Below are 111,928 nucleotides of genomic sequence, written 5' to 3' on the forward strand. Positions count from 1 at the left end.
GCGCAACCACCAATAATCTGGGCTTTCCCAATCAAAAATGCCATCTTTGAGCCAGACCTTGACGTCGTGACGCCAGGGCAAAGGTGAGGCTTGGTAGGCTGGCGGAATGGGGCGGGCATGTACGGTCACTAAAGACGCCAGCTTGATTACCAGATCAAGCATGCCCTTCCATACCATCACCGTCTTGAGCTCTGAATCCGCACCTGCTTGGCACCTCACCCCATCCACGAAGCACAGACTCACTTTATCGCCCGGCAGAGAGGCGCAAATTTCTCTACCCTGGCGCAGAAGCGAGTCATACATCTCACCATCTGGATCTTCGGTATAGATCTGCAGAATCCCCTCGCCTAGCTTGAAGTGTCTCTCAGCTATCCGACGTTCGATTTCGTCCATGTCGTTCCTGGCCTTTTATGAGTGGTGGTCAACGGTAAGCGCCGATGGTCTGTATGCCACAACCCACCGACACGATGCTACCCGCCAGACACAAACGCACGGGGTATCAGCCGGCGACAAAGCCCCCCGCCCATCAAAAATTAGGCGGGCTGCTTTTTCTTGACCGCAAAGATCGTCAAGCGGTTGAGGTCATCGATCTCAAGCCTGTAGCTTTTCCCGGTCTCAGAAAGCACAAGGCGCCCCAGACCGAACACACGGAAATAGTCAGCGTCATCTTGAGCGAGGATGTCATTGAAGAAGCCTCGGAACCGGTAAGCATCCATCTCCTGACTGGTGACCTTCAGGTAAACGCCCTTTCCATCGACACGATCGATGAACCAAAACATGAACCCATTCCCCTTGCGTGGCTCCAGCCGAGCCCCACCATGGATAACTCGATTGGGTGAGCCGGGTGCCGCTTTCGATATGTTTGGAAAGTAGGAGATAAGCGGCATCTCTCCTTCACCCGTGACCTTCAGCTGTAGGCCGAAGAACTCGTTGCTCGAAAGATCCTTGTGCGCGTTGCGATAGTATTCGACGAGCCGCTCGAAACTGCTGGTGCGGTTTCTGGTTGAGAAGGAACTGCCTTTCGCAACCCCACTGCGGCCTTGCCCGCGACCCTGGGCAGGATTTGAACCAGCACTCCCTGACACCCCTTTCCCATCCTTCGGCTTGACGATGGTGGGGTCGAACTCATTGATGAAATCATGGAGCTTGCGTTTGGCTTCTCGATCCTTATGGGCAGCCTCTCCGCCCAGGCCTTGATCGCTTACATCGGGTTCCTCACCCTGCCAGTGGCAACCAGGCACATGCCCCACACCGGGGTCGCGAAAATGCGCAGCCCGATAGGTATCTTGTGGCAGGCTTGCATAGTTCACCGCCGTGATTGTGGGAGGCTTGGCCAAGGCCAAGCAATCAGCGTAGGAACATTGAAAGGTGTAACGCGCTCGGGGCTCAGACTGCGAGAAGTAGGCCCTGCGTGCATCTGAGATGGAAACGACTTCACCGAGCTCTACGCAATAAGCTTCCGAGACTTGAATCTTTGCGGGCATTCCCTGACGTCCTGACATGATGGCGAAGCCCTAACGCGCCCCAGGTAATTTGGTCTTGGGCCAGGCCTCACGGGAGGTACGTTTATAATCGGGATTGAAGCGGCCTGTAAACCGGCCAAAGCCGCAAGCTAGACTGCTTCGGAAGCGACATCCTACGGGAAACTGAGCGATGGCTTTTGGCGGATCACGCTAAAGATGGATCGTGTTGCGGTGTACATGCCCGTGCGTCAACCTTAGAGGCCGGAGGTCAGCAGCCTCTCGCTGCCCTGCTTGCAGCCCGCGAAAAGCCCGCGAAAACCCGCTGTGCATAAGCAGAGCCTCTCCCCGCCCCCTGGTCGACCTCCCCTTCTCATGCGTTGTCCGACATGGGAATTATTGCGAGCAGACTGATCCTGGCCAAAAAATGTTGGCGACAGCATTGTGTTTTGTAACCAAAGCAAAAGCAGCGGCCTTTGGCCGAAGTGACGACCTCCCTGCCAGCCCCTCCCCTTGCCTGGCGGCAAGGCATGGAAGGGCTGAAAAGCCAAAGATCAAAAACCAAACCAGCCTTGATACACCGTGGTTTGATCCAGACGCAGGCGTGAGGCCAACACCGTTAGATTTTTTTTGTCCTCAAATATAGAACTCCTTCGCCTCAAAAAAATTTCAAGAGGGGGAGTGGAAAAAAATCCAAGTACCGTTCAAAAATGTCGACTCCATCACAAATTTACGGCCTGGGCACCTTTTTTGTCCGGCGCTGGCCGGTGTTTCCAGGCCTCATGCGAAGGCACATTGAGTGATACAGGCGATTGCCCCCCCCTCTAGATCAAGCCAGACCGGACATCGGGAGGGCTACCCAGGTTGCCACTGCTTACTCCCCAATGATCGCGATTTCTGTACCGATAACTTGAGGACTGCAACTGCGCATGTACTCCCATGACCAGGTCGTCAGACATCGTTTGCAGCGACAAGACGACTAACTCGACACTGACGAACTGATATCGTTAGGATGGCATCTTCGAATAGGTCATCAAGGAACGTCTCTATGCCTAAACCCAAAAAACGCCAGCGCGAAAATCCGGGCTTTGAATCCACGATCTTGATTGACCCGAAAGATATTATCGAAAGTGCCTCAGCCTTTGGGGATGTAGCAATCTCCTTGTCCCACCAATTAAACCCCTATGGCGACCCAAGGTTGAATGTAGTCTTTACTAATGGTGCATTTGCACTAGAGCTGTACTTTAAATCCCAGCTTGTCGAAAGGATATTCGAGCCTGCCTTTATTGAAATGACTGCTGAGGGCGAGTCAGTCATTACAGAAGAGCAGTATTTGAGTGGCGCGCCGAACGTGGCGGTGTTCCATCATAGCCGCCTTGAGGTCAAGGAAGGATTTAAATCTCATAAACTATCAATACTTTATCAACACCTGAGCGAGGACACGCGAGCTCGCATCCTCACCGCAGTGTCAACTGAAACATCCAAAATACAAACGCAGAAAGACATGCAGGAGTTTCTTGAGACCATCAATGACTTTTTTGTGAATAAACGTTATCACTTTGAGGAATTCATCACTGACATTGAAAGTGACAAGAAGTACATTTACACCCTGGTGCCAGTTCTGAACGGTGTAAAATCAGCCCTTGCTGACACTTGAATTAATCGAAAAAGATATCTTCCGAATACTATCTCTCTACTGGATCCGCAACATCCAACTCAATCGTCGAGGCAGTAGTCAGCGCTACAGGTTTTGCGGCCTTTGAGAACAGATTTTGAGACACTCTGACTTGATCAGGATCGTCGGGATGATCAATGACTCAAGGCTCAAGATTTGCTAGGCTTCGTCGTCATAGATAAACGTCGTCTATTCAGCTCAACGCGTATTCAAAGTGATCGTATGGCGTTTCTGTGTGCAGCGGTAACCAAGGATTTGGCAGGCATGCGAGCTCCGGCATTAGATTGCCATCGCTCCCCCTATCTGGCAGCCACCCTCAGCATGGTTGAGAGCCGTGCCCTACCCATCCGTTCAGCGAGTCAAATTCTCCCTTAAATCTGCTGATTTTTTATTCCCTTAGCCCCGATGAGCACGCGACGCGTGGGTTGCAGAATTCCGAAAAATCTGTGCCATACGTTTATGGAGTGCCGTATGGCATTCACTGCCGTCATCTTTGACGCCTTCGGCACGACCTTGCGGATCGGCACCCGCACCCACCCGTATCGCCAATTGCTACGTGAAGGTGCCATGCGAGGTCGCCGCCCGCTGCCCAGCGATTTGCACCACCTGATGAAAGCCAACATCAGCCTCCGTGAGGCAGCAGACACCTTGGGCATTTGGACGTCGCCGGCACGCATGGCTGAAATCGAGGCCGCGTTGGCGCGCGAAATTGACTCCATCGCACTTTACCCTGAAACACTGGAAGCGATTAGCGAACTCCAGGGCCACGGCATCGCGATTGCTGTGTGCAGCAACCTGGCCGCCCCCTATGGGCCGGCAGTAAAGGCCCTGATGCCCAAGCACACGGCCTTCGCCCTGAGTTACGAGCTTGGAGTCACCAAACCGGATCCCTTTCAGTATATGAAGGCATGCCATGAGCTCAGCGTCATCCCTGGCAAGCTGGAGGAAGAAGCACCTCGGGTCGTAATGGTGGGCGATTCGCCGAAGTGCGACCGGGACGGGCCTTTGGCAGTGGGAATCAGGGGTTTTCACCTTGATCGCAGGGGCATAGGGCCACTCCGGGATCTGCGAGAGTTCGTTACCCTCATCCTCCGCTCGCAAGGCCAAATTGGGCCGAGCTGATCCAGCCGATCACAAAGCATTGATCCCCGATGAGACATCGCCTAATCTGGGGCGACCAACGAATCGACGGCCAACGGCAGACAACCACCCGATCCTTTGGTGCGCCGTCATAGCATGGTGTATACTGGCCTCGTGAATCAGGAGGATTTATGACTGCTTTCCTCAAAAGCCTCATGGGCAAAAACGACCTGGTGTCGAAAGTCTTGAAACGCCGCAGCGCCAATAAAGCTGTGAGCGCCTTTGCGCGCGGTCTCAGCACAGAGAGCGCCGCCACCATCAACGCCCGGTTCGCAAAGGCCAAGCGTGTGGCCTCTCGATAAAGTGCGCAAGAAAGGCCCTCAAAAGCCGCCTCTCAAGCCCTTCCTGCCCCACCCCTCTCTCGACGATGATCCGTCGCAAGGAGGGCACAATGTCATGTACGAAAAGCTCGTCGATAACCCAGATGACATCGTGGGGCAGCTGGCGTACTGCATGTACAAGCAGAGCAAGCAGCAGTACTTGCAGCAATTCGCCTCCCGAAACAACCGACAGCCCACCGACGCGGAAGTCCGCAACCACGTGCATTGCGCTGAATTACCTTCGGTGGACATGTACAAAGACACTGCCAACAACCTCTTCAACGAGTACCTAGGTCAAGCTGTCCAGGAAAAGCTCGATGAGATGGAAAAGCACTACAAGGCAGAGCTGTGGTTGTTCATCAAGCGGCACAAGCCCGAGACCTATGGTGAGCGTTTCTCCCATGGGCTCAAGGCCCTGTTGTTCGGGGGTGTAGGCGGCGTCGTGGGAAACGCCCTGACCACCTTGCTCGTGATTATCTTCCTGTTTGGAGCCGCCTCCAGCGTGACCCGTGACGACTTCTCCAAAAGCTCGCGGGAGCGTTTGATCTCTGGCCTTGCAGAGACATTCGACGTCGGAATCACCATCAATGGCAACCCGAAGGGTGAACCGGCCATTGAAGCGGCCTCCGTGACGACACCTGCCACACCGAGGCCCTGATCATCCTACGTCGCGGTCTACGGAACGCAACGTAGATGTCCTACCTCTTCACACTACTGTTGCGCAAACCTTTGTGCCAGGAATCTAAGCACGGCATGCAGGTTCTCCAGGCCTTGCGGTGAGAATATATCCAGGCCTGTCTGCGCCTTGTAATAGTGCTCTGCCAAGAACAAGCCATATTGGTCTTTTTTCGGCGGACTGGATAATCCCATCTTCCTCTGGGCCAACTCAAAGCTTTCGGGCCCCAAGAGGGCTTCCAGGGCCATGGTGGCGTAGGAAGCATCGATGTCTGCGAGCGTGATGACGACGTCCTCAGGCAGCAGCCACTTTGCCCTATATCGATCGCGCGCCTCTCGCCCGGCTTTATCGTCATCCAACAGGACGATAAACTTCTCGCCTCGGCCCATCAGCAGGCTAATTAAATTGCCGGAGGAGGTTGAGCCTACGCCTGGGACGATATTGAAATTCAAAGCGCAGTCGCAACTGGTGGAGGCGGCCATTAACGCGTAGTAGTCCGAGATCCCTTCCACAATGACACAGGGCGAGGTGCCGACAATCTGGGGCACAACGTACTGGAGCCTCTCAATGACTGGTTGAAAGTGATGACTTCGGCTTGGATAACTGGGCGGCGGCAAAAACTGAGTGCAACACCTGACCTTTCCGGTACGGTGCTGCCACTATGTCTTATACCGAACTCAGCGTTGAAGAGCGCGCCACCATTCAAATCGGTCGTACTCAAGGCTTCAGCCTGCGTAGGATTGCCTGCTTGATCAACCGATCCCCTTCGACCATCAGCCGGGAGCTGCGCCGCAATCGAGATGTCTGTGGCGGCTACTCGGCCCACGCGGCCCAGCAGCAGATGCAGGCTCGCCGCCAGGTGTGTCGACCGAAGCGAAAGCTGTTGCCGGGTGGTGAGCGCTTCGAGTTGGTGGCGCATATGCTCCGTGAGCGTTTGTCTCCCGAGCAGATTGCCGGCAAGCTGCGCAGCATGAACATTCCCAGCCTCAGAGATGCCTACGTCTGTCGCGAGACGATCTATAACGCGATCTATGCCCTGCCGGTCGGTGAACTGCGCAAGGAGCTGATCATCTGCCTGCGGCAAAGCAAGACGACACGCCGACCGCGCTCTGGTGGTGTGGATCGGCGCGGCCAGATCCCCGAGATGGTCAGTATTCATGTGCGCCCGCCGGAGATTGAAGACAGGCAGATGCCGGGGCATTGGGAAGGCGACCTCATCAAGGGTAAGGCCAACGCCTCGTCCGTCGGTACGCTGGTGGAACGCACCAGTGGCTACCTGATGCTGGTAAAGATGAACGACGCGACGGCGACTTCGGCGCTGGAAGGCTTCAGCGCCGCGCTCAATGGCATGCCGCTGGAGATGCGAAAGAGCATGACTTACGACCAGGGCCGGGAGATGGCGCGACACGCCGAGATCACCCAAAGAACCGGCGTGGCGATCTACTTCTGCGACCCGCACAGCCCTTGGCAGCGCGGTAGCAACGAAAACATCAATGGCCTGATCCGCCAGTACCTGCCCAAAGGCACAGACCTGTCGGTACACAGCCAGGAAGAACTGAATGCCATCGCACTGCAACTGAACATGCGTCCGCGTAAGCGCTTCGACTTCAAATGCCCAATCGAAGTTATGGGCGAGGTGATGCAGAAGGCCATGGCTATGCGGCATGATGCTCCAGTTTCAATTCAATGACCGTGTTGCACTCAGCTCCTGCAACCGCCCTGTCTAAAAATTGCTTGTATTTGATAGCGGCAATTTTAGCTGGCAAGAACTCAAGGTCATACCCGTCCGCATCGTCATGCTTCGCGGCACGATTCTCTACAATGTACGCTCCAGCTAGCCACCTCGGATCTACCATATGATGACTGTGAGTAGAGTAGATAATTTTGTCGCCGTTCTCGATCATTTTTTCGAAGAACGTCAGCAACTCTACCTGGGCCCGAGCGTGCAGGTTGGCCGCAGGCTCGTCGAATACATAAATCGTTTTGCGCTTACTGCTCTCCAGCTTGAAGCGCGTCAACAGCAAGAACGTGAAGAACCACCTGAACCCGATTGAGCGTTCACTGATCTTGTAGTCAGAATCGCCATTGCTGACAGCAAAAGACACCATGGCAGTAGGTCGGTCAGCGCCCGTGACAGACCACTGCAATTCAACCCGCTTGGCGGTCGTCTCGCGCGAAAAGACCCGCCGCCAACCACCAATCACCTCGGTGGTCAGCGCTTGAGAAACTTTTTTAAAGACGGCATCGATCTGCCCTTTTTCATGGCTTCGATAGAACGTATCGAGCCATTGAGGCCCATTTCTTTCGCGATACTGGGCGATGCGCTTGTTGATATGCTCGTCTACGTCATGCTCAGCGTAGGCAAAGATCTTCTCTACGATCTCTCGATAATGCCTCTGCTCATAGCTCTCTCCCGCAAACGGTGCCAGCTCAATTTCTTCAGGCACGTTAATCAGGAACGTCGGGAAATACGCAACTGTGGGAACGCCCTCCACCACCAATTCGGCGATGAGTTCCCAAAGATTCTGTTGTGGATCATCCGGCTGCGCATAAGGCTCAAAGCTTAATGCCCCTGGCATCCTGACGTTAAACTCCAACCCCAGGCTACCCGAGCTCTCACCTTTTGGGTCATTAGCGAAGCTGATCTCTTTAGCAATTCGAAACTTCTTGCGTAGAGCTTCGACATCAACCTCAAGTCCTGCAAGCTCAACAAGTTGCTTGATCGCCAACACTTCGGTGTCGTCCAGCTTCACCGTGGCGGCTACGGAAACCGTGCCCTTGAATGAGCCCTTCTGGCTGGCAGGAATGAAGGTAAATTCTTCGTTGTTCTCGGGGCTGAATGTATAAAGGCTCGAAACCGATTGGTCACTGCTCACAAATTGCGAAATCGCTTCAAGAATGGTCGTCTTACCACTCTCGTTCAATCCAATGAGCATAACGATCGGCGTGTCGCTTCGCCCTGAGAGCTCTATGCTCGTACTGACAATGCCCTTGTAGTTCTTAATCTCAAAATCGAGGATTTTCGACATCGACAAACACTACCCTGTGTTAGCACGAACTGAGCCAGGCCAGCTTAAACGCTTAACTTGGCATGCATGAGCCCTACGGATCTTCAACCGCCCCGGTTACCTATTGGCAAATTGGATCTGGCAGGGTTAGAGTGCTGGCACTCTAGCATCAGTCAAACCGCTGTCAACAGCTCTTGGTTTGCAGGCAAGCTAGCGCTGCGTAGGTTCACATATGGATATTGGGGAACGTAATGTCAGGTTCAGACGGCAAGCTATTCAGGGACTACACAGCGGGAGCTCCCACCGAGACGGCCTGTGACAGGCTCTACCTACAGACTCACCTGGCGTCTCCGAAGCCCGAAGTCGTTGAGCAGATCACCGTCGGCGACATCCTCCAGATGACAGTGGGCCTTGCAGGCAGTGAGCTTTCAGCGCTTGCCGTCTGGAATGGTCATGTTGCAGGCGGCATTGCGTCCCCGAAAGCGATCCGGCTGATCACCTGCATCCAGAACGGCACGAACTACGTAGCTCTTGTCACGGCCAAAATTGGCGGGCAAGTGGCGCTCAAGATCTCACCGGTCAAGCAGGAGTGACCTGATGATCAACATAGCCGGTGGTGTTTATTACGAGCAGTGCATGTGCCCCACGTGGCAGGAGCTGTTTGGCTCGGGCGGGCGAGCCGCTACGGCGATCGCGCGCCTGGGAGGGACGGTCAGCCTCGCGACCTATACAGACAACACGGCGGGGTCGGTGCTTCGCCTGAGAGCGGCGTTGGAGGGGTTCTCTCTGGAACCCCATCCCATTGATCGCAGTCTGCAATTCCGCTACACCCACGGATTGTCAAAGCCTACAATTGACCCTATCCCGAAGAGCCAGCAAAGCCTGCAAGTCACGGCTAGGAATGTCGTGCGCTTCGGCTTTCTGGAGGGTGACTGCATCGTCAATGCTTACCAGGCGGTTTACGACCCTCAAAGTTCAAGCAACCCAGCGCCGTTCCATGAGAATGGCTCCAAAGCTGAACGGTTGGCACTCATCCTGAACAGAAGTGAGGCGCAGGCGCTGCATGGCAGCAGCACCTTAAGCACAGCTGATCTGGCGCGCGCCTTATCCAAGTCCCAGCATGCCGAAATCGTCATCATCAAGATGGGCCCAGCCGGTGCGCTCCTGTTCCATGACGATCGCATCCACACCATCCCCTCTTTCGTGACGCCAAAGGTCTGGAAGGTGGGCTCAGGTGACGTGTTCGTCGCTACCTTTGCGTATTTCTGGCTTGAGGAGACGCTGACTCCACTGGAAGCGGCGACACTCGCATCACGTGCTACCGCCTTCTATTGTGAATCGCAGGGCTTCGCTTCAAAAGCCGGACTCAGCACTTACACCCCAAGTGCAGCCAGCATGCCTAAAAAGTCGAGGGGCGGCAGAGCGCCCCTGGTATATCTGGCAGGCCCCTTCTTCTCGCTGTCCCAGCTTTGGCTCGTTGAAGAAGCGCGCGGCCAGCTTCTGGAGATGGGGCTGAACGTATTCTCCCCGGTACACGACGTGGGCCATGGGCCGGCAGAGGATGTCGTGCACAAGGATATTGAAGCCATTCACGCATGCGACCTGATGCTTGCGATCGGTGACGGCCTCGACGCGGGCACGATCTACGAGATTGGCTACGCACGAGCACTCAAGAAGCCCGTCATCATGTACGTGGAAAATGAGTCGGAGGAAGATCAAAAAATGATGGCCGGCTCAGGCTGCACCATTACGGACGATTTCGTGACAGCCATTTACCAAACCGCCTGGAAGGCAGCAGAACTATGAAGCGGGCTCTTCTCCTCTCAGGTGGCATGGACTCGCTCGCATTGGCGTGGTGGTTACGTCCCGAGATCGGTATCACCTTAAATTATGGACAACTGGCCGCAGAGGCTGAGATTTCCGCCTCCAGCACCGTCTGCAAGCAGCTGGACATTGAGCATCACGTCGTCTCGATCGACTGCCGCTCCGTCGGCTCCGGTGATATGGCCGGAGGCAAAGCAGATGCTCACGCACCTGCCAGTGATTGGTGGCCCTACCGCAACCAGATGCTCGTCACGCTGGCGGCGATGAAAGCAATTGGCCTGGGCGTAAACAAGCTCTACCTAGGCACCGTGAAATCCGATGGATCGCACCGCGACGGCACCCCAGAGTTTGTGGCTGCCATCAATCAGTTGATGGTCATCCAAGAGGGTGAGATGAGCATTGAAGCGCCTGCTATCGGACTGAGCACCACCGAGCTGGTGAAGACTGCTGGGGTTCCCTCTTCCATGTTGGCTTGGGCCCACAGCTGCCACAAATCCAACGTGCCTTGCGGGAACTGCCGAGGCTGCTTCAAGTACTTTGAGGTCTGGCACGAGCTCGAACATGGACAGGATCAACCTCAGTAGCCCAACGGTAAGAGCTTCGCCGGGGCACTATCTGCCTTTCACCTGGCCCGAGGGCGACTTCCATTCGCTGCCCGAGGTGGAGCATGTCGGCGACAAAGGCATCCTTGACCTCCTCGACCACAGGCGCACCCGGCGCAGCTTCAGTGCGCTGGATGAACGGCAACTGAGCCAGTTACTGTGGCGCTGTGCGCGAACTCAGGGCATTGCCGAGTCGAACTACGGCTTCGACCTTGAACTGCGACCAGTGCCCTCTGCCGGCGCTATACACCCCATCCATATCCTGGTTCACCTGCCAGGCTCGTTGAATTGGCGTCGCTATGACAGTCGCCGTCACGGCCTTGTCGAACTACCGGAATCCGGCGAGGCCCTCGCAGAATTGGTCGCGCAGTGCCATATGACCCTACCTTCCGAGCAGGCCACACGCTTGCTTCTGGTGGCAGAAGCCGGGAAGACAGGTGCGAAATATGCGAATGGTGAGAGCCTGATCTGGCGAGACGCCGGAGCACTCCTGGCGATCATGGCAGTGATTGCTGACGCGTTGGGCTATGCGTTCTGTCCGCTGGGCATCACGGGAGAACCTTGGGCCAGCCGAATTGCCCCTTCCGGCGTGCTAACGGGCGTGGGCGTTGCGCTGGTCGGTGGGCCGGCCACGTAGCACTAGGCAGCCTTTAGACCGGCCTGGTTCAATAGCGAGTGAACCACCGTCGAAGCGGACATCATCTGGTACCACATCAGCGCGTCGAGCTTAGAGGCACGAACGTCGAGCGCTTGGCTCAGCGCCAGAAACTCTGCTTCGAGCTGCAGGTAGTGGCGCTCTACGGTAAGTCCAGGGGAGAAAAAACCTGCCAGGGCCCCGGCGCGCAGTATATGGATGTCCAGGATAGCAACGTCGTCGGCATCCAGCCAGTTGCGCGCAACCCAAGAGGCAGTCTTGTAGCCGATCCCTGGCAGCTCCAGCAACCAGTCCCGCAGAGCACGCCCAGAATGAAGAGGGACGCCCCCTAGAGCCAGGGCAGCCAGTGCCGCATGGAGGTAACGTGCCTTTTGCCTGGCAAAGCGATAGCGCACGGTGCGGGTACCGATGGTGAGCGGAATGGAGAGCCACGCTTGCAACTGCTCTTCACTGGGAACATCGGCCTCAAAGGCGCCGAGGTTTCTCAGGTGGGCGAACGCCGCGAGGCCTACGTTTGCCGGGATGCCATGACCGCCCAGCAGGCATGCACCGACTTCTTCGGCCAAGGTCTCACCCAATTTGTAGTTGAGCGGTTCAGACTCTTGCTCGTTGGCCCAGACTTGGTAAGCCCAGTACGCCGGAGTGGGGAAGGCCTCGATCAATCCCCATGAAACCCCAGGAAGCACTTCGCTCATGGCATCCGGGAAGTCGCGACTATAGAGCTTGGAGTCTACGAACACCACTCCGTTTTGCATCACCGAGCCTCCTTTGCGGAGCCGTATGTCTGCGTGATCCAGTGCAGAAAATCGCTGCGTTCTACGGGATCCATCGCCGCTACACGATCGCGAAGCCGGGATTGGCGCCGGGCAATGGTCTGCCGCTCGCGGAAGGTATCACCCAGATAACGGCTGTCGTGAAGCTCGTCAGGGGCAGCGTAGTTCATCCAGACGCATTCCTCCCTAACATCCGTATGCGTCTTGGCCATAAACGTTACCTTCCTCCATCCTTGGAGCGCTTCGTTGTAGAGGGCACTGTCGTATCCGGAGATCATCACATTGCACGGCACCCTGCTCAGCGTGAACAGCAATTGCTCGTGCTGGGCTTGGTCATACTCGAACCGGTAAATCTTGGAGCGACGCCGCGTCTGAGCAAGATACGGAGGATCAGCATAGATGAGCTCGGTACCGTCGTAGTTGAAACTGCGTAGGTAGCCCGAAGCATCACCCTGAACGAGTTCAAGGCCTTCAACTGAATGACCCGCCCAGGCACGATGGACGGCGGGGTCGACGTCCACGCCAATACTACGGGCCGCAGGTTTCTTGTGACGCAGGACAGCGCCCGCGCCCAAGTGCGACTCGATGTAGGTCTGATGCGGAGGCATCAGGTTGATCAAGCGCTGATAGCACTTGCCTTTCCCGCCTGGATATCTCATTCACCCATCATCGTCAAAAGTGACGATGATGTTGTCAATGGCCATTAATTTTGACCCACTTTTGGCCAATAGAATTGACCCACTTGCTCACCGCTAACCGCCGGTTTTCTGCTTCAAACGATAGCTCTCACCTCCCAGCATAAAGATGTGTGAATGGTGGATCACGCGGTCGATGATGGGCACGGCCACGTTGTCGTCATGGAAGAACTCGCCCCAGCTGGTGAAGTCCTTGTTGGTGGTCAGGATGACCGAGCGGTACTCGTACAGGTTGTTGATTAACTGGAACAGGTTGTACCGGGCTTGGCGCGTCATCGGCAGGTAGCCCAGCTCATCGATGATCAGCACGTCGTATTTGCTCAGCTGATTAAGGCGCTTCTTCAGCTCGCCCTTCATTTCCGCCAGCTCCAGATCCTCGACCAACGCCAGAGCCGTGCGGAACAGCACCTTGTAGCCCGCCTGAACCGCCTTGTGGCCAATCCCAATGGCCAAGTGGGTCTTGCCCACACCCGGTGGTCCGATGAACACCAGGTTGTCGCGGTTGTCGATAAAGCTGAAGTCCAGCAAGGTGCTGACCTGGCGCTTGGTGATGGTGGTCTGGTGCCGGTAATCGAAGGCCTCCAGATGCTTCTCCGAGGGGAACTGCGCCTGCTTGAGGTTGCGGCTTACGCGGCTACTGGAGCGGGCGTTAAGCTCATGCTCGACCAGTGACTGGGCGAAGCTCAGGTAGGACAGTTCATTGGCTTCGGCTCTGGCCAGCAGGGTGGCCAGCTCACCCGCGGTCGCGCTGAGGCGCAGGCTTCGGTACTGCGCGATAGTGCTGTCGAGCAGGCTCATTGGGTCACCCCGTGGCCAGTCGACTGGCCAATGCGGGCATAAGCGTTCAGGTCGGCGTGACTAACCTGGCTACCGGCCTCTGGCGCATAGTCATGGTCGCCGATGATCCGGCCCCGCGCCTTGGCTTGCTGCCATGCTTCGAGGTAGCGCTTGAGCCCGGTGGCGGTCAGTTCACTGCGCTCGCACAACTCGCCGAGCAACGCCGTATCAACCGGCGCATGGGCCATGAGCAGGTCGCGTGCAGCAACCAGCTGATCCTTGTAGATACGCGGCGAAGTACGCTTGAGCAGTTGGCACAGGGTTGCCCCAAGGGCATCGGGCAGGATCGAGTCGATGCCGCGCTCCAGGTCGGTAATGCGCTGGGCATGGTCTCGGTAATGGTTGTTGTTCTTGATCATCCGGCCCTTGGCCTTGCACAGGTCATGGGTGGCTATGAGTTCACCGCTCTCCAGGTCATGGATCAGCAACTGGTTGTCCTGTGCGCTGACACCGACACGGGCTTGCTGCCAGGCCATGGGTACCGAGTACTTGTTGGCCTGCCATGAGATCAAGCCGGTCTTGTCGACCTTGCGGGTCTCCCTTGTCGGCGCCACGTGCAGCAGGTTCTGCGGGACGAGATAGGGCTTGAGCTGACTACGCTCCAGTGCCTCGAAATGCGCTCTTGGATGCTGCCCCGTCGTGCCGTGCACGCGTGCGTTGGCGACAGTCTCGAGCCAATCATTCAGGTGCTGTCGGACGGCGGCCTCGTCCTGGAAGTGCTCGCCGTAGAAGCAGTCACGCTTGACGTACTTGACCCCGGCCTCCACCTTGCCCTTGCTCTCCGGGTCATAGCCCTCGCAGGCATGGATGCGGTACCCGACGGTAGTCGCATACTGGTGGAAGCGCTGGTTCAGCGTCAGCTCACGGTACTGCTCGTTGATCACCACCATCTTGGTCTGATCGTAGATGCACTCCTCGGTGACGCCGCCGAAGTAGCGGAAGGCCTCGTCGTGCATCTGGATAAACCGTTCGGTATCCAGCGGCCGGAAGTTCAGACCGACATACATCAGCCGTGAACAGGACAGCACAAACACCACAAAATGAACGACACGCTCCAGGCCGCCAATCATGACGCCTCGCAGCTCACCGGGGTCGACCTGACACTGCACGCCAGGCACTGACTCAACGACCGGCTCGTAATAGCGCAACTGGCCACTGGCAACCTGCTGCTTGAGCGCTTGCACATAGCGGCGAATGCTCCGGTCTGACACCGCCAGCTCGGTGGTGCGCTCCCTCAGGCGACGGGCCAGCTTGACTGCGCTCAGGGCTGGAAACTGACCCAACTGATTAATCAGATAATCGCGGTGCTCGTCGAGCACCTTGGTGCGTGAAGGGTCAGCAATGGTAGCGCTGATCTGCATCTCATCCAGGTGGAGATACTTGCGTACGGTGTTCCGGGAAATCCCCAGCTCACGACTGATGGCACGGACCGACAGGCCTCGGCCCTGGTCATACAACCCCTTGATCTTGTGAATCACAACCCACTCCTTCAATGATCTGTCCCCGGCCTGTGCATAAGGCGGGTGACGCTACATGGTCGGTGGCCAATGCCACTATGGGTGGGTCAAAATTGTTGGCCAGAGGTGGGTCAGTTTAATTGGCCATTAACAGATGTCAATGAAGCGTCCTTAAGCCCTGGGCACGCCGCCACACAAGAAAGAAACCGCACAACCGAAGGTGAGGAGTGAAACCGGTTACATCACATAAGTCCTTGAAAAACTTACACCCAAGCTTTACCCGCAAGGCTCATAGGGTTTAAAAAGAAATGCACGCACAGTGTATGGTCATTGTAAGAGCCTCTTGGAAAAACTCTTTCAACAGCTTGTTATTAGTGAATTTCTCAATGAAAAAAGCGAGCTGAGCATCTGCTTTCGCAAGTTCGCCTTCTGCACGAGCAAGGGCAGCCTCGTAGGGCGCTGAGTCAATCTGGACGAACTGTGTGTAGGCCGATGGCTTCCCTACGGAGATGCCCTGGATGCATTCTTCTTGCGCGGACAGAAAGAGGGGATATTTCGCATTGATATCTCTTCTCCCGCGTTGACAGAGATCTTTGCAAGCCTAGTCTTCGGATTGGTTGACGCCGAACGTCGTGGGCGCATCGCTCGTGCCACGCTTCCCACAATGATTGAGCAGGTCTTTCTCAATGGGGCTCGAGAATGAAAAGCCCTAGGTTTGGCTCTGGCTCTGGCTCTGGCTCTGGCTCTGGCTCTGGCTCTGGCTCTGGCTCTGGCTCTGGCTCTGGCTCTGGCTCTGGCTCTGGCTCTAAGAGTTTTCTGTAAAAGCCTTCCGTTTCATATCATGAGTAAAGGATTAAGATGATTACTTGGACACCCCCTCAGCCATTGACTGCCTACCACACTGCGTTCCGTCAGAAGGGCGTATATATCATCGGTGGCCGCTACAACCTCAATCTCTCGGTCACCCCAGGATTCGGTGATAACGACTACTTGGGGCGCAACTGGCCTGACAACTTTAAGCCTTATTACGTGGGCATCTCTGAATCATTGAGCTCAGGGGTGAGGGGGCGTCTCAGTCGGCATAGCCGGCAACGGGGCAACATGAAAATCTCCCAGCGGATCCGGAAAAACGAGCCCCTCTTCTTCATTGCAGCGTATGGAAATGACCTGGCGCCGTACGAGGCGTTGTTCCTTTGCCTCAAAACGGACGTTCAGTTTTCGGACAATATTCGTAGCGAGATGGAACGGAGCTCGAAGCGCGAATATGAAAAAGTTCGCGCGAACATGACCCAGTTCGAACGGAACTATTATGACAATCTTGACCATGATGGTCGGGACGGTTAAGCCTCATAACAGCATATCCCGTACTACCTAGGGCCATATCAGGGGGAATTAAAATGCCGCTATGGGCGTCGCAGGATGACATTCCCCTTCCTGACAAACCCACCATTGCGCTCACGTTGTGCCACCGATCTGCTCGCGCTATGCCACCGATCTGAATGAAGAGAGAACGACTCGCAGAGGTGAGGCCAGGATGCTTCAGCAGCATCATTGCCCACCTCTCACTTGAGCGACCACTTCGGTGTCAGAGGCTGTCCCAGGAGGATAATGGGAAGCAGTGAACACCGTCACATACCATCAGAGCGCGCTAGAAACTACCTGCCAGGCAACTTCTTCTGACCAACCTACTCAGCCGTAAGGGGAAGCGGGACGACTACATGACGGTTGTCACTGGTACCTATCGCTCGCTGCGATCATTTACGGCGTTTCGAGGCAATAAGGGCATCGAAGGCCTCCCTGTTCGAAAGCCCCTCCCGTTGTCTCGCGGCCAAAAAATCTGCATCCAATCCCGCCGGATCAAAATACTCACGGGCATGTCGTACGATGGCCAGCCAAAGCTCATACGGGACTGCTGTGTTATCGCCATTCCGGTACCGAAAACTCGGGCGCTGGAGCAACGCAGGCGCTCGGATGATCAGATCGTCACTTAACCGTTGGAAGATTTGAAAGGGTGTGTCGCTCATCCCAATTAAAGAAGGATGAGTGAGGCGGTTGATAGCTTGGATGGCTGAGTCAGAATCCACGGTGTGAAGGTCGGATAAACGTCGCACGTCGGCCTCAAACGCTTCACCCCCCATTGCCACTGCCAGACGTTCAATGACCTCAAGCTCAGCCAGGTTACGGCGCTCCAGAGAGATCACGGGCTTTTCCATCGTTGCTTCCATCCAGTTGATACGACGTCCATTCTGCAGGATATGCACGATCCCGCAAAACACAATCAGGCGTCCATCTGAACTGGACACTCGAATCGCGCAAGCCAAACCGATGCACGATGACGCTGTTGTACCAGCCTGTCTGAATGTTCTTGGTCACTCTGGCAGATCCGCGTAGATCCGTATGCCAAGCTCGTTCAGCACCTGCAGCACGCTTGCGAGAGCTACGGTGCCTTTGCCGGTCTCGATGTCTCTCAGCAGCACATGACTCTTGCCTAGTATGCTGGCAAGGTCTGTTTGAATGATCGACTGCTGTTTTCGTATTTTTCGAACTGCGGCGCCGAATTCTGCGGCGGTGCGGAGCTGCACAAGATTCGTCATGACAATGCACCCAAAAAGTAAATTATAGTTTAGTTTCGGCGAATAATGCAGTGCAACGTCAGGAAATCGAAACTGTAGCTTATTTTATTACAGCCAGATCGGCACACTAGGCGGCGACTCCTGGCGTCTTCAACCTATGAAGCCAGCCCCCCTATCGCTGCGTCTAACTCTCTCACAGCGCCTCTGCGCACGAAGAGTACAAATGTACTCCACCCGAGGCTGGCGATACGCCAAAGGCGCGCGCACTCGCCTATGGACACTGAACGCTGCCATCAGTGGCGCTGGAGCGACTGAAGCCCCATCGCCGCACACTGATAGTCATTGATAGACTGGGACTGCTCCCTGCCACGAGCCGAAGTCTCTCAATCTCCATCTCTGACTCTCCAGCATCAAGCAGGCATCTAAACCTCCACCCTCCTAATCAAATACAATAATTACACTGACCTGTTGATCGATCGAGATTTTTAAACAAGGACTAAACAATGATACAAGCCCTAGACTTCTCTCACGAATTTGAATTCAATGTCGAAGTTTATCACGATGACCACGGCCTCTTCGGCGAGGGGCGCCTAACTTTTGGAGGTGGAGGCCTAATCTGCATCCAACTGGAGCACAGCTATGATCACAAGATCACTCACATAGCGCCTTCAACTCTAAAGGCGAGAGCAAAAGACAGGCAGCACTTCACCTTATTTAATTGCGAAATAGCAAATAGCCAGATCTATGCAAACTACATCGCATGCGGAGATATAAACTCTAAAGCAGGCAGCCTCCAGGTTAAATACGCAGATATTTCAGACTGGTTCATGCATGGCCAATATCTAGATGGAAAGCTCGGTGAGAGTCTAACCTGGAAAAATCCAACACCCCAGCTATCGGTAAAAATCAAAACAAACGAAGAAGACTTCACCCTTAATACCGAAACATTCAGCAGCCTAGAAAGGCGCGGTGAAAACCATATAATACATGAACACGTCCGCTTTATATTTGAGCGACCTAGCGGCACGTTTGCAATCGAGGAGATAAGAGATAAAGCATTCGAGCTATCGACTTTATTATCCATACTGACTGCGACTCCCGTATCCATCGAAAGTGTGTGGGGCAGCTTTAACTCAAATTATCCCGTGCCTATCTACTTTCCATCCTTTAAAAAAATCGGCAGTAGGTTTTCAAGCGGAGCTTACTGGCTAAGCTGTTTGGCGCTACGAGACCTTCTGGATGATAACTGGCAGTCGATATTCGAGCGGTTCTACGCCTCCCCTTATCGAAAATCGACATGGGTTCGTCTTGCAGGCATGCAGCGCTATGAGGGATTTTGGGAGTTCAAAATCCTTGGCTATGTTAGCCTGCTGGACGAGTACGTCAGCACTTCTGCGACTATCGCGAATTGCAAATCAACAAAGACTGAGAGTAAGAAAGCAACAAAACTGAAGGAAAAAATAAAACAACTATCAAAGCCATTAAACGAAGATCAGATCAAAGAAGTTCAATTATTGATTGATACGATTTTCGTGGCATCGCGAGACCTTACATTCCTGGAGAAATACGAACTCGCGAGAAGCAGCACAAACGAAGGCATCCTTAAAGTCATCAACTTAACCGATAACGACTTCAGGCTCATCAAGCGAATCAGGGATAAAGTTGCACACGGTATTACTCCTGACTTGCAGGACACATCCTATCAAGAACTTCATCTCATTATCGAAAAAATCGCACTATTAATTACTTACTGGGCGCACATCGACCTCGGCCTTTCACCTTCCGACTTTGCAATATTCTTAAAGCGCACGCACAACCAACTCCAATTCAACCCAGCATTAGACAAAGCCCATCTCGATCGCATAACAAACTCCGCAGAATTTATTAATGTACCTGCAAGTCTTTTTGAGAGATTTACCTCTGGCGAGTATTCAATCATCAACGCGTGCTTCACTGAGAACGCCCATAACGAGCTGAAATATTCCGCAGCGCACAAAGCCATGTATGACAACTGGATTAATGATCATTCTCGAAGCAGCAACCGGGTAATTGATGCCTTCGGAGCCGACTCTGTGCGAGCGAGATCACCAGCGAGTTTGTATCTAGAGTGCGCCGACAAGCACATTCAATTACACATGGCCTATATTATTAAGGACGCGTGATGTATCCAGCCGAATTTATAGTTTACGTGCAGCTGGATTGACAAATATGGAAAATGCCAATTAATGGCTATCACTAACCCCAGGCTCATCGCGTCAAATCTCATGAAGTTCGCCGCTCAAGCTCGGCTGTTTGCTGCCCATGCCATAGAAACGATAGCTGGTTCCCAGGGGCGCACCAGAGGGCCGGGACATGTGCAACAATGGGACGCCGAGTCCCTCTCTTCACGTGGTTCACCGATCGCTTTGAAACCCCTGAGGGCTCGCCAGGGCGTCGTGGGATATTCCCCTACCGCCCTCTGATATACGCATGGATTACGCAGCCTGGTTTTGTAGCGTCAAGCAGGGTTAGCCGTTGACCTTTATCCCTCTATCACCAGGAGCACATTTGTACTCCAACTGGAAATGCTCATGAACAACATCTGGCTGCGAGAAAGAGAAAGAAGAAAGGCGCTGTTGCAACTGGCTGACCTGATACCTGGCGACCGAAGCGCACGCCCGATCTTGGAGCGACTGGATGAGCTTGAGCGACTTGATCGTGAAGAATCACTCAGCGAATGCCCTCTTGACCTTGCGCAGCTTGCTGAGCTGCCCAGGGAAGCTCATCCAGTGGGTTGCTGGATCGTCCGCGATCAAGATATCCCAGAACCCTGGAAGTCTCGATTCACCGTTGCGCTCGGCCCCGCTACGAGAGTTGAGGACGGCTTCTATCTACAGGATTGGACTGACTTTCTCGACACCTGGGAGCGTGATCTAGCACACGTGGAGCAGCACCGCGAGGCGCTTGACGACGAGTAATGAGCATCGTTTACCGTCCTGCCTTGGCAGCAGGGGCCATGGCAGACAGGTTCGGGTTCCAAGGCAAGAGGCGGAGATCCCGCCTGCTTGGCTGTGTTATGAAGCATCGGATGTCCGCTCTGCTCCTCCCTTCCGGATTCTTGAGCTGATACTGAACCAGAATCGAGCCAAGGTCAGCGGCCTTCGAGGCCGCACCTGGATCACCTGAGGCACTACGTTGCATGGCGATCAGCGAACTACAATTCCGTGTTGCGCAAAATCGCTCAAAAGGGTCTTACGACTCAGCATGGCGGGCAGCTTGAATATGTTCCTGTATCCGTACCAAAGCCCCATCGGGAGAAGCACTAACCCTATGCCAAACGTGGCAGTAGCAGCAATAATAGCTGCTGGAACTGAAGCAAGCGAAAACACTACACCTTTCAACACTGTTGATCTTGCAATCAAACGAATATCATCTAGGTCGTATTCGACTTTCCCGTTCTTGTTTTCAAAAGCCAAAACAACGATGGTCTTTTTTGAAAGTCTTTTGAAATACCAAGTTCGTGGGACTTCAGTCGCCATAGCCCCGTGATCTTTTAGATACTTCGGAACAACCACCTCTTTAAAATAGAACGTGTTGCCTTGTGCATCTTCAAGCCTTACGCGATTATAAAGCGCATCAAGATCGCCAAGTGCTTGGACGTCATAATTTTTGATAATTACTGTTATCTTTTCGAGGTCAGCCATTTTTCGTCCTTAAGGCATTAGTTTTCGGCAGGCGCAGCTATTCACATGAACCTCAACGCAGCCTGAGGGAATGGTTCAGGCGGCACACAACTGGATAAGAGGCAAGGCCAACTCCCTGTACCACCTTGCCCCGCCACGAGTGATGCTCTGGCCATAGGCAGTCACGAGCCCTGTTCGCTCGTGATCACGTAGTGATCTCCTTTGGCACTGCGCATGAGTTTGAAGCCCTCTCTCTCGGCGACGCATCGCAATGGAGGCGTAGCAACAGTCATACCGTTTGAGGACACCCCCGATTGGTCGCCGTAAACGAGCGCGACATACCTCTCACCCACCCTGGCAGCACTGAATAGGTATGCGTCAATGTGTACCGACCAGTCGATGCTCTGGGCCAGGACGACCTCACAGGGCAAGCCTTGCCCGGCGCTCTGTTGACCCTTAGCTCCCTGGACGCTGCGCGCCCACTCACAAATAGACATCTACTTCGATCTCGACAATTGATAAACCACTGAGGGTGGAGAGCCAGCTGCACCGTTTTTCTACGATCGACAGATCGCCAAGACGCGATGCGATTTAGCAATTTATTGAGTGAACTCCTGCAGCCTCTGCCGGAGCCATGCCGCCTCCCCTCATCCCAAACGACGGCTTCGCCGGCTGCGTCAGTGGCGCTTCGGAGCCTCATAGGCGAGTGCCCCAATCAGCGCAACCGATAGCCCTGGCTCAGTAATCGACAGTTCTATACATTATATGGCGTGTAACTGTACACGCCAACATGGCTACATCCTCGCTTTTTGAGGACGTCGCCTTGTTGAAGCAAGCGTTAGCCGCAGTCGTTCGAGCGCTTCGGGAGAGCCTGGGCTTCACGCAGGAGAACCTCGCTCACGCAGCCTCCCGCACTTACCTGAGCAGGATCGAAAACGCCGACAGCAATCCGACGATCGAGAAGTTCGCAGAGCTGGCCGAGGCACTCGGCCTGTCCCCTGTGTCGCTCATGGCGCTCGTTGTATCGACACGCGACGAGACCTCCGCCACCGATGTCCTCGCGATTGCGACCGAAGAATTGGGGGCGCTTGAACTCAAGGTCAGCGCTGACGACATCAAGGCTCACCTCGCCGGCATGACAATCCTGAAACGACCTCCGGCGCGACCAGCCGATGTCGTCAAGCTGCGAAAAGTACTTGAATGCAAAGACGCTGGTTTGAGTAAGGCCGAAACAGCGCGGCGGTTGGGGATAAGCCGTTCAACGGTGGGATTTCTGTGGGAGCGGTCAGCTCCTACTGAAAGCTGACAGCTGACAGCGGGCCTAATAGGATCGGTGAAGACGTAAACCGCTGGGTTGCTAAGCCGGAGGAAGACGATCCAGGTGAATGGTCATTTCTGTGTTTGAGACATGCCGGCCTCTGTTTGAGACTTGTCGGCCTCTGTTTTAGACATGTCAGCCTCTGTTTTAGACATGTCGGCCTCTGTTTGACCGAGACCGGGACAATCGTCCAACGCACTTGGCACGAGTGATGAAAGCAGCGTATGGCATCGTCGAGATCAAAGCCTTCCCCCCGTCGCGCCAGTTTACATTCCTCACCGACTGAGGGGCTGAGGGGCTGAGACCTGCAGACGAATCTCGACAAGCTCGAACCACCGTTGCCGGACGCGTGAGATGAGTTGGCTGCCTTTCAAGGGAAGTCCAAGGATACTGAGCCAAGTTCCGCAAAACTTATTTTCCGCTACTCAGAACTTACCGGCAGCGAGAGAGTTCTAGAGCGCTAATGGCCGTTAAGTTGCCCGGCAAACACATCGCCAATCTACTTTTGCCCATAAATCTCGATACATCTGGAGTAACAGTGTTTGCTAGGGTCTGCGTGAAAAATATTGATACGAAGGTCAGGCAAGGCGAAAACAGCCGAGGAAGCGGAGTTTACGTATTGTAAATGGGCATCCCGAGGCTGTTTTCAACGCAGCATTACCGAGTATCAAGGCTTTTCACACAGAGCCCAGAACGATCTTGAAAGGTTCGATACGCCAACCTTAAGACCGATTGTTTTTCATGCGCACTCAAATTAACGCTTCATAGTTTCGCTCTAAGCATAACCGGATCCTGGGCATAATCATCCAGTTAAGCTTTCACCCAATATCAACTTTTTGAATTCTGGGTTCGGTATGCGGGTCTAGCCAGGCTGCAGATGCCCCTTAAGACAACACTCTGAACACATGCACCCCATCATCGGCCAACTACCAGCTCCCGTACAGTAACGCTTACGATAATGTGCAATAGCGCGCCGATACCTGCCCCCCTCTGATGGCGTTATCCACAGAAGCGGGCGACAGAAACAGCACACCGCGCAGTCCCCAACGCTCGCGTTGACCGCTTGCCTGCCATCGGACAGCTAACCAGCATTGGAGGTGTTTTAGCCATGTATTGTAAATCGACCTGAAATTTCGAACTGATCAAAATTCATAACAATCAGGTGCATGCCATGCACAGCAAGGCGTGCGAGGAAGTAATCGAAGAAATTCAATATAGTAATAAACAGCATTTAACCGGCGCATATATTACGTGACGCACAAACATCATTTTATGTATATATTGACGTTTCAAAAAAACTCTAGACGTCGTTGAAAGATCCGGATAGCCTCCAAACAAATCCCACTGCAAAGCCGACTAGTCTTGGACAGAAATTCATCCGCTCGCCCTGGAAAAAGCTCCGAAGCCCAAGTTACTAAGATCGAGAGATTCCAGGTTCTCACCCCAAACTATGGAACTCCTTACTCGGCAGCAACTTCGATCAGTTCCGATTTAAACCTGGAGCTCACGAACAACGAAATACTCTACAACTTCCCAGTATTGCTAGATAGCGAGGGGCAACCTTGGGATATTGCCAACCTTTATTTGATACATAAATATCACCATACTCTCAATTACAACCACCGTACTTATGCATCCATCGCCGACCATCTTTTGGATTACCGAAGATTCTTGGATTCGGAAAACATAGACTACCTGCACTTCCCAAAACTAAAACAACTCAAAGCAACCTATCGATTCAAGAAGCATATTGAAGGCGAAATCGACTCAGGCCGAATGACGCTTGACACTGGAAAGAAAAGGATGAGCGGCATCCACCGCTTCTACAAAAATATTATTAAGTTCAAGCTAATCGACTCTGAACTTATAGTGGAGGCCCCTTACGAAGAGGTCATTAGATATATAGAAACCACCACAGATTTTGGCTTGAAGACGTTTATCACCGTCTCATCGTCAGACTTGGCTCTACAGGGATCCAAGCCTTTACCAGATCCTGACTTCATTTACGATGACGGCAAGACGAAACCTCTAACCATGCATGAGCAGATGGTTTTGTTAAAGGCGCTCAAGAAGTGCGACCGGGCCTATCAGTTACTCTTCTACCTTGCGATTTTCACTGGTGCCCGATTGCAGACACTCAGCACTATCAGGATCTGCGATCTTAATAGGCAACTGGACTACGAAGGTAATCTCAGACTTCCAGTAGGTGCAGGGACTGGCATCGACACAAAGAAAAAGGCGCGCATGACAATCATAATCCCTGGATGGTTGGTAGATGATCTCAAGATTTATATTCGATGCAGTATTGCACAAGGAAGGCGCGAGTCTTCCTACTACGGAGATACCGAATCAAATTACATATTCCTTACCAGCAAAGGAACACCCTTCTATACAAGCAAACAGGAAATGAAAGAACGCCTCACGGGAGACCCGAACAGCTCAAATTTTGGCCAACCCTATTCACACACTGAGGGAGAAGCGGTTCGTCAGTTCCTGCAAACCCTTATTCGGGATATTCAAAAAGCATCTCCAGGCTTTGAAAGATTTAAGTTCCACGATCTGCGGGCGACTTTTGGCATGAACCTACTAGAAGACGAGCTTGATAGACCTGACCGCAAACCCATAACCGCGATTCTGGAACTAGTCCAGCAACGCATGGGACACCGCAATAAAGAGATTACACTCCAATACCTAAACTATAGGTCGAGAATTGAGTGGAAAAACCATGTGCAAGACCAATTCGAATCTAAGCTTTTTTCGCATGTTGTCCGGGGCCGTAGTGAATGAGCACCGCTGATGATCCAGTCTTACGGCCCAGGAACGTCACGATCATCGATCTCTCGGACGTTACTACTACCATTCTGATCCCTGACTCGGTAGTTTTCCAACATGTACATAGAACAAATTTTGTTGTACACAACTTGGATGTATCGTCATTCTGCTATAAGAAGCGTGCGCACGGTTCTAGCGGTCAAATCGGCGACAAGGTCGATCCAAATAGTCTGGATATCCACCGACTTAAGATCGCTCGCATAGTCATCGAATTCATTCGAGGCCAAAATCTAGAAACCGCAAAGACCCATCGGCACTGGTTCAATCTTTTCTTCACCTGGATTGACGCCAACTACGACAACATAAGCCTCGATGATATAAATGACCTGAAGATGGCATACATAGGCTATACAACTCATTTAATTCAAAGAACACAGGCTACCCCCAGGAGCGGCAACCGCATCACAGCAACTGTGGCGACAAACCAGCAGAAAGCTGTGGCCAAACTTATCTCAATCATAACAGGGGAAGAACTGCGCATAATAAAATCATGGGCCACCAAATTAAATAAAAGCAAGCCAGGCATTGTAAAATCCGATAAACCTTCTTCAGATGAGCAAGATATCTGTTTCGCCGCACACATAAATTTCTTAGACGAAGTTCACCGGGTCATTGTGAATAATGAGCCCTACCCCCTCATGCTGACCCCAGCGCTGGGAGAACCATATTACCTTCATGACGAAATCGGTTATCGAAAAACTCACAACGTGCAATTGATGTATGAAGAGCTGAGAAAGTATCCGACGCTCCCGCCGTTGGATGTGTTGACCTCAGCCAGCGCCGATCTTTCTCGACTTAGCGACCGAGACAAAGCACTTGCCTATTCAGCTCTGAAAAAGAAGGTAACCGACTCAAATTCCGCGAACCGAAACTTATACCGTTCAAGAAACCTTGTAATCATGGCGATGGCTGCGGGCTTCACCAGTTTGATTGCAGCGACTGGCAGCAACTCGTCTGTTATTGCAGAAGTTGAGCCAACAGACTTCAAACCGCTTCCAACCTCCAAAGGCATGCGTATGCTGGGTATAAAAGGCAGGGCGAACGGAAAGGCGGTATCTCCTGAATTCGGCGCCAGGTACAGCAGCACCTATAACAAAATTCTGGAATTGCGTCGTTGGCTTTTGGGCTCTGATGAATCCCCTCTCCTTTTTCCATTCCCTAAGCGAGACGGTAGATACTCCACCATCCTAGCCGCCCACTTACAGGCTTATAAGTCGTTACTTAACAAGCTGATGCCTAATGTGCGCTGGGTCACGCCTATGGAGTACAGGAAGAATGTCAGCTATCAATACTTAAAGTTAAGTAATGGCGACACTTTGCTAACTGCACAGAAGCTCGGCAATACCGTACGCACCGTTGAAAGCCATTACGGTCGTCCATCCCTAGAAGATCTGGCTCAAGAGTTCAGCGCGTTCTTCGATGCCATGCAGGGCGCTGCCTTGGCACGAGGACGGAATCAGAATGTTATTCCGGTGAAAATCATTGAAGCAGAACCAGACGCGTTAACGATTCCGGGCGGCTCCTGCCTATCTGCAGCAAGAGAACCCACATTGGCATCAGGCTTCACGAGCTTGTCGCCAACACCGTCATGCCGTGAACCAGAATATTGTGTTTTCTGTCAGCACTATGCCGTTCATGCTGACGTTACAGACCTCAAGCGCCTTCTCTCCATTAAATTTATTATTGAAGCCAGCCAACCGCATTATGATTCAGACAGATGGACGGAAAATATGCACCCTCTCCAGTACCGGATTAATGAGATTATCGGCCTAGTTACAGAACAAATTGATAACCCGTCATTGATCAAACAAGTTGAAGAGCAAGTAAGTAGCGGTGAACTTGACCCGTTCTGGGCAACTCATCTAGACGCACTTGTTTATATGGGCTACGTATCATGAATATTGAAGAACGACTGCGCCTCAGCCCCACGCAAAGAAACTACCCGCCTCAGAATTATGTTCCATCAGAGGGGAAACTCTCGACCCCACCAGATTTTATCATATCACGAGACACTGATGGGAAGCCGCTGAGCTTATATGAGCATGACGTATGGCGGATGGGAGCGTATTCCACCTATAACATTACCTACTCTTTTATTGGCTGGCATAGTGATAATACGTCACCATTGTACGAAGCCATTCAACGTGAAATGAAAACTATACAGTTTTCAAGACTTTATTTATTCCCGAAGGCTAGAAAAGTACAAAGCGTGGCCGTACATGCCCTGCGGTCACTCGCCGCCATGGCACTGTCCAATAGCATAACTATAAAAGAGCTCATCACACAGCAACGCCACGAGGCAAAAATCTTAAGAGCCATCGCCGCGACCCCTAAGCACTCCACAGCCGATCTTTTTGTCAGACTGCTTCGTGACATAAATATTATAAGTAAAACGTCTCAACACTCCGGCCTTGCATTTTGGAAGGCCTGTCCATGCGAGCTGAAGGCATTCTACAGTCAATGTTCCCCGAAACTGATCGTCGCGAACAGACTTGGTTAATCCCATCCCGCATCTACGCAGCGATTATTAACGAATTCGCAGTAAATCTCGACACCTTTAACTCCATGAGCGCCAAAATCATCGAGTTCTACCGCCGTCGTCAAGATGAGCCAGAGTACGGCTATCCGCTCAGCAACCCACCCACTGGCAAGAAAATTGATCACTGGAAAGCGGCGATGACCTGCTTAGGTTTGAGCGATGACCTGTTGAACCTCGGCATAACCAATCTTGCCAAGCTGAACGGTTACCTTAATGAAGTCATTGCAATCGCAAAGTTCTGGATACATATTTTTTCTGGCATGCGTGACGACGAGGTCAGTAAGCTTGCATGTAATGCCCTCCAAACCATCCGAATAAATGGCCAAGAGATTCCGGTCATTATGGGCAATACCTACAAAGGAGCATCGGAAAACTACACCCCAACTACCTGGATCACCTCACCAGCAGTGAAGAAAGCGTTCGATGCGGCGATCGCCATCGGCAGTATAGCTCGCATAAAAAACTCCTATCCACAACTGGAAGACAGTCGGTATCCGCTTTTCCCTATGCTAACTCATACGAAGAGTGTAACTCAATCATTCCACTTTGAGGTTCCAATTAGGGCCTCATTTAAAATCTCAGTTCCGCTGCGCAAAAACCCAGTGTTTTTGGTGACCGAGAGCGACATCCGTGAGTTAGAAATGTTCGATGGATTTACGGATTGGCGAGGGATACCGGGATTGGTGGTAGGCAAACCTTGGCCCCTGAAAACCCATCAATGCAGGCGGTCTCTTGCAGTCTATGCAGCTAGATCAGGAATGGTTTCGTTAGGTTCCATGGCACTTCAGTACAAACACCTAACTGAATTTATGACATCGTACTATCGACACGGGAGTACTTTCGCTATCAACTTTGTCATCGACCCCGAACAAAAGCTGCTCATTGATGACATAGATAATCAAATCAAGCTCAGGCAGTACGAGCTTTACGAAGCAGATGTTATCAATTCCTCGTCCCCTCTCTGGGGCGGGGAGGGAAACCGAATCCAAGTTGCTGAGAATCGAGGTAAACCGCTGATAATAACCACCGACAGGAAGTTCACTAAGCAAAAATTTGAGCGGGGCGAAATGGTTTACAAAGAAGGCCCTGCAGGCGGCTGCACGAACCCCAACCCGTGTGCCCTCATCAAGTTTACAAATCTGACCCCTTGCGTTGACTGCAGCCATTCAATACTTAGTGCGAAATCTATGCCCAAGATCAATAAAGCGATAACGACCCATAGGAAAGCATTGATCCATCTTCCAGAAAATAGCCCGTTCCGTGAACAAATCATCTCGGAGATATCGAGCATCACCGCTGCAGTCAATAAAGCCGGATACGGCGAACTTCTGGAGGATTAAGTTGGTTAGCAATAGTCACTATATTGAGGCGCTCGATCGGCTTGTGCTTGAAGGCAGAGAGATCAACCTCGACTCTGTAGCGCTAGGTGCTGGGAGAAAGAGAGGCTCGATAAAGAGGGGGCGCTCAAGTCAAGCCGCCTTAGTGAAGTTAATTGATGACACGGCAGCTCAGCAACGCAGCGCCCAGGCGGCGCCGATTCTGAAGAGTAAGAAGCCAGCCGCCAAGCCTAAGACCCAACGCCTTAATGACACAGCGGTTCGGAAGAGTGAGCTCTATCAGAAGACGCTTCAGAAGCTGGTTTCCATCCAGTTTGAGAATCATCGACTCAGAATGCGGATCGAGGAATTGGAGTCGGCATCCTCAACCTGAGTGCCTCCTGGGTATGTGGGTTGGGGATTGGGTCTGGGCTGTAGAAATGATCGTCTGAGCAGGAAACGCTCGGGCGCTCCGGCCTTCACATGGCCAGCGGCACACCGAGGTTGCAGATTTCCTCGCTGGCAGACGGCAGTTCTGAAAACGGTGTTCGAGCTCGCTCAGTTTTGGCCAGGAGCTGCGCTGAGGGTCGGCTGGTGCTTGGGTGTGCTCAGGCCCCCTGTACATAATCTATCCCACGAGCGATGGGCATCTAGTCCGATTGCTGGTCGGCGCAAAGGGATAGGTATGAGGGTACAGGCACCTGGAGGTGTCCATATCATCCTGCTGTCCATATGGACAGGGACAAATGCAGGGCATGCCCAGTGAAATCGGGGCCTTCCGGGGTGTCCACACTATCCCCTCTTTGGATTGTCAAGACACCCTGCTGTCGTTCGTCGCCAGCGTGCAACTGACCAGCAACGACATGCTGCATGTCGGCGACTGGATCGAGATGCCCCAGGCCGGCGCCGACGGCGACGTGGTCGACATCACCCTGCACACGGTCAAGGTGCAGAACTTCGACAAGACCATTGTCTCCATTCCCACCTGGCGCCTGATGAGCGAGGCGTTCCGCAACTACCGCGGCATGCAGCAGTCCGGCGGACGGCGGATCAAGCGCAGCTTGTTCATCGATGCCGCGGGCGTACGTTTCCTGACCCAGGAAGAAGAACAGCGCCTGGGCCAGGTGCGTCTGCTCGGCGACTACCTGGCCGGCAAGCGCCAGGAGCTGCGTGAATGGAACGAAGCCCAGGGCCACAACGCCGGGCTGTCGGCCAACCGCCGACAGTTGACCAATATCGGTACCTTCCGCGCCTTCGCCCTGGCGTACCTGAAGAGCCACCCCAACGTGCACCCGAACATGACCTGCATGGTCCGCCAGATGCAGACCACCGCCGAAGGCGTGCCGCTGGAGATCTACTGCTTCACCACCACCACGGTGTGGGCCGAATACGAGCGCATCCAGGGCGATATCTTCGACTACCTGTTGGCCGTGCTACCGGAGTTCGGGCTGAGCCTTTATCAGCAGCCCAGTGGTAATGACATGCGTGCGGGGCTAGCGGCCAGGCCGCCTTTGGTGACCTCGATGCGGGCATTCGACGAGGCCTGATCTTGGGCGGGCGTAGGATCGGGCTTGCCCCGCGAAAAGGCTGATACGGCCATCGCGGGGGCAAGCCCGCCCCACGAATCGCTGACGAACGGAAAGTTTTTCAGCTGTGCACAATGAACTTGTGTTATCACAAATCATAAAGAAACAATTAGTTACAAGTATTTCAGAATTATTAAACGCCAACCTTCGAGAAATACGAATACCCGCCTCTCCCCGCTTCTCCTAACCTGCAGCGAACAGGTCGCCCCAATGACAGGCGGCACGGTATCGGACAAAGGACTGCGAGCAAGCGATGCGTCAGGACATCTCCCTGGAAAAACCACTCGACGAACCGGACCGCAGCGACCCGGCCGACCGCCGCAAGGCATTGGCCGCTGGCAGCCTGGCCCATGGCGTGCACGATGGCCTGACCGACGTAATCTATGTGCTGCTGCCTATCTGGCAGGCGGCCTTCGGCCTGAGCTATGCCCAGGTCGGCCTGCTGCGCGGCGCCTACGCCGGGATGATGGCCGGCTTCCAGTTGCTGGCCAGCCGCGGCGCGCGCAAATGGGGCCGCGAAACCCTGCTTGTCAGGGGCACTGCCCTAGCGGGCTTCGCCTACCTGCTGGCGGCCCAGGCCACGGACATCAATCTACTGCTGCTGGCGCTCATGATCGGTGGCCTTGGCGCCAGCACCCAGCACCCGCTGGCTTCGGCGCTGGTCTCCGACGCCTACGAGGGCAGCGGGCGGGTCAAGCAGGCACTGGCCCAGTACAACTTCGCCGGGGATATCGGCAAGGCGGTCATCCCCGGCCTGACCGGGGTGGTGCTGGTCTACATCTCCTGGCAGACCAATGCCACCCTGCTCGGCATGCTCGGCATCGCCGCCGCCTTCGCCTTGTGGTGGCTGATGCCGAAGAGCCAGGCGCACGAAGCCGCCAGCAAGAAGACCAAGGTCGCCGACGCGACCGGTACCCCAGCCGGCCTGATGGCGCTGATCGCCACCGGCAGCATCGACAGCGGCGTACGCATGGGCTTTCTGACTTTCCTGCCGTTCCTGCTGCAGAGCAAGGGCGCCAGCACCGAGCACATTGGTCTGGCCCTGGCCCTGCTGTTCATCGGCGGCGCCTTCGGCAAGCTGTTTTGCGGCTACCTGGGCGCGCGCCTGGGGCCGGTGCGCACGGTGATCTGCACGGAAGTGCTGACCGCGCTGCTGATCCTGCTGGCATTGGTATTGCCCTATGGCCCCCTGATGCTGGTGATGCCGCTGATCGGCGTGGCGCTCAACGGCACCTCATCGGTGCTTGGCGGCCTGGTTCCGGATTTCGCCCCACGGGAGCGGCGCGACCGGGTATTCGCCTGGTTCTACACCGGCACCGTTGGGGGTGGCGCCCTCGCCCCGGTGCTGATCGGCGCGATATCCGACCAGGCCGGCGTCACCGAAGGCCTGGTGGTGCTGGCCTGCGTGCTGCTGCTGACCTTGCCGCTGTGCCTGGTGATCTACAACGGCATGAAGGGACTGCCGCGCCGCTGATCCGCAACATCGGTCCAGATCGAGAACAACAAGGACGTGAACCATGAGCAACGGACTGTCGCAACGATCCGCGCGTATCAGCGCGCCCGGCACCTCGAGCATGCGCAGCAAGGCCAACGCCCTGCGTGACGCCGGCATCAAGGTGATCAACTTCGCCGCCGGCGAGCTGTCCAGCGACGCCGCCCCGGACATGCGCCAAGGCGCCATCGCGGCGGTCCACGAACAGTGGAACCGCTACACCCCGCCACTGGGCAATCCGCGGCTGCGTCAGGCCCTGGCCAGCAGCGTCAGCCAGCGCCTGGGCGTCGACTACGACGCCGATGAGATCGCGGTGTCCAGTGGTGCCAAGCAAGCCCTGTTCAACAGCGCCATGGTACTGCTCGATCCGGGTGATGAAGTGATCATCCCGCGGCCCTACTGGGAGACCTTCCCCACCCAGGTCGAACTGACCGGCGCCCGTCCGGTGTTCGTCGACACCAAAGGCGACAACCACAGCCTGCGCGGCGCGGCGGTCAAGGCCGCCGTGTCGCCGCGCAGCAAAGCGATCATCATCAACACCCCCAACAACCCCACCGGGGTGGTCTATGACCCGCGGGAACTGGTCGCCATCGGTGAGCTGGCCCTGAAACACAAGCTCTGGGTGATCTTCGACGAGTGCTACCGCAGCCTGCTGCGCGATGGCCAGCAACATCACAACCTGGTCGCACTGCTGCCCGAGCTCAAGGCCTCGACCATCATCATCGACTCGTTCTCCAAGAGCCAGGCGGTCACCGGCTGGCGCCTGGGCTATGCCTGTGCGCCGAAGGCGGTGATCACGGCCATGCACAACCTGCAGGCCCACACCACCTCCAATCCCAGCAGCCTGGCCCAGTACGCGGCGCTCAACGCACTGCATGGCGACGGTGCGCGGCAGTTCGGTGCGGAGGTCAATGCCCAGCTTGATCGGCAGCTGGCTATCGCCACGGCGCTGCTTGGGAAGCTCGAGTCCATCCGCTTTTCGCCACCGCAGGGCGCGTTCTACCTCTACCTGGATATCACCCGCCTGCTCGGCAAACGCTACCAGGGCGAGGCGATCCGCGACGCCAGCCACCTCTGCGAGCTGTTGCTGACCGAGGCGCGCATCGCCCTGGTGCCTGGCTGCAGCAATGGCGACCCGTGCGCCGTGCGCCTGTCCTACTCGGTAAGCCCGCAGGACCTCGAGGAGGGCCTAAGACGCTTCACCGACTTTATAGCAACGCTTGCCTGACCCCGGACTTTCCACCACCCGCGAGAACATGACATGAAGAAAACGGATTTCATGCTGTCATTCGTCGACCAGGCCCTGACCGATGTGCAGGACAAACGGCTGGCCAGCGCCCTGAAAAAAGGCTTCGAGGTGCACGCCGACCTGCTGGAAGGTTACCTCGACACCTACCAGCGCATCACCACCAGGCCCTGGTCACGGGAAAGCCTGTGCACCTTCTTCTGTGGCTGGCGCAGCCCGGACGGTGCCGCCCATGCAGTTTCAAGCATCATCGTGCGTTTGCTGCAGGAGTCCGAGGCCATCGACGATCCCCAGGCGCGGCTGCTGTTGCTGGACGCCGCCCGTCACTGCGGCGAGATCATCGTCGAGGACATCGGCCTGGGCGAGATGCACGGCCACCCGCACCACTCCAAGCTGTATGCGCGCATGGCCACCGCCATCTGCGGTTCGGAGGACTGGCGTCGGCAGGACCGCTACCTGAACCCGGTGACCAAGGAATTCTCCACCTGGGTAGGCAGCAAGCGGCCGCTCGCCCCGCAACTGGTCGAGGCCATCGAGATGATGGCGATGACCGAGTTGTTCAATACCGGGGAGTACAACGTGATGACGCCCCTGTGGAAGGACTGGCTCAAGGAGGCGCAAGGCAAGACGGCGGGCGAGGCGCATCGCATCGCCTCGTTCCTCAGCGTGCATTGCGGCGCGGTCGAGGCACAGCATTTCTTCCATGCCACCAGCGCCCTCGAACTCTATTGCCGCGCCACCCACCAGGCACTGGACCACACCCGCATCGAGGCACTGTCCTGCGAATACGTGAAAAGAGCCTGCGAACACCTGAACAAGATGGAGTCGGTGCTCGCCGCCTGAAGAACACCTCACAACAGGGATGAGGCATATGAACGTGATCAAGCGTGACGCACGCATCGACCTGCGGCAGTTGCTCAGTGAAAAAGCCTGCCTGCGGGTACTCGAGGCACACAGCCCGATCTCGGCCATGCTGGCCAAGAGCGTGCGCCTCGGCGCCGGCGACACCAGCCTGGGCTACGATGCCATCTGGTCCAGCTCGCTGACCGACTCGACCCAGCGCTGCCTGCCGGACATCGAGATTCTCTCGCCCAGCGACCGCCTGGAACGGCTGAACGAAATCCTCGCGGTCTGCGACCTGCCGCTGATCTACGACGCCGACACCGGCGGCAAGATCGAGCATTTCGCCATCCATGTGCAATGGCTGGCCCGCGCCGGGGTGTCGGCGATAGTCATCGAAGACAAATGCGGGCTGAAAAAGAACTCGCTGTTGGGCCTGAGCGTGCATCAGGAGCAGGAAACCGTCGAACACTTCTGCGACAAGATCAGGGTCGGCACCCATCATCGCCTGGGAGGCTCGATGATGATCTTCGCCCGCTGCGAGAGCCTGATCCTGGAAAAAGGCCTTGACGACGCCCTCGCGCGCTGTCGGGCCTACACCCAGGCCGGCGCCGACGGCATCATGATCCACAGCCGCAAGAGCACAGGCGAGGAGATCCTCGAATTCGCCCGCCGCTTCAAGCAGACCCACCCGCACACACCCCTGGTCTGCGTGCCGACCAGCTATCCGCAACTGACCTTCTCGTGCCTGGCCGATGCCGGTTTCAATGCGGTGATCTACGCCAACCACATGCTGCGCGGCGCCTACTCGGCCATGCGCCAGGTCGCCACCAGCATCCTCGAGCACGACCGGGCCTATGAAATCGAGCCGGCCTGCATGCCCATCGATGAAATCCTCAGCCTGGTGCCCGGTACACGATGACCACGCCATCGGGGCCGCTGCACGGCCCCTTTGCCGGTTTTGTTCAGGCGGCGCTCAGGTAGGAAACCAGGTCGGTGACATGCCGAGGCATGCGTTCGAAATGCCTGACCAGCATCATGTGCTGCTGGCGCGCCCAGGTTTCATCGAGGCGTCGGGCCACCAGGCCACAGACATCGAGATAGGGCTGCACCGCCGCATCCGATGCGATACCGATACCGACTCCTTCGGCGATCATCCGGCATAGCGACTCGGCCCCGGACACCTTGATCCTGAACTGGGCCACGATGCCATCGATATCGGCCTGCTGCTCGATCAGACGGCACAATGTGCTGTCGGTCGCCAACCCGACCTGCGGGTGGCGCAGCACATCGCCCAGGCGCAATGAAGCGCTGGCAACCAATGCGTGATGCCTGGGCAGCACCGCGACATAGTTGAGCACCGGCAGGGTGATCGAGGCGCACCCCTCGACAGGGTCGCTGCCGACCACCACGCCCATGTCAACGGCGCCCTCGCGAATGCCGCGCACGATATCCCCGGCCGTGCGTTGCTGCAGGTCGATGGCGACATTGGCGTGATCGGCGAGATAGCGCACCAACCGGCGCTGGGTCGACTCGAATGCGCTGAAGCCTGCGACATACATGCGCATGCTTGCCCCGTCAGCCTCTTCACGGTGGTCGAATTCGGCCTTGAGCACTTCGAGCTGGCGCAGGATCTTGCGGGCATGGATCAACAACCGCTGACCTGCCAGGGTCAGCACCAGCCCTTTGTGCTGGCGATGAAAAAGCCCCTCCCCAAGCTCGTTTTCCATCGACTTGATGCGCATGCTGGCGGCCCCTGGCGAGAGGCATGCACGCTTGGCCCCCTGGGTCAGGCTGGGGGACTCGGCGATCTTGATGAACAGTTTCAGGTCGGTCAGGTCAAGGTTCACGGTCTCTTCCTTGTAGTGTCAGGCAAATCCATTGTCGGTACGGGCGATCTTGAGCCGCCTGCGTCCATCTTGCCTGTCACCGCCGGCCGGGCAAAGCCTGCCTTGGTATTGCCCGCGTGAATGACCAAGGCGCCCATGCGGGCGCCTCTTGCGCAGATATCTCAGCGCGACGAGGCGGTCCCCGGCAGCCCTGCACGCGGACCGCCCAAGCGGCTCAACCAGACCGACGCCAGGATCACCGTACCGCCAATGGCCAGGCGCCCCAGCGGCTCGTCCTGGTTCCAGATGAGCAGATTGAGCAGCAAGCCCACCGGCACATGCAGGTTGTTCATTACCGCAAGAGTGCCGCCGGAAACCAGGCAGGCACCCTTGTTCCACCAGTACAACCCCAATGCAGTCGGACACAGGCCGAGAAACAGCAGCACCAGCCACTGTGTGTCGGTGCTCGGCAGGTGCTGGGCATTGCCGAACAGCAGGAAGGCCGGCAATACCACCAGCAACGCGCCCAGGTAGAAATAGCCGAACCGGCGGTAGTGCGGCAGGTCGCTGGGGTGGCGGGCCACCAGATGGCGGTACAGCACCTGCCCGGCGGCATAGGTGAAGTTGGCCAGCTGCAGCAGCAGGAAACCGATGAAGAACTCGCCGGTAACCGTGTCGAAACGGATTACCGCCGCGCCGGCCACTGCCACCAGGGCGGCAAGCAGCGCCCAGGGATTGAACCGGCGGTTCAGGGCATCCTCGATCAAGGTCACATGCAACGGGGTGAGGATGGTGAACAGCAGTACCTCCGGCACCGTCAGCACGCGGAAGCTGAGGTACAGGCAGACATAGGTGATGCCGTACTGCAGCGCGCCGATCAGCAGCATCGAGCGCATGAAGCGCGGCTCGACCTGGCGCCAGCGGGTCAGTGGCAGGAACACCAAGCCTGCCAGCAGCACGCGGGCCAGCACGGCGAAATAGCTATCGACGTGGCCGGCCAGGTATTCGCCGATCAGGTTGAAGGAATACGCCTGGATCAGCGCGACGATTATCAGGTAGCCCATGGTTGGCCCTCGTGGATCAAGGCGGGGACCTTAGCGGGTTGGGCCTGGGCAGTTCAACCATGGGGATTGTGGGGCTGCTGCGCAGCCCATCGCCGGCAAGCCTGCTCCCACACCGACCGCACAATTTTCAAGGACTGCGCTGTATCGATGAGCTGGCTTGTCGGCGATCAGGCCAGCACAGGATGCGCACTTTCTGCGAGCAAAAAAAGCCCGGCCATCTCTATGGCCGGGCAGGCACACCCAAAGGAGCAACAAGGTGTCAGGGTTGGGAATTCGTCGCGGCTCAGGCCACCGCGGCCAGTCTGGCCTTGGCCTGGTTCAGGCCCTTTTCGTGGAACTCGCCGCTCATGTTCAGGCCTTCGGCATGGATGAAGTCCACATCGTGGATACCGATGAAGGCCATCACCTGGCGCAGGTAGGGTTCCTGATGATCGCTGCTGGCACCGGCATGGATACCGCCGCGGGCGGTCAGCACGATGGCGCGCTTGCCATTGAGCAAGCCCTGTGGGCCGGTCGGGGTGTACTTGAAGGTGATGCCGGCGCGCAGCACGTGGTCCAGCCAGGCCTTCAGGGTGCTGGGGATGGTGAAGTTGTACATCGGCGCGGCCATCACCAGCACGTCGGCGGCCAGCAACTCGTCGGTCAGCGCGTTGGAGCGCTCCAGTGCCTCACGCTCTGTGGCGCTGCGCTGCTCCTCGGGTTTCATCCAGCCGCCGAGCAAGTTGGCGTCCAGGTGCGGCACGGGGTTCACCGCCAGGTCGCGCACCGTGATCTCGTCGGCCGGATGCGCCGCTTGCCATTGCTGGATGAAATCCAGGGTCAGTTGGCGAGAAACGGAATCCTGCTGGCGGGCGCTGCTTTCGATGATCAGTACGCGGGACATGTGTGCCTCCATCGGCGGTAAGGGTGGCGATTCGATGGAGGTGAGATTAGAGGTTGACCTATCGATAAAAAAGCGTAAAAAGTGGGATCAACCTATCGATTAACCTGTTTTATTCCGCTTTGCAGTCGAGCACGATGCGCAGTTTGATGATCTGCCGGTTGAACTTCGCGGTGACATCCACGCTTCTGCCCGCAGGCACGTTGACCCGGCGCACCCTCGGTGCCTCAGGGCCGTTGCGGAAAGTGACCTTGCACGCCGCCGGCACCTGCCCATAGTTGTTGAGGCTGATCGAGCCGATGTCATAGGCCGTGTCGTAGGCGGTGTAGTCGACCTTGACCCCGGTCAGCTCCTTCTCCACGTCGATCGGGTAAGCCATGGCCCCTAGGGGCAGGCACAACAGCAAAGCCGCACAACATTTCTTCATACGGGCGCTCTCCTTGGGAAGAGCGCAGCTTAGGACAACAGGAGCCCTGGATGAAAGCACCGCGCGTTACCCTGGATCAGTGGCGGACCCTGCAGGCGGTGGTCGACCACGGCGGGTTCGCCCAGGCCGCCGAGGCCCTGCACCGCTCGCAATCGTCGGTGAGCTACACCGTGGCGCGCATGCAGGAGCAACTGGGCGTGCCGCTGCTGCGCATCGACGGGCGCAAGGCGGTGCTGACCGAAGCTGGCAGCGTGCTGCTGCGCCGTTCGCGGCAACTGGTCAAGCAGGCCAGCCAGCTGGAAGACCTGGCCCATCACATGGAGCAGGGTTGGGAAGCCGAAGTGCGCCTGGTGGTCGACGCCGCCTACCCCAGCGCCCGCCTGGTGCGCGCCCTGGCAGCGTTCATGCCGCAGAGTCGCGGGTGTCGGGTGCGCCTGCGCGAAGAGGTGCTGTCCGGGGTCGAGGAAGTACTGCACGAAGGCATCGCCGACCTTGCCATCAGCAGCTTCAACATCGGCGGTTACCTGGGTACCGAACTGAGCCCGGTGGAGTTCATCGCCGTCGCCCACCCCGAGCATGCCCTGCACCGCATGGGCCGCGAAATCACCTTCCAGGACCTGGAAAGCCAGTTGCAGGTGGTGATCCGCGACTCCGGTCGGGCCCAGCCACGTGATGTCGGCTGGCTAGGCGCCGAGCAGCGCTGGACGGTAGGCAGCCTGGGCACCGCGGCGACCTTCGTCGGCAGCGGCCTGGGCTTTGCCTGGCTACCCCGGCACATGATCGAGCGCGAGCTGCGCGAAGGCGTGCTCAAGCCCCTGCCGCTGGATCAGGGTGGCAGCCGCCATCCACTGTTCTACCTTTACTCCAGCAAGGAAAAGACCTTGGGCCCGGCCACGCAGATCCTTATCGAATTGCTGCGCAATTTCGACACCGCGCCGCTGGACGTGCCCTTCGCAGCCCCCCCGCAAGCCTGAGAGGACCGCGCCCATGGCCGTTTTCGAACACCAAGGATGCATGCTGCATTACGAGGAGCACGGTCAGGGCGAGCCCCTGGTGCTGCTGCACGGGCTGGGTTCGAGCAGCCAGGACTGGGAACTGCAGGTGCCCGAGCTCACCCGCCAGTACCGGGTTATCCTCATGGACATCCGCGGCCACGGGCAATCGTCCAAGCCTCGCTCGGGCTACCAGATAAAGACCTTCAGCGAGGATCTCCTGGCCCTGCTCCGTCACCTGGACACCGGCCCGGTGCACTTCGTCGGCCTGTCCATGGGCGGCATGCTCGGTTTCCAGTTCGCCGTCGACCATCCCGAGTGGCTGCGCAGCCTGTGCATCGTCAACAGCGCCCCGGAGGTCAAGCGTCGCACCCGCAGCGACTGGATCTGGTGGCTCAAGCGCTGGGGCCTGGCGCGCCTGCTCAGCGTCGAGACCGTCGGCAAGGGCCTGGCCGAACGGCTGTTTCCCAAGCCGGAGCAGGCCGAACTGCGGCGCAAGATGGCCGAACGCTGGGCGCACAACGACAAGCGTGCGTACCTGAAAAGCTTCGACGCCATCGTCGACTGGGGCGTACAGGAACGCATCGGCCAGATCCGCTGTCCCACCCTGGTGATCGCCGCCGACCACGATTACACACCGATACAACTCAAGGAGCGTTACGTCGCCCTGATGCCCAACGCCAGACTGGCGGTCATCGACGATTCGCGGCACGCTACGCCCCTGGACCAACCTGAGGTCTTCAACCAGACCCTGCTGCAGTTCCTCGCAGCCGCTTCCACCTCTCAAGGATCATTGAGCCCATGCTGAAAAAACTTCTGCTCACCGCCTGCTCGGTCGCCTTCGCCACCAGCGTCATGGCCTCCGACAAGACCCCGCACGTTGAGCTGGTCACCAGCTTCGGCAAGATCGAGATCGAACTGAACGCAGAAAAAGCGCCGATCAGTACCAAGAACTTCCTCCAGTACGTCGACAGCGGCTTCTACAACAACACCATCTTCCACCGTGTGATCCCGGGCTTCATGGTCCAGGGCGGTGGCTTCACCGACCAGATGGTACAGAAGAGCACCCAGGACCCGATCCGCAACGAGGCCAGCAACGGCCTGCAGAACACCCGTGGCACCCTGTCCATGGCGCGTACCTCCGACCCGAACTCGGCCACCAGCCAGTTCTTCATCAACGTCGCCGACAACGACTTCCTCAACCCGGGCCGCGACCGTGGCTACGCGGTGTTCGGCAAGGTGACCAAGGGCATGGAGGTGGTCGACCAGATCGTCAACTCGCCGACCACCGTCAAGAAAGGCATGCGCGATGTGCCGGCGGATCCGGTCTACATCAAGTCGGCCAAACGCATCGATTGATCCCGCGCCGCACAGGGACGTGAGTCGGGTCGAACAGGAGTGTCGTCACCCATGCTGTACCGTCGTTTCGAGCAGTTGATCGACATCTTCCGCGAGGCGCCGAGCGAGGCGCCTCCCGGCAAGGTCTGGCCCTTCTATCTCTATTATTTGCGCCAGGTCTGGCCGAGCTTCGTTGCCTTGCTGATCGTCGGGCTGATCGCCTCACTGATCGAGGTGGCGCTGTTCAGCTACCTGAGCCGGATCATCGACCTGGCCCAGGGCACGCCCAACGCCAACTTCTTCAGCGAGCACAGTGGCGAGCTGATCTGGATGCTGGTGGTGGTGCTGGTGCTGCGGCCGGTGTTCTTTGGCCTGCACGACCTGCTGGTGCACCAGACCATCAGCCCGGGCATGACCAGCCTGATCCGCTGGCAGAACCACACCTATGTGCTCAAGCAGAGCCTGAACTTCTTCCAGAGCGACTTCGCCGGGCGCATCGCCCAGCGCATCATGCAGACTGGCAACTCCCTGCGCGATTCGGCGGTGCAGGCGGTGGACGCGCTGTGGCATGTACTGATCTATGCCATCAGCGCACTGGTGCTGTTCGCCGAGGCCGACTGGCGGCTGATGCTGCCGCTGCTGGTGTGGATCGCCTGCTATATCGGCGCGCTGTACTACTTCGTGCCGCGGGTGAAGGAACGCTCGGTGATCTCCTCCGACGCCCGTTCCAAGCTGATGGGGCGCATCGTCGATGGCTACACCAACATCGCCACGCTCAAGCTGTTCGCCCACACCGACTACGAGCAGCAGTACGCCCGCGAGGCGATCAGCGAACAGACCGAGAAGACCCAGCTGGCCTCGCGGGTGATCACCAGCATGGACGTGGTCATCACCTCGCTGAACGGCCTGCTGGTGGTCGCAACCACAGGCCTTGCCCTGTGGCTATGGAGCCAGTCGCTGATCAGCGTCGGTGCCATCGCCCTGGCCACCGGCCTGGTGATCCGCATCGTCAACATGTCCGGCTGGATCATGTGGGTGGTCAACGGCATCTTCGAGAACATCGGCATGGTCCAGGACGGCCTGCAGACCATCGCCCAGCCGGTCACCGTCAGCGACAAGCCCCACGCGCCGGAACTCAAGGTCAGTCGCGGCGCGGTGCGCTTCGACCATGTCGACTTCCACTACGGCAAGGGCGGCAAGGTGATCGATGCCTTGAACCTGGATATCCGCCCGGGCGAGAAGATCGGCCTGATCGGCCCGTCCGGCGCCGGCAAATCTACCCTGGTCAACCTGCTGCTGCGCCTGTACGACATCGACAGCGGGCGCATCCTCATCGACGGCCAGGATATCGCCGAGGTCAACCAGGCCAGCCTGCGCGCGCAAATCGGCATGATCACCCAGGACACTTCGCTGCTGCACCGCTCGATTCGCGACAACCTGCTGTACGGCCGACCGGATGCCAGTGACGAGGAAGTCTGGGAGGCTGTACGCCGGGCGCGGGCCGACGAATTCATACCGCAGTTGTCCGACGCCCAGGGCCGTACAGGCTTCGACGCCCATGTCGGCGAGCGCGGCGTGAAGCTCTCCGGCGGCCAGCGCCAGCGCATCGCCATCGCCCGGGTGCTGCTGAAGAACGCGCCGATCCTGATCATGGACGAGGCCACCTCGGCGCTGGACTCAGAGGTGGAGGCGGCGATCCAGGAGAGCCTGGAGACGCTGATGCAGGGCAAGACGGTCATAGCCATCGCACACCGCCTGTCGACCATCGCCCGCATGGACCGGCTGATCGTGCTGGACAAGGGACATATCGTCGAGAGTGGCAGCCACACCGAGCTATTGGCGCAGCGTGGCCTGTATGCGCGACTGTGGCATCACCAGACGGGTGGGTTCGTCGGGGTGGATTGAAGCCTGCCTGGTTGGAAGACGTGGGGCTTGCCCCGCGATGGCGGTGGCCAGGGCGGACGCCATCGCGGGGCAAGCCCGCTCCCACGCCCCGATTTCTTGTGGAAGGGGAATCAGTCCTGGCGGTACGGCAACATCTGCCGCGCCTCTTCGGCATACGCCTTCACCCCCGCCCGCTCCTGCAGCAGAAAATCCTCCACCGCCCGGCGCAATCCCGGATGCAGCAGGTAATGCCACGACCGCGTGATCACCGGCTCGAAGCCGCGAATCAGCTTGTGCTCACCCTGGGCCCCGGCATCGAAACGCTGCAGCCCTTCGCCTATGGCGAAATCCATGCCCTGGTAGAAACACGTCTCGAAGTGCAGACGGTCGAACTCATCCAGGCACCCCCAGTACCGCCCATACAGGCTGTCACCGCCGATCAGGCTGAGCGCCATGGCTACCTCGCGCCCCTGCTGGCGGGCGATGACCACCCGGATGGCCTCGGGCATGCGCTCGGCGATCAGGCTGAAGAATTCACGGGTAAGGTAGGGCGCGCGCCGGCGCACGGCGTAGGTGTTGGCGTAACACAGGTAGACAAAATCCCACTGCGCCTCGCTCAGCTCGTCGCCCCGATACCAGGCGAAGTCGATCCCCTGCCCCGCCACCTGTTCGCGCTCCTTGCGCATCTGCTTGCGCTTGCGTGAGCTGAGGGTGTCGAGAAAGTCCTGGTAGTCGCGATAACCCCGATTGCGCCAATGGAACTGGCAACCCAGGCGTTCCATCCAGCCTGGCAGACCGGCGAGGGCCTCATCCAGCGCAGTGTCGGTGAAGTTGATATGCGCACCCGACAGCCCCCCCTTACCCAGATACTCGGGGATGGCCTGCAACAGCAACAGGCCATCGCTCGGGTCGGCGGCCAACAGGCGTGGGCCGCTCACCGGGCTGAACGGCACCGCACCCAGCAGCTTGGGGTAGTAGGCGATACCTGCGCGCTCGCAGGCATCGGCCCAGCCGTGGTCGAACACGTACTCGCCGAAGGAATGCCATTTGCGGTACGCAGGCAGCAGCGCCCGCACCTCACCGTCGCGTTCCAGCACCAGGTGTTCGGCGGCCCAGCCAGTGTCAGGCACCACGCTGCCACTGTCCTCCATGGCCGTGAGGAAGGCATGGCGCAGGAACGGCTGGGCGTCAGGCACCAGCGCGTCCCAGGTGGTCGCCGGCAGGTCGCGCAGATGGGCAAGGCTGTGGAGGCTGATCACGTTTGCAACTCGCTGAAAAGAGAGTGCCAGTATTGCCAAGTCGACCGTGACACTCAAATGACGGCCGCTTTACTTAACAACAGTGCCACTGTTTAGACATTATTCTGTCATTCGCCCCCGCAATACTTGCGCCTGTTTTCCGGAACCCCAGAACCTGTCTAGTCAGGCCCTTTCCGAAGACATGCCAACTTGGGGGCGGGCGCTTGAGCCTCCCCACTTTTTCCAACAGGGAGAACCTTATGCGTCTTGTTTCTACACTTACCGGAGTGAGCCTCACCGGCATGATGCTGGCTCTGAGTACTCCGGCCAGTGCTGCTGTCGACGCCAAGCTGCTCGAAATGCTCCGCGCCAATGGCTCGATCAACCAGGCGCAGTACAACGAACTGCAGGGCGACCTGGCAAAGGAAACCAAGGAAAAGGCCGACCAGAAAGCCCAGTCCGAGCGCATGAGCTCGTTCGAACAGAAAGTGGCGTGGGCCGCCAAGACCCAGATCAAGGGTGATGTGCGCCTGCGTTACGAAGACGTCAACGTCGACAACCCGATCTCGCGCAGTGGCAACCAGGACCGTGAGCGCGTCCGCGCCCGTGTCGGCTTCTACAGCGAGATCAACCCGCAAGTGGATGCCGGCGTGCGTGTGGCCACCGGCAGCAGCGCCGATGCCCGCTCGACCAACCAGAGCCTGGACAACTACTTCGAGAAGAAATCGCTGTGGGTCGACCTGGCCTACCTCGACTGGCACCCGACCGCCATCCCCAACCTGCACCTGATCGGCGGCAAGATGGCCCAGCCATGGGTGAGCATGGGCGACATCATCTGGGACAGCGACATCAACCCCGAAGGCGTGGCGGTCACCTACAAGACCAACCTGGGCGCCACCGAACTGTTCGGCAGTGCCGGCCACTACACCCTCAAGGACAACGTCGACGGCGACGGCGTGCAGTTCAAGCACGACGCGCAGCTGTACCACGGCCAGCTGGGTGCCAAGTTCAACGCGGCCGACACCCTCAAGTTCACCGTGGGCGGCAGCATCTACGGCTACGACAACGACAAGGAGTCGACCGTCCTGCGTGCCTTGGGCAACACCACTAACGAGTTCAACCTGGTGGAAGGTTTCGGCCAGGTGGACTTCACCGGCTTTGCCATCCCGCTCTCGGCCTATGGCCAGTTCGTCAAGAACACCGAAAGCACTGACGGCAAGGACAAGGCCTGGCTGGCGGGCCTGAAAACCAAGGTCGGCGCCTGGAGCCTGGACTACAACTACCGCGACGTGCAGCGTAACGCGGTGGTCAGCGCCTTCACCGATTCCGACTTCGGCAACGGCTTCACCGGTTCGCGTGGCCACAAGTTCAAGGTCGGCTACGAGATCGACAAGAACTTCTCGCTGGGCGCGGCCTACCTGATGGCCAAGACCGACTTCTCCAACCTGCCGAACAGCGATGCTGACGTAGACACCCTGCAGGTGGATCTGGAAGCGAAGTTCTAAGCGCCAGGCTCCTTTGCTCCACCCTGAAGCGGGAAATGCTGACCCCATCCAGCATTTCCTGCTTTTTTTTGCCTGCAATGAACGTGGGAGCGGGCTTGCCCCGCGATGGCGTCATCAACCCTACCGCTGTGCAAGGGCTGATGACGCCATCGCGGGGCAAGCCCGCTCCCACGAGTCAGACAAGCATCAATGCTTGCGCAGGATCACGCTGCCAATCGAATAACCCGCGCCGAACGAGCTCAGCACACCCAGCGCCCCCTTGGCCAGGTCATCCTGGTACAGGTGGAAGGCAATCACCGACCCTGCCGAACTGGTGTTGGCATAACGGTCGAGGATCACCGGCGCCTCTTGCTCGTCCACTTCCCGGCCCAGGAGTTTCTTGACGATCAGGTGGTTCATGCTCAGGTTGGCCTGGTGCAGCCAGAAACGCTGGACGTCGCTCGGCTGCTGGCCGTTCTCTTCCAGATGCTGGCCGATCAGCTCGGCGACCTTGGGGCAGACTTCCTTGAACACCTTGCGGCCTTCCTGCACGAACAGCTTGTCGCGCGTGCCGATGCCCTCTTCCGCGGCGCGGTTGAGGAAGCCGAAGTTGTTGCGGATGTTGTTGGAGAACGCGGTCCACAGCTTGGTGCTGACGATATCGAACTGGTGCGCCGAGGTGGCCAGGTCGGCACGTTCGATCAGTACCGCGGTGGCGGCGTCACCGAAAATGAAGTGGCTGTCGCGGTCACGGAAGTTCAAGTGGCCGGTGCAGATTTCCGGGCTGACCACCAGCACCGCGCGGGCCTGGCCCAACTGCACGCTGTTGGCGGCCGTCTGGATGCCGAAGGTGGCCGACGAACAGGCGACGTTCATGTCGAAGGCAAAACCCTCGATACCGAGCGCCTGCTGCACTTCGATGGCGATGGCCGGGTACGGGCGCTGCAGGTTGGAGCAGGCGACGATCACCCCGTCGACATCGGCGGCAGTGCGCCCGGCGCGCTCCAGCGCCTGACGCGCAGCGGCAACGCCCATTTCGCAGAGGATCGACTGTTCGTCGTTGGAACGCTCCGGCAGGCGCGGTTTCATGCGCTGCGGATCGAGGATGCCGGCCTTGTCCATGACGAAGCGGCTCTTGATGCCCGAGGCCTTTTCGATGAAGGCGGCATCGGACAGCGGCGCCGCCTCGACTTCGCCACGCTCGATGGCGGCGGCATTGTCACGGTTGAAACGCTGTGCCCAGGTGTTGAAGGACTCCACCAGTTCTTCGTTGGAAATGCTCTGGGCCGGGGTATACAGGCCGGTGCCGCTGATGACGACGTTGTGCACGGTCGTTCCTCTGGTCAAAGGCCATCGCCATGCGGCGCAGGCCGGGAAAAGGGCAACATAATGGCACCTTGGTACCAATTCACAGACGAGGGGCTGGGCCCTCGATCACTGGCAAGCCAGCTCCCTCAGTTCAATGCGTACCCTGTGGGAGCTGGCTTGCCAGCGATGGGCCGCAAAGCAGCCCCAAATTCCGTCAAGTTTGCCACAAGTTGCAACGGTTAGGCTTCCACCTGACTCCACTGCTTGCTCAGTCGCTTGTCGGAAACCGGCACCTTGGTCCCCAACTGCTGGGCGAACAACGAAACCCGGTATTCCTCCAGCAGCCAGCGGTACAGGGTCAGTTGCTCATCGCGCTTGCCTTCCTGGGCATGCTTGTCGGCACGGGCCTGGTATTGCGCCCAGCAATTGGCCAGCTCGCCACTCCACACCCGGTCCTTCTGTACCTGCGAGCCCAGCTTCTCCAGGCGCAGTTCCACTGCCTTCAGATACCGCGGCAATTCCTTGAACCAGCCCCCCGGCGTCTCGCGCACGAAGCCCGGATACACCAGGTTGGCCAGTTGCTGCTTGATATCGTTGAGCGCCACCGCCTGGCTCAGGTCGATCTTGCCCTTGAAGCGCTTCTGCAAGCCATGCCATAGCTTGAGCACCTCCAAGGTCAGGCGCGCCAGGCGTTCGGCATGCTCGCTCCAATTGCCGCGCTTACGTTCGGCCAGCGAGGCCAGGGCGGCGCCATCACGGGGCAACGGGTCTTCGCCTTCGAGCACGCAACTGTCGAGACTGGCCAACAAGATATCCTCCACCAGTGCCTCGACCCGGCCCAGTTCGCGATACAGCAAGCCCAGCTCGGTCAAGCCCGGGAGCTTGCCGCGCAGGAACTTGGCCGGCTCGGCCAACTGTTGCAACAACAGCCGCTGCAGGGCACGTCGGTGCTGGAACTCGGCCTCGGCCTGGGTCGAGAACCGCCCCTCGCGCACCGTGCCATTGTCCTCGACCAGTGCCGGATACACGGTCATCGACAGCCCGGCGATCTTCTGCTGGGCGGTCTGCGCCACTTGCTCGAATACCTTGGCCTGCACCGGCTGCTCGGCCTTGTCGTTGCGCGGCAAGGCCAGGGCGGCCTGGCTGGCGGCAGCAAAACGGGCAGTCAGTTCGACCAGGTCGCGGCCCTCGCCGAGGAACTTGCCCTGGGCATCGACCACTTCGATGTTCATGCGCAGATGGCCCTCCACCAGCGCGGTCGCTTCCGCCCAGGCCTCGTCGGACACCCGCGCCCCGGTCATGCGCAGCAGCTCATGGCCCAGTGCCTGGGGCAACGCGCCCTGGCCGAAGACCATGCGCGACAGTGCCGCCTTGACGAAGTCCGGCACCGGCACGAAGTTCTTGCGCAGGGCCTTGGGCAGGTTGCGCACCAGGGCGATGCACTTGGCCTCGAGCAGGCCCGGCACCAGCCATTCCAGGCGTTCGCCCGGCAGGTTGGGCAGCAACGGCGCCGGCACCCGCACGGTCACGCCGTCACGTGGATGGTTCGGTTCGAAGTGGTAGCTCAGCGACAGGCGCAGTTCGCCCACCTGCAAGTGATCCGGGTACTGCGCTGCGGTGACCTCGCTGGCCTCGCGGGCCAGTACGTCCTCCTCGCGCATGATCAGCAGGTTGGCGTCCTTCTGGCTGGTCATCCGGTACCAGGCATCGAAGGTCGCGGTCTGGTGGATCTCCGCGGGCAGGCGCGCTTCATAGAAGGCGTACAGGGTTTCTTCGTCAGCCAGAATGTCGCGCCGACGGGCCTTGGCCTCGAGTTCGTCGAGCTGCTCCAGCAGGCGCTTGTTGGCCGTCAGGCACTTGGCCCGAGACTGGATCTCGCCGCCGACCAGGCCATCGCGGATGAACAGCTCGCGGGAAGTGACGGGGTCGATCGGGCCGAAATGCACCGGGCGGCGTCCGACCAGGATCAACCCGTACAAGGTGATCTGCTCGTAGGCCACTACCTGGCCGCGCTTCTTCTCCCAGTGCGGCTCGAAGTGGTTCTTCTTGATCAGGTGGGTGGCCAGCGGCTCGATCCAGTCCGGCTCGATCTTGGCCACCATGCGCGCATACAGCTTGGTGGTTTCCACCAGTTCGGCGGCCATCACCCATTGCGGCCGCTTGCGACCAATGCCCGACGACGGGTGAATCCAGAACCGCCGCTGGCGTGCGCCCTGGTAATCGCCCTCCTCGGTCTTCTGGCCGATCTGGCTGAGCAGGCCGCTGAGAATCGCCTTGTGCATGCGCTGGTAGTCGCAGGCATCCTTGTTCACCGTCAGTTGCAGGTCGCGGCAGATCAGCGCCAGCTGGCGGTGGGCGTCGCGCCACTCGCGCAGGCGCAAATAGTTGAGGAAGTTCTTCCGGCACCAGTTGCGCAGCGGGTTTGCGGTCAGCGCCTGGCGCTGCTCCTCGAAACCGCGCCACAGGTTGACCAGCGCGGCGAAGTCGGAGTCGACATCCTTCCACTGGGCATGGGCCTGGTCGGCGGCCTGCTGGCGCTCCGGTGGGCGTTCGCGCGGGTCCTGCACCGACAGTGCGCTGGCGACGATCAGCACTTCCTGCAGGCTGCCCTGGCGGGCACCTTCGAGCAGCATGCGACCCATACGAGGGTCGATCGGCAGACGCGCCAGCTGGCGGCCCAGCGGTGTCAGCTGGTTCTCGCGGTTGACCGCCGACAGTTCCTGCAGCAGGTTGAAGCCGTCGCTGATGGCCTTGCCATCCGGCGGTTCGATGAACGGGAAGGCGTCGATGGCGCCCAGGCGCAGGTGCAGCATCTGCAGGATCACCGCCGCCAGGTTGGTGCGCAGGATCTCGGGATCGGTGAATGCCGGCCGGCCGTTGAAGTCATCCTCGCTGTACAGGCGGATGCAGATGCCCGGCTCGACCCGGCCGCAGCGGCCTTTACGCTGGTTGGCGCTGGCCTGCGAAACGGCTTCGATCGGCAGGCGCTGGACCTTGGCGCGGTAGCTGTAGCGGCTGATGCGGGCGGTGCCGCTGTCGATCACGTAGCGGATGCCCGGCACCGTCAACGAGGTTTCCGCGACGTTGGTCGCCAGCACCACGCGCCGGCCGCTGTGGGACTGGAAGATCCGCTGCTGCTCGGCCGGCGACAGCCGCGCATACAGCGGCAGTATCTCGGTGTGGCGCAACTGCGCCTTGCGCAGGATCTCGGCGGCGTCGCGGATCTCGCGCTCGCCGGGCAGGAACACCAGCACATCGCCTGGGCCCTTGCCCTGGCTGCGCTCGTACTGGGCAATCTCGTCGAGGCTGGCGAGGATCGCCTGGTCGACCGAGAGGTCTTCCTCGACCTGGTTGCCCTCCTCGTCCTGCTCGCTGGTCAGCGGGCGGTACCAGGTTTCCACCGGGTAGGTACGGCCGGACACCTCGATGATCGGCGCGCCGTCGAAGTGCTTGGAGAAACGCTCCAGATCGATGGTCGCCGAGGTGATGATCAGCTTCAGTTCCGGACGGCGATGCAGCAGGGTCTTGAGGTAGCCGAGCAGGAAGTCGATGTTCAGGCTGCGCTCGTGAGCCTCGTCGACGATGATCGTGTCGTAGCGTTCGAGGAAACGGTCGTGCTGGGTCTCGGCCAGCAGGATACCGTCGGTCATCAGCTTGACCAGGGTGTTCGAATCGCTCTGGTCCTCGAAGCGCACCTGGTAGCCCACCAGCGCCCCCAACGGCGTGCCCAGCTCCTCGGCGACCCGCGCCGCCACGCTGCGCGCGGCAATCCGCCGAGGCTGGGTGTGAGCGATCAGGCCATGGCTGCCGCGACCCAGCTCCAGGCAGATCTTCGGCAACTGGGTGGTCTTGCCCGAGCCGGTCTCGCCAGCGATCACCAGCACCTGGTGCTCGGCCAAGGCCTTTTTGATCTCGTCGCGCTTGGCGGCGATGGGCAGATTGTCGTCGTAGCGAATGCTCGGCACGCTCTGCTGGCGCGCGGTGACCTGGGCGCAAGAGGCCTGGACCTTTTCCACCCACTGCGCGAGCTTGCCCTCATCGGGACGCTTGCGCAGCTCGTGCAATTGCCGGCGCAACCGATGGCGGTCGGCGATCATGGCGTGGTCGAGGTTCTTCAGCAGTTGGTCGATGGCGTGGTCTGTCATGGGACTTTTTTAATGATGCAGGCGAGTGCTGCTCTTTCATGATCGGCAGGCGTAAGGGGCACGATTGTCGCAGATTTGCCAGCGGGATGCTGCCTGTTGCGGCTGTGACACAGGCCAGGTCCGCCCTGGGCACTGCAACTCGAATGTTTAACAATCAATGGAATGAACGTCGCCATTCACTGATTTAATCAACCTTACCGGCCATGTGAGTATCGAGCGATGCTTCCCGACCCGACGATCGCCCGCCCGCTGCCCCAACCTTCGCTGCCGAAGGCCAGGGTCCGTGCCGGCGAAAATCCGCTGGTGCACATCATCCTCGCCTTCTGGGCCCTGTGGCACTGCCGCCACGCGCGCCCACCGGACACTTCGCTCACGCATCCCTGACCCTACCCGGCCACCACTGGCCGATTGACTCAGCCTGACCGCCCACCTGCGCGGCGGTCCTGCGTGCCTCAGAGCGAATCCACCATGCACTTTGCCCCTGCCGAGCAAGCCAGGCGTTTCCTGGCCGACAACCCCGATATCGACCTGATCGAACTGTTCATCCTCGACGCCAACGGCGTACCCCGTGGCAAGCTGCTGCATCGCGAGGAACTGCTGGCGGTGTTCGACAGCGGCCGCCCGCTGCCCAGCACCATCCTCGGCCTGACCCTCAATGGCGACGACGTGGAAAACTCCGGTCTGGTCTGGGACGTCGGCGACATCGACTGCCGCGCCTACCCGCTGGAGGGCAGCCTGGTGCGCCTGCCCTGGCGCCGGGTGCCGACCGCCGCCGTGCAGGTCAGCATGCACCCCAGCGAAGGCCTGCCGGCCAGCGTGGCGGATCCGCGTCATGTGCTGCTGCGGGTGATCGACGCCCTCAAGGCCGAGGGTTATCACCCGGTGATGGCCTGCGAGCTGGAGTTCTACCTGCTCGACCAGCAGCGCGACGCCCAGGGCCGCCCGCAGCCGGCGCTGGACAGCGACGGCGGCCGTCCGCGCGAGACCCAGGTCTACGGCCTGCGCGAACTCGAGCAGATCGAACCGTTTCTTGCCGACCTCTATGCCGCCTGCAAGGCACAGGGTATCCCGGCCCGCACGGCGATCTCCGAGTACGCCCCCGGCCAGGTCGAAATCACACTGGAGCACGGCGATGCGCTCCAGGCGATGGATCAGGCCGTGCGCTATAAACGCCTGGTCAAAGGCATCGCCAACGCCCACGGCATGCAGGCCTGCTTCATGGCCAAGCCGTTCACCCAACTGGCCGGCACCGGCATGCACATGCACCTGAGCCTGGCGGACGCCGCTGGCAACAACCTGTTCGCCAGCGAAGACAAGGCTGGCACCCCACTGTTGCGCCAAGCGGTGGCTGGCATGCTGCGTCACCTGCATGAGTCGTTGCTGCTGTTCTGCCCCAACGCCAACTCATTCCGCCGCTTCCAGGCCAACAGCTATGCCCCGCTGGCACCGACCTGGGGTGTGGACAACCGCACCGTCAGCCTGCGCGTGCCCGGCGGCCCGGCCAACAGCCGACATGTGGAACACCGCATCTGCGGCGCTGACGCCAACCCCTACCTGGCCGCCGCCGCGATACTTGCTGCCGCGCACCAGGGCATCCGCGAACAGCTCGATCCCGGCGCGCCGGTCGAAGGCAACGGCTATGCCCAGGCCAGCGAGTACCTGCCCACCGACTGGCTGACTGCCCTGGAAGCTCTGGAACAGTCGGCCTGGGCCAGGGAGGCGCTGGGCGAGGCCTTCCTCGGCGTGTACCTGAAGGTCAAGCGTGCCGAGTACCGCCAGTTCATGGCCGAAGTCGGCGAACAGGACTGGCGCTGGTACCTGCATCAGGCCTGACAGACGAACTACAACAAGGAACACCCATGAACGCAGCACTGAACAACAGGCCGGCCCAGCGCGCGCCGTCCTACTACAGCGCCACCCTCAATGATGCAACCGAATACCCCACGCTCAAAGGCACGGTGCAGGTCGACGTGGCGATCATCGGCGGCGGCTTCACCGGCGTGGCCACTGCGGTGGAGCTGGCCGAGCGTGGCCTGAAGGTAGCCATCGTCGAGACCAACCGCATCGGCTGGGGCGCCAGCGGGCGCAACGGTGGCCAGGTCACCGGCAGCCTGTCGGGCGACGAGGCCATGCGCACGCAGATGCGCGACCGCCTGGGCGCCGAGGTGGACGACTTCATCTGGCACCTGCGCTGGCGCGGCCACCAGATCATCGAACAGCGGGTCGAGCGCTACGGCATCCAGTGCGACCTCAAGCACGGCCACCTGCACGCGGCGATGAAACCGTCGCACATGACCGAACTGCGCGCCTTCGAGGCCGAAGCCCAACGCCGCGGCATGGGCGACCTGGTGCAATTGCTCGACCGCGAGGCCATGCAGCAGCACCTGCAAAGCCCGCTGTACCTCGGCGCGTTGAAGAACCGCCGCAACCTGCACCTGCATCCGCTCAACCTGTGCCTGGGCGAGGCCCGCGCCGCCCATGGCCTCGGCGCGCTGGTGTTCGAGAATTCCGAAGTTCTGGAGATCATCCACGGCCCCCGCCCGGCCGTGGTTACCGCCAGCGGGCGCATCGAGGCACGACAGGTGATGCTGGCCGGCGACGTCTACCACAAACTGGAAAAACGCCAACTGAAGGGCAAGATCTTCCCGGCCATGGGCGGCATCGTCACCACCGCGTCACTGGGTGACCTGGCCGACCAGATCAACCCGCAGGATCTGGCCGTGTACGACTGCCGCTTCGTCCTCGACTACTACCGTCTGACCGCCGACAAACGCCTGCTGTTCGGCGGCGGCGCCAACTACTCCGGGCGCGATTCGCGAGACATCGAGGGCGAGCTGCGCCCATGCATCGAGCGCACCTTCCCGGCGCTCAAGGGCGTGCCGATCGAGTTCAAGTGGAGCTGCGCCATGGGCATCGTGGTCAACCGTATCCCGCAACTGGGCAAGCTGTCGGACAACGTCTGGTACTGCCAGGGGTACTCCGGGCACGGCATCGCCACCAGCCACATCATGGGCGAGATCATGGCCGAGGCCTTGACCGGGACGCTGGAGAAGTTCGATACCTTCGCAGCATGCAGGCACATCAAGGTGCCGATGGGTGACTTGCTGGGCAATCCGCTGCTGGCGGCGGGGATGTGGTACTACCAGATGCTGGAGAAGCTGCGCTGAGCTTCATTTCGCAAAACAGGAGCGGCGGTGCGCCGGTGCGACTTGACCAGCGATGGCGTCGGCTCGGGCAACTACGTTGCCTGACCTGACGCTATCGCGGGGCAAGTCGCACCGGCGCACCGCCGCTCCCACGTTTCAATCCCAAACCAGGCTGCAGATCAGGCGATCTTCTTCAGCCCCTGCTTCTTCAGTTCTTCGTCACGCAGCTCGCGGCGCAGGATCTTGCCGACGTTGGTGGTCGGCAGCGCGTCGCGGAACTCGATGGCCTTGGGCACCTTGTAGCCGGTGACGTTGGCGCGCATATGTTCCATGACCTGTTCCTTGGTCAGCGTCATGCCAGGTTTGACCACGATGAATACCTTGATCACCTCGCCGGACTTCTCGTCCGGCACACCGATGGCCGCGCACTGCAACACACCCGGCAGCGTGGCGAGCACGTCTTCGAGTTCGTTGGGATACACGTTGAAGCCGGATACCAGGATCATGTCCTTCTTGCGATCGACGATGCGCATGTAGCCATCTGGCTGGATCAAGGCAATGTCACCGGTTTTAAGCCAACCATTGCCGTCGATGATCTCGGCGGTGGCATCTTCACGCTGCCAGTAACCCTTCATCACCTGTGGCCCCTTGATGCACAGCTCGCCCACCTCACCCAAGGGCAGTTCCTGGCCGTTGTCGTCGATGATCTTGCATAGGGTCGACGGCACCGGGATACCGATGGTGCCCACCTGGTTGGCCGAGATCGGATTGACCGCCGCCACCGGGCTTGTCTCGGTCATACCGTAACCTTCGCAGATGGCACAACCCGTCACCGCCTTCCAGCGTTCGGCCACGCTCATCTGCAGCGCCATGCCACCGGACAGTGTGATCTTCAGCGCCGAGAAATCGAGGTTGCGGAAAGCCTCGTTGTTACACAGGGCGACAAACAGCGTGTTAAGGCCGATAAAGCCGCTGAACTTCCACTTGCCCAGCTCCTTGACCATTGCCGGCAGGTCACGCGGGTTGCTGATCAGCACGTTGTGGTTGCCGATCAGCATCATGGCCATGCAATGGAAGGTGAAGGCATAGATGTGGTAAAGCGGCAGCGGAGTGATGAGGATCTCGCAACCTTCGTGCAGGTTCGAGCCCATCAGCGCACGGCACTGCAGCATGTTGGCCACCAGATTGCGATGGGTGAGCATCGCGCCTTTGGCCACGCCAGTGGTACCGCCGGTGTACTGCAGCACAGCAACGTCGCCGGGCTGCGGGTTGGCCTCGGTGACAGCGCCGCCCTTGCCTAGCGCCAGCGCGTCATTGAAGCGCACCGCGCCCGGCAGGTGGTAGGCCGGCACCATTTTCTTCACGTATTTGATCACGCTGTTGATCAACAGGCGCTTGAGCGGTGGCAACAGGTCGGCCACTTCGGTGACAATGACGTGTTTGACTTGGGTCTTGGGCACCACCTTTTCAGCCAGATGCGCCATGTTGGCCAGACACACCAGTGCCTTGGCGCCGGAGTCGTTGAATTGGTGCTCCAGCTCACGCGCGGTGTACAGCGGGTTGGTATTGACCACGATCAGCCCGGCACGCATGGCGCCGAAGACAGCGACAGGGTACTGCAGGACGTTGGGCAACTGGACCGCGATGCGGTCACCCGGTTTCAGGTCGGTGTGCTGCTGCAGCCAGGCGGCAAAGGCGCCGGACAAGGTATACAGCTCGCCGTAGGTGATGGTCTTGCCCAAGTTGCTAAAGGCAGGTTTGTCGGCAAAGCGTTGGCAGGATTGCTTGAGTACCGCCTGGATATTGGGGAACTCGTCAGGATTGATGTCCGCCGTGACCCCGGCTGGGTACTTATCCTTCCAAAAATGTTCGATCATGGAAGCCCGCTCCTTCAGCAACAGCGAATTCGGTACGCGACGATGCGCTTATTATTGATATGAGAGGCCGGCTCATTGCAAACCGGATCCTCTGAAAGCGCGCCGAGAGTAACAGCTTTGAAAGGGGTCGCCTAGAGGCCGAAATGGGCCGACAGGTCACAAAAATGACTCAATGAAAACTTCAGGTCATTTTTAGAGTAATTATACGAAATGTCGCAAATCCGCCTGAAAGCCCTGACCTAGAGGGGTCTGTGAAAGTGAACCTGACCTGCGATGGCGTCGACTCTGGGGGAAACTGTCGTCCAGGCTGACACAATCGCGGGACAAGTCACACGGCACACCGCCGCTCTTACTTTCAGGCGATGTCCCGCAATTCCCGACGCAGGATCTTGCCCACCGGGGTCATCGGCAGCGACTCGCGCAATACAATGTGCTTGGGCACCTTGTAGCCGGTGAAGTTGGCTTTGCAGAATGCCTTCAGCTCGTCCACGCTCACCCCGCCCGCGCGCGATACCACAAACAACTTCACCGCTTCGCCAGTACGCTCATCCGGCACGCCGATCACCGCGCAGCTGGCCACTTGCGGATGCCCCATCACCACATCCTCGATCTCGTTGGGATACACGTTGAAGCCCGAGACGATGATCATGTCCTTCTTTCGATCGACGATCCGGGTATAACCATCTGGGTCAATGACCGCGATGTCGCCGGTCTTCAGCCAGCCCTCCCCATCCAGCACCTCATCGGTGGCCCCAGGCTGCCGCCAATAGCCCTTCATCACTTGCGGGCCTTTGATACACAGTTCGCCGCGCTCACCCAAAGGCTGCTCAAGGCCGTCGTCGTCGATCACCTTGAACGCGGTGCCAGGCACTGGAATCCCCACCGTTCCAAGGCGCGCCAGTTGGCCATAGGGGTTGGTGCTGGCCGCCGGCGAGGTCTCGGTCAGCCCATAGCCTTCAACGATGCGGCACCCCGTGAGCGCCTCCCAGCGCTCGGCGGTGGCCTTGACCAGGGCGGTGCCGCCAGAATTGGTGATTTTCAGTGCAGAGAAATCCAGCGTTTTGAACCCCGGGTTATCCATAAGGGCGACGAACAGCGTATTCAGGCCTACCAACGCCGAGAACCGCCACTTGCCCAGTTCCTTGATGAACCCCGGAATGTCGCGGGGGTTGGTGATCAGCACATTGTGGTTGCCGGTCACCATCATGCACATGCAGTTCGCGGTAAACGCGTAGATGTGGTAAAGCGGCAGCGGCGCGATCATCACCTCCTGCCCTTGCTTGATCAGCGGCTGGCCATCTGGCCCGTGCTGGCCGAAACAGGCCAGTACCTGAAGCATGTTGGCCACCAGATTGCCATGGGTGAGCATGGCCCCCTTGGCCAGGCCCGTGGTCCCGCCGGTGTACTGCAGCACCGCGACATCGTCGAGTGTCTGCGCCACCGCCTGGTGACCGAGACGTTGCCCCTGGCGCAGGACGTGCTTGAACGACACCGCCTGGGGCAAATGGTAGGCCGGCACCATTTTCTTCAGCTTGTCGACCACGGTGTTGATCAGCCAGCCCTTGGCCGTCGGCAGCAAGTCGCCCATCTTCGCTTCGATCAGGTACTCGATGCCGGTGTCGGGCAGCACCTCCTGCACGCGCTTGCCAAACATGTTCAGGTACACCAGCGCGCGGGCGCCGGAGTCCTTGAACTGATGGCGCATCTCGCGCTCGGTGTACAACGGGTTGGTGTTGACCACCACCAGGCCGGCGCGCAAGGCGCCGAAAACGGCTATCGGGTATTGCAGAACGTTGGGCATCTGCACCGCGATGCGGTCGCCCGGCACCAGGTCGGTGTGCTGCTGCAACCAGCCGGCGAAGGCCGCCGAGTAACGGTCGAGGTCCGCGTAGCTCAGGGTGACGCCGAGGTTGCTGTATGCCGGCCGGTCGGCGAAGCGCTTGCAGGAGCGCTCGAAAACGTCGACGACTGACGTATAGGCATTCATGTCAATGGTGGAAGGCACGCCCGCCGGGCGCTTGTCGTTCCAGAAATCGGCTTGCATTTATTGTTGTTCCTCTACCGGGACGTCCCTGACCTGATCGCCTGATGGCAAAAAGGTGTTCAGCCGACGTTAGCAGCTCTGTCGAGGGTGGCAAATACGCCAAGTGCCGCCATTAACATTGTGAATCTCTTTTCTGCCCTTCCTGCAATAGGGCGCTTTGCGCATACACTGTTGGCGAACTTCCGCGCGCAAGGATCCGCCATGCCCCATGACGCCTTCTGGCTCCCCGCCAGCGAGCATTGCAGCCTCCATGTTCATCAATGGCTGCCCTCCACACCGCTCAAGGCCGTGGTGTTGCTGGCCCACGGCATGGCAGAGCATGCCGGGCGCTACCAGCGCCTGGGGCATGCGCTCAACGCTGCCGGCTACGGACTCCTCGCCCCCGACCTGCGCGGACATGGACGTACCGCCGAGCTGGGGAGCCTGGGCCTGTTCGCCCGCCATAATGGCTGGAATGCCGTGGTCAACGATCTGGGCCTGCTGGCCCAGCACGTCGGCCAGCAGTTCCCGGGCACCCCGCTGTTCCTGCTCGGCCACAGCAAGGGCAGCTACATCGCCCAGGCCTACCTGCTGCACCACAGCGCCAGCCTGCAAGGCGCGATCCTCAGCGGCTCGAATTTCCAGCCGGTGGCACTGTACCGGGCCGCGCGCCTGATCGCCCGCTTCGAAGCCTGGCGCCAAGGCCCCCTGGGCAAGAGCGCGCTGATCGACTGGCTGTCGTTCGGCTCGTTCAACAAGGCTTTCAAACCCAACCGCACGGCATTTGACTGGCTCAGCCGCGATGCCGAGGAAGTGGACAAGTACATCGCCGACCCCTTGTGCGGCTTTCGTTGCAGCAACCAGCTGTGGCTCGACCTGCTGCAGGGGCTGGCGCAGATCAGCCAGCCCAGGCATCTCGGGCAGATCGACCCGAACCTGCCCATCCTGGTGATCGGCGGCGAATGTGATCCGGTGAGTGCCGGCAAGCGTCTCACCCATCTGGCCGACGCCCTGCGCGCGACCGGCAACCGTCATGTACAGTTGCGCATCTACCCCGGCGCACGCCACGAAGTGCTCAACGAAACCCATCGCGACGAGGTCACCGCCGAGATCATCGGCTGGCTGGAGCAGGCGCTGGCCCTTGGCCGCCCTGCCCGCAGTGAATGATCGGCCACCTCGCCCGCCCCACAAGGAAGCCTCGATGACCCAGGTCACCAACACCCCTTACGAAGCCCTCGAAGTCGGCCAGAAAGCTGAGTACAAGAAGTCTGTCGAAGAGCGCGACATCCAGCTGTTCGCCGCCATGTCCGGTGACCACAACCCGGTGCACCTGGACGCCGAATTCGCCGCCAAGAGCATGTTCCGCGAGCGCATCGCCCATGGCATGTTCAGTGGCGCGTTGATCAGCGCAGCTGTCGCCTGCACCCTGCCTGGCCCGGGCACCATCTACCTGGGCCAGCAGATGAGCTTCCAGAAGCCGGTGAAGATCGGCGATGAGCTGACCGTGCGCCTGGAAATTCTCGAGAAGCTGCCCAAGTTCAAGGTGCGCATCGCCACCAATGTGTACAACCAGAACGATGAGCTTGTCGTCAGTGGCGAGGCCGAGATCCTCGCGCCGCGCAAGCAGCAGACGGTCGAGCTGGTCAGCCCGCCGAACTTTGTCGCCAGCTGATTCACCTAGCTGGCCATCGCGGGCACGCTGGCGATAGCTCAGCCCAGTTCGCGTAACCGCCGTTCGATATGCCGCCGTTCCGGCCCCTGGCGGGTGAGCGTCAGCGCTTGCTGCCAGGCATCCCGGGCCTGATCGAGGTTGCCCAGCTGCCGGTGCAGTTCGGCGCGCGCGGCATGGGCCAGGTGATAATCACCCAGCTCGCCGCGCTGCAGGATTGCCTCCACCGCCTGCAACCCCACCTGCGCGCCGTCCCGCCTGGCCAGCGCCGCCGCCCGATTCAGCTCCACCACCGCTGATGGCCAGTGGCGCTGCAGCACATCGTACAGGCCGATGATCTCGTCCCAATCCGTGGCCTCGGCGCAAGGCGCTTCGGCATGCACCGCGGCTATGGCCGCCTGCACGGTATACGGCCCGAAGTCGCGACTGCGCAATGCCTGCTGGACCAGCTGGCTGCCCTCATTGATCTGCCCGCGATCCCACAGGCTGCGATCCTGCTCATCCAGCAGCACCAGCTCGCCATCGGCGGTGCTGCGCGCCCTCTGCCGCGATGCCTGCAGCAGCATCAGCGCCAGCAGGCCATGCACTTCGGCATCGGGCAGCAACTGGGCCACCAGGCGCCCCAGGCGGATCGCCTCATCGGTCAGCTCGCGGGTGGTGACATCTTCGCCCGCCGAGGCCGAATAGCCTTCGTTGAACACCAGGTAGATGACCCGCAGCACGCTTTCCAGGCGCTCGGGCAGCTCGCTCAGTTCCGGCACCTGATAGGGAATCTTCGCATCGCGGATCTTGGCCTTGGCACGCACGATGCGCTGGGCGATGGTGGCCGGGCTTTGCAGGAAGGCACGGGCGATCTGCTCGGTGGTCAAGTCACACACCTCGCGCAGGGTCAGCGGTACCTGGGCGTCAGAGGCCAGTGCCGGGTGGCAGCAGGTAAAGATCAGCCGCAGACGGTCATCGGCCAGCAACGTCTGCTCGCCCGGATCGTCGGCTTCGCGTTCGAGCAACATGATCAAGTCGGCCTGGGAGCGGTCGAAACGGGCACTTCGGCGCAGCGCATCGATGGCCTTGAAGCGGCCGACAGACACCAGCCAGGCCCGCGGATTGTCGGGGATACCATCGCGCTGCCAGCGCTGCACGGCAATGAAGAAGGCATCGTGCATGGCCTCCTCGGCCAGGTCGAAGTCCCCCAGCAGGCGGATGAGGGTCGCCAGGATCCGCCGCGAATCACGGCGGTAGACAGCCTCCACCTCCTGGCGGACTTGCGCTTCCCCCACCATCAATCGGGCTTTCCCTGGTGACTCATGCGGCTTTTCTCCCGTTGCGTCAGGGCTGCAGTTCACGCACCGGCCGAACCTCGACGCTGCCCACCCGGGCTGCCGGGATGCCCTTGGCGATGTTCAGCGCCTCGTTGAGGTCACGGGCGTCGACCAGGTAGAAACCGGCCAGTTGCTCCTTGGTCTCGGCGAACGGCCCATCGGTCAGGCTCATGCGACCGGCGCGTACACGTACCGTGGTGGCCGTTTGCACAGGCTTGAGCGCCTCGGCGGCGAGCATGCGCCCGCTGCCCTGGATGGATTCGGCGTAGGCCATGCATTCGGCGTCTTCGGGGCTGTCGGGCAGGCTGTGCAACAGCGCTTCATCACAATAGACCAGGCACAGGTATTTCATGATCGTCTCCAGCAGGTCGGCTCGGTGCGGTGGGCGATGAGCGGTATCAGGGCTTGAGGTCGAACAAGGCTTTTTGCGTTTCCATGTCGAACGGCGCCGACCAATGCTCGTGGATCACTTGCCATTGACCGCCGCTGCGCCGATAGCCGACCGTGGCGCGCATGAAACCGCACTGGCTTTCGTCGTCGCCCGGGCCACAGCGGTTGAGCCAATGGGCCAGGGCCAGGTCGCCGTCGGCGTATACCTTCAGCTCTGCCAGTTCGAAGACCATCGGCCCCGTGCACATGCCCATGCACATTTCCCAGTGTGCACGGTAGGCGGCCTTGCCCTTGAATTGCAGGGCCTGGATGGCATCGAAGGCGAGAATGTCGTCGGCATAGGGTGCCACGATACGGTCCACGTCGCGCTCGCGCACGGCCTGCATCCACTGTTCGATCAATTGACGAAGTTCAATTTCGGCTGCGCTGTTCATCGGTGCTTCCTCCCAGCGTTCAACAATGATTGGCGCCGGTGCATTCCGGCGCCTTCACCCATGGTCGAACGGGAAAATGGAGAATCGACAACCCGATGAGAAAAAAGTCAGCAGCACAGAATCTCCAGAATAATCAGACCGGTACTGCCAGGATGAATTCGCGGTAACCGGAAAGCACCACGTAACCGGCGAAATAGCAGAAGATCGCCGCCGACAACAGGTACGACCAAGTCAGCAGGCGATCGCCAAGCAGTCGCCCGCCATGACTGGCGATACCGCACAACGAGACACACCAGAGCAGCCCGGCGGCAAAGAAGCCACCGAGGAACAGGCCCGCATCCAGCGCGCTGCCGGCGCCGGAGCGGGAGATCAGCACGCCGCCGACTGCGGCAAACCAGAGAATCGCGCTGGGCGATGACATGGCCAGGAAGATCCCGCGCAGGAACTCACGCCAGCCTGATTCGACCACTACCTGGCCACGCGACTCCAGGTGCCCGCCGCGCCACGCCGCCAGCAGCATCTTCACCGCGAACCACGCCAATAACGCGGAGCCCCCCAGCCACAACGTCCAACGCACGCTTTCGAACTGCAGCAAAACGGTCATGCCGGCCAGGGCCGCAATGGCGTAGATGAGATCGCCGACGCAGGTCCCCAGCCCAAGCCAAAAGCCCTGAAGAAACCCCCGCTGCATGGCCAGGGTAATCATGGCGATGTTGGCCACGCCGATGTCCAGGCACAGGGACAGGCTGAGGAGGAAACCATTGGAAAAGGGCATGGCAGGCTCGACTGCGGACGAAAGTCAGCGATTGAACCTGAATGCCCCCTGGCGGTACAGGAGGAATTTGCAGGTCAGGCCATCGCCGCCTGCTCGAAGACCTCGTCGGCCCATTGGTTCAGGCTCTTGCCGGCTACCCTGGCGGCAAGGCTGGCGGCAGCGTGCACTTCTGGGCGGATGCGCAACATGACCTTGCCCGAGGCCGGTTTTTCGGGAGTGACGCCCTGTTCGGCGCAATCGGCCAGGTAGTCGTCGAGTGCCTCACGGAACGCCTCGTGCAACGCAGGCACGGCGCTGGCGTGGAAGCTGATGATGTCCCGCAGGCCGAGCACGCGGCCGACGAAAATATCGTCACGCGCGTCGTACTCGATGCGGGCGGCATACCCTTTGTATCGCATGCAGCTCATGGTCGGACTCCCGCCCGCAGCAGGAACTCGCGGGCCTCTTCTATCTGATATCGCCTGGCGTCCTTGCCAGGATGGGGGCGGTGGCAGCGCCAGCACTGCTCGCCCAACAGCATCTTGACCCTGGAACCCTGCCGTTCCAGCACCTGGCCGCCAAGATGCAGCACCAGAGCCTCGATTTCGGCGAACGGCAATGTGGGTGTGGTCGGGGCTCTGAAGATGCTGTCCAGAATCTTGCGATATCGAGTGTTCATCGGAAAATGCTATCAAATAAAGATAGCACTTCCTTTCGACACTTTCATACAGGATCTTTCGTCCCCATCAACACCTGCGCATAGCGCCCGCGATCCACGTTCGCGCCACTGAGAACCACCGCCACCCGCTTGCCCGCCTGACGCCCACGCTCCTGCATCAGTGCAGCCAGGGCGGCGGCGCCGGCACCTTCGGCGGTGTTGTGGGTGGTTTCGTGGTAGAGGCGCATGGCTTCGGCGATCGCCTCGTCGCTCACCCGCACGATGCGTGCAGCATGCTCGCGTACCAGGGCAAAGGCGTCGGGATGCGGCACGCGGCAGGCCATGCCGTCGGCGAAGGTATCGGCGCTGGCGGTGGTGACGATGCGCCCCAGCTCGAAACTCTGGGCATAAGCGTCTGCCGCAGTGGATACCACGCCGACGATTTCAGTGGACAACCCAAGCAGGTTGCGCGCCTGGATCAGCCCACAGATGCCCGACCCCATGCCGATCGGCACGTACACGCAATCCAGGTCGGTCACCGCCTCGAACAGCTCCAGGGCGTAGGTGGCCACGCCACGCACCAGTTCCGGATGGAACGAGGGAACCATGGCAAAGCCCCGCGCATCGGCCAGGCGCGCCGCCTCTTCCCGGGCCACGTCGAAGTCCACGCCATACTCCACCAGCTCCGCGCCCAGGGCGCGCATGGCTGCGTTCTTCTCCCGTGAATTGCCCTCCGGCACCACGATCACCAGCGGCAAACCAGCCTGGCGCGCCGCCAGGGCCATGCTCTGGCCGTGATTGCCGCGCGTGGCGGTAACCAGGCCACGGGGGACTGCGCCACTGGCCAACAGCGAGCGGACATAGACCAGCCCGCCGCGCACCTTGAAGGCCCCCGTGGGCGCATGGTTCTCGTGCTTGACCCACAGCTGGCAACCCAGCCGCTCGGCCAGCAGCGGCCAGGCGTGCTGTGGGGTCGGCGGCACGTGCTGGTGAACGAAAGCGGCGGCTTCGCGCAGGGCGGGCAAGTCGAACATGGCGAACGTCCTTCATCGGTATGGGGTTGAACCGATCCTAAGCGCCGGGCATTGTATGGGTCCAAATAAATATTGCATGGGTAGCAATTTCGTGTGGATTCCTAGCCTCCCGGCCAACGACCAGCCGCGCTACCAGGCACTGGTCGAGGCCATCGCCAACGCCATCGAACAGGGTGAACTGAAGGTCGGTGAACGCCTGCCCCCGCAACGCCGCCTCGCCTGGGCGCTGGGCCTGAATCCGAGCACCACGCAGCAGGCCTACCGAGAAGCAGCCGCGCGGCACCTGGTGTCCGGGGAGGTGGGACGCGGTACCTATGTGCTGGCCAGCAGCAAGGAAGCGACGCTGTTTCGCCTCAAGCAACCCAGCCGCCAGCACCCAGTGATCGATCTGTCGACCAATGTGCCGGTGGCCGATCCCTGCAATCTCGACCTCGAGCACAGCCTGCGCAGGCTGCTCGAACAGGGCGATACCGCCTTGCTCGACCATTACCTGGGGCCCGAGCAGTTGCTGCTGGGGCGGATCGAGGGGGCGCGCTGGCTGGGCAACCGCGGTCTGGACCTGGCGCCAGAGGACGTGCTGCTTTGCGGGGGCGCCCAGCAGGCGCTGACCCTGGTGTTGCAGTCGTTGTGCCAGGCGGGCGAGCCAGTGATGGTCGAGGCGTTGACCGCCCCGGGCATCAAGGCGGCCTGTCGCCAGTTGCGCCTGCCCGTGCACGGCGTGGCCCTGGATGAGCAAGGCCTGCTTCCGGAAGAACTGGACCGTGTGGTCCGCGCGAGCGGCGCGCGGGTATTGGTCACCACCCCTACCCTGCACAACCCGACCGCCGCGTGCATGGGCGAGGCCCGGCGCCTGGCGCTGGCGCAAGTCGCCAGGCGCCACCAACTGCTGGTCATCGAGGATGACGTGTATGGCGCCTTGACCGACCGGCCACCCCTCTACCCCTTGCTCGAAGGCCGTGGCGTGCTGATCAGCAGCCTGTCCAAGACCGTCGCCGCCGGCTTGCGCCTGGGCTGGATCGTGGCCCGGCCAGCATTGCTGGAGCAGATCGACCCCTATGCCCAGGCCACCCACTGGTCGGTGTCGCCGCTGAACCTGCGCATCGCCTGCCAATGGATCGCGGATGGCACCGCCGCACGGCGGCTGGCCTGGCAACGGGAGGAACTGGGCGAACGCTGGCGCCTGGCGCGGGCGGTGCTGGGCGAGGCGCTGCCCGCCGAGGGCGTGCCGTCGCCGCACATCTGGCTGGCCACGCCTGGAGACGCCCAGGCGCTGGTTGCGCGGTGTCGGGAACACGGGGTGGAGATCGTGCCGGCCAGCGTCTTCGCGGTAGGCACCGACAGCGTCAGGGCCGTGCGGATCAGCCTGTCGGCGGCGCACAGCCGGGCACAGTTGAAGCAAGGACTGGAACTGGTGGGAGCGGGCTTGAGCCGCGATTGCACGTGATACTCAGCTGAACGCCATCGCGGGGCAAGCCCGTTCCCACGAACCTTGTCTCGGCCACGCGGCTCAATTCAGCCGGCAACCCTCACCCAATGCACGGTACTGGAGGGTATGGACCTGCCCTTGATGATCCTCGTAGGTCATGGTGGCGGGCACCACTTCGCAGACGTTGGGGATCGTCGACAGGCTGATCACGCGCTTGATGTCGAGGTTGGTGGAATAGTCGTACTGCTCGACCACGGGCTGGGTGTCTGCGGTCTTGGCCTGGTCCGCAAAGGCGAACGGGGACATACCGACCAATGCAAGAATCAGTAAGGCTTTCATTGATGTCGACCTTGATGGCTATCAAGCTGATCGCGTGACTTCTGACGCCGTCAATGGCACGGAGAAGTTGTCATCGACTGCGAAGATGACACGAAGTACCGATCCCGCTTTATCGTACTGCCGGGGGGATGAGTGAAAGTCTACTCCCCGCCTGAAATAGTTGAACCCCGGAGTCGGACATTCACCCTTGCCGCATTTGCAACAATCTGCGACAAAGCACCGATGAATTCCTGCCTGAGATTGCCACACCGCGTGAACCAAGCATGCTCCCTCTGACCTGCACTCGCCTTCCCCCAACCCAGCGCCGCCTGCTGGACCATTTCTACCGCCAGCACGGCTCGCGCATGCGCGCCGCCGGTGAAGGCGAGCAATGGGTGGCGCGTACCGCAGAAATAATCGGTGGGATGAACCTGACGCCCATCGGTGGCGATCACTGGCTGACCGGCCTGTTCGTTGCCCCGCAGTGGCGCGGCCAGCAGATCGCATCCCGGCTGATTGACGCGGCGCTGGCCGAAAGCAACGCTGCGACCTGGCTGTTCTGCCACCCGGATTTGGCGCCCTTCTACCAACGCTTGGCCTTCACACCGACAACCACCCTGCCCCAGGCCCTGGCCTCACGCCTGGCCCGCTACCAGCGCAGCAAGGCGCCGCTGGCGATGAGGCGGGGTTAGTCGTCGGTCACGTCGAGCCCGGGGAACAGCACCTCGGTATAGCCGAACTTGCTGAAGTCCTGGATGCGCGAAGGATACAAACGGCCAATCAGGTGGTCGCACTCATGCTGCACCACCCGGGCATGGAAGCCGTCGGCAAAGCGGTTGATCGGGTTGCCCTGCGGATCGATGCCCGAATAGCTGATGTGCTTGTAGCGCGGCACCACGCCACGTAGGCCGGGCACCGACAGGCAACCCTCCCAGCCGTCCTCGACCTCCGTGGCCAGCGGCGTGATCACTGGGTTGAGCAGGATGGTCCGTGGCACCGGCTCGGCGTCCGGGTAACGCTCGCTGCGCTCGAAGCCGAAGATCACCAGTTGCAGGTCGATGCCGATCTGCGGCGCGGCCAGGCCGACACCGCCGACATGGGCCATGGTCTCGAACATGTCGTCGATCAGTTGCGCAAGCTCCGGGCTGCCGATCATGTGCTCGGGAACCGGCGGGGCGATGCGCAGCAGGCGTTCATCGCCCATCTTGAGAATGTCGCGGATCATCAGGTATTCGGCTCGCGGGTCTGGGGTTCGGATGTCACCGGGTGCTCATGGCCGAGCACGGTGATGCTCTGTTGCGGGTTGTCCTCCTCGAATTCCTTTTCGCCGGGGTTCTTGCCCTCGGCCGACATGTGCTCGATCACCGCGTTCATCTCGGCGCCCAGCAGCAGCACTGCAGCGGAGATGTAGAAGTACAGCAACAGCACGATGATCGCCCCGATACTGCCATACATGGCGTTGTAGTCGGCAAAGGTCTTCACGTAGTAGGCAAAGCCCAGCGAGGCGACGATCCACACCACCACCGCCAGCACCGAACCTGGGGTGATGAAACGGAATTTCTGCTTCACGTCGGGCATCACGTAGTAGATCAGCGCCACCGCCACCATCATCAGAATGATGATCGCCGGCCAGCGCAGGATGGTCCAGACGATGACGACCGCCTCCTCCAGCCCGACCTGGGAAGCGATCCACTCCATTACCTGCGGCCCCAGCACCATCAGCGCCGCCGCGGCCAGAAGCATGCCGGCGATGCCGACGGTATAGATGACCGACAGCGGAATGCGCTTCCACACCGGCCGCCCCTCGGGCACGTCGTAGGCCGCGTTCATCGCGCTCATCATCAGGCGCACGCCCGCCGAGGCAGTCCACAAGGCAATCACGATACCCACCGACAGCAGCCCGCCCTTGGACTGCTGCAACTGGTCGATCACCGGGTTGACCTGCTCCAGGGCCTGGGGCGGCAGCACCAGTTCCGACTGCAGGCGCAGCCAGGAGAAGAAGTCCGGGAGATGCAGGAAACCGATCAGGGCGATCAGGAACAGCAGGAAGGGGAACAGCGAGAACAGCATCTGGTAGGCCAGCGCGGAGGCATAGGTGGACATCTCGTCATCGAGGAACTCCTTGACGGTGCGCACCAACACGCGGTGCAGGGGCAGGCCGCGCAGGTCGGGGAAAATCATAGCGTCTCCTTTCGCCGCTTGATCGGAATGGCAATGCTGCAAGTCTAATAGACCAGGCGGCGGGCGTGCTGTTCGCTTGTACCTTGTGCACAGTCCAAAGCAAGCGCGGGGCAAGCCCGCCCCCATCTTGCGGGAGCGGGCTTGCCCCGCGGCCAGGTTGCGGCGATCAAGGTTTCTTCACGGCATCCTTGACCTTGCCCACGGCCTGTTGCGCCTCGCCTTTCAGTTCCTGGGCCTTGCCCTCGGCGCGCAGCTTGTCATTGTCGGTCACCTTGCCGACGCCCTGCTTGATGTTACCCACGGCCTCGTTGGCCAGGCCCTTCGCTTTGTCCTTGGTGCCACTCATGGGATGTCTCCTCGGGGAAAGACACGGGAAATCGTGTCGACATCTGATCGACCCAAGGCCATTGGCCAGAGTTTCAATTCATTTGCACCCTGTCAGCCAAACGGCAATCGGCTGGGCTCGATACGCTTGCACGGTTCGGGTTCGGTGATTTCGGGGAAGCGGGCTTGCCCCGCGATAAGCCCCACCCCACAATGGCAGGCCTTACTCGCGTCAACCCGCAGGAACCTGCATGAAACTCGACAAACCCACCGCCATCGCTCGCCGTAACGAGGCGCTGGCCAAACCGGTACTCACCAGTGCCAACACCCTGTTCGCCATTCTCGACACCAAGCGCAACCTGTGGTGGTTCGAAGTGCCGGTTGCACTGCTGCGCAAGGGCCAGCCCGACTGGGTCAACCTGCTGCTGCACACCCCCGAGAACGACGGGCTGCAGCACCTCAAGGTGCCCACCAACTTCCTCAAGGCTCATCAGGAGCAGATGGAAGTGCGCAATCCCGGCAAACGCCGTTCGACCATCAGCCTGGCCCTGAGCGCCGACCGCGACTCACTGCTGCGCGACACCCGACCGGGTGGCGAGCAGCTGGACTTCAGCACCTTCGTGCAGGGCTGATCAAGCCCGCTCGATGCGATCGTCATGAATGACGATCCGGCCCTGCTTGAACAACGCGCCGATGGCTTTCTTGAAGTTGCCCTTGCTCACGTTGAACATCTGGCTGATCAGCGCCGGGTCGCTCTTGTCGCACACCGGCAGCACACCACCGTTGGCCTCGAGGCGCTGCATGATCTGTTCGTGCAGGCTGTCGGCCAAGGCCTGGCCCACCGGCTGCAGGCTCAGGGCGATCTTGCCGTCGGCGCGCACTTCCTTGATGAAGCCCTTCTCGTGCATGCCCGAACGCAGGAACTTGAACACCTCGTTCTTGTGGATCAGGCCCCAATGGCGGTTGTTGATGATCGCCTTGAAGCCCATCGGCGTCTCGCCGGCCACCAGCAGCTCGACCGGCTGGCCGACGCTGTAGTCCACCGGGGTGCGGTCCAGGTAACGGTCCAGCTTGGCGGTGGCGGTAATACGCCGGGTGCGCTTGTCCAGGTAGGCATGGACCACGCAGTAGTCACCGATCTTCAGTTGCCGCGACTCTTCCGAGTAGGGCATCAGCAGGTCCTTGGACAGGCCCCAGTCGAGGAAGATGCCAGCGCCGTTGATGTCCTTGACCTTGAGGCTGGCAAACTCGCCCACCTGCATTTTCGGCTTTTCGGTGGTGGCGATCAGCTGGTCTTCGCTGTCCAGGTAGATGAACACGTTGAGCCAATCGTCCAGCTCCAGCTCGGCATCCTTGGGGAAGTAGCGCCGCGGCAGGAGGATTTCGCCATCGGCGCCGCCGTCAAGGTACAGGCCGAACTCCACGTGTTTCACGATTTGCAAACTGTTGTAACGCCCAAGCAGAGCCATTTCCGAAGATCCTCAAGACAAGGCGGCTATTCTAACACCTGACCCGCCCGGCCGCCCGAGCGCACATTCGCCGGAACCGTCGAGCTCACCGTGCGTCTACCGCCTGGCCAGCCCAGCAAGGATTCGCTCATGCCCCTTCGCCTGCCCAAAGCCCTGCTCATGCTAATCGGCTTCGCCCTGGCACTGACGGCCTGCAGCCGCATCGACCTGGCCTACCGCAACCTTGATCGCCTGGTGCCGTGGTCGCTGGGCGACTACCTGGACATGAACCGCGAGCAGAAGCAGTTGCTCGACGAGCGGCTCAAGGCGCACCTGGCCTGGCACTGCAAGACCCAACTGCCCGGCTACCTCGACTGGCTCGACCGGGTGCAGCTGATGGTCGCCAACGACGCGGTCACCGATGAAAACCTGCGCCAACGCACGGTCGAGGCGCGCCAGGCCATCGGCCGGGTCACCGAAGCGATAACCCCCTCTGCCGCTGAACTGCTCAAGGGCATGAATGACAGCCAGGTAGCGGAAATGCGCGAGGCTTTTCGCAAGGACATCGACAAACGCCAGAAGGAGTACGTCGACACACCATTGGCCAAGCAGGTCGAAAACCGTGCCGCACGCATGCGCAAGCGCCTCGAGCCCTGGCTGGGCGAGCTAGATGCCGAGCAACGGCTGCGGGTGATGAGCTGGTCACAGGCCTTGGGTGACCAGAATCGCCAGTGGATCGCCAACCGCGCCCACTGGCAGCAGCAACTGGTGCTGGCGATGGACCAGCGCGCCAGCCCAAGCTTCGAGCCCAGGTTGGCGCAGTTGCTGCAGCGCAAGGAAAGCCTGTGGACACCGGAGTACCGCCAGGCATTCCAGAACACCGAGCGCCAGGCACGCAGCCTGCTGGTGGATCTGCTGAAACAGAGCAGCCCGGCCCAGCGGCAATTCCTACAGCAGCGGCTGAGCAAGGTGCGTTCGGACTTCAGCGAACTCAAGTGCCTCAGAGGCTGAAAACCTGAGGCCTAACGCCCTTTGCGCCGATAAGGGAACACATCGATCACCTTCCCCGCCCGGATCGCCTCCTGCAGGCCTTTCCAGTAATCGGCGTCGTACAGCTCGCCATGCAGGCGGCTGAACAAGCGGCGCTGGCCGATATCGGCGAAAAGGAATGGCGGAAACTCCTCGGGGAACACGTCATGCGGCCCGATCGAGTACCACGGCTCGCCGGACATCTCATCCTCCGGATAACGCGGCGGCGGGATATGGCGGAAGTTGACCTCGGTGAGGTAGCTGATCTCGTCGTAGTCGTAGAACACCACCCGGCCATGGCGGGTGACGCCGAAGTTCTTCAGCAGCATGTCGCCGGGGAATATGTTCGCCGCCGCCAATTGCTTGATCGCCAGCCCATAGTCTTCCAGCGCCTCCAGCACCTGGGCTTCGCTGGCCTGTTCGAGGTACAGGTTGAGCGGGGTCATGCGCCGTTCGGTCCAGCAGTGGCGGATCAGCACCGTGTCGCCCTCAAGCGCCACGGTGGAGGGCGCCACCTCAAGCAGTTCCGCCAGGCAATCGGGGTCGAACTTGCCCTGGGGAAAGCGAAAATCGGCGAACTCCTGGGTATCGGCCATGCGCCCGACTCGGTCGACGCTTTTTACCAGGCGGTATTTCTCGATCACCGTGGCCCGGTCGACAGTCTTCGACGGCGAGAAGCGGTCCTTGATGATCTTGAACACAGTGTTGAAGCCCGGCAGGGTGAACACGCTCATGACCATGCCGCGCACGCCCGGGGCCATGACAAAGCGGTCGTCGCTGTTGGCCAGGTGGTTGATCAGCGCCCGATAGAATTCCGACTTGCCATGCTTGTAGAACCCGATCGAGGTGTACAGCTCGGCGATGTGCTTGCCCGGCAGGATGCGCTTGAGGAAGTTGACGAACTCCGCCGGCACCGGCACATCGACCATGAAATACGAACGGGTGAAGGAGAAGATGATCGACACCTCCGCCTCGTCGGTGATCAGCGCATCGGCCTCGATGCCATGTCCCTCGCGGTGCAGCAGCGGGATCACCAGTGGCCACTGCTCGTCGGGGGTGTACAGGCGGCCGACCAGATAGGCGCCCTTGTTGCGGTAAAGCACGGGGGTGAACAGCTCCACGGCCAAGGCCGGATCCTTGCAGACCCAATCGGGCAGGCATTCGCGCAACTGATCCTCAAGCCGCGCGATATCGCCCTCCCGGTCGCCATAAGGCACGTCGAACGCATAATCGGCGAAAATCGCTCGCAACAAGCCTTTGAGCCCATCCTGCAGCGCATAGGTACGCGTCTGCGCCGCCCGTTCATGGCCTCGCATCGATGGCCGCGTGGTATGGATGAACATGCAGCCGTCGCTGATCAGGTCGTGGCTGAACAGGCTGCAGAACAACGAGTTGTACCAGGTCTCGGCCAGCTCGTCGTCCAACCGGGGGTCGATCAGGCGGATGTAGGCGTTCTTGACCAGCGGCCATTGCTCGACGTCCAGCAGCACCTTGGTATCGAAGCGCTGGCGCAACCAGCCGTTGACCTCGGCGACCTTCTCTTCATACAGGTTGATGCGCGCCGCGGCGGCGTGCTGGATGTCCTGCCAGCGCGCCTGTTCGAAGCGCTCGCGGGCGCCGAGGGTGATACGGCGAAAGTGCTCGCGGTAGTCGTCGAAGCCATCGAGGATCATCCGGGCGATATCGACGGCGGGCCAGGCTGGGGTCATGCGCGTGCCTCTATGCAATGGTCACCGAGAGAGCTTAGTCGGATACGAGCCCTGTGGGAGCCGGCTTGCCGGCGATGAAGCCCGTGAGGCGACCCCGGATTCACACAGCAAGAAAGCACAAGAATCCCCCACTCTCCCTGACGTACACTCGCGCCCTGCCCTACCGCCGGAGACCCCCGTGAGCCCCATCGCCCTCGCCCGCCTGCTGACCCTTGCCGCTGTCTGGGGCGCCAGCTTCCTGTTCATGCGCATCATTGCCCCCGAGCTGGGCACCGTGCCGACCGCCTTCTTCCGCGTGTCGATCGCCTGCCTGGGGCTGATCGCCATCCTCGCCGCCGCCCGAGTGCGCTGGAACTTCGAGGGCAAGCTTGGCGCCTGCCTGGTGCTGGGCATGATCAACTCGGGCATTCCGGCCACCTTCTATTCCGTGGCGGCGCAGGTGCTGCCGGCCGGCTATTCGGCGATCTTCAACGCCACCACGCCGCTGATGGGCGTGCTGATCGGCGCCTTGTTCTTCCGCGAAGCCATGACCCTGCCCAAGCTCTGCGGGATCTTCCTCGGGCTGTTCGGTGTCGGCATCCTCAGCGGTGCCGGCCCAGTGGCGCTGGACATGGCCCTGGTGCAAGGCGCACTGGCCTGCCTGGCCGCCACCACCTGCTACGGCTTCGCGGGCTTCCTGGCAAGGCGCTGGGTCGGCACGCTGGACAGCCGTCTGTCGGCGCTGGGCAGCATGCTCGGCGCCACCTTGCTGCTCAGCCCGCTGTTCGCCTGGAGCGCGCTGACCCAGCCACCGGCCAGCTGGGGCGGCTGGCAGGTATGGCTGTCGCTCCTGGGCCTGGGGCTACTGTGCACGGCGTTCGCCTACATCCTGTACTTCCGCCTGCTGAACGAAATCGGGCCGGTCAAGGCCAGTACCGTGACCTTCCTGATCCCAGTGTTCGGCGTACTGTGGGGCGCGTGGCTGCTGGATGAGCCGCTGTCGATGGCGCACTTGTATGGCGGTCTGCTGATCGGTGCGGCGCTGTGGTTGGTGCTGCGCCCGGCACGGCACTGAAAAAAGGGGAGCGGGCTTGCCCCGCTCCCACCGCTCGTTGACTCAGGCCTCGGCTGTGCGCAACGCAGGCTTACGGAACACGAACAGCAAGCCGATCACGATCAGCCCCATCCCCAGCAGGCTGAGGGGCGCCAGGCGGTTGCCGAAGATGATGAAATCCATCACCGCCGTGACCGCCGGCACCAGGTAGAACAGGCTGGTGACATTGACCAGGTTGCCCCTTGCGATCAGCCGGTACAGCAGCAGCGTGGCCAGCAACGAGACCACCAGCCCCATCCATAGCAGCGCACCGAGGAAACTGGCGTTCCACTGGACATGCAGCGGCTGCAACGGCGCGAACACTGCGCACATTGCGAAGCCCGCCAAGTATTGCAAGGGCAAAGTGCCCATGGGGTTGTCAGTAATGCGTTTCTGCAGGATCGAGCCCAAGGTCATGCTGCCAAGCGCCAGCAGGGCAAACAGCATCCCGGCGAGGGACACCCCACCCAGGTTGATGCCCTGGTAGACCACCATCACCAGACCGCCAAGACCAAGCCCCAGGCCGAACAATCGGCTCCAGGACCGCTGACGCTCCATCAGCACCACGGTCAGGATCGGTTGCACGCCCATGACCGTGGCCATGACGCCAGGCGTGACATGGGTGTTCAGCGCCAGCAGGTAGAAGATCTGGTAGGCGCCGAGCAACACGCAGCCGGTCCCCAGGGCGCGAACAATGCCGCCCCGGGTACGTGGCCAACGCAATCCGAGCAACGGACCGATCAACAGCAGACCGAACAGCGCCAAGGCCGAACGCAGCAGCAGGAAGGCGAAGGGGCTGGCCTCGGCCAGGCCAAGCTTGGAGACGATCGCCCCGCTGCTCCACAGCAGGACGAACAGGCTGGTCGTGGCCGCCGAGGCCACGGAAGCTTTGTTGAGAACAAACATGTATTGCCACCTGTATACGGGCAAATGAGCCGTACGGAGGGCCTATCGCGACTTGCGGGGATAGCCGACCGTGTTCAGTAGGTTGCGAGTGCGGTGGGGAGCGGCCAGCGGCCGGTCAGCCCAGCACCACGACTGCGCAAGGAGGCGGAGCTACGCCGCCTACCACGCCACTGACAGGTGGTGGAGAGAGACTGATCATGGCCGGCTGCTGGCTGCCACGCACGACCACGCCCGCGACAGGCGCGAGAACGTTAGTTGTGGTGGAAGGGATGGCTGGCATGATCGGGTCTTCAGAGAAGAATGTGTTTCGGAATATAGCGGGGGAATCATCGCGGGGCAAGCCCGCTCCCACGAGGAGCGAGCCCGGCCCACGCGAATCAGAACAGCCAGCGATACAGGGCGTAGGCGACGACAACCGCCAGCACCGGTCGCAGCACGCGGTAGGCCTTGGGGTTGGCACGCTTGAACTGCTTGACCCGGGTGCTGATGACATTGCTGAAGCGCTTGCTCCAGGCATAGGCCTGGTTGATCCCGCCGACACGCTCGTCATCGGTGTTCTGCGGCGCGGTGGCACGGCCGAGGAAGGCACTGACCTTGCGGTTGATGCGGGTCATCAGCGGGCTGTTGAGCGGACGCTCGACGTCGCAGAACAGGATCACGCGGGTGACCTCGGTCTCGTTCTTGACCCAGTGCACGAAGGTCTCGTCGAACATTACGTCCTCGCCGTCGCGCCAGGCGTAGGGCTGGCCATCAACGTAGATGCGGCAGTTGTCGGAGTTCGGCGTGGACAGCCCGAGGTGATAGCGCAGGGAGCCGGCGAACGGGTCGCGGTGCGGGTTCAGGTGGCTGCCACCGGGCAACAGGGCGAACATCGCGCCCTTGACGTTGGGGATGCCGCTGACCAGCTCGACGGTCTTCGGGCACAGCGCTTCGGCCGAAGGCAGCGGTTTGTCGTACCACTTCAGGTAAAAGCGCTTCCAGCCCTTCTTGAAGAACGAACCGAAGCCGGCGTCATTGTCTTTTTCCGCCGCGCGGATGTAACCCTCGTCGAACAGGCGCATGGCCTCTTCGCGGATTACCTCCCAGTTGTCCTTGAGCACATCCAGCTCGGGGAAGCGCTGGCGGTCCAGGTACGGCTTGGAAGGTACGCCGGAAAACAGGTACATCAGGCTGTTGTAGGGGGCGAACAGCGCCGAATGGTTGACGAACTGGCGCAGCACCGGCAGGCGTGCCTTGCCGCGCAGGTGCACAAACAGCACACTGCCGAAGAACACCAGCAGGACACCGGCCTTGGCGACGAAGGAAAAGGTCATGCAACACTCCTTGGAGGGGAAATCAGGCCATCCCCAGATAGCCGGACATCATAAACCCATCAGGAGCGGCTGCAAGCCAGAAGCTGCAAGCGGCAAGCTCAAGCTGATCCGCGTCAATACGGCCATGCCTTCGACTTGCGGCTTGCAGCGTGTCGCTTACTGCTGGTTCTCCTGCTCGGTGAACAGATCACTGAACAGCATGCTCGACAGGTAACGCTCGCCCGAGTCCGGCAGGATCACCACGATGGTCTTGCCCTGCATCTCCGGCTTTTCGGCCAGACGCACCGCCGCTGCCATCGCCGCGCCGCACGAGATGCCGCAGAGGATGCCCTCCTCCTGCATCAGGCGGATGGCCATGGCCTTGGACTCTTCCTCGGTCACCGTCTCGACCTGGTCGACGATCGACAGGTCGAGGTTCTTCGGCACGAAGCCGGCACCGATGCCCTGGATCTTGTGCGGGGTGGACTTGAGCTCCTCACCGGCCAGGGTCTGGCTGATCAGCGGCGAGTTCACCGGTTCCACCGCCACCGACAGGATCGGCTTGCCCTGGGTGTGCTTGATGTAGCGCGACACGCCGGTAATGGTGCCACCGGTGCCGACGCCAGCAACCAGCACGTCGACCGCACCATCGGTGTCGTTCCAGATTTCCGGGCCGGTGGTCTTCTCGTGGATGGCCGGGTTGGCCGGGTTGTCGAACTGGCCCGGCAGGAAGTGCTGCGCAGGGTCGGAGGCGACGATCTCATTGGCCTTCTCGATGGCGCCCTTCATGCCCTTGGCCTTGTCGGTCAGCACCAGCTCGGCGCCCAGCGCTTTGAGTACCTTGCGCCGCTCCAGGCTCATCGAGTCGGGCATGGTCAGCACCAGCTTGTAGCCACGGGCGGCGGCGACGAAGGCCAGGCCGATGCCGGTGTTGCCCGAGGTGGGCTCGACGATGGTCATGCCTGGCTTGAGCTTGCCGCTGTCCTCGGCGTCCCAGATCATGCTCGCGCCGATCCGGCACTTCACCGAGTAGCCTGGGTTGCGTCCTTCGGTCTTGGCCAGGATGGTCACGCCGCGCGGGGCAATACGGTTGATCTGCACCAGCGGCGTGTTGCCGATGGAATGGGCGTTGTCGGCGTAGATACGGCTCATGGCGGCGGTCCTTGAACAGGAAAAAAGTGCAGGGAAAACCCTGAGGGTAAGCCTGCAATCGGTGAGCGTAAAGCCCGTTCGAACTCGACGAAACGGCCTGCGGTCAACCGCACATGCTCCCGTGGAGAAACCTGATGAAAGCGCGCTACCGCTGGCCACTGGTCGGCTTTGCCAGCCTGGTCGCACTGCTGGTGGCCCTGCACCTGGCCTTGCCTTACCTGGTGCGTGACTACCTCAACGACAAGCTGGCCGACATGGGCGACTACCGCGGCCAGGTCCGCGACGTCGACCTGGCGTGGTGGCGTGGCGCCTACCAGATCAATGGCCTGAAGATCGTCAAGGTCAGCGGCAAGGTGCCGGTGCCGCTGCTCGAAGCGCCGCTGATCGACCTGTCGGTGAGCTGGCACTCGCTGTGGTACGACCGCGCCGTGGTCGCCGAAGTGACCTTCGTACACCCCGAACTCAATTTCGTCGACGGCGGCAACAAACAGAACTCTCAGACCGGCCAGGGCACCGACTGGCGCCAGCAACTGGAAAAACTGCTGCCGATCACCCTGAACGACGTGCGCATCGAACAAGGCACCCTCACCTTCCGCAACTTCAATTCCAGACCGCCGGTGGACCTCAAGGCGACCCGGCTGGACGCAAGCATCCGCAACCTGACCAACGTGCGCGACGAAAAGGGCCGGCGCGACGCCAGCTTCGAGGGGACGGCGCTGCTGCTGGGCGACGCCAAGGTGGAAAGCCGCGCCACCTTCGACCCCTTCAGCGACTTCGACGACTTCCAGTTCCGCCTGCGCGCCACCGGCATCGAACTGCGCCGGCTGAACGACTTCGCCAGCGCATACGGCAAGTTCGACTTCAATGCCGGGCATGGCGATGTGGTAATCGAGGCCGAGGCCGAGACCGGCCGGCTCAAGGGCTACATCAAGCCGCTGTTGCGCGATGTCGATGTGTTCAATTGGCAACAGGATGTAGAAGACAAGGACAAGGGCTTCTTGCGCTCGATATGGGAAGCCGTCGTGGGCGCCACCGAGACCGTGCTCAAGAACCAGCCGAAAAACCAGTTCGCCACCCGCGTGGAACTCAGCGGCAGCGTGCACCAGCAGGACATCAGCGCTTTCGAGGCGTTCCTGCAGATCCTGCGCAACGGCTTCATCCAGGCGTTCAACGCACGCTACGAGCAGCCCGCGCCCAAATCCGACTGAGCCCTGGGTGACGGACCATTCAGGGACTGACAAGTGAATTCTACTCAAGCCCTTTAAATACGGGGCCTCCAGGACTATAGGCGCCCGTGATGTGGGCTTGCGATTGGAGCTTGTGCCCCATCACTGGCACGCACTGCCGACCGGAAGCCTGATATCAAATGCACACTATTCCGCCCGCGTCAGCTATTGTCGAAGTAGACAGGACAACTAACGGGGCGGCAATGCGGATACTGGGATGGATTTTGACAATACTTGGATGCGTATGGCTATTCACAGGAGTCATGCGCTTGTTCGCCACTTTCATGCACGCGTTACCAGGCAGCCTGGGAATGAACCTCGCTATGGCGATTGGAACTTTGGCGCTCTCTGCATTGGCCTTATGGGCAGGTGGTAAGCTTCGTCGCAGAAAGACGGCTTGAGTCAAAGGCCGGGCATCCGGCCTTCACTATCAGCCGATGCTAGCCGCAAAGGCGTTCAGGCCACCACCCTGGATAACACGGCGGCTCCGGTCCAGCGAACTGTTGCCCACGGCAGCCTCTTGGAATCGGTGAGGTGTTTGGGCCAGGCGCTCGCTCACTTCACCTTGCAACTGCTCCAGGGCATCCGGGCTAACGGCTACCAGCACGCTGTGGGGCAGGACTACGCGGCCCCCTTGGGTTTCGGCCTCACGATAGAGGACCGCGCCACGGGTGCTCACCTTCACCAGCGAAGTACCGGCGCGGAACGACAAGTCAGCAGCGGACAGGCCAGCGCCTGGCAGGGTGGCCGGAATGATGTCAGAGCCAGCCAGGGCTAACAGCACCTCCAGGTCAAACAGTTCCAACTCAGCGGGATCAACGCCAGCGGCAAGGAGCACCATCAGGCCACGGCCAGCGGCCATGACAGGGAGATCAGCAGCACCAACGGTGTTCAGCTTCTCACGGGCTACAAGGTCCAGAGCGGTAGCGGCCATGGTCTTGTTCCCAGCGCCAGCGGCATCCTGCACCACGTCGGCGCCCAGCGCTTCCCGGACCTTGAGGACCGCTAGCAGGTCGGCCAGCCAAGTCTGGATATCAGCAGCCAGGCGTGCGGCGTGTTCGTCGCTGGATCGAAGGTAATGGGCCTGCTTGCCCCGGTGTTGAAGCATCGCGGCATCGTAGTCCAGGGCGGCGGGCAGGTCAGCCAACGGCATACCAGAACGCGCAGCCTGGGCAATCACGGCACCGAGTTCGCGGGCTACGTCGTCGGCGCTAGTTCGCTTGCCTTCGGCTCGGGCTGGGTCAATGAAACGCTCGGCCATACGGCTCAAACCTGATTTCACATCGACGTAGTTCTGGGGAACGACGGGCGCTGTCAGCTCGGGAACGTCGAGTCGGCCCAGGGCGATGGCGGTGCGCAGGGCGCCGAGCAGAGCCTGGGAGCGCGAGGATACGGTTGCGTTGATTACTGGCTTGTTGGTCTTGGTCATTTATGTGTTCTCCGGTACGGGTTCGTCTACGTGGTTTGAATCGAGGCCGTGAATGCAGGCCGTCAGGTATTGATGCCGAGCGAGGAGCCTGGGCGCTGGCGGCGCTGCACGGCAGCCGCGTTAGCCCCGGCCACTACCTCGGCGGTGTATAGCTCGGTGTCGGAACTGGCAGGTGCCGTCTGGTTGGAGGTCAGTGCATCGCGCGCTTGTTGCCGCTGCCAGGCCAGGGCGGACAAGTCGGCAAGGTCTGCATCCGTGATACCTGTCTGCCGCCGAGGCTGGGGTTCCACCTCGGGCGATTGCACGGACTGGATCATGCCGATGAGCGCGTGTATGCCGCCCGTGCTGCTGGCCGGGATCATGCTGCTACCTCTGGACTGCGCTGCCACTTGCCGCGACGGTCGGTGTCCTTGCCTTCGAGTTGCATTTGGGCGCGGGTACAGAGCAACCAAGCGATGGCACCGGCCTTCTCGCTGTAGGGGAATTCCTTTTGATGCAGCACGCCGTTGCGCTGGATGTGGGCAACCCAGGCCAGGCGCTTTGTCAGGGTCAGGCCCCGGACCTTCTCTCGCGTCATCATGCCCAGGACAACGGCAAGCACATTGCAGTCGAGGGTTACACTGGCGGTGGGATCGTCCTTAACGATACGGGTGTATTTGGAAGCCAATTAGTGAACTCCTTTGTAAGCGCCCACGGCTTCGCCTGAGCTGCTTTGGCTCAGCCACTGGGCGGTGGGTGCAGGGAAAGTAGGGACAGGGTGGGGACATGTCCCTACCCAAAACAGGTTCAATTTCTATAGGTACTTCGTACCTAACAGCATCACTTGCTGCGAGAGATAACCTTCTTCACAGTATCCAGCTTCTGGCCTGTTGCCTTGGCGATAGAGCCATAAGTAGCGCCCTCAGAGCGCATGCGCTTGGCCACGTCGTGCCAGTGCTCCCCAGACTCTGCAACATCCTGGCGGGTCTCCAAGGCGACTAGACGGGCCTTCAATGCTGCGATCTCTCGGGCTTGTTCAGCCTGGGTATCGGTGAGCCCGGCAAGGCGCTTGGCTACATCGGCGCGCTGATACAGCGCCGCCACCCCACCGGCCAGGGAGGACTTGCAGATTTCACTTACGTCGCGTGCAGTGCGCATGCCTTCGGCCTCCATGAGTCGAGCAGTGGGATGGTCGGCCAGCTTCTGCATGGCACTCTTGAGATGGCGGCTCTTTGTTGTGGCCAGCCTTGGGGCGTCCTCCTCCCCTACCTGCTGCCGCAAGATGGCACGGGCTGATGGTCGAGTGTCGTCTAGTGCCCGGTCGTGGGCTTCCGTCATCAGGTCCAGCACTTCCCCTGCCGAGGCATATCGGCCACGGTAACCAATGGCGCGCAGCTCCTTGGCCATCTCTCGCCGCTGAGCCTGGGTCTTCTCCATATGGCGGCGGACAATGCTCTGCGCTGTCGCTGGGCCTACCACGGCGCGGTTGTAAACCGCCTCCATCTGATTGACCCGCAGCTCCATCTCCGCGCCCTTGAGGGTGGGGTTTTCTTTGATCACTTGTTGCAGTGCAGCCACGCGGTCGAAGGGTGGTCGCTCCTCCGGTTGGCCTACCTCGGCACCGGCCTCTGCCTGTTGGTGCAGTCGCTCTAAGTTTGTGGTCATGGGTCCTCCTATCGAAGGCGCCAAGGCCATCGGTCAAGTAGTGGGATCGGACAGGCCGTACGCGGCAAGAAGTGCCTCGCGGTCGTCGGGTTTGTTTTGGGTTGGGAGTGCAGGGCTAGCGGGTTGGCTGGCCGGTGGACGTTTGAACTGTTCGCGCAGCTTCTCCAGCTCGGCGGCGGTATCAATCTCCCGCGCTGCCTTTGTCGTTTCGAGTAACTTCAATAGCGACACACTGGCCGAGATCGTGGCGGCATCGACTGGGTACCCTTCTGCCTTGGCGTCGGCATACCGCTGCTGCGTCCCTTCGATTGTGGACGCCAGCAGCTCCAGGCCCAGGCGGTCGAGGTCAATCTTCTTTCTACGGGCCATCAGGACCTACCTCGCTCAGCGTCTTGAAGCACAATCAACAACGTGGTTTCGACGCGGGCGGATTGCCGCACTTGCTCGGGCGAAAGGTTGATCGCCCAGGTCCGGTGCTGCGTGCCCAGCAGGTATTCGCGCACGTTGGTGCCGTTGATGTTTCGGACTAGTAAGCCAGCCTCATCGCGCAACCATTGCACAGCACGGAGCAGACTGGAGGCAGGAAGGTCGGGCAAATGTTTGCGCAGCACAGCGGTCGTAACTGGTGCGTTTTGGTTCGCCAAGCGGCGCATTACCTCGACAATGCGAGCGGCTGCCAGGGGCTTTCGGCCACGGCGGTTGTAAAGATCGGACACGGTGAATCCTCCTTAGCAGGATGCAGGTCACGCTAAAAGAAAAGGGAAACGCCTTGAGCGGCGCGGTGTGTAGCGGTGGCGGTGTCGCAGCTATCCAGCAACGTGGCAAGGGCTGCCAGGTGTCTCAGATATCGCCAATGGTGGGCTCGTACGCGCTGGCCGTTGCACAGCCGGGCGGACAACGACGAAGTTCGGTGCCAGGAACTAAAAAGCACAATGCCCGCTTGGGGAACGGGCATCGCGAACACGTAGGTTAAACGTACAGCACCGGTCGAAATAGATTGACTGGTGTCTACCTATCTCTATGGTATGGAACATTTACACAACCTATCATGACACCAAGATCAATAGCCAAGAAGAATTGATCAATGTCTAGGGCAGGTAGCCCAGGCAGGCCGTAGAAGGCCCCTGGCGCGAAGCCTGCGCAGATCAGGCCGGGAGTGCAGGACAACGATAGCCCGCCTCATAGCCGCTCGCCGGGCCTAGAAACGACAACGCCCAGGCTGCATGCCCAGGCGCTGGTGATACGGTGGCCTCGCCTCAGACGCTGGCTGTGCGCTCACGCTTAACCCGCTGCACCGTATTAGTCGAGCAGTCGAGCAGATCCGCAATACCACGTACCGACTTGCCATCGTCCAGCAACTGGGCGATGCGGCGGTGCAGATCGGTATCCACCTGGCGCCCCTTGTAGGCACCAGCCGACTTTGCTTTCTCGATGCCCTGCGCCTGCCGACGGCGCCGGTCCTCATAATCCTTTCGGGCCACTGCCGCCAGCATATCCAGCAGCATCGTATTGATTGCCGCCAGCATACGCCCTGTGAAGTCGTCGCCAGCTTTAGCCTGCTGCATCGCTTGATGCGAGGTCGGCAGGTCCAAGGCAACGACAAGCACGCCTTTCGCCTGGAGAGTGGCCCGCAGTTCTGCCCAGTCGCCCTCATTCAGTCGCGCCAGTCGGTCTACCTGCTCGACCAGTAGAACGTCGCCAGGCTCGCTGTCTGCCAACAAGCGGAAGAGTTCCGGGCGTTGCAACGTGGCGCCGGATTCGTTCTCTACGTAGTAACCGGCGATACGGTGGCCATACTGCTGGGCGAACTCTCGCAACTGTTCCTTGGCGCGGCTGGCGTCCTGCTCAGCAGTAGAGGCACGGAGGTAAGCATGGATCATCATGATAGTCGCCCTGTAGCGGTTTGGATGTAGCGACTATATGTGTAGCGTTTATGCTGGTCAACTGGCAATATCGCTACACCTCTGGATGGCTGATGAACGGTAGCGCTTGAGGCATACCAATAACGCTACACGCCAACTCCTTTTGAGCCTAACAAATGTGATGTACAGTAGCGGCTCTTTGCCATCAACAACGGAGCTGTATTATGGCTGGTTCAGTCTGCCCTTCCTGTTCGAAGAAAACCTACTACAACAAAGGCGCCATCAAGCAATGCACTCAATGCAATGCTACAGGCTGGGGATGGAACCATGTTGTAGAGCCTGGTCAAGGGAAGGGACAGAAGTGCCCGAACTGCACCAAGCAAACCCTTCACAGCGTTGCAGAGGTTGGTCCCCTCACCATTCGGCGCTGCTCGACCTGCGACTACAGCCTTGTAGCAAACGAAGGCTGACCAACGTCCAGTGTGGGGTGGCCTAAGTGGCACCCCACGGGGGATTCCGGCCTTGCTCGGGTCAGATACTCCCCTCGCACGACTACAACAAATTTAGGCCGGAAGGCTTTCGGGCACAGTGCCCTGCTCCAGTAGCTCACGGACCTGTGCCAGCAATGCCCTTGGCCGATGCAGCGGTGCCTTGCCGCCGTAGATACTGGTCGCCTTGCTGCCCTTGGCGGTATGCCCAAGGACTCCACCGACCTCATCAGGCGTAGCGCCAGCAGCCCGGAGCAGGTCCGCGCAGGTGTGCCGCAGACTGTACAGTGAGAGCTTGCCAGGCTTACCCCGCAGGGCGATGCGCATCGCGTCCCCTAGCCGCTTGACCCTGGCCCTGGCTCGCTTCGCATCAGCCGCCCCTCGGTCTGCCAACACCAATCGGAACAGCTCGGCATCATCGGCATGCACAGGCAGGCTACGCCGACTGGCGCTATTCTTGGCTCCCGATAACCCAGCGTGAAACACCAGCTCTTTGTTGTGCAGAATGTCTTCCCTGATGGCCAGGGCCTCGGGGCCTTCCTGCAATAGCTCCAGCGGGCGCAACCCGTAGCGCACCAGCAAGCGGGCGGCGGCGGCATCCACGGCATCGCCACGCGCATCGAAGGCTTGCAGGACGGCATGCACCACCGCCAATGGCATCGAGTCCCTGGCGTCCGCTTGAAGTTGGCCACCCTGGCGGACGGCACGAGCTACAGCGCCGTTACGCGGCAGGGCAATGCGTTCCCAGCCAGGCAGCTCCCGCAGCACGGTGATGAGGCCAGCGGCTTGATTGTGCACGCTACTTGCCTTGCCACCCGCGCTCAGTCGCTCCTCCGCAAACTGCATGATCCGTTGTACCTGTGCATCCGGCGTGGATGGCCAGCGCAGCACCTTTGCCGCCAGCGAGCGCACAATGCCCGCCCGGCCTTCACTGACCCTTGAGCAGTATCCGTCCAGGGCCTCGGTGAACTCAGCGGCTGTACGCTGATCCGGGCTGCCAGCAAAGGCGCCAAGGGCCGCATCAGCGGGTTTCTGTGGCGTGCCGGAGGGTTGCTCCAGGCTCGGCACCTCGCCCCGTTCCAGGGCCTCCAGGGCGCGCAGAGCGGCCATTGCTTCCGCAGGGTTGTAGTCAGCCGCGCCGGGGTGCTTCCCGTCTGCAATCGCCTGGAGCGCGGCCTTACGCCATTCGAGCTCAGCCGCCCAGGTGGGGGCCTGCCGCTGGCTAGGTTCAAGGGCTTCGACAGCCGACCGGGTAGCACCGTCTACAACGGCCCGCAGGCGCTCTAGGATGCTTTCGGCCGTGACCCTTTGGGTAGGCTCATCCAGCGCCTGCATCGCCCCTGCACCGCCACCGCAGGCGCTCTGAGTCAGGGCGTCAGAGCAGGTACGGTCGAACTCCACCGAAACCACACGGGCGAGCTGTAGCGCCTCCTTGCGGTCGGCAGTGCCCAACGCCTTGCGGAACTCCGCCCTGCCGACAATGGCAGCGACATCAGCGGGGAACCGACGACGATAAAAGTAACGACCGTCGCGGCGGGTAACGTAGGACATTGCTGTCTCCAGTGGTGCACGTGCCCAGGGCGCATGCTCGGGGCTGGTGGTGGGATTTAGCTGTACGTGCCCCAGTGCCCACTACCCTGGAAGCCTTGGGCGGCGTGCACTGTAGCAAAATTCAGTGGTCGAATTGTGGACCATCACTCAGGGACTGAATACCCGGTCTGCGTTTTCACGCGTCGGGCGTGGCGTTATAGTCGTTGGCACATCAACAAACATGTATTGCCTGGGCCGGCCCTATCGCCGGCAAGCCGGCTCCTACAGGGAGCGGGTCTGCCCGCAATGACGCCAGCCAGCCACCCAGAGGATCGGTTAATGAAGTTCGAAGGCACCCGCGACTACGTCGCCACAGATGACCTCAAGCTGGCGGTCAACGCGGCCATCACCCTGGAGCGCCCGTTGCTGGTCAAGGGCGAGCCGGGCACCGGCAAGACCATGCTCGCCGAACAGCTGGCCGCCTCCTTCGGCGCACGCCTGATCACCTGGCACATCAAGTCGACCACCAAGGCCCACCAGGGCCTGTACGAATACGACGCGGTCAGCCGCCTGCGCGACTCGCAGCTGGGCGTGGACAAGGTCCACGATGTGCGCAACTACCTGAAAAAAGGCAAGCTGTGGGAGGCCTTCGAAGCCGACGAGCGGGTGATCCTGCTGATTGACGAAATCGACAAGGCCGACATCGAGTTCCCCAACGACCTGCTGCAGGAACTCGACAAGATGGAGTTCTACGTCTACGAAATCGACGAGACCATCAAGGCCAAGCAGCGCCCGATCATCATCATCACCTCCAACAACGAAAAGGAGCTGCCTGACGCCTTCCTGCGCCGCTGCTTCTTCCACTACATCGCCTTCCCCGACCGCGCCACCCTGCAGCAGATCGTCGACGTGCACTACCCCAACATCAGCCAGTCGCTGGTCAGCGAGGCGCTGGACGTGTTCTTCGACGTGCGCAAGGTGCCGGGCCTGAAGAAAAAGCCCTCCACCTCCGAGCTGGTCGACTGGCTCAAGCTGCTGATGGCCGACAATATCGGCGAGGCGGTACTGCGCGAGCGCGACCCGACCAAGGCCATCCCGCCGTTGGCCGGGGCCCTGGTGAAGAACGAACAGGACGTGACGCTGCTCGAGCGCCTGGCCTTCATGAGCCGGCGCGGCAACCGCTGACGGGAGCCGGGCCATGTTGCTCAACCTGTTCAATGAAATGCGCGCGGCCAAGGTGCCGGTGTCGGTGCGCGAGTTGCTCGACCTGCACCATGCCTTGCAAAAAGGTGTGGTGTTCGCCGACATGGACGCCTTCTACTATCTGGCCCGCGCCATCCTGGTGAAGGACGAACGGCACTTCGACAAGTTCGACCGTGCCTTCGCCGCCTACTTCAAGGGCCTGGAAAACCTCGACCGGCATATCGAAGCGTTGATCCCCGACGAGTGGCTGCGCAAGGAGTTCGAGCGCTCGCTCACCGACGAGGAACGCGCGCAGATCCAGTCCCTGGGCGGGCTGGACAAGCTGATCGAGGAGTTCAAGAAGCGCCTCGAGGAACAGAAGGAACGCCATGCCGGCGGCAACAAATGGATCGGCACCGGCGGTACCAGTCCGTTCGGCTCGGGCGGCTTTAACCCCGAGGGCATCCGCGTTGGCGAGGCCGGCAAGCGCCAGGGCAAGGCAGTGAAGGTCTGGGACCAGCGCGAGTACAAGAACCTCGACGACCAGGTCGAGCTGGGCACGCGCAACATCAAGCTGGCCCTGCGCCGGCTGCGCAAGTTCGCCCGCGAAGGTGCCGCCGAGGAGCTGGACATCGACGGTACCATCGATCACACCGCCCGTGACGCCGGCCTGCTGAACATCCAGATGCGCCCCGAACGGCGCAACACGGTGAAGCTGCTGTTGCTGTTCGACATCGGCGGCTCGATGGACGCCCACATCAAGGTGTGCGAGGAGCTGTTCTCGGCCTGCAAGACCGAGTTCAAGCACCTTGAGTACTACTACTTCCACAACTTCGTCTACGAGTCGGTGTGGAAGAACAACCTGCGCCGCACCTCGGAGCGCTTCTCCACCTTCGACCTGCTGCACAAGTACGGCGACGACTACAAAGTGATCTTCGTCGGCGACGCGGCCATGGCACCCTACGAGATCACCCAGCCCGGCGGCAGCGTCGAGCACTGGAACGAAGAGGCCGGGTACGTGTGGATGCAGCGCTTCATGGAGAAGTTCAGGAAGATCATCTGGATCAACCCGTATCCGAAACAGGCCTGGGACTATACCGCCTCGACCCACCTGGTGCGGGACTTGATCGAGGACAAGATGTATCCGTTGACGTTGCAGGGGTTGGAAGACGGGATGCGTTACCTGTCCAAGTAATCTATTGACCGAACTGGCCTCATCGCGGGGCAAGCCCGCTCCCACGCCAGCCCTGCAAATGCGCGAGTGGCGCGGGCTTGCCCCGCGATGAGGCCGGCAGACTCAACCCCAGCAGCGCAAGCATGCCTGCTGCTCGCGCCACGCCTCGTCCTGCACCACCGCCCTGAAGCGTATCGTCGCCCCCGGCATGCACTGCGCCAGCTGCGCCAGCGCCAACGGCGTCAACGCACCCAGCCGTGGATACCCACCGATGGTCTGCCGGTCATTGAGCAGCACGATCGGCTGCCCGTCCGGCGGCACCTGCACGGCGCCAAGTGGGATCCCTTCGGAAATCATCGGCGCGCCCTGGTACATCAACTGCGGCCCAAGCAGTCGGATGCCCATGCGGTCGGCACGGCTGTCCAGCGTCCAGTCACGGTTGAACGCCTCGAACAGGCTGGTGCCGCTGAAATCGCCTATCTGCGCCCCCATCACCAGGTCCAGTACAGGCTTGTCCGCATATACCGGCCGCAACGTTTCGGGAACGTGGGAGCGGAGGTTCGGCGCCCCGACTTGCCCCGCGATGGCGCCGGCAGCATGCAGTACCTCCCCTTTCACCAACGCCCGGCCCTGGCCGTCAACCCCGCCCAGCTCTTCCCGAACCACCGTGGAGCAACTGCCCAGCACCGCCTCGCCCTGAAACCCACCAGGCGCAGCCAGATAAGCACGTACCCCTTGGCGAGGCTGACGCAGCGTCAGCTGCTGGCCCTTGCCGAGGTTGAAGCTGGTCCAGGGCGCTACAGCCTGCCCGTCGACCTGCGCATCCAGGTCGGCCCCGGCCAATGCCAACATGCAATCTTCCTCGGCAACCACACTGAACCCGCCGAGGGCGACTTCCACCACTGCGCTGTCCAAGGCATTGCCCAGCAACCAGTTGGCCCAGCGCATCGCCACCCAATCCAGCGCGCCGCCCTGGGTCACCCCCAGATGCCGGACGCCAAAGCGCCCACCATCCTGCAATTGGCACAGCGCGGTGCTGGCCTCGATCCTCAACTGGCTCATGCCTGGGCCTCCAGCGGGCTGTCATCACCGCCCAGGTTGATGAAGTCGGCGTGCCCGACAGCCACGAAACGGACCTGGTCGCCCGGTTGCAGCAAGCTATAGCCCTCGCGCTCGCGGTCGAACAGGTGCACCGGCGTCCGACCGATCAGGTTCCAGCCGCCCGGCGACACCGCCGGATACGCGGCGGTCTGGCGTTCGGCAATTCCGACGCTGCCCGCTGCCACACGCTTGCGCGGAGTACTCAGGCGCGGTGTGGCCAGGCGCTCGTCGACCAGCCCCATGAAGCCGAAGCCCGGGGCGAACCCCAGCGCGAACACCGGGTAATCTCGGCCACAGTGCACGTCGATCACTTCGGCTTCGCTCAGCCCGCTTCGCGCAGCCAGCACCGGCAACTCGGGACCGACGCTGGCGTGGTACCAAACCGGGATCTCGTGCCTGCGCCCGGCCTTTCCATCATCCGGCCGCAGGCCCTCCAGTGCGTGCAGGATGCGCCGGCGCGCTTCGCCCGGCGCCAGGTCGAACTGCACCATCAGCGTGGTGTAGGACGGCACCAGGTCGATCAACTGTTGGCCAAAGACGTCCCGCAAGCGCTGGCTGGCGGCGAGGATCCACGGCATGTTGCCTTCATCGATGGCATCGAACAGCCGCACCATCAGGCTGTCGACGGCCACCACTTCGATACGTGGGGTCATGCCTGCTCCAGCGCGTCGAGTGCCTGGCGGATCTGGCGTACCGCGGCCACGGAACCATCGTTGTCGCCATGCACGCACAGGGTGCTGGCGTTCAACCGTACCTCGCTGCCATCGTCGGCCACCAGGGCCTCGCCCTTGGCCAGGCGCAAGGCCTGCTCGACCACCAGCGCCGGGTCATGGTGCACCGCGTCCGGCAGGCGCCGCGACATCAGGTGCCCGCTGGCGGTGTAGCCACGGTCGGCGAAGGCTTCGAACCACAACGGCACGCCGATCTCGTCGCCCAGGGCCTGGGCGGCGCTGTCGTCGGCGGTGGCCATGAGCATCAGCGGCAGGCCGCTGTCGAATGCCGCCACAGCCTCGAGCACGGTGCGCAGGATGGCCGGGTTGGCCATCATGTCGTTGTACAGCGCGCCATGGGGCTTGACGTAGGCCACCCGGCCACCGAGCACCTTGCAGATTCCGTCCAGGGCGCCGACCTGGTAGTGCAGCAGGTCGCGGATCTCGTCGCTGCTGCAGGCCATGGAGCGGCGGCCGAAGCCTGCCAGGTCCGGGTAGGCCGGGTGCGCGCCGATGGCCACCCGGTGCTCCAGGGCCAGGGCCACGGTGCGGCGCATGGTGCCAGGGTCGCCGGCATGGTAGCCGCAGGCGATGTTGGCGCAGTCGATGAAAGGCATGACCTTGGCATCCTGGCCCATGCGCCAGTTGCCGAAGCTCTCGCCCATGTCGCAATTGAGTAGCAGGCGTTTCACCTGGCGGACCTCCGTATCAATGTTCATGGTGCCTACCTTAGCGCGCCTGGAGCGCTTTGCCGCGGGTTTCCGGCAGGCTCAGCGCAGCCAGGATCACCACACCGTAGGACACCGCGGCGAAGGCGCCAATCCCCAGGCCCAACGGCACTTTCTCGCCGAGCAGGCCGATCAGCAGCGGGAACATGGCGGCGATGACCTTGCCGATGTTGTAGCAGAAGCCCTGTCCCGAGCCACGGATACGGGTGGGGAACAGCTCGGTGAGGAACGAACCCATGCCGCTGAAGATACCCGAGGCGAAGAAGCCCAGCGGGAAGCCCAACCACAGCATCACGTTGTCGCTGACTGGCAGCTGTGTGTAGAGCAGGACGATGACGAACGAGCCCACGGCGAACAGGATGAAGTTCTTCCGGCGCCCCAGCAGGTCGCAGAGGTAGGCACTGACCACATAGCCGATATAGGAGCCGACGATGACCATCGCCAGGTAACCGCCGGTACCGAGCACGCTCAGGCCGCGCTCGTTCTTGAGGAAGGTCGGCAGCCACGAGGTGATGGCGTAGTAGCCGCCCAGGGCACCAGTGGTGAGCAGCGAGGCGCGCATCGTGGTCCACAACATGCCGGGGGCGAAGATCTCGTAGAAATGCGAAGGCGCCGCGACCGTCTCGGCGGCCTTGGCCTCGCGGTAGACCTCCGGGTCCTTGACCAGGCGCCGTACGAAGATCACGAAGATCGCCGGCAGCAACCCGAGCAAGAACAGCGCGCGCCAGGCCTGCTCGGCCGGCAGCCAGGAGAACAGCAGCGCGTAGAGGATGGCGGTCAGGCCCCAGCCGATGGCCCAGCCCGACTGCACCATGCCCACCGCCTTGCCGCGGTCCTGGGCACGGATCACCTCGCCGATCAGCACCGCGCCGGCGGTCCATTCGCCACCGAATCCGAAGCCCATCAGGGTACGGGCGATCAACAGCTGCTCATAGCTCTGGGCGAAACCGCAGAGGAAGGTGAAAAATGCGAACCACAGCACCGTCAGTTGCAGGGTGCGCACCCGCCCGATGCGATCAGAGAGGATGCCGGCGATCCAGCCGCCCAGGGCCGAGGCGATCAGCGTGCTGGTATGGATCAACCCGGCCTCGGCGGTGCTGATGCCCCACAGCATGATCAGCGTGGGGATGACGAAGCTCAGCATCTGGGTGTCCATGCCGTCCAGGCCGTAGCCGATCTTGCAGCTCCAGAAGGTGCGTCGTTGCTGGGAATCGATGTCGCGGTACCAGGCGAAAGGGCCGCTCGAGGTTCGGGCGGGGGCCTGCTGCTGCACGCCGGTCGGGTTCATGGTTGCCTCGGCTTGTTGGTATTGTTCTATGGGCGACGTCGGGCGTCGCGGCCTGGGCACCATGTTCAGAGGCCGCGCCCGGCACGTCCAACGAGAAAATCCGCCGGTCTGGAACAAGAAAAACTGATCATGAACCTTCGTTTCCTCGAAACCTTCGTCTGGGTCGCCCGGCTCAAGAGCTTCCGCCTCACCGCCGAGAAGCTGTTCACCACCCAGGCCTCGGTGTCCAGCCGCATCGCCGCGCTGGAGGCCGACCTGGGCGTGAAATTGCTGCTGCGCGATTCGCGCGGGGTCAGCCTGACACCCGAGGGCGCCAAAGTGCTGGAATATGCCGAACGCATGCTCGACACCGCCAAGGCCATGAAGCAGTCGCTGGACAGCGACCGGGCCAAGACCGGGCGCATTCGCCTGGGGGTCATGGACACGGTCATCCATACCTGGATGAGCGCGCTGGTGGCGGAGCTGGGCGAGCGCTACCCGCAGGTGGAGATCGAGCTGGTGGCCGATACCGCGCTGAACCTGCGCGAGCAGTTGCAGAAGGGTTTTCTCGACGTGATCCTGCAGACCGACCTGTTGCGTGAACAGTCGATCCGCAGCCAGGACCTGGCGCGCTACCCGATGGGCTGGATCGTCGCCGCCGGCTCCCCGCACCACCGCACCTACGCCTCGTTGGCGGAGCTGGCCCGCGAACGCATCGTCACCTTCTCGAAAAACTCACGACCGCACCAGGAAGTGCTCAGCCTGTTGCAGGCAGCCGGGGCCGAGGCGCCACGCCTGAACTGCGTGAACTCGGTGGCGGCAATCACCCGCCTGCTGCGCGACGGTTTCGGCATCGGCGCGCTGCCACCGGCACTGGTGGATGGCGAACTGAGCCGGGGCGAGCTGGTGTTGCTGGACGGATTGCAGCCACCACCAAGCCTGGAGCTGGTGGTGGCCTGGCAAACCGGCGTGGCGTTGGTGGACGAGATCGTCGACGTGTGCCGGCAAGTGCTGGGGCGCTATGCGCGGGATGTGGGCGGGCAGCGGATCGTGCTGGTCTGAAGGTCGCCTTTACCGACGATCAGGGCAGCAACAGCATCACCGCCAGCTTTCCTTCACCACCTTGCGCCGCCCACCGAGGATCACCCAGCCAATCACCAGCAACAGGCTCTCGACCACGAACGCCAGCACGAACCCGCTGCCGATCCCCCAGCCGATCGCCTCGGGCACCAGCAGGATCTGGTAGCTGTAGCCCTTGAGCGTCTCTTCGCGCAGCGTCGGCTCCGGCTGCACCAGCACATGCCAGGTGCGGCTCACCCACGAGCCTTGCAGGGCCTGCCACTCATGCTCCAGCGCCTGGTTGCGGATCAGCAGGCTTTCGATGCTGTTGGCATCGCTGTTGAACACCGGATCGTCGCTGCTGCGGTAATGCCGCACCAGCGCCTGCAGGTCGCCGTTGAAGAAGCGCTGCGCGGTCTGGCGGAAGCCGTCCAGGGCCTGGCGTGACTCGAGCAGGTGCGCCTCGACGCGCTGGCTGTAGTCCTTGACCAGCCCCGGCACCTGGAGACCGGCCAGCAGGCCGAAGGTGAACAACAGCAAACGCAGGTAACTTCTGAACATGCAGCTTCCTTAGCTCTGGCCGTGGGCGACGCACTCGCCGTGGCGCCACAGCCCCCACTGACCCGGCTCGTAGCGGTTCCAGGTCTCGTTCTCGGTCAAGGCCTCGGTGGCGATCACCGTAACCACGTCGTTGGGGGTGGTTTGCGTGTGGAAGTCGACGATCAGGTCGACATCCTTCAGCCGCGCCGCACCGAACGGTGCGCGGCGGGTGATGTGCACCAGTTTGGTCGAGCAGAAGCAGAACAGCCAGTCGCCGTCGCTGAGCAAGCAGTTAAATACGCCCTTGCCGCGGTACTCGGCGCAAGCCTCGACCAGCACCGGCAGCAACTGCTCGGCTTCCACCGGCTCGGGGAAGGCCTCGCGGATACGATTGAGCAGGTCGCAGAAGGCGGCCTCGCTGTCGGTATCGCCAATTGGTCGGTAGAACGTGCGCTGGCCGGCGAAGTCACCCAACTGGCCGTTGTGCGCGAAGCACCAGTTGCGGCCCCACAGCTCGCGCACGAACGGGTGGGTGTTGGACAGGCAGACCTTGCCGACGTTGGCCTGGCGGATATGGCCGATGACCACTTCGCTCTTGATCGGGTAGCGCTGCACCAGGTTGGCCACTTCCGACTCGCTGCTCGCCGCCGGGTCCTGGAACAGGCGCAGGCCGCGCCCCTCGTAGAAACCGATGCCCCAGCCATCGCGGTGCGGGCCGGTGCGCCCGCCGCGCTGCATCAGGCCGGTGAAGCTGAAGACGATATCGGTGGGGACGTTGGCGCTCATGCCCAGCAGTTCGCACATGTTCGCGGCTCCTGGCTTACAGACGGGGTTCGACGCGGCCCTGCCCGGGGCCGGAGCGGCGCACGGAGGCCGGTGGCGGATCGTCGCGGTAGCGGTCGTGACGATTGGCGGCCAGGGACGCATCGGCCACGACCTCCTCCTCTTCCTTGGCCTGGCGCTGGGCGGCGGCCTCGCGCTGGGCGCGGCGTTCGCGGGCACGCTTTTCCAGCGGCCAGCGGATCAGCACGAAGACAAAGTACAGGGCAAAGGCGATCATCCCGTACATGGCAAGGTCCGAAGCTGCGCGCCAGGCGTTGTTGCCGACCTTGAAGGCAAGGTCCAGCGCGGTGATGGCGATGGCCGGAGCGAAGCTTTCCTTGACCGGGTCGACGATGGTCGGGGCGAACAGCAGCACGGCGATGATCACCCGCAGCGGCTCGCGCAGCCAGCGCCACATCCAGCCGGTCAGCTTGAAACCCACCAGGAGGCAGCCCAGGGCGGCAACGGCGTACAGGCCCCAGGCCAGCGTATAGTCGTGTTCGGTCATGGTGTTGGTGCAAGCCAGGCAAAGAGACGCCTATGATAAACACTTTTACCGGCGCAGGCTGCCCCCGCACCGCATGCGACCCGCAGTGGCCCCTCGCGAGGGGCCCATCATCGATGAGATCACCCATGCCCCTGACCCTTCCCGCCCCTATCGCCCATCAAGCCGACGGCAACGACCCCTACGCCTGGCTGCAGGACCGCGACACGCCCGAGGTGCTGGCCTACCTGGCCGAGGAAAACGCCTACCAGGAAGCCTGCCTGGCCGGCCAGGCGCCGCTGCGTGAGCAACTGTTCGAAGAGATCAAGAGCCGCATCCTCGAGACCGACCTGTCGCTGCCATCGCCCTGGGGTCCGTACCTCTACTACACCCGCACCACCGCCGGCGACGAGTACCCGCGCCACTACCGCTGTCCGCGCCCGGCCGACGACAGCAATACGGTCGATGAAAGCCGCGAGGAACTGCTGCTCGACCCAAATGCGCTGGCGAACGGCGGTTTCCTCTCCCTCGGCGCCTTCAGCATCAGCCCCGACCATCGCCTGCTGGCCTACAGCCTGGATACCAGCGGCGACGAGGTCTACACCCTGTACGTCAAGGACCTGGCCAGCGGCGCGCTGAGCGCCCTGCCCTTCGACGACTGCGACGGCAGCATGACCTGGGCCAACGACAGCCAGACGCTGTTCTTCGCCGAGCTGGACGACACCCACCGCCCCTGGCGCCTGCGCCGCCACACCCTGGGCGAGGCCGCGGCCACCAGCGTATTCGAAGAACCCGACGGGCGTTTCTTCCTGCACTGCTACCGCGCCAGCTCCGAACGCCAACTGGTGCTGCTGCTCAACAGCAAGACCACCAGCGAAGCCTGGGTGCTCGATGCGGCCACGCCGCACGCCGACTTCACCTGCCTGGCGCCACGGGTCGAAGGCCATGAGTACTTCCCCGACCATGGCCAGCTCGACGGTCAATGGCGCTGGTTCATCCGCAGCAACCAGGACGGTATCAACTTCGCCCTGTTCCATGCGCCGGCAGACAGCGTGCCGGCCCGCGCGCAATGGCAGGTGCTGGTGCCGCACCGCGACGACATCATGCTAGAAGGCGTCAGCCTCAATGCCTCGGCGCTGTCCCTGAGCCTGCGCGAAGGCGGCCTGCCGATCATCGAAGTGCGCCCGCAAGGCCTGCCGGCCTACCGCGTCGAACTGCCGGACGCCGCCTACAGCCTCTACGTGCAGGACAGCCTGGAATTCGCCAGCTCGCGCATCCGCCTGCGCTACGAAGCCCTCAACCGCCCGGCCCAGGTGCGCCAGCTGGAGCTGGCCACAGGCGCCCAGCAGGTGCTCAAGCAGACCCCGGTGCTCGGCGCGTTCGACGCCGACGACTACATCAGCCAGCGCCTGTGGGCGGTGGCCAAGGACGGCACCCGGGTACCGATCAGCCTGGTGCGCCGTCGCGCCGACGAAGGCAAGACGGTGCCGCTCTACCTTTACGGCTATGGTGCCTACGGCGAGAGCCTCGACCCGTGGTTCTCCCATGCCCGCCTGAGCCTGCTGGAGCGTGGCGTGGCCTTCGCCATCGCCCATGTGCGCGGTGGCGGCGAGCTGGGTGAAGCCTGGTACCGGGCCGGCAAGCAGGAACACAAGCACAACAGCTTCGATGACTTCATCGCCTGCGCCGAACACCTGGTCGCCGAAGGCGTGACCAGCCGAGAACGCCTGGCGATCAGTGGCGGCAGTGCCGGCGGCCTGTTGATGGGCGCGGTACTCAATCTGCGCCCCGAGCTGTTCCGCTGCGCCATCGCCGAAGTGCCGTTTGTCGATGTGCTCAACACCATGCTCGACCCCGAGCTGCCGCTGACCGTTACCGAGTACGACGAATGGGGCAACCCGCAAGACCCCGAGGTGTATGCGCGGATCAAGGCCTACGCGCCGTACGAGAACGTCAGGGCCCAGGCCTACCCGGCCATGCTGGTGATCGCCGGCTACAACGACAGCCGAGTGCAGTACTGGGAGGCGGCCAAGTGGGTGGCGCGCCTGCGCACGCGCAAGACCGACGCCAACCTGCTGCTGCTCAAGACCGAGATGGGCGCCGGCCACGGCGGCATGAGCGGCCGCTACCAGGGGCTGCGCGACGTGGCGTTGGAGTATGCGTTCGTCTTCAATGAGCTGGGCGTGGCGTAAAACGCGAATTTCGTTGTCTCACAAGCGCCACGGCCACAGATTGTGCGCACGCGGCGCTTTCCAGACATGCGAAGAAGAACGACACATGCCCGACACCCAGCACCTGAACGCCGAAATCCGCGACATGCTCATGGACTGCGGTCTGTTCGACACCCTGCAGCCCAGCGATTTCGTCACCGCCGCCGGCTATTTCAGCCTCACCGCCGTGAACGAAGGCCAGATCCTGTTCAGCGAAGGCGACGCCGGTACCTTCATGTGCATCCTCCACCGTGGCGTGGTCTCGGTGCGCAAGACCGACGGCAACGGCACCGAGGTAGAAATCGCCACCCTGCGCAAGGGCCGAGCCTTCGGCGAGATGGCCGTGCTCGACGGCGAGCGCCGCTCGGCCACCTGTGTGGCCGCCAGCGACTGCCAGTTGCTGACCCTGGGCAAGGATTCGCTGGAGAAGATGCTCGCCGACGCGCCGCGCATTGCCGCCCGCATCATTCGCGCCCTGGCCGTGGCGCTTTCACGGCGCCTGCGGATGCAGGATGGCCAGCGCCTGGCACAGCAGATCTAGGCTCTGTACGAAAAGTCTTGAGACGCAGGTCAGGCAAGGCGAAAACAGCCGAGCAAGCGCAGTGTACTGGAGTACATGAGCATTCCGAGGCTGTTTTCAACGCAGCATGAACAAGTATCAAGGCTTTTCGTACAGAGCCTAATCGCGCTTGGGCGGCGGTTTTGGCGAATCCTGGTTCAAACCCGGCAACGGTTGGTCCTTCGGCGGCCCCGGCACCGGCATGGGCGGCAGCAGCGGCGCGCCGGGCCGGTTGGCTCCGGCCTTGGGCGGCGTGCTCGGGGTGATCTGCGGGTAGGGTGTCGGCGTCGGCGTCCCCGGGGCCCCCGGGACGGTCGTGAGCGGCCGCTGCTGACCTGCAGCGTCGGCCAACGGCACTGCGCCAAGCAACAATGCAGCGAGGATCGCATGCAACATCTGCAGCCTCCTGTCAGAAACCTTCCTACAGGCTATGCCCAATGGCGCATTTTTGCCTGTCCGCCCGCCCGACTGGCGCGCTAGACTCAAGGACATAACCGTCATTGCCCTGATTAGAAAAAAGGTAACACCATGAGTTCCACCTCCGACGCCACCGCCCGCCTCGACCGTATCCTCGCCGACGCCAAGCGCGACAAGGAAATGGGCTATCGCGACAAGGCGCTGAAAATGTACCCCCACGTCTGCGGCCGCTGCACCCGCGAGTTCTCCGGCAAACGCCTGTCGGAACTGACCGTGCATCACCGCGACCACAACCACGACAACAACCCCCAGGACGGCTCCAACTGGGAACTGCTGTGCCTGTACTGCCACGACAACGAGCACGCCCGCTACACCGACCAGCAGTATTTCAGCGAAGGTTCGCTGAGCACACCGAAAGTCGCCGTGGCCACCCACAACCCGTTCGCCGGCCTTGCCGCGCTGATGAAGAAGGACTGACCGTCGATTCCCGCCCCCGCCGTGTCGGCAAGCCCGTATAATCGCGCTCTTTTTTTGCGAAGGGCCCCGACACGTGGCGAACAAACGGTACAGCTGCATCGGCCTGTTCAACCCCAAATCTGCCGAGAACGTCGGTTCGGTGATGCGCGCGGCAGGCTGCTATGGGGTCAATTCGGTGTTCTACACCGGCAAGCGCTATGAGCGCGCCCGCGATTTCGTCACCGATACCAAGCGGGTGCACTACGACATCCCGCTGATCGGCATCGACGACCTGCAACGCATCATTCCGTTGGGCTGCACGCCGGTGGCGGTGGAGCTGGTGGACGGTGCGCGCGCCCTGCCCGAATACACCCACCCGGACCGGGCGATCTATATCTTCGGGCCTGAGGATGGCTCGTTGAGCGAGGACGTACGTGGTTGGTGCGAAGAGACTATCTATATCCCGACCCAGGGTTGCATGAACCTCGCGGCAACGGTGAACGTGGTGCTGTATGACCGCATGGCCAAGGGGTTGAATACGCGGTCGGGGCCCAAGTTCAAGTAGGCAGGTCTGGCCTCTCGCAGGGCAAGCCCGCTCTTCCAGGATTGCGTGGTCCCTGGAGGAGCGGGCTTGATCATGCTAACGCTTACGTAGCGTTGATCCAGATGGTCTTCAGCTCCGTGTACTGGCCATGCGCCCATTGCGATTTGTCGCGTCCGCCGAATCCGGACTCCTTGTAACCGCCGAATGGCGTCGAGGCATCGCCCTCGCCGAAGCAGTTCACCGTCACCCCCCCGGCGCGGATCTCACGCGACAGGCGCAAGGCATTGCGCAGGCCGCCGGTGTAAGCCAGGCGTTTACGCGGCGAATTACATGCCACCGTGGGCCGTTGCCGTTGCCGTTGCCGTTGCCGTTGCCGTTGCCGTTGCCGATCAGAAGTCTACCCTCGAAGCCCGCGAGCGACAGCTGCGCCAGCCCAGGCGCCGCCCGTAACTTCGCGACTTCAGGAGGCCGAACTATCGCGCACTTAGAGGCAAAAGCAAAAAATAACAGCAACAGCAACAGCAACAGCAACAGCAACAGCAACAGCAACAGCAACAGCAACAGCAACAGCGTGACTTAGAGATTCTCCATAGTCTTTCAGCCACGGCGGCGCTTTCATGTCACGGCTGATTAAATACGCTGAGCAAAAGTTTCAGTAAAACCAACACACTCGCCAATGACACCTGCAACCAATCGCTATACCCCCCCTGCTCAGGACAGTCTCGAAGTTTTCCGGGGCAGCCACGCGGCAAATTACACTGAACGCTTGCACGCTGAGCAAAGTCTGCTGGATATCACCAACCTGAGGAGACCCGGCAATGCACGATATCCATTGGACAACGGACACACCGGAACACAATGTCCACGGCCTGGAGCGCGTCAGCTCCCTGGCTGGGGGCGCGTTGATGATCAGCAAGGGGCTACGCCACGGTGGCCTACTGGGGATGTTGCAGGTTGCCGTCGGCGGCCTGGCGCTAGCCCGTGGTGTGAGCGGGCATTGCTCGACCAAGGCGTGGTGGCTGCGGCATCGCGCCGAATACCTGCGCCTGCATCGCGACATAGAACGAGGGGCTGCCGAGCTCAAGGCGCTGAAGGCCAGCGCCGAGGCAGCAACCCGTACCGCAACGGTGACCGGCGGTTGAAAGCTTCGCGGGGCAAGCCCGCTCCCACGAGCCCGCGTTCAAAATGATTGTCCGGGGTCGTGGGAACGGGCTTGCCCCCGCGATAGATCTTGGGTCTAGCGCAATACCTTGCTTTGCAATACTTCGGACTGCCGCCCCAGGACGTTCTCGCTGATCTGCACGAACTCCTCGGTGCTGACGCTCGACAGGCGCATCAGAGCCCGGGCGACATCGTCCAGCGAGCGCTTGTCGTGGTTGTGCAGGCGGATCTCGCGATCCAGCGCCTGCAACAGCAGCACGCCGCGAGCCACCTGCGCCGAGCTGGCCTTGGCACCCTTGAGGTGATTCACTCTGTCGCCAAGTTTATGCAAGCGCGCCTGCAACGCCTCGTAACGGTCGTCGCTCATGCCTCCAGCACGCCGCAGCAGCTCGCTGGCGTAATAGTCGGCCAGGCTCTCGCCGAGCCAGTCGCTGCCATCGCGGTCGTTGATCTGGGCGAACAATTGCACCAGCTCGCGCAACAGCGGGCTATTGCCGTTCTCGCTGATCAGCGGCCGGCCACTGTGCAAGTACAGGGAATTGTTGCCTGGCAGCACGCCACGCCACATCTCGTCGCGGGCACCGACCAGCAGCAACTTGGGCGGGTTGCGTGGAAACACCGACTGCAACTGCGGCCAGACGAAGGTCAACAGGGTCAAGGTGTCCATGCGGCGCATGCCCTGCCCCTGCGGCGCGGCGACGGTCACCTCGGTGTCGCCAAGGCGCGCACGGCGGCTGCCCAGGTTGCCGGCGAGCATCCAGCCAGTGGGGCGATCGAACAGGCGCGATACGTCATCGATGCGGAATTTCTGCCGGCCGATGCGCGGCCAGGCGGTTTCGACACTCTTCCAGCCGGCCGGCAGGTCGAAGGCCAGGCGCGACACCAGCTCGGTGCCGTCCTGCTGGTCGAGGCGCGCCGGCGGCACCAGCTGATCGCCACGGAACAGCGCCCAATGCGCGGTCATGCGGGTTTCATGGACACCGCCCTTCGGTTGCTGGTCGAGCAGCACGCGGTAGCTGAGGCTGGTCTTGCCTGACGCCGGGTGCCAGACGCCGCGCCCGTTCTGCACCTGCCACTGGCCATCAGCAAGGAAGTCGCTGTAGACGCCGGCTTTGCCCAGGTCGAAGTCGAGGCTGCGCACCACGCTGCCGTCGGCCAGGGTCAGGCGCACTTCGGCCTGGCCGCTTTGCGGCAAAAGGCGAACCTGATAGTCCAGATCGACTTTCCTGGCCAGCGCCTGAGTGCTGAGCAGCAGGCCAAGCACCATAAACAGCGGGCGACGCATAGCGAAACTCCTTGTAGCCGCGCGGCTCAACCCGCGCGAAAAATCAGGTGGTCTTCCCAGTCGTCTTCATCCACATCGTTCTCGCTGAGCATCCGCCCGGACCGGGAAATGCGTTGCTCATGCACTTGCCCGCGATCGCCGCAGACCAGGTGGTGCCACGACGGCAAGTCCTGGCCTTCGCTGACCAGCCGATAAGCGCAGGTGGGCGGCAGCCACTTGAACTGGTCGGCCTTGCCTGGGGTCAGCTGGATGCAATCTGGCACGAAGCGGAAGCGATTGGGATAGTCGCTGCACTGGCAGGTCTGCAGGTCAAGCAGCTTGCAGGCGATGCTCGTGTAGTAGACGCTGTTGTCCTCTTCGTCCTCGAGTTTCTGCAGGCAGCACAGGCCGCAGCCGTCGCACAGCGACTCCCACTCTTGCGCATCGAGCTGGTCGAGGGTCTTGCGCCGCCAGAAGGGCGCGGTATCGGCGATCATCACACGTGTTCCTGCAGTCAACATCAATCCGCGGCGCGCGGCGGCGCCAGTCTAGAGGCAGTCCGGCGGCAACGCCAGACCGCTTGTCAGTGCTCGCCGGACGCAGTAGCGTGCGGTCTTTGTCCCAGTCCTTGCAGGAGCAACCATGAGCGCCACCCCACGCATCGCCGACTATGCCATCAACGAGCAGTTCATCAATCGCTGGTCGCCCCGCGCCTTCACCAACGAGCCGATCAGCCAGGAAACCTTGCTGAGCTTCCTCGAAGCCGCGCGCTGGGCGCCGTCGGCCTACAACTCGCAGCCGTGGCGTTTCCTCTATGCCCGCCGCGACACACCCAGCTGGGCGCGCTACCTGGACATCCTCAACGAGTTCAACCGCAGCTGGGCGCAGCATGCCTCGGCGCTGGTGCTGATCATCTCCAAGACCACCTTCGCCGCACCCGGCTCCGATGAAGAGAAGCCGGCCCTGTGGCACACCTTCGACACCGGCTCGGCCTGGGGCCATCTGGCGTTGCAGGCCAGCATCAGCGGCTGGCACACCCACGGCATGGCCGGCTTCGATCAGGACCTGGCCCGGCGCGAGCTGAAGATCCCCGAGGGCTACGCACTGCACGCAATGGTGGCAATCGGCAAGCTGGGCGACAAGGCGACCCTGGCCGAAGGTTTGCAGGCCCGTGAAATGCCGAGCCCGCGCCGACCGTTGAGCGAGCTGGCGGCCGAAGGCGATTTCAGCTTGTAAGGTTGCATCTGATTCATCGCGGGACAAGCCCGCTCCCACGGGTCACGGTACACCCCGTGAGAGCGGGCCGTAGAGCAAACGTCTGTCAGTAGCCCCGCGCGAAATCCACTTCCCCACGTAACCCCTGCCCCGCCGCATACGCCCGCGCATTCCCGACGAACAACCGCACCATCGCCGTCGGCGAAGTCGGCGCTGAGCTGTGCCCGGTCAGCAGCAGCCCCCAGGCAGTCCAGAACGGGTGGCGCTGGGGCAACGGCTCCTGGCGGCAGACATCGATCACCGCGCCGGCCAGGTGCCCTTGCTTGAGCGCCTCGACCAGGTCGGCATCGACTACCGCCACGCCGCGCCCGGCATTGATGAACAAGGCACTGGAGCGGAAGCACTTGAACAGTGCCGCATCGTACAGGTCATGGGTGGCCGGCGTGTCGGGCAACAGGTTGAGCACGTAGTCGGCCTCGCCGACCAGGCGGGGCAACTGGTCGAGCCCGGCAACCTCGACGAACGGCGCCTGCTCACGGGCACTGCTGGCTACCCCGGACAAGGTGACGCCAAAGGGCACGAGGAACTCGGCGACTTGCTGGCCGATATCGCCGGTGCCGACGATCAGCACCCGCCGTCCTTCCAGGGTCCGCCCGGGCCGATCATCCCAACGCCGCTCGACCTGGCTGACCAGGCGCGACAGCACATCGCGCTCATGGCCAAGCATGTAGGTGAGCATGTACTCGGCCATCACCTGACCAAAGATCCCCACCGCCCGGGTCAGGCGGTAGTCGCGCGGCAGGCTGGCCAGCAGGTCGGGCTGGCCCAGCCACACCGGGCAGTCGGGGGCCAGGCGGGCCAGTTCGGCGGAATCGCCACTGGTCAGGACCTCCAGGTCCGGCGCCGCCTCGCCCAGCAGGCGGGCATAGTTGGCATGATCCTGTTCAGCGATCAGAACGCGCATGTGACACACAACCTTGGCAAACAACGGAAGCGGCCCGCCAGGCGGGCCGCAGACAGAGAAGAGACCGCGCCCGGATCAGGCCGGGTCGTTGCGGCGCAGCAGTTCTTCGGGCAGGTGCTCGATGTAGTCGTCGTCCGGAGGCGGCATCTGCAGGTGGTAGCCCTGGTTGTCGAGGTTTTCCAGCACCTTGGCGATGTCCTCGCGGGCCAGCTTGCGCTCGGGGCTGAGCACCAGGTCGAAGGCGTGCACGGGCGTGCCGAAGAAAGGCAGCAGCCCCTCGGGCACACGCTCCAGGCCATCGGCCTTGAGCACATACAGGTACATTTCGTTCTTGCGGGGGCTCTTGTAGATCGAGCAGATACGTTTCATCGTGAATCTCCGGCACCGGCCAGATCGTCCAGCAGGGCCTGGCCCATGCGCTCGCGACGCCAGCCGCGCAGTGCATCGGGCAGTTGATAGGGACCGTCGGGGTAGCCGCTCTTGAGCAGCGCTTCGAGGGCTTTCTTGCGCAGCATCAGTTCCGGGGCGATGCCCAGGCGCTCACCTTCAGCCTGTCCGATGGCGCGCAGGCGCTTGAGAATGCCGGCGGCTTCGATCGGCAGCGGCTCGGGCAGTGGCGCGGGCCATTGCTCCTGCGGCAGGCTGGCGGCGCGCTTGATCAGCTGGATCAACGCCTCGCCGTCCTGGCGGATGGTACGCGGGTGCATTTCGTCGATTTTCGCCAGCGCCGACGGGCTGTCCGGCTGGCTCTTGGCCATGGGCCACAACGAATGTTCCTTGAGGATGCGATTGCGTGGCACATCGCGGCTGCGGGCCTCACGCTCGCGCCAGGCGCACAGCTCGCGCAGCACGGCCAGTTGCTGGCGGCCGAGCTTCCAAGCCAGCTTGACGTCGCGGTAGAGGGTCTCGGGCTCGACTTCACGGCGCAGCGCGGCAACCAGCTCGGCACCGTCCTCGAGCACCCAGGCGTACTTGTCATCCGACAGCTGCGGGCGCAGGGCGGTGAACAGCTCGGCCAGGTGAACGGCGTCTTCGGCAGCGTAGCTCACCTGGGTGTCCGACAGCGGGCGCTGCAGCCAGTCGGAGCGAGTCTCGCCCTTGGGCAGCTCGAGCCCCAGCACGTCCTGCACCAGACGCGAATAGCCCATGGAGAAACCGATGTTTAGGTAGCCGGCGGCCAGTTGGGTGTCGAACAAGGGTTGTGGCAGCTTGCCGGTCAGGCGCAGCAAGACCTCCAGGTCTTCGCTGCAGGCGTGCAGCACCTTGACCACGCTATTGTCTTCGAGCAGCTCGGCCAGCGGCTGCCAGTCGCGAATCAGCAAAGGGTCGATGAGGAAGGCACGTTTGCCGTCACCGATCTGGATCAACCCGGCTTTCGGGTAGAAGGTGTCGACCCGCATGAATTCGGTGTCGAGGGCCACAAAGGGCAGCTCACGCCAGCTTCGGCAGTGCTGGGCCAGGGTCTGGTCGTCACGGATCCAGTGAATTTCGATGGCCACGAGGCTCTCCCACTAACATTGGCGCGCAGTATATACGGCGCGGGCGCAATGGGTGAAACCTCGCAAGCCACGCCATCCTTGGTGCTGATCGTCGGTACGCTCAGCGATCGGCCGCCAGCCAGGGGCGGCAGCCGGCAAACAGGTCCAGCGAGCGCTGGTAGACCTCGGTGCGCACCTGCAACAGGCCGAGCATCGAGTGGAACAGGTTGTCCTGCGACAACGGCGCATCACGCAGCTTGCCCAGGCATTCGGTGTCCACGCCGAAGTCCTCGCGGTAGCTGTCGGAGAACCAGGCCAGCAGCGGCACATGCTTCTGCTGCTCTGGTGCGATCATGTAGGGCGTGCCGTGCAGGAACAGGTTGTACTCCCCCAGCGACTCGCCATGATCTGAAAGATAGATCATCGCGGTGTCGACCTTGTCCTGCTTGCTGCGCAAGGTATCGATCAAGGTCGCCAGCACCTTGTCGGTGTAGGCCAGGGTGTTGTCATAGCCGTTGACGATCTCCTGCTGGCTGCACTGGTTCAGAGCGTTGCTGCGGCACACCGGGGTGAAGGGTTCGCTGCCAGCCGGGTAGCGCTTGAAGTATTCCGGGCCATGGCTGCCCATCTGGTGCAGCACCAGCACGGTGTCCTGATCGAGGTTGTCGAGCAGCTCCGCTAGCCCCTGCAACAGGATGGCGTCGTGGCATTCGCCACCGCCGCACAAGCTCGGATCCTTGAGGTTGCTCACATCGATGAACTGCACCCGGTCACAGGTGCCCTTGCAACCGGACTGGTTGTCACGCCACTGTACCGCCAACCCCGCGCGCTGGAGGATGTCGAGCAGACCTTCGCGGTTCTTCGCCACGCGGGCGTCGTAGTCTTTGCGCGGCATGCCGGAGAACATGCAGGGCACCGAAACAGCGGTCTCGGTCCCGCAGGAGTGGACGTCGGTAAAGCTCAACAGGCCCTGCTCCTTGCTCAATTGTGGGGTAGTGTCGCGGGCATAGCCGAGCAGGCCGAAGTTTTCCGCCCGGGCACTCTCACCGACCACCAGCACTGTCAACGACTTGCGCTGGTGCCGCTGCCAGGCCGCATCACGGCGGGCGTCCTCGCCATAGCGCTGGAAAGGTCGGGTAGCCGTGCCCACTTGCTCGCTGGCATAGCCGATGGAAGCCCCAACGATGTTGCTCGGTGTAAGCATCAAGCGCAGTTCATGGTGATTACGAAACAACGAGGCCAGGCCCTGGTAATTGACCAGCGCCACTGAGCCCAAGGCCGCGACACAGGCACCACTGACCACCAGCTTGCCCAACAGCTCGCGGTGCCAGGGGCGATAGGCGATCCTGGCTTTCCACACCAACAGCGATGGCAGCACCCCCAGCAAAAATAAATAAACGGCAAACTTCAGTGAAAGCAGGTCGCGCACTTCCGCGACATTGGTTTCGGCCACGTTGCGAAACATGCCGGCATCAATAAGCACACCGTATTGATTCATAAAGTAAGCGACACTTGCGCCACTGATGAACAACACAATCAATACCGGTTTCAATACATAACGAAACGCGAGCAATGTGAGTATGAGATTGAAGGCGAACAGCATCAGCACGGCAAACGCCAGGCTCAACCAGAGCCCCACCATACCCGGCGGCACGATGGACTCAAGGTGTTCCCACAGCATGGTATTGAAGCCGATCAACAGGTACAGGCTGGCCAGCAACGTGACCCATTCGGTGCGCAGGGATCTGAGTTTGAGCATGAGCGTTCGCAACAAGAGTTGATCAGCGGCCAACCCGCCCGGACGGGCAGGTTGGAAAGTTGGCCGAACTCTAGAAAGCCTAGCATCAATTTTTTGTGAAAAAGACGCCAACAATTGGTGGGCCAGCGTCTTTCATTAATTAAATGAATGTCATTCAGCTGCCATTCAGCCAGGCAGGCGAAGTTTGGCGTACGGCTCGCGGTCGATGTCCAGGACTTCGACGCACAACTGAATGTCCAGCCCAGGCTGGGCCGGGATCGCCTCGCGCAGCACCTCGAGCAGGCTGTTCGACAACTGCTGTTTCACCTGCTGCGTACGCCCACTGAGGATCGCCAGGCGCACGTGGGCGAAGGCCCGTTCGGCCGGGGCGGTACCGACCCGGTATTGGGCAAAGGCCTGGGCGCGGCTCTTGATGTCCAGCTCTTCGGCGAACTGGCCACTGCCGACCAGGGCGTGGTTCAGCCGCAGCAGCAGCACATCGACATTGAGGTCGCGCAGATTGTCGCTGTATTCCAGGTTCAGGTGAGGCATGGCGCAGGTTCCGTTCACGCAGGGGGAGGCGACAGCCTAACCCAGTCCCGCACTACGGCAAAGGCGACTATCCTCTTGGTTCAGGCTCGTTTACCAACCCTGAGAGAGGTGAAGAAATGCCAGTTCCGCATGATTTGCTCGCAGACCTGCACGTGACGGCCGACCAGTTCCAGGCCCTGATCGACAAGAACCAGGACCTGCACAAGCTGCACAAGGAATACAACGCCAAGGACAAGGAAGTGCTCGCCGCCGAAGGCAATGCCACCGGCGACGACACCGTAAACCGCCTGCGCAAGGAGCGGGTGCTGATCAAGGACAAGATCGAACGCATCGTCCACCCACCAAAATCCTGATTCCCCAACCGACGCTATCGCGGGGCACGCCCGCTCCCAGGTACCGCGCAGACGCCAAGGCATACGCGGGCATCGCGGGAACGGGCTTGCTCCGCGATGACGTCGACAGCCCTTACGCGCAAGCCATCAGCGCCCCCTCCAGATCCTCGATCAGATCGCGGCAATCCTCGATCCCGATCGACAGCCGCAGCAGGTTCTCACTGATCCCCATAACGCCCTTCTGCTCCGGGCTCAGGGAGTTGTGCGACATGCTCCAGGAGTGGTTGATCATGCTCTCCACACCGCCCAGCGAGTCGGCCAGGACGAAGATCGACAGCGCCTCGACCAGGCGGTTGACCGCGGCCCGGTCGCCCTTGATGCGCAACGCCACCACCGCGCCGCCCGTGTGCATCTGGCGTTTGCACAGTTCATGCTGCGGGTGGCTTTCCAGGCCAGGGTAGTAGACCTGCTCGACCTGCGGATGCTGTTCGAGGAACTGCGCCACACGCAGGGCGTTGGCGCTCTGGCGCTCCATGCGCACATCGAGGGTCTTCAGCCCGCGCAATGCCAGGTAGCAGTCGAACGGCCCCTGGATCGCGCCGACCGCCATGCTGATCTTGCGCAGGCGCCCCAGCAACTCGTGGTTGGCCGCCACCACAACGCCACCGGTGAGGTCTGAGTGGCCACCGATGTACTTGCTGGCCGAGTGCATCACCAGGTCCACACCCAGGGTGATCGGTTGCTGGTTCCACGGCGAACAGAAGGTGTTGTCAATGCAGGTCATCACCCCCCGCTCACGGGCCAGTTCGCAGACCGCCTTGATGTCCACCAGGTGCAGCAGCGGGTTGGTCGGCGACTCGATCCAGATCAGCTGGGTCTCGGGGCGGATCGCCGCAGCCACCGCCTCGATGTCGTTGAGGTCGACGTAGGTGGTGGTCAGGCCCGAGGTGCGTCCACGGTAGTCTTCCAGCAGGCGGAAGGTGCCGCCGTAGACGCCATTCATCACCACCACGTGGGCATCCTTGGACAGCAACTCGAGCACCGTGGCGGTGGCGCTGACGCCCGAGGCGCAGGCGACCGCGCCGACGCCCTCCTCCAGTGCGGCCACGCAGGTCTCGTAGGCGTGCCGGGTAGGATTGCTGACCCGGCTGTAGGCATATTCGGGGTTGTCGTCCAGGCCGCGTTTGATGAACGAGCTGGAGGTGACGATGGCCGGGAAGATGGCATTGTCGGCAACACTGGATTGCTCACCGGCATGGATGGTGCGGGTGGCGAAATTGCGCGGTTTGTCGGACATGGTCGGGTCCATTGCCTGAGGGTTGAAAACCGCCACTATCTCATATCCACCACCCCCAGGCGCCAGTGGAACATTGCCGTCGACCCAGCGGCCAAAACGGTTCCATCGTTCCCGGCAAGCGGCTACTCTCGGAAAACTTTTCCCGCAACCGGCGACATGACGTCATGGACAGTTTCGACCAGCACATCCTCACCCTGCTCCAACGCGACGCCTCGCTGTCCCTCAAGGACCTGGCCGAAGCGGTCAACCTGTCCACCACACCGTGCTGGAAACGGGTCAAGCGCCTGGAAGAGGAAGGCTACATCCGCAGCCGCGTCGCCCTGCTCGATCCCGAGCGCCTGGGCCTGGGCCTTACGGTGTTCGTCCAGCTCAAGACCCAGCGCCACGACAGCGCCTGGCTGGCGCAGTTCGCCGCCACGGTGACGGCGTTCGAGGAAGTGATGGAGGTGTATCGCATGTCCGGCGACTGGGACTACATGCTGCGGGTGGTGGTGGGCGACATCGCTGCCTACGACCGCTTCTACAAGAAGCTGATCACCAGCACCGACGGGCTGTCGAACATCACCTCGAGTTTTGCCATGGAGCAGATGAAGTACACCACGGCGTATCCGGTGGGGCGCTGAAATGGTCGCTGGCAGGACCGGTCTCCCCCCCGGCAAGCCGGCTCCCCCCCGACCGCGTCCACCTTAAGCCAAACGATATCCTTGTGGGAGCTGGCTTGCCAGCGATGAGGCCGACCCTGTCAGTCAGCCAGGGTAGCCTCGATCCGATTCCCCGCCCTCGCCTTCTCCAACTTGATCGCCACGAACTTCGAGGTTGGTGTGTAGGTCCCCTCACCGTAGCTTTCCAGCGGCACCAACGGATTGGTCTCCGGGTAATACGCCGCCGCCTGACCTTCAGGTACGTCATATGCCACCAGGCGGAAGCCCGACACCCGCCGCTCACGGCCATCCTCCCATAGCGACACCAGGTCCACGTGCTCACCCGGCTCGAAGCCCAGGCGGCGTATGTCGGCCTCGTTGACAAACACCACCTCGCGCAGGCCGAACACCCCACGGTAACGGTCATCCAGCCCGTATAGGGTGGTGTTGTACTGATCGTGGGAGCGCAGGGTCTGCAGGATCAGATCTGGCTTGTCACCACGGGCCAGCACGGTCGCGTTGACCAGATGCTCCGGCAACTGACTCGGTATGAAACGCGCCTTGCCGGTGGCGGTGCGGAAGTTGCGTTCGGCGGCCTGGTTGCCCAGGTGGAACCCACCGGGATGCTGTAGGCGGGCGTTGAAATCGGCAAAGCCGGGAATCACGTCGGCGATCATGCTGCGGATGCGGCCATAGTCGGCAATCGCGTAGTCCCAATCGATGGGCCGGTTGCCAAGGGTGGCCTTGGCCATGCCAGCAACGATCGCCGGCTCCGAACGCAACTGCGCTGATCGTGGCTTCAGCTGCCCATGGGAAATATGCACCATGCTGAAAGTGTCCTCCACGGTGACGCCCTGCGGCCCCTCGGCCTGGATGTCGATCTCGGTGCGGCCCAGACACGGCAAGATCAGCGCATCGCGCCCGGTAACCAGGTGCGAGCGATTGAGCTTGGTGGAGACCTGCACGGTCAGCTCGCAGTTGCGCAGTGCGGCGTGGGTCCGCGGGGTGTCGGGCGTCGCCTGGGCGAAGTTGCCGCCCAAGCCGATGAACACCTTGGCCCGGCCTTCTTCCATAGCCTGGATCGCCAGCACGGCGTTGTGACCGTGGGCGCGTGGCACTTTGAAGTGGAAGCGCTTCTCGAGGGTGTCGAGCCAGGCAGCGCTGGGCTTCTCGTCGATGCCCATGGTGCGGTCGCCCTGCACGTTGCTGTGGCCACGCACTGGCGACAGGCCAGCGCCGGGCTTGCCGACGTTGCCGCGCAGCAGCTGCAGGTTGACGATTTCCTGCACGGTCGGCACCGAGTGGCGGTGCTGGGTGACGCCCATGGCCCAGCACATGATGACCCGCTCGGCCTTGCGGTACATGCGCGCGGCCAGCTCGATCTCAGCCTTGTTCAGGCCCGACTGCTCGACGATATGTTCCCAGGGTGTGGCGTCCACCACAGCCAGGTAGGCCTCGACGCCACTGGTGTGCTCAGCGATGAAAGCGTGATCGAACACCGGCGGCTCGTCGTTCAGCTGCGCTTCGCGTTCCCACTGCAGGAGGAACTTGGCGATGCCGCGCATGGCCGCCATGTCGCCACCCAGCGCCGGGCGGAAGTAGGCGGTATTGGTTGGTTCGGAGCCATTGCTGAGCATCTCGAACGGGTGCTGCGGATGCTGGAAGCGCTCGAGCCCGCGCTCTTTGAGCGGGTTGAAGCAGACCACCTGGGCACCACGCTTGACCGCCTCGCGCGGCGGTTCGAGCATGCGCGGGTGGTTGGTGCCGGGGTTCTGGCCAATCACGAAGATCGCATCGGCCAGCTCCAGGTCATGGAACACCACCGTGCCCTTACCCACGCCAAGGGTTTCGGCCATGCCCACGCCGCTGGCCTCGTGACACATGTTCGAGCAGTCGGGGAAATTGTTGGTGCCGTAGGCACGCACGAACAACTGGTAGAGGAACGCCGCCTCGTTGCTGGCCCGGCCCGAGGTGTAGAACTCGGCCTGGTCGGGCGAAGCGAGGCCGTTCAGATGCCGGGCGACCAGGGCGAACGCCTCGTCCCAGCTGATCTCGACGTAATGGTCGGTGGCCGCGTCGTAGCGCATCGGGTGGGTGATGCGGCCTTGGTACTCGAGCCAGTAGTCGGTCTGTTCGAGCAAGGCGCTGACGCTATAGCGGGCGAAGAACGCCGGATCCACCGAGCGACCGGTGGCTTCCCAGTTGACCGCCTTGGCGCCGTTCTCGCAGAACTTGACCATATCGCTTTCCGGCGATTCGCCCCAGGCGCAACCCGGGCAGTCGAAACCACCGTTCTGGTTGGTCTTGAGCATGGCCCGCAGGTTCTTGAAGGCGTTCTCGCTGCCCAGCCAGCTCTTGGTCACGCTCTTGAGCGCGCCCCAGCCGGCGGCCGGCCCCTTGTAGTCCCTGATGTGTTCGTCCTGGCTCATGCTGCGCTTCTCCGCACGGTGTTTTTTCCAGCCTAAGAAGCGCCCCCTGCTGCGTCCAATCGAAATAAATGACGGCGTGATAAACCGTTTCGATCACCGGGCCCAGACCTTGGCCAGCGCGGCCTGCAGCTGTGATAGAGGAGACTGAT

Annotated in this window: 111 protein-coding genes and 3 pseudogenes (1 of these 114 only partly in view); 50 read left to right on the plus strand and 64 right to left on the minus strand. The window is 61.0% G+C overall.

Features of this window, described 5'->3' with window-relative positions; translation table 11 throughout:
* Both C3F42_RS09020 and C3F42_RS09025 read right to left on the minus strand, forming a co-directional pair.
* On the minus strand, positions 1 to 393 hold the start of the coding sequence (locus C3F42_RS09020; RefSeq protein WP_104444298.1) for a hypothetical protein. Its footprint begins 639 nt before the window's first position; only the first 393 of its 1,032 coding nucleotides appear in the window; it begins with the start codon at positions 391 to 393; its stop codon lies beyond the left edge, outside the window.
* Positions 394 to 533: 140 nt separating this feature from the next.
* Positions 534 to 1,484 (minus strand): ATPase, encoded by a 951-nt coding sequence (locus tag C3F42_RS09025; RefSeq protein ID WP_104444299.1) that lies wholly within the window; start codon positions 1,482 to 1,484, stop codon positions 534 to 536.
* A gap of 1,024 nt (positions 1,485 to 2,508) precedes the next feature.
* Between C3F42_RS09025 and C3F42_RS09030 the strand changes: the two genes are divergently transcribed.
* The 4 genes from C3F42_RS09030 to C3F42_RS09040 all read left to right on the plus strand — a co-directional run bounded on the left by C3F42_RS09030 (position 2,509) and on the right by C3F42_RS09040 (position 5,253).
* Positions 2,509 to 3,117, plus strand: coding sequence for a hypothetical protein (locus C3F42_RS09030; RefSeq protein ID WP_104444300.1), 609 nt, complete (start codon positions 2,509 to 2,511; stop codon positions 3,115 to 3,117).
* A gap of 489 nt (positions 3,118 to 3,606) precedes the next feature.
* On the plus strand, positions 3,607 to 4,257 hold the full coding sequence (locus C3F42_RS09035; RefSeq protein ID WP_104444301.1) for an HAD family hydrolase: 651 nt from the start codon (positions 3,607 to 3,609) through the stop codon (positions 4,255 to 4,257).
* 149 nt (positions 4,258 to 4,406) lie between these two features.
* A complete protein-coding gene (locus C3F42_RS29610) occupies positions 4,407 to 4,577 on the plus strand; it encodes a hypothetical protein (protein ID WP_177410834.1) in 171 nt (56 codons plus the stop codon).
* Positions 4,578 to 4,671: 94 nt separating this feature from the next.
* Complete coding sequence (locus C3F42_RS09040; RefSeq protein WP_104444302.1) at positions 4,672 to 5,253, plus strand: hypothetical protein; 582 nt, start codon at positions 4,672 to 4,674, stop codon at positions 5,251 to 5,253.
* Between the two features lie 53 nt (positions 5,254 to 5,306).
* On the opposite strand, the gene C3F42_RS09045 is transcribed toward C3F42_RS09040, so the two are convergent.
* Positions 5,307 to 5,819: a toprim domain-containing protein gene (locus tag C3F42_RS09045; RefSeq protein ID WP_104444303.1), complete on the minus strand. Its 513-nt coding sequence runs from the start codon at positions 5,817 to 5,819 to the stop codon at positions 5,307 to 5,309.
* A 113-nt stretch (positions 5,820 to 5,932) separates the two neighbouring features.
* Here C3F42_RS09045 and C3F42_RS09050 point away from each other — a divergent pair, with 113 nt between their 5' ends.
* The gene (locus C3F42_RS09050) at positions 5,933 to 6,961 is read left to right on the plus strand and encodes an IS30 family transposase (RefSeq protein WP_100774681.1); all 1,029 of its coding nucleotides are present in this window, start codon (positions 5,933 to 5,935) and stop codon (positions 6,959 to 6,961) included.
* Here C3F42_RS09050 and C3F42_RS09055 read toward each other — a convergent pair.
* The gene (locus tag C3F42_RS09055; RefSeq protein WP_104444304.1) at positions 6,927 to 8,300 is read right to left on the minus strand and encodes an AAA family ATPase; all 1,374 of its coding nucleotides are present in this window, start codon (positions 8,298 to 8,300) and stop codon (positions 6,927 to 6,929) included. The two genes, C3F42_RS09050 and C3F42_RS09055, sit on opposite strands and share 35 nt — an antisense overlap.
* A gap of 230 nt (positions 8,301 to 8,530) precedes the next feature.
* Between C3F42_RS09055 and C3F42_RS09060 the strand changes: the two genes are divergently transcribed.
* Genes C3F42_RS09060 through C3F42_RS09075 form a run of 4 tightly spaced genes read left to right on the plus strand, consistent with a single transcriptional unit; the run spans position 8,531 to position 11,342 of the window.
* On the plus strand, positions 8,531 to 8,872 hold the full coding sequence (locus C3F42_RS09060; RefSeq protein ID WP_256586282.1) for a hypothetical protein: 342 nt from the start codon (positions 8,531 to 8,533) through the stop codon (positions 8,870 to 8,872).
* Positions 8,873 to 8,876: 4 nt separating this feature from the next.
* Positions 8,877 to 10,085, plus strand: coding sequence for a PfkB family carbohydrate kinase (locus C3F42_RS09065; protein WP_104444306.1), 1,209 nt, complete (start codon positions 8,877 to 8,879; stop codon positions 10,083 to 10,085).
* Positions 10,082 to 10,687, plus strand: a complete 606-nt coding sequence (locus C3F42_RS09070) for a 7-cyano-7-deazaguanine synthase (protein WP_104444307.1) — start codon at positions 10,082 to 10,084, stop codon at positions 10,685 to 10,687. The genes C3F42_RS09065 and C3F42_RS09070 overlap by 4 nt, the downstream gene beginning before the upstream one ends.
* Positions 10,665 to 11,342 (plus strand): hypothetical protein, encoded by a 678-nt coding sequence (locus C3F42_RS09075; protein ID WP_104444308.1) that lies wholly within the window; start codon positions 10,665 to 10,667, stop codon positions 11,340 to 11,342. Before C3F42_RS09070 ends, C3F42_RS09075 begins: the two co-directional genes overlap by 23 nt.
* A gap of 2 nt (positions 11,343 to 11,344) precedes the next feature.
* On the opposite strand, the gene C3F42_RS09080 is transcribed toward C3F42_RS09075, so the two are convergent.
* The 4 genes from C3F42_RS09080 to istA all read right to left on the minus strand — a co-directional run bounded on the left by C3F42_RS09080 (position 11,345) and on the right by istA (position 15,143).
* Complete coding sequence (locus C3F42_RS09080; protein ID WP_104444309.1) at positions 11,345 to 12,115, minus strand: 8-oxoguanine DNA glycosylase; 771 nt, start codon at positions 12,113 to 12,115, stop codon at positions 11,345 to 11,347.
* On the minus strand, positions 12,115 to 12,753 hold the full coding sequence (locus C3F42_RS09085) for a DNA adenine methylase (protein ID WP_256586283.1): 639 nt from the start codon (positions 12,751 to 12,753) through the stop codon (positions 12,115 to 12,117). The genes C3F42_RS09080 and C3F42_RS09085 overlap by 1 nt, the downstream gene beginning before the upstream one ends.
* A 132-nt stretch (positions 12,754 to 12,885) precedes the next feature.
* A complete protein-coding gene (istB, locus tag C3F42_RS09090) occupies positions 12,886 to 13,626 on the minus strand; it encodes an IS21-like element helper ATPase IstB (protein WP_064491510.1) in 741 nt (246 codons plus the stop codon).
* Positions 13,623 to 15,143, minus strand: a complete 1,521-nt coding sequence (istA, locus tag C3F42_RS09095) for an IS21 family transposase (RefSeq protein ID WP_081273177.1) — start codon at positions 15,141 to 15,143, stop codon at positions 13,623 to 13,625. The genes istB and istA overlap by 4 nt, the downstream gene beginning before the upstream one ends.
* A gap of 448 nt (positions 15,144 to 15,591) precedes the next feature.
* Between istA and C3F42_RS29845 the strand changes: the two are divergent.
* Together C3F42_RS29845 and C3F42_RS09105 are read left to right on the plus strand one after the other, a co-directional pair.
* Positions 15,592 to 15,825, plus strand: a pseudogene (locus C3F42_RS29845) (transcriptional regulator); the annotation flags it as partial.
* A 155-nt stretch (positions 15,826 to 15,980) separates the two neighbouring features.
* A complete protein-coding gene (locus tag C3F42_RS09105) occupies positions 15,981 to 16,466 on the plus strand; it encodes a hypothetical protein (RefSeq protein WP_104444311.1) in 486 nt (161 codons plus the stop codon).
* Positions 16,467 to 16,876: 410 nt separating this feature from the next.
* Here C3F42_RS09105 and C3F42_RS09110 read toward each other — a convergent pair whose 3' ends face one another.
* Together C3F42_RS09110 and C3F42_RS09115 are read right to left on the minus strand one after the other, a co-directional pair.
* Positions 16,877 to 17,335: a hypothetical protein gene (locus tag C3F42_RS09110; protein ID WP_104444312.1), complete on the minus strand. Its 459-nt coding sequence runs from the start codon at positions 17,333 to 17,335 to the stop codon at positions 16,877 to 16,879.
* A gap of 156 nt (positions 17,336 to 17,491) precedes the next feature.
* The gene (locus C3F42_RS09115) at positions 17,492 to 17,716 is read right to left on the minus strand and encodes a helix-turn-helix domain-containing protein (protein ID WP_104444313.1); all 225 of its coding nucleotides are present in this window, start codon (positions 17,714 to 17,716) and stop codon (positions 17,492 to 17,494) included.
* A 482-nt stretch (positions 17,717 to 18,198) separates the two neighbouring features.
* On the opposite strand from C3F42_RS09115, the gene C3F42_RS09120 reads away from it, so the two are divergent.
* On the plus strand, positions 18,199 to 19,857 hold the full coding sequence (locus C3F42_RS09120) for a hypothetical protein (RefSeq protein WP_104444314.1): 1,659 nt from the start codon (positions 18,199 to 18,201) through the stop codon (positions 19,855 to 19,857).
* A 408-nt stretch (positions 19,858 to 20,265) separates the two neighbouring features.
* Positions 20,266 to 20,652, plus strand: coding sequence for a hypothetical protein (locus C3F42_RS29325; RefSeq protein WP_158659551.1), 387 nt, complete (start codon positions 20,266 to 20,268; stop codon positions 20,650 to 20,652).
* A gap of 228 nt (positions 20,653 to 20,880) precedes the next feature.
* Here the strand turns inward: C3F42_RS29325 and C3F42_RS09130 are convergent, their stop codons facing one another.
* Together C3F42_RS09130 and C3F42_RS29850 are read right to left on the minus strand one after the other, a co-directional pair.
* The gene (locus C3F42_RS09130) at positions 20,881 to 21,378 is read right to left on the minus strand and encodes a hypothetical protein (RefSeq protein WP_104444316.1); all 498 of its coding nucleotides are present in this window, start codon (positions 21,376 to 21,378) and stop codon (positions 20,881 to 20,883) included.
* A 161-nt stretch (positions 21,379 to 21,539) separates the two neighbouring features.
* Positions 21,540 to 21,854, minus strand: coding sequence for a hypothetical protein (locus C3F42_RS29850; protein WP_104444317.1), 315 nt, complete (start codon positions 21,852 to 21,854; stop codon positions 21,540 to 21,542).
* Positions 21,855 to 22,180: 326 nt separating this feature from the next.
* Here C3F42_RS29850 and C3F42_RS09140 point away from each other — a divergent pair, with 326 nt between their 5' ends.
* The 11 genes and pseudogenes from C3F42_RS09140 (at position 22,181) to aepX (ending at position 35,448) form a co-directional block, all read left to right on the plus strand.
* Positions 22,181 to 22,663 (plus strand): helix-turn-helix domain-containing protein, encoded by a 483-nt coding sequence (locus tag C3F42_RS09140; RefSeq protein ID WP_256586284.1) that lies wholly within the window; start codon positions 22,181 to 22,183, stop codon positions 22,661 to 22,663.
* A gap of 1,374 nt (positions 22,664 to 24,037) precedes the next feature.
* Entirely contained in the window at positions 24,038 to 25,462 is a 1,425-nt protein-coding gene (locus tag C3F42_RS09145) for a site-specific integrase (RefSeq protein WP_158659552.1), read from the plus strand.
* Positions 25,459 to 27,405 carry a hypothetical protein gene (locus tag C3F42_RS09150; protein WP_104444320.1) on the plus strand — a complete coding sequence of 649 codons (1,947 nt, stop codon included), beginning with the start codon at positions 25,459 to 25,461 and terminating at the stop codon, positions 27,403 to 27,405. The genes C3F42_RS09145 and C3F42_RS09150 overlap by 4 nt, the downstream gene beginning before the upstream one ends.
* A complete protein-coding gene (locus tag C3F42_RS29330; protein ID WP_158659553.1) occupies positions 27,402 to 28,007 on the plus strand; it encodes a hypothetical protein in 606 nt (201 codons plus the stop codon). The genes C3F42_RS09150 and C3F42_RS29330 overlap by 4 nt, the downstream gene beginning before the upstream one ends.
* Positions 27,941 to 29,386: a hypothetical protein gene (locus C3F42_RS09155; RefSeq protein WP_104444321.1), complete on the plus strand. Its 1,446-nt coding sequence runs from the start codon at positions 27,941 to 27,943 to the stop codon at positions 29,384 to 29,386. Before C3F42_RS29330 ends, C3F42_RS09155 begins: the two co-directional genes overlap by 67 nt.
* Position 29,387: 1 nt before the next feature.
* The gene (locus tag C3F42_RS09160; protein WP_104444322.1) at positions 29,388 to 29,756 is read left to right on the plus strand and encodes a hypothetical protein; all 369 of its coding nucleotides are present in this window, start codon (positions 29,388 to 29,390) and stop codon (positions 29,754 to 29,756) included.
* Between the two features lie 418 nt (positions 29,757 to 30,174).
* Positions 30,175 to 30,909: pseudogene (locus C3F42_RS09165) on the plus strand (mechanosensitive ion channel family protein); the annotation flags it as partial.
* A gap of 292 nt (positions 30,910 to 31,201) precedes the next feature.
* The gene (locus C3F42_RS09170; protein WP_094010020.1) at positions 31,202 to 32,422 is read left to right on the plus strand and encodes an MFS transporter; all 1,221 of its coding nucleotides are present in this window, start codon (positions 31,202 to 31,204) and stop codon (positions 32,420 to 32,422) included.
* 43 nt (positions 32,423 to 32,465) lie between these two features.
* Positions 32,466 to 33,668 (plus strand): pyridoxal phosphate-dependent aminotransferase, encoded by a 1,203-nt coding sequence (locus tag C3F42_RS09175; RefSeq protein ID WP_104444323.1) that lies wholly within the window; start codon positions 32,466 to 32,468, stop codon positions 33,666 to 33,668.
* 33 nt (positions 33,669 to 33,701) lie between these two features.
* Positions 33,702 to 34,529 (plus strand): hypothetical protein, encoded by an 828-nt coding sequence (locus tag C3F42_RS09180; protein ID WP_104444324.1) that lies wholly within the window; start codon positions 33,702 to 33,704, stop codon positions 34,527 to 34,529.
* A gap of 28 nt (positions 34,530 to 34,557) precedes the next feature.
* Positions 34,558 to 35,448: a phosphoenolpyruvate mutase gene (gene aepX / locus C3F42_RS09185; RefSeq protein ID WP_023629505.1), complete on the plus strand. Its 891-nt coding sequence runs from the start codon at positions 34,558 to 34,560 to the stop codon at positions 35,446 to 35,448.
* A 43-nt stretch (positions 35,449 to 35,491) separates the two neighbouring features.
* Here the strand turns inward: aepX and C3F42_RS09190 are convergent, their stop codons facing one another.
* From C3F42_RS09190 to C3F42_RS09205, 4 genes are all read right to left on the minus strand, one after another.
* Positions 35,492 to 36,376 carry a LysR family transcriptional regulator gene (locus tag C3F42_RS09190; protein WP_023629504.1) on the minus strand — a complete coding sequence of 295 codons (885 nt, stop codon included), beginning with the start codon at positions 36,374 to 36,376 and terminating at the stop codon, positions 35,492 to 35,494.
* A gap of 161 nt (positions 36,377 to 36,537) precedes the next feature.
* Positions 36,538 to 37,419, minus strand: a complete 882-nt coding sequence (locus C3F42_RS09195) for a carboxylate/amino acid/amine transporter (protein WP_104444325.1) — start codon at positions 37,417 to 37,419, stop codon at positions 36,538 to 36,540.
* A gap of 283 nt (positions 37,420 to 37,702) precedes the next feature.
* Complete coding sequence (locus tag C3F42_RS09200) at positions 37,703 to 38,302, minus strand: FMN-dependent NADH-azoreductase (RefSeq protein WP_023629502.1); 600 nt, start codon at positions 38,300 to 38,302, stop codon at positions 37,703 to 37,705.
* Between the two features lie 109 nt (positions 38,303 to 38,411).
* Entirely contained in the window at positions 38,412 to 38,726 is a 315-nt protein-coding gene (locus tag C3F42_RS09205) for a hypothetical protein (protein ID WP_023629501.1), read from the minus strand.
* Positions 38,727 to 38,776: 50 nt separating this feature from the next.
* Here C3F42_RS09205 and C3F42_RS09210 point away from each other — a divergent pair, with 50 nt between their 5' ends.
* Genes C3F42_RS09210 through C3F42_RS09225 form a run of 4 tightly spaced genes read left to right on the plus strand, consistent with a single transcriptional unit; the run spans position 38,777 to position 42,961 of the window.
* Positions 38,777 to 39,700, plus strand: a complete 924-nt coding sequence (locus C3F42_RS09210; RefSeq protein WP_028693074.1) for a LysR family transcriptional regulator — start codon at positions 38,777 to 38,779, stop codon at positions 39,698 to 39,700.
* Positions 39,701 to 39,713: 13 nt separating this feature from the next.
* Positions 39,714 to 40,526 (plus strand): alpha/beta fold hydrolase, encoded by an 813-nt coding sequence (locus C3F42_RS09215; protein WP_104444326.1) that lies wholly within the window; start codon positions 39,714 to 39,716, stop codon positions 40,524 to 40,526.
* On the plus strand, positions 40,520 to 41,077 hold the full coding sequence (locus C3F42_RS09220; RefSeq protein WP_050706800.1) for a peptidylprolyl isomerase: 558 nt from the start codon (positions 40,520 to 40,522) through the stop codon (positions 41,075 to 41,077). Before C3F42_RS09215 ends, C3F42_RS09220 begins: the two co-directional genes overlap by 7 nt.
* Before the next feature lie 51 nt (positions 41,078 to 41,128).
* Positions 41,129 to 42,961: an ABC transporter ATP-binding protein gene (locus tag C3F42_RS09225; RefSeq protein ID WP_104444327.1), complete on the plus strand. Its 1,833-nt coding sequence runs from the start codon at positions 41,129 to 41,131 to the stop codon at positions 42,959 to 42,961.
* 110 nt (positions 42,962 to 43,071) lie between these two features.
* Here C3F42_RS09225 and C3F42_RS09230 read toward each other — a convergent pair whose 3' ends face one another.
* Complete coding sequence (locus tag C3F42_RS09230) at positions 43,072 to 44,199, minus strand: GNAT family N-acetyltransferase (protein ID WP_104444328.1); 1,128 nt, start codon at positions 44,197 to 44,199, stop codon at positions 43,072 to 43,074.
* Between the two features lie 239 nt (positions 44,200 to 44,438).
* Here C3F42_RS09230 and C3F42_RS09235 point away from each other — a divergent pair, with 239 nt between their 5' ends.
* Positions 44,439 to 45,683, plus strand: a complete 1,245-nt coding sequence (locus C3F42_RS09235; protein WP_046856651.1) for a putative porin — start codon at positions 44,439 to 44,441, stop codon at positions 45,681 to 45,683.
* 186 nt (positions 45,684 to 45,869) lie between these two features.
* Here C3F42_RS09235 and C3F42_RS09240 read toward each other — a convergent pair whose 3' ends face one another.
* Both C3F42_RS09240 and hrpA read right to left on the minus strand, forming a co-directional pair.
* Complete coding sequence (locus C3F42_RS09240) at positions 45,870 to 46,991, minus strand: beta-ketoacyl-ACP synthase III (protein ID WP_094010028.1); 1,122 nt, start codon at positions 46,989 to 46,991, stop codon at positions 45,870 to 45,872.
* Between the two features lie 218 nt (positions 46,992 to 47,209).
* The gene (gene hrpA, locus C3F42_RS09245; RefSeq protein WP_104444329.1) at positions 47,210 to 51,115 is read right to left on the minus strand and encodes an ATP-dependent RNA helicase HrpA; all 3,906 of its coding nucleotides are present in this window, start codon (positions 51,113 to 51,115) and stop codon (positions 47,210 to 47,212) included.
* Positions 51,116 to 51,583: 468 nt separating this feature from the next.
* Between hrpA and C3F42_RS09250 the strand changes: the two genes are divergently transcribed.
* Together C3F42_RS09250 and C3F42_RS09255 are read left to right on the plus strand one after the other, a co-directional pair.
* A complete protein-coding gene (locus C3F42_RS09250) occupies positions 51,584 to 52,948 on the plus strand; it encodes a glutamine synthetase family protein (RefSeq protein WP_094010030.1) in 1,365 nt (454 codons plus the stop codon).
* Positions 52,949 to 52,974: 26 nt separating this feature from the next.
* Positions 52,975 to 54,282, plus strand: coding sequence for an FAD-binding oxidoreductase (locus C3F42_RS09255; protein ID WP_104444330.1), 1,308 nt, complete (start codon positions 52,975 to 52,977; stop codon positions 54,280 to 54,282).
* Positions 54,283 to 54,440: 158 nt separating this feature from the next.
* Here the strand turns inward: C3F42_RS09255 and fadD1 are convergent, their stop codons facing one another.
* The gene (fadD1, locus tag C3F42_RS09260; protein WP_104444331.1) at positions 54,441 to 56,138 is read right to left on the minus strand and encodes a long-chain-fatty-acid--CoA ligase FadD1; all 1,698 of its coding nucleotides are present in this window, start codon (positions 56,136 to 56,138) and stop codon (positions 54,441 to 54,443) included.
* 355 nt (positions 56,139 to 56,493) lie between these two features.
* Positions 56,494 to 58,182, minus strand: a complete 1,689-nt coding sequence (fadD2, locus tag C3F42_RS09265) for a long-chain-fatty-acid--CoA ligase FadD2 (protein WP_094010033.1) — start codon at positions 58,180 to 58,182, stop codon at positions 56,494 to 56,496.
* Between the two features lie 201 nt (positions 58,183 to 58,383).
* Here fadD2 and C3F42_RS09270 point away from each other — a divergent pair, with 201 nt between their 5' ends.
* Both C3F42_RS09270 and C3F42_RS09275 read left to right on the plus strand, forming a co-directional pair.
* Positions 58,384 to 59,328: an alpha/beta hydrolase gene (locus C3F42_RS09270; protein WP_104444332.1), complete on the plus strand. Its 945-nt coding sequence runs from the start codon at positions 58,384 to 58,386 to the stop codon at positions 59,326 to 59,328.
* A gap of 34 nt (positions 59,329 to 59,362) precedes the next feature.
* Entirely contained in the window at positions 59,363 to 59,833 is a 471-nt protein-coding gene (locus C3F42_RS09275) for a MaoC family dehydratase (RefSeq protein WP_023631542.1), read from the plus strand.
* Between the two features lie 38 nt (positions 59,834 to 59,871).
* On the opposite strand, the gene C3F42_RS09280 is transcribed toward C3F42_RS09275, so the two are convergent.
* The 7 genes from C3F42_RS09280 to C3F42_RS09310 form a co-directional block, all read right to left on the minus strand.
* Entirely contained in the window at positions 59,872 to 61,110 is a 1,239-nt protein-coding gene (locus C3F42_RS09280; RefSeq protein ID WP_104444333.1) for an RNA polymerase sigma factor, read from the minus strand.
* Between the two features lie 46 nt (positions 61,111 to 61,156).
* On the minus strand, positions 61,157 to 61,501 hold the full coding sequence (locus tag C3F42_RS09285) for a YciI family protein (RefSeq protein ID WP_023631072.1): 345 nt from the start codon (positions 61,499 to 61,501) through the stop codon (positions 61,157 to 61,159).
* A 46-nt stretch (positions 61,502 to 61,547) separates the two neighbouring features.
* Positions 61,548 to 61,973, minus strand: coding sequence for a nuclear transport factor 2 family protein (locus tag C3F42_RS09290; RefSeq protein WP_104444334.1), 426 nt, complete (start codon positions 61,971 to 61,973; stop codon positions 61,548 to 61,550).
* 133 nt (positions 61,974 to 62,106) lie between these two features.
* Positions 62,107 to 62,748 carry a LysE family translocator gene (locus C3F42_RS09295; protein ID WP_104444335.1) on the minus strand — a complete coding sequence of 214 codons (642 nt, stop codon included), beginning with the start codon at positions 62,746 to 62,748 and terminating at the stop codon, positions 62,107 to 62,109.
* Between the two features lie 74 nt (positions 62,749 to 62,822).
* On the minus strand, positions 62,823 to 63,155 hold the full coding sequence (locus tag C3F42_RS09300) for a type II toxin-antitoxin system HicB family antitoxin (protein WP_023631069.1): 333 nt from the start codon (positions 63,153 to 63,155) through the stop codon (positions 62,823 to 62,825).
* On the minus strand, positions 63,152 to 63,406 hold the full coding sequence (locus tag C3F42_RS09305) for a type II toxin-antitoxin system HicA family toxin (protein ID WP_023631068.1): 255 nt from the start codon (positions 63,404 to 63,406) through the stop codon (positions 63,152 to 63,154). Before C3F42_RS09305 ends, C3F42_RS09300 begins: the two co-directional genes overlap by 4 nt.
* A gap of 44 nt (positions 63,407 to 63,450) precedes the next feature.
* Positions 63,451 to 64,419, minus strand: a complete 969-nt coding sequence (locus C3F42_RS09310) for a threonine dehydratase (protein WP_104444336.1) — start codon at positions 64,417 to 64,419, stop codon at positions 63,451 to 63,453.
* 76 nt (positions 64,420 to 64,495) lie between these two features.
* On the opposite strand from C3F42_RS09310, the gene C3F42_RS09315 reads away from it, so the two are divergent.
* Positions 64,496 to 65,863 carry a PLP-dependent aminotransferase family protein gene (locus C3F42_RS09315; protein WP_237750130.1) on the plus strand — a complete coding sequence of 456 codons (1,368 nt, stop codon included), beginning with the start codon at positions 64,496 to 64,498 and terminating at the stop codon, positions 65,861 to 65,863.
* A gap of 63 nt (positions 65,864 to 65,926) precedes the next feature.
* Here C3F42_RS09315 and C3F42_RS09320 read toward each other — a convergent pair whose 3' ends face one another.
* Entirely contained in the window at positions 65,927 to 66,184 is a 258-nt protein-coding gene (locus C3F42_RS09320) for a DUF2790 domain-containing protein (protein WP_023629531.1), read from the minus strand.
* A gap of 263 nt (positions 66,185 to 66,447) precedes the next feature.
* On the opposite strand from C3F42_RS09320, the gene C3F42_RS09325 reads away from it, so the two are divergent.
* On the plus strand, positions 66,448 to 66,855 hold the full coding sequence (locus C3F42_RS09325) for a GNAT family N-acetyltransferase (RefSeq protein ID WP_177410835.1): 408 nt from the start codon (positions 66,448 to 66,450) through the stop codon (positions 66,853 to 66,855).
* Here the strand turns inward: C3F42_RS09325 and def are convergent.
* The 3 genes from def to C3F42_RS09340 all read right to left on the minus strand — a co-directional run bounded on the left by def (position 66,852) and on the right by C3F42_RS09340 (position 68,690).
* Entirely contained in the window at positions 66,852 to 67,388 is a 537-nt protein-coding gene (gene def / locus C3F42_RS09330) for a peptide deformylase (protein WP_104444337.1), read from the minus strand. The two genes, C3F42_RS09325 and def, sit on opposite strands and share 4 nt — an antisense overlap.
* The gene (locus tag C3F42_RS09335) at positions 67,388 to 68,344 is read right to left on the minus strand and encodes a YihY/virulence factor BrkB family protein (protein WP_023629532.1); all 957 of its coding nucleotides are present in this window, start codon (positions 68,342 to 68,344) and stop codon (positions 67,388 to 67,390) included. The genes def and C3F42_RS09335 overlap by 1 nt, the downstream gene beginning before the upstream one ends.
* Before the next feature lie 166 nt (positions 68,345 to 68,510).
* Positions 68,511 to 68,690 carry a CsbD family protein gene (locus C3F42_RS09340; RefSeq protein ID WP_023629533.1) on the minus strand — a complete coding sequence of 60 codons (180 nt, stop codon included), beginning with the start codon at positions 68,688 to 68,690 and terminating at the stop codon, positions 68,511 to 68,513.
* A gap of 229 nt (positions 68,691 to 68,919) precedes the next feature.
* Between C3F42_RS09340 and C3F42_RS09345 the strand changes: the two genes are divergently transcribed.
* The gene (locus C3F42_RS09345; protein WP_023629534.1) at positions 68,920 to 69,300 is read left to right on the plus strand and encodes a hypothetical protein; all 381 of its coding nucleotides are present in this window, start codon (positions 68,920 to 68,922) and stop codon (positions 69,298 to 69,300) included.
* Here the strand turns inward: C3F42_RS09345 and C3F42_RS09350 are convergent, their stop codons facing one another.
* A complete protein-coding gene (locus C3F42_RS09350) occupies positions 69,301 to 70,137 on the minus strand; it encodes a S1 RNA-binding domain-containing protein (protein ID WP_023629535.1) in 837 nt (278 codons plus the stop codon). It lies immediately after the preceding gene.
* A 129-nt stretch (positions 70,138 to 70,266) separates the two neighbouring features.
* Between C3F42_RS09350 and C3F42_RS09355 the strand changes: the two genes are divergently transcribed.
* Positions 70,267 to 71,127: a DUF6279 family lipoprotein gene (locus C3F42_RS09355; protein WP_023629536.1), complete on the plus strand. Its 861-nt coding sequence runs from the start codon at positions 70,267 to 70,269 to the stop codon at positions 71,125 to 71,127.
* Positions 71,128 to 71,138: 11 nt separating this feature from the next.
* Here C3F42_RS09355 and aceK read toward each other — a convergent pair whose 3' ends face one another.
* Positions 71,139 to 72,854 carry a bifunctional isocitrate dehydrogenase kinase/phosphatase gene (aceK, locus tag C3F42_RS09360; protein WP_104444338.1) on the minus strand — a complete coding sequence of 572 codons (1,716 nt, stop codon included), beginning with the start codon at positions 72,852 to 72,854 and terminating at the stop codon, positions 71,139 to 71,141.
* A gap of 178 nt (positions 72,855 to 73,032) precedes the next feature.
* On the opposite strand from aceK, the gene C3F42_RS09365 reads away from it, so the two are divergent.
* The gene (locus tag C3F42_RS09365; protein ID WP_038705615.1) at positions 73,033 to 73,908 is read left to right on the plus strand and encodes a DMT family transporter; all 876 of its coding nucleotides are present in this window, start codon (positions 73,033 to 73,035) and stop codon (positions 73,906 to 73,908) included.
* Positions 73,909 to 73,950: 42 nt separating this feature from the next.
* Here C3F42_RS09365 and C3F42_RS09370 read toward each other — a convergent pair whose 3' ends face one another.
* The 3 genes from C3F42_RS09370 to cysK all read right to left on the minus strand — a co-directional run bounded on the left by C3F42_RS09370 (position 73,951) and on the right by cysK (position 77,276).
* Positions 73,951 to 74,832, minus strand: a complete 882-nt coding sequence (locus C3F42_RS09370; RefSeq protein ID WP_023629928.1) for a DMT family transporter — start codon at positions 74,830 to 74,832, stop codon at positions 73,951 to 73,953.
* A 377-nt stretch (positions 74,833 to 75,209) separates the two neighbouring features.
* Positions 75,210 to 76,145 carry an aspartyl/asparaginyl beta-hydroxylase domain-containing protein gene (locus C3F42_RS09375; RefSeq protein WP_011535083.1) on the minus strand — a complete coding sequence of 312 codons (936 nt, stop codon included), beginning with the start codon at positions 76,143 to 76,145 and terminating at the stop codon, positions 75,210 to 75,212.
* 156 nt (positions 76,146 to 76,301) lie between these two features.
* Positions 76,302 to 77,276, minus strand: coding sequence for a cysteine synthase A (gene cysK, locus C3F42_RS09380; protein WP_104444339.1), 975 nt, complete (start codon positions 77,274 to 77,276; stop codon positions 76,302 to 76,304).
* Between the two features lie 134 nt (positions 77,277 to 77,410).
* Between cysK and C3F42_RS09385 the strand changes: the two genes are divergently transcribed.
* Positions 77,411 to 78,484 (plus strand): DUF748 domain-containing protein, encoded by a 1,074-nt coding sequence (locus C3F42_RS09385; protein ID WP_104444340.1) that lies wholly within the window; start codon positions 77,411 to 77,413, stop codon positions 78,482 to 78,484.
* Between the two features lie 448 nt (positions 78,485 to 78,932).
* On the opposite strand, the gene C3F42_RS09390 is transcribed toward C3F42_RS09385, so the two are convergent.
* The 8 genes from C3F42_RS09390 to C3F42_RS09425 form a co-directional block, all read right to left on the minus strand.
* Entirely contained in the window at positions 78,933 to 79,931 is a 999-nt protein-coding gene (locus C3F42_RS09390) for a hypothetical protein (RefSeq protein ID WP_104444341.1), read from the minus strand.
* 62 nt (positions 79,932 to 79,993) lie between these two features.
* Positions 79,994 to 80,248 carry a hypothetical protein gene (locus C3F42_RS09395; protein ID WP_158659554.1) on the minus strand — a complete coding sequence of 85 codons (255 nt, stop codon included), beginning with the start codon at positions 80,246 to 80,248 and terminating at the stop codon, positions 79,994 to 79,996.
* Between the two features lie 41 nt (positions 80,249 to 80,289).
* Positions 80,290 to 80,598: a hypothetical protein gene (locus C3F42_RS09400; protein WP_104444343.1), complete on the minus strand. Its 309-nt coding sequence runs from the start codon at positions 80,596 to 80,598 to the stop codon at positions 80,290 to 80,292.
* Between the two features lie 152 nt (positions 80,599 to 80,750).
* Positions 80,751 to 81,575 (minus strand): hypothetical protein, encoded by an 825-nt coding sequence (locus tag C3F42_RS09405; RefSeq protein WP_104444344.1) that lies wholly within the window; start codon positions 81,573 to 81,575, stop codon positions 80,751 to 80,753.
* 33 nt (positions 81,576 to 81,608) lie between these two features.
* On the minus strand, positions 81,609 to 81,944 hold the full coding sequence (locus C3F42_RS09410) for a hypothetical protein (protein ID WP_104444345.1): 336 nt from the start codon (positions 81,942 to 81,944) through the stop codon (positions 81,609 to 81,611).
* Complete coding sequence (locus C3F42_RS09415; protein ID WP_104444346.1) at positions 81,944 to 82,291, minus strand: hypothetical protein; 348 nt, start codon at positions 82,289 to 82,291, stop codon at positions 81,944 to 81,946. The genes C3F42_RS09410 and C3F42_RS09415 overlap by 1 nt, the downstream gene beginning before the upstream one ends.
* 540 nt (positions 82,292 to 82,831) lie before the next feature.
* Positions 82,832 to 83,458: a recombinase family protein gene (locus C3F42_RS09420; protein WP_104444347.1), complete on the minus strand. Its 627-nt coding sequence runs from the start codon at positions 83,456 to 83,458 to the stop codon at positions 82,832 to 82,834.
* A 542-nt stretch (positions 83,459 to 84,000) separates the two neighbouring features.
* Positions 84,001 to 85,476, minus strand: a complete 1,476-nt coding sequence (locus C3F42_RS09425; RefSeq protein WP_104444348.1) for a DUF6538 domain-containing protein — start codon at positions 85,474 to 85,476, stop codon at positions 84,001 to 84,003.
* A gap of 318 nt (positions 85,477 to 85,794) precedes the next feature.
* On the opposite strand from C3F42_RS09425, the gene C3F42_RS09430 reads away from it, so the two are divergent.
* Entirely contained in the window at positions 85,795 to 86,640 is an 846-nt protein-coding gene (locus tag C3F42_RS09430; protein ID WP_023629931.1) for a MoxR family ATPase, read from the plus strand.
* Positions 86,641 to 86,653: 13 nt separating this feature from the next.
* Positions 86,654 to 87,832: a VWA domain-containing protein gene (locus tag C3F42_RS09435; RefSeq protein WP_023629932.1), complete on the plus strand. Its 1,179-nt coding sequence runs from the start codon at positions 86,654 to 86,656 to the stop codon at positions 87,830 to 87,832.
* 102 nt (positions 87,833 to 87,934) lie between these two features.
* Here the strand turns inward: C3F42_RS09435 and C3F42_RS09440 are convergent, their stop codons facing one another.
* Genes C3F42_RS09440 through C3F42_RS09455 form a run of 4 tightly spaced genes read right to left on the minus strand, consistent with a single transcriptional unit; the run spans position 87,935 to position 91,638 of the window.
* Positions 87,935 to 88,873 (minus strand): biotin-dependent carboxyltransferase family protein, encoded by a 939-nt coding sequence (locus tag C3F42_RS09440; protein ID WP_104444349.1) that lies wholly within the window; start codon positions 88,871 to 88,873, stop codon positions 87,935 to 87,937.
* Positions 88,870 to 89,565 (minus strand): 5-oxoprolinase subunit PxpB, encoded by a 696-nt coding sequence (pxpB, locus tag C3F42_RS09445; protein WP_104444350.1) that lies wholly within the window; start codon positions 89,563 to 89,565, stop codon positions 88,870 to 88,872. Before pxpB ends, C3F42_RS09440 begins: the two co-directional genes overlap by 4 nt.
* Complete coding sequence (locus C3F42_RS09450; RefSeq protein ID WP_104444351.1) at positions 89,562 to 90,341, minus strand: 5-oxoprolinase subunit PxpA; 780 nt, start codon at positions 90,339 to 90,341, stop codon at positions 89,562 to 89,564. Before C3F42_RS09450 ends, pxpB begins: the two co-directional genes overlap by 4 nt.
* A 10-nt stretch (positions 90,342 to 90,351) precedes the next feature.
* Entirely contained in the window at positions 90,352 to 91,638 is a 1,287-nt protein-coding gene (locus C3F42_RS09455) for an MFS transporter (RefSeq protein ID WP_104444352.1), read from the minus strand.
* Between the two features lie 129 nt (positions 91,639 to 91,767).
* Between C3F42_RS09455 and C3F42_RS09460 the strand changes: the two genes are divergently transcribed.
* A complete protein-coding gene (locus C3F42_RS09460; protein WP_038705610.1) occupies positions 91,768 to 92,679 on the plus strand; it encodes a LysR family transcriptional regulator in 912 nt (303 codons plus the stop codon).
* Between the two features lie 36 nt (positions 92,680 to 92,715).
* Here C3F42_RS09460 and C3F42_RS09465 read toward each other — a convergent pair whose 3' ends face one another.
* From C3F42_RS09465 to C3F42_RS09475, 3 genes are read right to left on the minus strand one after another with little or no spacing between them, the layout of a single operon-like run.
* Positions 92,716 to 93,237: a DUF2937 family protein gene (locus C3F42_RS09465; RefSeq protein ID WP_023632562.1), complete on the minus strand. Its 522-nt coding sequence runs from the start codon at positions 93,235 to 93,237 to the stop codon at positions 92,716 to 92,718.
* Between the two features lie 9 nt (positions 93,238 to 93,246).
* A complete protein-coding gene (locus C3F42_RS09470) occupies positions 93,247 to 94,020 on the minus strand; it encodes a class II glutamine amidotransferase (RefSeq protein WP_038705609.1) in 774 nt (257 codons plus the stop codon).
* Between the two features lie 16 nt (positions 94,021 to 94,036).
* A complete protein-coding gene (locus C3F42_RS09475) occupies positions 94,037 to 94,546 on the minus strand; it encodes an MFS transporter (protein ID WP_094010046.1) in 510 nt (169 codons plus the stop codon).
* 125 nt (positions 94,547 to 94,671) lie between these two features.
* On the opposite strand from C3F42_RS09475, the gene C3F42_RS09480 reads away from it, so the two are divergent.
* Both C3F42_RS09480 and C3F42_RS09485 read left to right on the plus strand, forming a co-directional pair.
* Positions 94,672 to 96,714, plus strand: a complete 2,043-nt coding sequence (locus tag C3F42_RS09480; RefSeq protein ID WP_104444353.1) for a S9 family peptidase — start codon at positions 94,672 to 94,674, stop codon at positions 96,712 to 96,714.
* An 85-nt stretch (positions 96,715 to 96,799) separates the two neighbouring features.
* Positions 96,800 to 97,273, plus strand: coding sequence for a cyclic nucleotide-binding domain-containing protein (locus C3F42_RS09485; protein WP_038705606.1), 474 nt, complete (start codon positions 96,800 to 96,802; stop codon positions 97,271 to 97,273).
* 138 nt (positions 97,274 to 97,411) lie between these two features.
* Here C3F42_RS09485 and C3F42_RS09490 read toward each other — a convergent pair whose 3' ends face one another.
* Positions 97,412 to 97,687, minus strand: a complete 276-nt coding sequence (locus tag C3F42_RS09490) for a hypothetical protein (protein ID WP_038705605.1) — start codon at positions 97,685 to 97,687, stop codon at positions 97,412 to 97,414.
* A gap of 132 nt (positions 97,688 to 97,819) precedes the next feature.
* Here C3F42_RS09490 and C3F42_RS09495 point away from each other — a divergent pair, with 132 nt between their 5' ends.
* Both C3F42_RS09495 and C3F42_RS09500 read left to right on the plus strand, forming a co-directional pair.
* Positions 97,820 to 98,185 (plus strand): YajD family HNH nuclease, encoded by a 366-nt coding sequence (locus tag C3F42_RS09495; RefSeq protein ID WP_023632486.1) that lies wholly within the window; start codon positions 97,820 to 97,822, stop codon positions 98,183 to 98,185.
* Between the two features lie 73 nt (positions 98,186 to 98,258).
* Positions 98,259 to 98,729 (plus strand): RNA methyltransferase, encoded by a 471-nt coding sequence (locus C3F42_RS09500; protein WP_023632487.1) that lies wholly within the window; start codon positions 98,259 to 98,261, stop codon positions 98,727 to 98,729.
* An 82-nt stretch (positions 98,730 to 98,811) separates the two neighbouring features.
* Here the strand turns inward: C3F42_RS09500 and C3F42_RS09505 are convergent.
* Positions 98,812 to 99,015 (minus strand): annotated as a pseudogene (locus C3F42_RS09505) (aldehyde dehydrogenase family protein); the annotation flags it as partial.
* Between the two features lie 177 nt (positions 99,016 to 99,192).
* The gene (locus tag C3F42_RS29855; protein WP_256586285.1) at positions 99,193 to 99,327 is read right to left on the minus strand and encodes a hypothetical protein; all 135 of its coding nucleotides are present in this window, start codon (positions 99,325 to 99,327) and stop codon (positions 99,193 to 99,195) included.
* 199 nt (positions 99,328 to 99,526) lie between these two features.
* On the opposite strand from C3F42_RS29855, the gene C3F42_RS09515 reads away from it, so the two are divergent.
* Positions 99,527 to 99,850 carry a YgaP-like transmembrane domain gene (locus C3F42_RS09515; protein WP_023632489.1) on the plus strand — a complete coding sequence of 108 codons (324 nt, stop codon included), beginning with the start codon at positions 99,527 to 99,529 and terminating at the stop codon, positions 99,848 to 99,850.
* Between the two features lie 95 nt (positions 99,851 to 99,945).
* Here the strand turns inward: C3F42_RS09515 and C3F42_RS09520 are convergent, their stop codons facing one another.
* A complete protein-coding gene (locus C3F42_RS09520; RefSeq protein WP_094010049.1) occupies positions 99,946 to 101,154 on the minus strand; it encodes a hypothetical protein in 1,209 nt (402 codons plus the stop codon).
* 26 nt (positions 101,155 to 101,180) lie between these two features.
* Complete coding sequence (locus C3F42_RS09525; protein WP_023631623.1) at positions 101,181 to 101,630, minus strand: YcgN family cysteine cluster protein; 450 nt, start codon at positions 101,628 to 101,630, stop codon at positions 101,181 to 101,183.
* Between the two features lie 145 nt (positions 101,631 to 101,775).
* Here C3F42_RS09525 and C3F42_RS09530 point away from each other — a divergent pair, with 145 nt between their 5' ends.
* The gene (locus tag C3F42_RS09530) at positions 101,776 to 102,369 is read left to right on the plus strand and encodes a nitroreductase family protein (protein ID WP_023631624.1); all 594 of its coding nucleotides are present in this window, start codon (positions 101,776 to 101,778) and stop codon (positions 102,367 to 102,369) included.
* Between the two features lie 85 nt (positions 102,370 to 102,454).
* On the opposite strand, the gene C3F42_RS09535 is transcribed toward C3F42_RS09530, so the two are convergent.
* From C3F42_RS09535 to C3F42_RS09555, 5 genes are all read right to left on the minus strand, one after another.
* A complete protein-coding gene (locus tag C3F42_RS09535) occupies positions 102,455 to 103,312 on the minus strand; it encodes a D-2-hydroxyacid dehydrogenase (RefSeq protein ID WP_104444355.1) in 858 nt (285 codons plus the stop codon).
* 75 nt (positions 103,313 to 103,387) lie between these two features.
* Positions 103,388 to 103,681, minus strand: a complete 294-nt coding sequence (locus tag C3F42_RS09540) for a YcgL domain-containing protein (RefSeq protein ID WP_023630461.1) — start codon at positions 103,679 to 103,681, stop codon at positions 103,388 to 103,390.
* Positions 103,678 to 104,811: a ribonuclease D gene (gene rnd / locus C3F42_RS09545; protein ID WP_094010051.1), complete on the minus strand. Its 1,134-nt coding sequence runs from the start codon at positions 104,809 to 104,811 to the stop codon at positions 103,678 to 103,680. The genes C3F42_RS09540 and rnd overlap by 4 nt, the downstream gene beginning before the upstream one ends.
* Positions 104,812 to 104,911: 100 nt before the next feature.
* Complete coding sequence (locus C3F42_RS09550; RefSeq protein WP_038705602.1) at positions 104,912 to 106,549, minus strand: phosphoethanolamine transferase; 1,638 nt, start codon at positions 106,547 to 106,549, stop codon at positions 104,912 to 104,914.
* A 165-nt stretch (positions 106,550 to 106,714) separates the two neighbouring features.
* On the minus strand, positions 106,715 to 107,080 hold the full coding sequence (locus C3F42_RS09555) for a 5-carboxymethyl-2-hydroxymuconate Delta-isomerase (protein WP_023630459.1): 366 nt from the start codon (positions 107,078 to 107,080) through the stop codon (positions 106,715 to 106,717).
* A 116-nt stretch (positions 107,081 to 107,196) separates the two neighbouring features.
* Here C3F42_RS09555 and C3F42_RS09560 point away from each other — a divergent pair, with 116 nt between their 5' ends.
* Positions 107,197 to 107,433, plus strand: a complete 237-nt coding sequence (locus C3F42_RS09560; RefSeq protein ID WP_023630458.1) for a YdcH family protein — start codon at positions 107,197 to 107,199, stop codon at positions 107,431 to 107,433.
* Positions 107,434 to 107,545: 112 nt separating this feature from the next.
* On the opposite strand, the gene C3F42_RS09565 is transcribed toward C3F42_RS09560, so the two are convergent.
* On the minus strand, positions 107,546 to 108,721 hold the full coding sequence (locus C3F42_RS09565) for a PLP-dependent aspartate aminotransferase family protein (protein ID WP_104444356.1): 1,176 nt from the start codon (positions 108,719 to 108,721) through the stop codon (positions 107,546 to 107,548).
* A 152-nt stretch (positions 108,722 to 108,873) separates the two neighbouring features.
* Here C3F42_RS09565 and C3F42_RS09570 point away from each other — a divergent pair, with 152 nt between their 5' ends.
* Positions 108,874 to 109,332 (plus strand): Lrp/AsnC family transcriptional regulator, encoded by a 459-nt coding sequence (locus C3F42_RS09570; RefSeq protein ID WP_023630456.1) that lies wholly within the window; start codon positions 108,874 to 108,876, stop codon positions 109,330 to 109,332.
* A gap of 119 nt (positions 109,333 to 109,451) precedes the next feature.
* On the opposite strand, the gene C3F42_RS09575 is transcribed toward C3F42_RS09570, so the two are convergent.
* Positions 109,452 to 111,779, minus strand: a complete 2,328-nt coding sequence (locus tag C3F42_RS09575) for an FdhF/YdeP family oxidoreductase (RefSeq protein WP_104444357.1) — start codon at positions 111,777 to 111,779, stop codon at positions 109,452 to 109,454.
* Positions 111,780 to 111,928 lie beyond the last annotated feature (149 nt).

This window comes from Pseudomonas sp. PONIH3 (genome assembly GCF_002934345.1).
Lineage (GTDB): Bacteria > Pseudomonadota > Gammaproteobacteria > Pseudomonadales > Pseudomonadaceae > Aquipseudomonas > Aquipseudomonas soli.

Coding starts and splice junctions, on each gene's coding strand:
- C3F42_RS09025 (WP_104444299.1), bottom strand. CDS start 1,484: ATGCCCGCAAAGATTCAAGTCTCGGAAGCTTATTGCGTAGAGCTCGGT.
- C3F42_RS09030 (WP_104444300.1), top strand. CDS start 2,509: ATGCCTAAACCCAAAAAACGCCAGCGCGAAAATCCGGGCTTTGAATCC.
- C3F42_RS09035 (WP_104444301.1), top strand. CDS start 3,607: ATGGCATTCACTGCCGTCATCTTTGACGCCTTCGGCACGACCTTGCGG.
- C3F42_RS29610 (WP_177410834.1), top strand. CDS start 4,407: ATGACTGCTTTCCTCAAAAGCCTCATGGGCAAAAACGACCTGGTGTCG.
- C3F42_RS09040 (WP_104444302.1), top strand. CDS start 4,672: ATGTACGAAAAGCTCGTCGATAACCCAGATGACATCGTGGGGCAGCTG.
- C3F42_RS09050 (WP_100774681.1), top strand. CDS start 5,933: ATGTCTTATACCGAACTCAGCGTTGAAGAGCGCGCCACCATTCAAATC.
- C3F42_RS09055 (WP_104444304.1), bottom strand. CDS start 8,300: ATGTCGAAAATCCTCGATTTTGAGATTAAGAACTACAAGGGCATTGTC.
- C3F42_RS09060 (WP_256586282.1), top strand. CDS start 8,531: ATGTCAGGTTCAGACGGCAAGCTATTCAGGGACTACACAGCGGGAGCT.
- C3F42_RS09065 (WP_104444306.1), top strand. CDS start 8,877: ATGATCAACATAGCCGGTGGTGTTTATTACGAGCAGTGCATGTGCCCC.
- C3F42_RS09070 (WP_104444307.1), top strand. CDS start 10,082: ATGAAGCGGGCTCTTCTCCTCTCAGGTGGCATGGACTCGCTCGCATTG.
- C3F42_RS09075 (WP_104444308.1), top strand. CDS start 10,665: ATGGACAGGATCAACCTCAGTAGCCCAACGGTAAGAGCTTCGCCGGGG.
- C3F42_RS09080 (WP_104444309.1), bottom strand. CDS start 12,115: ATGCAAAACGGAGTGGTGTTCGTAGACTCCAAGCTCTATAGTCGCGAC.
- istB (WP_064491510.1), bottom strand. CDS start 13,626: ATGAGCCTGCTCGACAGCACTATCGCGCAGTACCGAAGCCTGCGCCTC.
- C3F42_RS09105 (WP_104444311.1), top strand. CDS start 15,981: ATGATTACTTGGACACCCCCTCAGCCATTGACTGCCTACCACACTGCG.
- C3F42_RS09110 (WP_104444312.1), bottom strand. CDS start 17,335: ATGGAAAAGCCCGTGATCTCTCTGGAGCGCCGTAACCTGGCTGAGCTT.
- C3F42_RS09115 (WP_104444313.1), bottom strand. CDS start 17,716: ATGACGAATCTTGTGCAGCTCCGCACCGCCGCAGAATTCGGCGCCGCA.
- C3F42_RS09120 (WP_104444314.1), top strand. CDS start 18,199: ATGATACAAGCCCTAGACTTCTCTCACGAATTTGAATTCAATGTCGAA.
- C3F42_RS29325 (WP_158659551.1), top strand. CDS start 20,266: ATGAACAACATCTGGCTGCGAGAAAGAGAAAGAAGAAAGGCGCTGTTG.
- C3F42_RS09130 (WP_104444316.1), bottom strand. CDS start 21,378: ATGGCTGACCTCGAAAAGATAACAGTAATTATCAAAAATTATGACGTC.
- C3F42_RS29850 (WP_104444317.1), bottom strand. CDS start 21,854: ATGTCTATTTGTGAGTGGGCGCGCAGCGTCCAGGGAGCTAAGGGTCAA.
- C3F42_RS09150 (WP_104444320.1), top strand. CDS start 25,459: ATGAGCACCGCTGATGATCCAGTCTTACGGCCCAGGAACGTCACGATC.
- C3F42_RS29330 (WP_158659553.1), top strand. CDS start 27,402: ATGAATATTGAAGAACGACTGCGCCTCAGCCCCACGCAAAGAAACTAC.
- C3F42_RS09155 (WP_104444321.1), top strand. CDS start 27,941: ATGCGAGCTGAAGGCATTCTACAGTCAATGTTCCCCGAAACTGATCGT.
- C3F42_RS09170 (WP_094010020.1), top strand. CDS start 31,202: ATGCGTCAGGACATCTCCCTGGAAAAACCACTCGACGAACCGGACCGC.
- C3F42_RS09175 (WP_104444323.1), top strand. CDS start 32,466: ATGAGCAACGGACTGTCGCAACGATCCGCGCGTATCAGCGCGCCCGGC.
- C3F42_RS09180 (WP_104444324.1), top strand. CDS start 33,702: ATGAAGAAAACGGATTTCATGCTGTCATTCGTCGACCAGGCCCTGACC.
- aepX (WP_023629505.1), top strand. CDS start 34,558: ATGAACGTGATCAAGCGTGACGCACGCATCGACCTGCGGCAGTTGCTC.
- C3F42_RS09195 (WP_104444325.1), bottom strand. CDS start 37,419: ATGGGCTACCTGATAATCGTCGCGCTGATCCAGGCGTATTCCTTCAAC.
- C3F42_RS09200 (WP_023629502.1), bottom strand. CDS start 38,302: ATGTCCCGCGTACTGATCATCGAAAGCAGCGCCCGCCAGCAGGATTCC.
- C3F42_RS09205 (WP_023629501.1), bottom strand. CDS start 38,726: ATGAAGAAATGTTGTGCGGCTTTGCTGTTGTGCCTGCCCCTAGGGGCC.
- C3F42_RS09210 (WP_028693074.1), top strand. CDS start 38,777: ATGAAAGCACCGCGCGTTACCCTGGATCAGTGGCGGACCCTGCAGGCG.
- C3F42_RS09215 (WP_104444326.1), top strand. CDS start 39,714: ATGGCCGTTTTCGAACACCAAGGATGCATGCTGCATTACGAGGAGCAC.
- C3F42_RS09220 (WP_050706800.1), top strand. CDS start 40,520: ATGCTGAAAAAACTTCTGCTCACCGCCTGCTCGGTCGCCTTCGCCACC.
- C3F42_RS09225 (WP_104444327.1), top strand. CDS start 41,129: ATGCTGTACCGTCGTTTCGAGCAGTTGATCGACATCTTCCGCGAGGCG.
- C3F42_RS09235 (WP_046856651.1), top strand. CDS start 44,439: ATGCGTCTTGTTTCTACACTTACCGGAGTGAGCCTCACCGGCATGATG.
- hrpA (WP_104444329.1), bottom strand. CDS start 51,115: ATGACAGACCACGCCATCGACCAACTGCTGAAGAACCTCGACCACGCC.
- C3F42_RS09250 (WP_094010030.1), top strand. CDS start 51,584: ATGCACTTTGCCCCTGCCGAGCAAGCCAGGCGTTTCCTGGCCGACAAC.
- C3F42_RS09255 (WP_104444330.1), top strand. CDS start 52,975: ATGAACGCAGCACTGAACAACAGGCCGGCCCAGCGCGCGCCGTCCTAC.
- fadD1 (WP_104444331.1), bottom strand. CDS start 56,138: ATGATCGAACATTTTTGGAAGGATAAGTACCCAGCCGGGGTCACGGCG.
- fadD2 (WP_094010033.1), bottom strand. CDS start 58,182: ATGCAAGCCGATTTCTGGAACGACAAGCGCCCGGCGGGCGTGCCTTCC.
- C3F42_RS09270 (WP_104444332.1), top strand. CDS start 58,384: ATGCCCCATGACGCCTTCTGGCTCCCCGCCAGCGAGCATTGCAGCCTC.
- C3F42_RS09275 (WP_023631542.1), top strand. CDS start 59,363: ATGACCCAGGTCACCAACACCCCTTACGAAGCCCTCGAAGTCGGCCAG.
- C3F42_RS09280 (WP_104444333.1), bottom strand. CDS start 61,110: ATGGTGGGGGAAGCGCAAGTCCGCCAGGAGGTGGAGGCTGTCTACCGC.
- C3F42_RS09285 (WP_023631072.1), bottom strand. CDS start 61,501: ATGAAATACCTGTGCCTGGTCTATTGTGATGAAGCGCTGTTGCACAGC.
- C3F42_RS09290 (WP_104444334.1), bottom strand. CDS start 61,973: ATGAACAGCGCAGCCGAAATTGAACTTCGTCAATTGATCGAACAGTGG.
- C3F42_RS09295 (WP_104444335.1), bottom strand. CDS start 62,748: ATGCCCTTTTCCAATGGTTTCCTCCTCAGCCTGTCCCTGTGCCTGGAC.
- C3F42_RS09300 (WP_023631069.1), bottom strand. CDS start 63,155: ATGAGCTGCATGCGATACAAAGGGTATGCCGCCCGCATCGAGTACGAC.
- C3F42_RS09305 (WP_023631068.1), bottom strand. CDS start 63,406: ATGAACACTCGATATCGCAAGATTCTGGACAGCATCTTCAGAGCCCCG.
- C3F42_RS09310 (WP_104444336.1), bottom strand. CDS start 64,419: ATGTTCGACTTGCCCGCCCTGCGCGAAGCCGCCGCTTTCGTTCACCAG.
- C3F42_RS09315 (WP_237750130.1), top strand. CDS start 64,496: ATGGGTAGCAATTTCGTGTGGATTCCTAGCCTCCCGGCCAACGACCAG.
- C3F42_RS09320 (WP_023629531.1), bottom strand. CDS start 66,184: ATGAAAGCCTTACTGATTCTTGCATTGGTCGGTATGTCCCCGTTCGCC.
- C3F42_RS09325 (WP_177410835.1), top strand. CDS start 66,448: ATGCTCCCTCTGACCTGCACTCGCCTTCCCCCAACCCAGCGCCGCCTG.
- def (WP_104444337.1), bottom strand. CDS start 67,388: ATGATCCGCGACATTCTCAAGATGGGCGATGAACGCCTGCTGCGCATC.
- C3F42_RS09335 (WP_023629532.1), bottom strand. CDS start 68,344: ATGATTTTCCCCGACCTGCGCGGCCTGCCCCTGCACCGCGTGTTGGTG.
- C3F42_RS09340 (WP_023629533.1), bottom strand. CDS start 68,690: ATGAGTGGCACCAAGGACAAAGCGAAGGGCCTGGCCAACGAGGCCGTG.
- C3F42_RS09345 (WP_023629534.1), top strand. CDS start 68,920: ATGAAACTCGACAAACCCACCGCCATCGCTCGCCGTAACGAGGCGCTG.
- C3F42_RS09350 (WP_023629535.1), bottom strand. CDS start 70,137: ATGGCTCTGCTTGGGCGTTACAACAGTTTGCAAATCGTGAAACACGTG.
- C3F42_RS09355 (WP_023629536.1), top strand. CDS start 70,267: ATGCCCCTTCGCCTGCCCAAAGCCCTGCTCATGCTAATCGGCTTCGCC.
- aceK (WP_104444338.1), bottom strand. CDS start 72,854: ATGACCCCAGCCTGGCCCGCCGTCGATATCGCCCGGATGATCCTCGAT.
- C3F42_RS09370 (WP_023629928.1), bottom strand. CDS start 74,832: ATGTTTGTTCTCAACAAAGCTTCCGTGGCCTCGGCGGCCACGACCAGC.
- C3F42_RS09375 (WP_011535083.1), bottom strand. CDS start 76,145: ATGACCTTTTCCTTCGTCGCCAAGGCCGGTGTCCTGCTGGTGTTCTTC.
- cysK (WP_104444339.1), bottom strand. CDS start 77,276: ATGAGCCGTATCTACGCCGACAACGCCCATTCCATCGGCAACACGCCG.
- C3F42_RS09385 (WP_104444340.1), top strand. CDS start 77,411: ATGAAAGCGCGCTACCGCTGGCCACTGGTCGGCTTTGCCAGCCTGGTC.
- C3F42_RS09390 (WP_104444341.1), bottom strand. CDS start 79,931: ATGACCAAGACCAACAAGCCAGTAATCAACGCAACCGTATCCTCGCGC.
- C3F42_RS09395 (WP_158659554.1), bottom strand. CDS start 80,248: ATGATCCAGTCCGTGCAATCGCCCGAGGTGGAACCCCAGCCTCGGCGG.
- C3F42_RS09405 (WP_104444344.1), bottom strand. CDS start 81,575: ATGACCACAAACTTAGAGCGACTGCACCAACAGGCAGAGGCCGGTGCC.
- C3F42_RS09410 (WP_104444345.1), bottom strand. CDS start 81,944: ATGGCCCGTAGAAAGAAGATTGACCTCGACCGCCTGGGCCTGGAGCTG.
- C3F42_RS09420 (WP_104444347.1), bottom strand. CDS start 83,458: ATGATGATCCATGCTTACCTCCGTGCCTCTACTGCTGAGCAGGACGCC.
- C3F42_RS09425 (WP_104444348.1), bottom strand. CDS start 85,476: ATGTCCTACGTTACCCGCCGCGACGGTCGTTACTTTTATCGTCGTCGG.
- C3F42_RS09430 (WP_023629931.1), top strand. CDS start 85,795: ATGAAGTTCGAAGGCACCCGCGACTACGTCGCCACAGATGACCTCAAG.
- C3F42_RS09435 (WP_023629932.1), top strand. CDS start 86,654: ATGTTGCTCAACCTGTTCAATGAAATGCGCGCGGCCAAGGTGCCGGTG.
- C3F42_RS09440 (WP_104444349.1), bottom strand. CDS start 88,873: ATGAGCCAGTTGAGGATCGAGGCCAGCACCGCGCTGTGCCAATTGCAG.
- pxpB (WP_104444350.1), bottom strand. CDS start 89,565: ATGACCCCACGTATCGAAGTGGTGGCCGTCGACAGCCTGATGGTGCGG.
- C3F42_RS09450 (WP_104444351.1), bottom strand. CDS start 90,341: ATGAACATTGATACGGAGGTCCGCCAGGTGAAACGCCTGCTACTCAAT.
- C3F42_RS09455 (WP_104444352.1), bottom strand. CDS start 91,638: ATGAACCCGACCGGCGTGCAGCAGCAGGCCCCCGCCCGAACCTCGAGC.
- C3F42_RS09460 (WP_038705610.1), top strand. CDS start 91,768: ATGAACCTTCGTTTCCTCGAAACCTTCGTCTGGGTCGCCCGGCTCAAG.
- C3F42_RS09465 (WP_023632562.1), bottom strand. CDS start 93,237: ATGTTCAGAAGTTACCTGCGTTTGCTGTTGTTCACCTTCGGCCTGCTG.
- C3F42_RS09470 (WP_038705609.1), bottom strand. CDS start 94,020: ATGTGCGAACTGCTGGGCATGAGCGCCAACGTCCCCACCGATATCGTC.
- C3F42_RS09475 (WP_094010046.1), bottom strand. CDS start 94,546: ATGACCGAACACGACTATACGCTGGCCTGGGGCCTGTACGCCGTTGCC.
- C3F42_RS09480 (WP_104444353.1), top strand. CDS start 94,672: ATGCCCCTGACCCTTCCCGCCCCTATCGCCCATCAAGCCGACGGCAAC.
- C3F42_RS09485 (WP_038705606.1), top strand. CDS start 96,800: ATGCCCGACACCCAGCACCTGAACGCCGAAATCCGCGACATGCTCATG.
- C3F42_RS09490 (WP_038705605.1), bottom strand. CDS start 97,687: ATGTTGCATGCGATCCTCGCTGCATTGTTGCTTGGCGCAGTGCCGTTG.
- C3F42_RS09495 (WP_023632486.1), top strand. CDS start 97,820: ATGAGTTCCACCTCCGACGCCACCGCCCGCCTCGACCGTATCCTCGCC.
- C3F42_RS29855 (WP_256586285.1), bottom strand. CDS start 99,327: ATGAAAGCGCCGCCGTGGCTGAAAGACTATGGAGAATCTCTAAGTCAC.
- C3F42_RS09515 (WP_023632489.1), top strand. CDS start 99,527: ATGCACGATATCCATTGGACAACGGACACACCGGAACACAATGTCCAC.
- C3F42_RS09520 (WP_094010049.1), bottom strand. CDS start 101,154: ATGCGTCGCCCGCTGTTTATGGTGCTTGGCCTGCTGCTCAGCACTCAG.
- C3F42_RS09525 (WP_023631623.1), bottom strand. CDS start 101,630: ATGATCGCCGATACCGCGCCCTTCTGGCGGCGCAAGACCCTCGACCAG.
- C3F42_RS09530 (WP_023631624.1), top strand. CDS start 101,776: ATGAGCGCCACCCCACGCATCGCCGACTATGCCATCAACGAGCAGTTC.
- C3F42_RS09535 (WP_104444355.1), bottom strand. CDS start 103,312: ATGCGCGTTCTGATCGCTGAACAGGATCATGCCAACTATGCCCGCCTG.
- C3F42_RS09540 (WP_023630461.1), bottom strand. CDS start 103,681: ATGAAACGTATCTGCTCGATCTACAAGAGCCCCCGCAAGAACGAAATG.
- C3F42_RS09550 (WP_038705602.1), bottom strand. CDS start 106,549: ATGCTCAAACTCAGATCCCTGCGCACCGAATGGGTCACGTTGCTGGCC.
- C3F42_RS09555 (WP_023630459.1), bottom strand. CDS start 107,080: ATGCCTCACCTGAACCTGGAATACAGCGACAATCTGCGCGACCTCAAT.
- C3F42_RS09560 (WP_023630458.1), top strand. CDS start 107,197: ATGCCAGTTCCGCATGATTTGCTCGCAGACCTGCACGTGACGGCCGAC.
- C3F42_RS09565 (WP_104444356.1), bottom strand. CDS start 108,721: ATGGACCCGACCATGTCCGACAAACCGCGCAATTTCGCCACCCGCACC.
- C3F42_RS09570 (WP_023630456.1), top strand. CDS start 108,874: ATGGACAGTTTCGACCAGCACATCCTCACCCTGCTCCAACGCGACGCC.
- C3F42_RS09575 (WP_104444357.1), bottom strand. CDS start 111,779: ATGAGCCAGGACGAACACATCAGGGACTACAAGGGGCCGGCCGCCGGC.